The organism is Flavobacterium enshiense DK69, assembly GCF_000498495.1.
Taxonomy (GTDB): Bacteria; Bacteroidota; Bacteroidia; order Flavobacteriales; family Flavobacteriaceae; genus Flavobacterium; species Flavobacterium enshiense.
Map to the genome: position 1 here is coordinate 173,014 of NZ_AVCS01000006.1, position 115,343 is coordinate 288,356.

At 38.2% G+C, this 115,343-nt stretch carries 100 protein-coding genes, 1 tRNA gene and 1 pseudogene (2 of these 102 only partly in view); 67 read left to right on the forward strand and 35 right to left on the reverse strand.

The features are described 5' to 3' along the window. Positions 1-842, reverse strand: the 5' end (the start) of a protein-coding gene (gene metG, locus FEDK69T_RS03555; RefSeq protein WP_023572775.1) for a methionine--tRNA ligase. 1,219 nt of this gene lie to the left of the window's left edge; the window shows 842 of its 2,061 coding nt (coding positions 1-842); it begins with the start codon at positions 840-842; its stop codon lies off the left edge, out of view. Positions 843-1,099: 257 nt separating this feature from the next. Here metG and FEDK69T_RS03560 point away from each other — a divergent pair, with 257 nt between their 5' ends. The 6 genes from FEDK69T_RS03560 (at position 1,100) to FEDK69T_RS03585 (ending at position 6,409) form a co-directional block, all read left to right on the forward strand. Beyond that, positions 1,100-1,999, forward strand: a complete 900-nt coding sequence (locus FEDK69T_RS03560) for a S66 peptidase family protein (protein WP_035630685.1) — start codon at positions 1,100-1,102, stop codon at positions 1,997-1,999. Then, positions 1,999-2,358 carry a YraN family protein gene (locus FEDK69T_RS03565; RefSeq protein ID WP_035630637.1) on the forward strand — a complete coding sequence of 120 codons (360 nt, stop codon included), beginning with the start codon at positions 1,999-2,001 and terminating at the stop codon, positions 2,356-2,358. Before FEDK69T_RS03560 ends, FEDK69T_RS03565 begins: the two co-directional genes overlap by 1 nt. A gap of 70 nt (positions 2,359-2,428) precedes the next feature. Then, a complete protein-coding gene (locus tag FEDK69T_RS03570; protein WP_023572778.1) occupies positions 2,429-3,088 on the forward strand; it encodes a hypothetical protein in 660 nt (219 codons plus the stop codon). Between the two features lie 76 nt (positions 3,089-3,164). Then, complete coding sequence (locus tag FEDK69T_RS03575) at positions 3,165-5,357, forward strand: M12 family metallo-peptidase (RefSeq protein ID WP_023572779.1); 2,193 nt, start codon at positions 3,165-3,167, stop codon at positions 5,355-5,357. A 95-nt stretch (positions 5,358-5,452) separates the two neighbouring features. Next, complete coding sequence (locus tag FEDK69T_RS03580) at positions 5,453-5,875, forward strand: hypothetical protein (RefSeq protein ID WP_023572780.1); 423 nt, start codon at positions 5,453-5,455, stop codon at positions 5,873-5,875. A 78-nt stretch (positions 5,876-5,953) separates the two neighbouring features. Then, positions 5,954-6,409 (forward strand): septal ring lytic transglycosylase RlpA family protein, encoded by a 456-nt coding sequence (locus tag FEDK69T_RS03585; RefSeq protein ID WP_023572781.1) that lies wholly within the window; start codon positions 5,954-5,956, stop codon positions 6,407-6,409. A gap of 9 nt (positions 6,410-6,418) precedes the next feature. Here the strand turns inward: FEDK69T_RS03585 and FEDK69T_RS03590 are convergent, their stop codons facing one another. Next, complete coding sequence (locus FEDK69T_RS03590) at positions 6,419-6,886, reverse strand: CYTH domain-containing protein (protein WP_023572782.1); 468 nt, start codon at positions 6,884-6,886, stop codon at positions 6,419-6,421. Between the two features lie 46 nt (positions 6,887-6,932). Beyond that, positions 6,933-7,595, reverse strand: coding sequence for an NAD(P)H-binding protein (locus FEDK69T_RS03595; protein ID WP_023572783.1), 663 nt, complete (start codon positions 7,593-7,595; stop codon positions 6,933-6,935). Positions 7,596-7,635: 40 nt separating this feature from the next. On the opposite strand from FEDK69T_RS03595, the gene dinB reads away from it, so the two are divergent. The 3 genes and pseudogenes from dinB to FEDK69T_RS15780 all read left to right on the forward strand — a co-directional run. Further along, positions 7,636-8,718, forward strand: coding sequence for a DNA polymerase IV (gene dinB, locus FEDK69T_RS03600; protein ID WP_023572784.1), 1,083 nt, complete (start codon positions 7,636-7,638; stop codon positions 8,716-8,718). A 165-nt stretch (positions 8,719-8,883) separates the two neighbouring features. Beyond that, positions 8,884-11,367 carry a T9SS type A sorting domain-containing protein gene (locus FEDK69T_RS03605; RefSeq protein WP_162147236.1) on the forward strand — a complete coding sequence of 828 codons (2,484 nt, stop codon included), beginning with the start codon at positions 8,884-8,886 and terminating at the stop codon, positions 11,365-11,367. 114 nt (positions 11,368-11,481) lie between these two features. Then, positions 11,482-11,598 (forward strand): annotated as a pseudogene (locus FEDK69T_RS15780) (DNA polymerase IV); the annotation flags it as partial. A gap of 57 nt (positions 11,599-11,655) precedes the next feature. On the opposite strand, the gene FEDK69T_RS03610 reads toward FEDK69T_RS15780, so the two are convergent. The 6 genes from FEDK69T_RS03610 to FEDK69T_RS03635 all read right to left on the reverse strand — a co-directional run bounded on the left by FEDK69T_RS03610 (position 11,656) and on the right by FEDK69T_RS03635 (position 16,899). Continuing rightward, the gene (locus FEDK69T_RS03610; protein ID WP_023572787.1) at positions 11,656-12,429 is read right to left on the reverse strand and encodes a Bax inhibitor-1/YccA family protein; all 774 of its coding nucleotides are present in this window, start codon (positions 12,427-12,429) and stop codon (positions 11,656-11,658) included. 33 nt (positions 12,430-12,462) lie between these two features. After that, positions 12,463-13,893, reverse strand: coding sequence for a pyruvate kinase (pyk, locus tag FEDK69T_RS03615; RefSeq protein WP_023572788.1), 1,431 nt, complete (start codon positions 13,891-13,893; stop codon positions 12,463-12,465). Between the two features lie 4 nt (positions 13,894-13,897). After that, positions 13,898-14,383 carry an IPExxxVDY family protein gene (locus FEDK69T_RS03620; protein ID WP_023572789.1) on the reverse strand — a complete coding sequence of 162 codons (486 nt, stop codon included), beginning with the start codon at positions 14,381-14,383 and terminating at the stop codon, positions 13,898-13,900. A 92-nt stretch (positions 14,384-14,475) separates the two neighbouring features. Further along, complete coding sequence (gene rnc / locus FEDK69T_RS03625) at positions 14,476-15,222, reverse strand: ribonuclease III (protein ID WP_023572790.1); 747 nt, start codon at positions 15,220-15,222, stop codon at positions 14,476-14,478. A 9-nt stretch (positions 15,223-15,231) separates the two neighbouring features. Further along, positions 15,232-16,485 carry a beta-ketoacyl-ACP synthase II gene (fabF, locus tag FEDK69T_RS03630; RefSeq protein WP_023572791.1) on the reverse strand — a complete coding sequence of 418 codons (1,254 nt, stop codon included), beginning with the start codon at positions 16,483-16,485 and terminating at the stop codon, positions 15,232-15,234. A 177-nt stretch (positions 16,486-16,662) separates the two neighbouring features. Further along, positions 16,663-16,899 (reverse strand): acyl carrier protein, encoded by a 237-nt coding sequence (locus tag FEDK69T_RS03635; RefSeq protein WP_007137004.1) that lies wholly within the window; start codon positions 16,897-16,899, stop codon positions 16,663-16,665. Between the two features lie 201 nt (positions 16,900-17,100). On the opposite strand from FEDK69T_RS03635, the gene purN reads away from it, so the two are divergent. The 5 genes from purN (at position 17,101) to FEDK69T_RS03660 (ending at position 21,746) form a co-directional block, all read left to right on the forward strand. Continuing rightward, positions 17,101-17,664, forward strand: a complete 564-nt coding sequence (gene purN / locus FEDK69T_RS03640; RefSeq protein WP_035630683.1) for a phosphoribosylglycinamide formyltransferase — start codon at positions 17,101-17,103, stop codon at positions 17,662-17,664. A gap of 9 nt (positions 17,665-17,673) precedes the next feature. After that, positions 17,674-18,156: a ribonuclease HI gene (locus FEDK69T_RS03645; protein ID WP_023572795.1), complete on the forward strand. Its 483-nt coding sequence runs from the start codon at positions 17,674-17,676 to the stop codon at positions 18,154-18,156. A 66-nt stretch (positions 18,157-18,222) separates the two neighbouring features. Then, the gene (locus FEDK69T_RS03650) at positions 18,223-18,795 is read left to right on the forward strand and encodes an START domain-containing protein (RefSeq protein WP_023572796.1); all 573 of its coding nucleotides are present in this window, start codon (positions 18,223-18,225) and stop codon (positions 18,793-18,795) included. A 57-nt stretch (positions 18,796-18,852) separates the two neighbouring features. Continuing rightward, the gene (locus tag FEDK69T_RS03655; protein ID WP_023572797.1) at positions 18,853-19,782 is read left to right on the forward strand and encodes a PfkB family carbohydrate kinase; all 930 of its coding nucleotides are present in this window, start codon (positions 18,853-18,855) and stop codon (positions 19,780-19,782) included. A 65-nt stretch (positions 19,783-19,847) separates the two neighbouring features. After that, positions 19,848-21,746 (forward strand): amidophosphoribosyltransferase, encoded by a 1,899-nt coding sequence (locus tag FEDK69T_RS03660; RefSeq protein ID WP_023572798.1) that lies wholly within the window; start codon positions 19,848-19,850, stop codon positions 21,744-21,746. A 453-nt stretch (positions 21,747-22,199) separates the two neighbouring features. Here FEDK69T_RS03660 and FEDK69T_RS03665 read toward each other — a convergent pair whose 3' ends face one another. Next, positions 22,200-22,805 carry a superoxide dismutase gene (locus FEDK69T_RS03665; RefSeq protein ID WP_023572800.1) on the reverse strand — a complete coding sequence of 202 codons (606 nt, stop codon included), beginning with the start codon at positions 22,803-22,805 and terminating at the stop codon, positions 22,200-22,202. A 120-nt stretch (positions 22,806-22,925) separates the two neighbouring features. Between FEDK69T_RS03665 and FEDK69T_RS03670 the strand changes: the two genes are divergently transcribed. The 6 genes from FEDK69T_RS03670 to FEDK69T_RS03700 all read left to right on the forward strand — a co-directional run bounded on the left by FEDK69T_RS03670 (position 22,926) and on the right by FEDK69T_RS03700 (position 34,959). Beyond that, complete coding sequence (locus FEDK69T_RS03670) at positions 22,926-26,078, forward strand: UvrD-helicase domain-containing protein (RefSeq protein WP_023572801.1); 3,153 nt, start codon at positions 22,926-22,928, stop codon at positions 26,076-26,078. 86 nt (positions 26,079-26,164) lie between these two features. Beyond that, positions 26,165-27,358 carry a glycine C-acetyltransferase gene (gene kbl, locus FEDK69T_RS03675; protein ID WP_023572802.1) on the forward strand — a complete coding sequence of 398 codons (1,194 nt, stop codon included), beginning with the start codon at positions 26,165-26,167 and terminating at the stop codon, positions 27,356-27,358. A gap of 116 nt (positions 27,359-27,474) precedes the next feature. Continuing rightward, positions 27,475-28,869, forward strand: a complete 1,395-nt coding sequence (locus FEDK69T_RS03680; protein ID WP_023572803.1) for an OmpA family protein — start codon at positions 27,475-27,477, stop codon at positions 28,867-28,869. 64 nt (positions 28,870-28,933) lie between these two features. Then, the gene (locus FEDK69T_RS03685) at positions 28,934-31,693 is read left to right on the forward strand and encodes a PD-(D/E)XK nuclease family protein (protein ID WP_023572804.1); all 2,760 of its coding nucleotides are present in this window, start codon (positions 28,934-28,936) and stop codon (positions 31,691-31,693) included. Positions 31,694-31,790: 97 nt separating this feature from the next. Further along, positions 31,791-33,968 (forward strand): S41 family peptidase, encoded by a 2,178-nt coding sequence (locus tag FEDK69T_RS03690; RefSeq protein WP_023572805.1) that lies wholly within the window; start codon positions 31,791-31,793, stop codon positions 33,966-33,968. Positions 33,969-34,290: 322 nt separating this feature from the next. Beyond that, entirely contained in the window at positions 34,291-34,959 is a 669-nt protein-coding gene (locus FEDK69T_RS03700; RefSeq protein WP_023572806.1) for an ATP-binding cassette domain-containing protein, read from the forward strand. Here the strand turns inward: FEDK69T_RS03700 and FEDK69T_RS03705 are convergent. Together FEDK69T_RS03705 and FEDK69T_RS03710 are read right to left on the reverse strand one after the other, a co-directional pair. After that, on the reverse strand, positions 34,956-35,741 hold the full coding sequence (locus tag FEDK69T_RS03705) for an alpha/beta fold hydrolase (RefSeq protein ID WP_035630733.1): 786 nt from the start codon (positions 35,739-35,741) through the stop codon (positions 34,956-34,958). The genes FEDK69T_RS03700 and FEDK69T_RS03705 overlap by 4 nt on opposite strands. 129 nt (positions 35,742-35,870) lie before the next feature. Then, complete coding sequence (locus FEDK69T_RS03710; protein ID WP_023572809.1) at positions 35,871-37,163, reverse strand: aminopeptidase P family protein; 1,293 nt, start codon at positions 37,161-37,163, stop codon at positions 35,871-35,873. A 295-nt stretch (positions 37,164-37,458) separates the two neighbouring features. Here FEDK69T_RS03710 and FEDK69T_RS03715 point away from each other — a divergent pair, with 295 nt between their 5' ends. The 4 genes from FEDK69T_RS03715 (at position 37,459) to FEDK69T_RS03730 (ending at position 41,977) form a co-directional block, all read left to right on the forward strand. Continuing rightward, on the forward strand, positions 37,459-38,313 hold the full coding sequence (locus tag FEDK69T_RS03715) for a succinate dehydrogenase cytochrome b subunit (protein WP_023572811.1): 855 nt from the start codon (positions 37,459-37,461) through the stop codon (positions 38,311-38,313). A 15-nt stretch (positions 38,314-38,328) separates the two neighbouring features. Beyond that, a complete protein-coding gene (locus FEDK69T_RS03720) occupies positions 38,329-40,338 on the forward strand; it encodes a fumarate reductase/succinate dehydrogenase flavoprotein subunit (RefSeq protein ID WP_023572812.1) in 2,010 nt (669 codons plus the stop codon). A 25-nt stretch (positions 40,339-40,363) separates the two neighbouring features. Next, positions 40,364-41,125, forward strand: a complete 762-nt coding sequence (locus FEDK69T_RS03725; protein WP_023572813.1) for a succinate dehydrogenase/fumarate reductase iron-sulfur subunit — start codon at positions 40,364-40,366, stop codon at positions 41,123-41,125. A gap of 84 nt (positions 41,126-41,209) precedes the next feature. Beyond that, on the forward strand, positions 41,210-41,977 hold the full coding sequence (locus FEDK69T_RS03730; protein WP_023572814.1) for an amidohydrolase: 768 nt from the start codon (positions 41,210-41,212) through the stop codon (positions 41,975-41,977). Between the two features lie 116 nt (positions 41,978-42,093). Here FEDK69T_RS03730 and FEDK69T_RS03735 read toward each other — a convergent pair whose 3' ends face one another. Beyond that, positions 42,094-43,695 (reverse strand): Ig-like domain-containing protein, encoded by a 1,602-nt coding sequence (locus FEDK69T_RS03735; RefSeq protein ID WP_023572815.1) that lies wholly within the window; start codon positions 43,693-43,695, stop codon positions 42,094-42,096. Between the two features lie 67 nt (positions 43,696-43,762). Further along, on the reverse strand, positions 43,763-44,446 hold the full coding sequence (locus FEDK69T_RS03740; protein ID WP_035630734.1) for a ComF family protein: 684 nt from the start codon (positions 44,444-44,446) through the stop codon (positions 43,763-43,765). 63 nt (positions 44,447-44,509) lie between these two features. Between FEDK69T_RS03740 and FEDK69T_RS03745 the strand changes: the two genes are divergently transcribed. Both FEDK69T_RS03745 and FEDK69T_RS03750 read left to right on the forward strand, forming a co-directional pair. Then, on the forward strand, positions 44,510-45,184 hold the full coding sequence (locus FEDK69T_RS03745) for a hypothetical protein (RefSeq protein ID WP_035656298.1): 675 nt from the start codon (positions 44,510-44,512) through the stop codon (positions 45,182-45,184). 66 nt (positions 45,185-45,250) lie between these two features. Next, positions 45,251-46,792 carry a glycine--tRNA ligase gene (locus FEDK69T_RS03750; protein ID WP_023572818.1) on the forward strand — a complete coding sequence of 514 codons (1,542 nt, stop codon included), beginning with the start codon at positions 45,251-45,253 and terminating at the stop codon, positions 46,790-46,792. A 46-nt stretch (positions 46,793-46,838) separates the two neighbouring features. Here FEDK69T_RS03750 and thiL read toward each other — a convergent pair whose 3' ends face one another. From thiL to FEDK69T_RS03765, 3 genes are all read right to left on the reverse strand, one after another. Then, positions 46,839-47,891, reverse strand: coding sequence for a thiamine-phosphate kinase (gene thiL, locus FEDK69T_RS03755; protein WP_023572819.1), 1,053 nt, complete (start codon positions 47,889-47,891; stop codon positions 46,839-46,841). 98 nt (positions 47,892-47,989) lie between these two features. Next, positions 47,990-49,786 carry a translation elongation factor 4 gene (gene lepA / locus FEDK69T_RS03760; protein WP_023572820.1) on the reverse strand — a complete coding sequence of 599 codons (1,797 nt, stop codon included), beginning with the start codon at positions 49,784-49,786 and terminating at the stop codon, positions 47,990-47,992. Between the two features lie 329 nt (positions 49,787-50,115). Continuing rightward, on the reverse strand, positions 50,116-51,078 hold the full coding sequence (locus FEDK69T_RS03765; protein ID WP_023572821.1) for a YihY/virulence factor BrkB family protein: 963 nt from the start codon (positions 51,076-51,078) through the stop codon (positions 50,116-50,118). 209 nt (positions 51,079-51,287) lie between these two features. Here FEDK69T_RS03765 and dusB point away from each other — a divergent pair, with 209 nt between their 5' ends. After that, positions 51,288-52,280, forward strand: a complete 993-nt coding sequence (gene dusB / locus FEDK69T_RS03770; protein ID WP_023572822.1) for a tRNA dihydrouridine synthase DusB — start codon at positions 51,288-51,290, stop codon at positions 52,278-52,280. Between the two features lie 69 nt (positions 52,281-52,349). Here the strand turns inward: dusB and FEDK69T_RS03775 are convergent, their stop codons facing one another. The 3 genes from FEDK69T_RS03775 to rbfA form a co-directional block, all read right to left on the reverse strand. Next, positions 52,350-53,774, reverse strand: coding sequence for an MATE family efflux transporter (locus FEDK69T_RS03775; RefSeq protein ID WP_023572823.1), 1,425 nt, complete (start codon positions 53,772-53,774; stop codon positions 52,350-52,352). Between the two features lie 160 nt (positions 53,775-53,934). Next, entirely contained in the window at positions 53,935-55,134 is a 1,200-nt protein-coding gene (locus tag FEDK69T_RS03780; RefSeq protein WP_023572824.1) for an ABC transporter permease, read from the reverse strand. Between the two features lies 1 nt (position 55,135). After that, positions 55,136-55,528, reverse strand: coding sequence for a 30S ribosome-binding factor RbfA (gene rbfA / locus FEDK69T_RS03785; protein ID WP_023572825.1), 393 nt, complete (start codon positions 55,526-55,528; stop codon positions 55,136-55,138). 212 nt (positions 55,529-55,740) lie between these two features. On the opposite strand from rbfA, the gene mce reads away from it, so the two are divergent. The 9 genes from mce (at position 55,741) to FEDK69T_RS03830 (ending at position 62,326) form a co-directional block, all read left to right on the forward strand. Next, positions 55,741-56,145: a methylmalonyl-CoA epimerase gene (gene mce, locus FEDK69T_RS03790; protein ID WP_023572826.1), complete on the forward strand. Its 405-nt coding sequence runs from the start codon at positions 55,741-55,743 to the stop codon at positions 56,143-56,145. A gap of 46 nt (positions 56,146-56,191) precedes the next feature. Next, positions 56,192-56,265 (forward strand) — tRNA-Ile (locus FEDK69T_RS03795). Positions 56,266-56,355: 90 nt separating this feature from the next. Further along, complete coding sequence (locus FEDK69T_RS03800) at positions 56,356-57,264, forward strand: hypothetical protein (RefSeq protein WP_023572827.1); 909 nt, start codon at positions 56,356-56,358, stop codon at positions 57,262-57,264. A 132-nt stretch (positions 57,265-57,396) separates the two neighbouring features. Then, the gene (locus FEDK69T_RS15355) at positions 57,397-57,693 is read left to right on the forward strand and encodes a helix-turn-helix transcriptional regulator (protein WP_051385062.1); all 297 of its coding nucleotides are present in this window, start codon (positions 57,397-57,399) and stop codon (positions 57,691-57,693) included. Positions 57,694-57,727: 34 nt separating this feature from the next. Further along, positions 57,728-58,594, forward strand: a complete 867-nt coding sequence (locus FEDK69T_RS03810) for a hypothetical protein (RefSeq protein ID WP_162147238.1) — start codon at positions 57,728-57,730, stop codon at positions 58,592-58,594. Positions 58,595-58,639: 45 nt separating this feature from the next. Further along, positions 58,640-59,854, forward strand: a complete 1,215-nt coding sequence (locus FEDK69T_RS03815; RefSeq protein ID WP_023572829.1) for a site-specific integrase — start codon at positions 58,640-58,642, stop codon at positions 59,852-59,854. A 10-nt stretch (positions 59,855-59,864) separates the two neighbouring features. Beyond that, positions 59,865-60,239, forward strand: a complete 375-nt coding sequence (locus FEDK69T_RS03820; RefSeq protein ID WP_023572830.1) for a hypothetical protein — start codon at positions 59,865-59,867, stop codon at positions 60,237-60,239. Between the two features lie 97 nt (positions 60,240-60,336). Further along, complete coding sequence (locus FEDK69T_RS03825) at positions 60,337-61,200, forward strand: AAA family ATPase (RefSeq protein ID WP_023572831.1); 864 nt, start codon at positions 60,337-60,339, stop codon at positions 61,198-61,200. After that, positions 61,178-62,326: a DUF3871 family protein gene (locus tag FEDK69T_RS03830; RefSeq protein ID WP_081711694.1), complete on the forward strand. Its 1,149-nt coding sequence runs from the start codon at positions 61,178-61,180 to the stop codon at positions 62,324-62,326. The genes FEDK69T_RS03825 and FEDK69T_RS03830 overlap by 23 nt, the downstream gene beginning before the upstream one ends. Positions 62,327-62,341: 15 nt before the next feature. On the opposite strand, the gene FEDK69T_RS03835 is transcribed toward FEDK69T_RS03830, so the two are convergent. Next, positions 62,342-63,202, reverse strand: coding sequence for a hypothetical protein (locus FEDK69T_RS03835; RefSeq protein ID WP_023572832.1), 861 nt, complete (start codon positions 63,200-63,202; stop codon positions 62,342-62,344). A 287-nt stretch (positions 63,203-63,489) separates the two neighbouring features. Here FEDK69T_RS03835 and FEDK69T_RS03840 point away from each other — a divergent pair, with 287 nt between their 5' ends. The 7 genes from FEDK69T_RS03840 (at position 63,490) to FEDK69T_RS03870 (ending at position 72,461) form a co-directional block, all read left to right on the forward strand. Beyond that, the gene (locus tag FEDK69T_RS03840; protein ID WP_023572833.1) at positions 63,490-64,965 is read left to right on the forward strand and encodes a type I restriction-modification system subunit M; all 1,476 of its coding nucleotides are present in this window, start codon (positions 63,490-63,492) and stop codon (positions 64,963-64,965) included. After that, positions 64,962-66,104, forward strand: coding sequence for a restriction endonuclease subunit S (locus FEDK69T_RS03845; RefSeq protein WP_035630735.1), 1,143 nt, complete (start codon positions 64,962-64,964; stop codon positions 66,102-66,104). Before FEDK69T_RS03840 ends, FEDK69T_RS03845 begins: the two co-directional genes overlap by 4 nt. A 23-nt stretch (positions 66,105-66,127) precedes the next feature. Then, a complete protein-coding gene (locus FEDK69T_RS03850) occupies positions 66,128-66,820 on the forward strand; it encodes a hypothetical protein (RefSeq protein ID WP_023572835.1) in 693 nt (230 codons plus the stop codon). A 15-nt stretch (positions 66,821-66,835) separates the two neighbouring features. Beyond that, positions 66,836-67,471 (forward strand): hypothetical protein, encoded by a 636-nt coding sequence (locus tag FEDK69T_RS15785; protein WP_023572836.1) that lies wholly within the window; start codon positions 66,836-66,838, stop codon positions 67,469-67,471. A 108-nt stretch (positions 67,472-67,579) separates the two neighbouring features. Beyond that, a complete protein-coding gene (locus FEDK69T_RS03860; RefSeq protein ID WP_035630737.1) occupies positions 67,580-67,921 on the forward strand; it encodes a type II toxin-antitoxin system RelE/ParE family toxin in 342 nt (113 codons plus the stop codon). A 1-nt stretch (position 67,922) separates the two neighbouring features. After that, complete coding sequence (locus FEDK69T_RS03865; RefSeq protein ID WP_023572838.1) at positions 67,923-69,020, forward strand: HigA family addiction module antitoxin; 1,098 nt, start codon at positions 67,923-67,925, stop codon at positions 69,018-69,020. A 6-nt stretch (positions 69,021-69,026) separates the two neighbouring features. After that, positions 69,027-72,461: a DEAD/DEAH box helicase family protein gene (locus FEDK69T_RS03870; protein ID WP_023572839.1), complete on the forward strand. Its 3,435-nt coding sequence runs from the start codon at positions 69,027-69,029 to the stop codon at positions 72,459-72,461. A 32-nt stretch (positions 72,462-72,493) separates the two neighbouring features. Here FEDK69T_RS03870 and FEDK69T_RS15645 read toward each other — a convergent pair whose 3' ends face one another. Then, a complete protein-coding gene (locus FEDK69T_RS15645; protein ID WP_081711695.1) occupies positions 72,494-72,790 on the reverse strand; it encodes a hypothetical protein in 297 nt (98 codons plus the stop codon). A 233-nt stretch (positions 72,791-73,023) separates the two neighbouring features. On the opposite strand from FEDK69T_RS15645, the gene FEDK69T_RS03875 reads away from it, so the two are divergent. The 10 genes from FEDK69T_RS03875 to FEDK69T_RS03920 all read left to right on the forward strand — a co-directional run bounded on the left by FEDK69T_RS03875 (position 73,024) and on the right by FEDK69T_RS03920 (position 80,353). Further along, entirely contained in the window at positions 73,024-73,428 is a 405-nt protein-coding gene (locus FEDK69T_RS03875; RefSeq protein WP_023572841.1) for a hypothetical protein, read from the forward strand. 78 nt (positions 73,429-73,506) lie between these two features. Continuing rightward, a complete protein-coding gene (locus tag FEDK69T_RS03880; protein WP_023572842.1) occupies positions 73,507-73,956 on the forward strand; it encodes a JAB domain-containing protein in 450 nt (149 codons plus the stop codon). Positions 73,957-74,296: 340 nt separating this feature from the next. Beyond that, entirely contained in the window at positions 74,297-74,806 is a 510-nt protein-coding gene (locus tag FEDK69T_RS03885; protein WP_023572843.1) for a hypothetical protein, read from the forward strand. 28 nt (positions 74,807-74,834) lie between these two features. Beyond that, positions 74,835-76,040: a hypothetical protein gene (locus FEDK69T_RS15360; protein WP_023572844.1), complete on the forward strand. Its 1,206-nt coding sequence runs from the start codon at positions 74,835-74,837 to the stop codon at positions 76,038-76,040. Positions 76,041-76,977: 937 nt separating this feature from the next. Next, positions 76,978-77,223 (forward strand): hypothetical protein, encoded by a 246-nt coding sequence (locus tag FEDK69T_RS03900; RefSeq protein ID WP_035630739.1) that lies wholly within the window; start codon positions 76,978-76,980, stop codon positions 77,221-77,223. A gap of 25 nt (positions 77,224-77,248) precedes the next feature. Continuing rightward, positions 77,249-77,482: a hypothetical protein gene (locus tag FEDK69T_RS03905; RefSeq protein WP_035630740.1), complete on the forward strand. Its 234-nt coding sequence runs from the start codon at positions 77,249-77,251 to the stop codon at positions 77,480-77,482. Positions 77,483-77,489: 7 nt separating this feature from the next. Next, positions 77,490-77,687, forward strand: coding sequence for a hypothetical protein (locus FEDK69T_RS15790; protein WP_131494764.1), 198 nt, complete (start codon positions 77,490-77,492; stop codon positions 77,685-77,687). Between the two features lie 563 nt (positions 77,688-78,250). Continuing rightward, positions 78,251-78,442 carry a hypothetical protein gene (locus FEDK69T_RS15795; RefSeq protein WP_162147239.1) on the forward strand — a complete coding sequence of 64 codons (192 nt, stop codon included), beginning with the start codon at positions 78,251-78,253 and terminating at the stop codon, positions 78,440-78,442. A gap of 348 nt (positions 78,443-78,790) precedes the next feature. Beyond that, complete coding sequence (locus tag FEDK69T_RS03915; RefSeq protein WP_023572846.1) at positions 78,791-79,543, forward strand: hypothetical protein; 753 nt, start codon at positions 78,791-78,793, stop codon at positions 79,541-79,543. Between the two features lie 597 nt (positions 79,544-80,140). Then, positions 80,141-80,353 carry a hypothetical protein gene (locus FEDK69T_RS03920; protein ID WP_035630743.1) on the forward strand — a complete coding sequence of 71 codons (213 nt, stop codon included), beginning with the start codon at positions 80,141-80,143 and terminating at the stop codon, positions 80,351-80,353. Positions 80,354-80,374: 21 nt separating this feature from the next. Here the strand turns inward: FEDK69T_RS03920 and FEDK69T_RS03925 are convergent, their stop codons facing one another. Further along, on the reverse strand, positions 80,375-80,965 hold the full coding sequence (locus FEDK69T_RS03925) for a riboflavin synthase (RefSeq protein WP_023572848.1): 591 nt from the start codon (positions 80,963-80,965) through the stop codon (positions 80,375-80,377). 57 nt (positions 80,966-81,022) lie between these two features. On the opposite strand from FEDK69T_RS03925, the gene pdxA reads away from it, so the two are divergent. The 8 genes from pdxA (at position 81,023) to FEDK69T_RS03965 (ending at position 87,912) form a co-directional block, all read left to right on the forward strand. Beyond that, on the forward strand, positions 81,023-82,072 hold the full coding sequence (gene pdxA / locus FEDK69T_RS03930) for a 4-hydroxythreonine-4-phosphate dehydrogenase PdxA (protein ID WP_023572849.1): 1,050 nt from the start codon (positions 81,023-81,025) through the stop codon (positions 82,070-82,072). Between the two features lie 70 nt (positions 82,073-82,142). Then, positions 82,143-82,679 carry a YceD family protein gene (locus FEDK69T_RS03935; RefSeq protein WP_023572850.1) on the forward strand — a complete coding sequence of 179 codons (537 nt, stop codon included), beginning with the start codon at positions 82,143-82,145 and terminating at the stop codon, positions 82,677-82,679. Between the two features lie 9 nt (positions 82,680-82,688). After that, on the forward strand, positions 82,689-82,883 hold the full coding sequence (gene rpmF / locus FEDK69T_RS03940; RefSeq protein ID WP_023572851.1) for a 50S ribosomal protein L32: 195 nt from the start codon (positions 82,689-82,691) through the stop codon (positions 82,881-82,883). 162 nt (positions 82,884-83,045) lie between these two features. After that, positions 83,046-84,044: a beta-ketoacyl-ACP synthase III gene (locus FEDK69T_RS03945; protein WP_023572852.1), complete on the forward strand. Its 999-nt coding sequence runs from the start codon at positions 83,046-83,048 to the stop codon at positions 84,042-84,044. A gap of 26 nt (positions 84,045-84,070) precedes the next feature. Continuing rightward, entirely contained in the window at positions 84,071-84,556 is a 486-nt protein-coding gene (gene accB / locus FEDK69T_RS03950; RefSeq protein WP_023572853.1) for an acetyl-CoA carboxylase biotin carboxyl carrier protein, read from the forward strand. Positions 84,557-84,654: 98 nt separating this feature from the next. After that, entirely contained in the window at positions 84,655-86,001 is a 1,347-nt protein-coding gene (accC, locus tag FEDK69T_RS03955; protein ID WP_023572854.1) for an acetyl-CoA carboxylase biotin carboxylase subunit, read from the forward strand. A 103-nt stretch (positions 86,002-86,104) separates the two neighbouring features. Next, positions 86,105-87,220: a ligand-binding sensor domain-containing protein gene (locus FEDK69T_RS03960; RefSeq protein WP_023572855.1), complete on the forward strand. Its 1,116-nt coding sequence runs from the start codon at positions 86,105-86,107 to the stop codon at positions 87,218-87,220. Between the two features lie 101 nt (positions 87,221-87,321). Next, the gene (locus FEDK69T_RS03965; RefSeq protein WP_023572856.1) at positions 87,322-87,912 is read left to right on the forward strand and encodes an HD domain-containing protein; all 591 of its coding nucleotides are present in this window, start codon (positions 87,322-87,324) and stop codon (positions 87,910-87,912) included. Between the two features lie 125 nt (positions 87,913-88,037). On the opposite strand, the gene FEDK69T_RS03970 is transcribed toward FEDK69T_RS03965, so the two are convergent. From FEDK69T_RS03970 to FEDK69T_RS03985, 4 genes are all read right to left on the reverse strand, one after another. Beyond that, a complete protein-coding gene (locus tag FEDK69T_RS03970; protein WP_023572857.1) occupies positions 88,038-89,585 on the reverse strand; it encodes an SDR family NAD(P)-dependent oxidoreductase in 1,548 nt (515 codons plus the stop codon). 368 nt (positions 89,586-89,953) lie between these two features. After that, positions 89,954-91,096, reverse strand: a complete 1,143-nt coding sequence (locus FEDK69T_RS03975) for a C1 family peptidase (protein ID WP_240473177.1) — start codon at positions 91,094-91,096, stop codon at positions 89,954-89,956. A 197-nt stretch (positions 91,097-91,293) separates the two neighbouring features. Continuing rightward, positions 91,294-93,195 carry a S9 family peptidase gene (locus FEDK69T_RS03980; protein WP_023572859.1) on the reverse strand — a complete coding sequence of 634 codons (1,902 nt, stop codon included), beginning with the start codon at positions 93,193-93,195 and terminating at the stop codon, positions 91,294-91,296. A 126-nt stretch (positions 93,196-93,321) separates the two neighbouring features. Then, a complete protein-coding gene (locus FEDK69T_RS03985; protein WP_023572860.1) occupies positions 93,322-96,534 on the reverse strand; it encodes a reprolysin-like metallopeptidase in 3,213 nt (1,070 codons plus the stop codon). Between the two features lie 341 nt (positions 96,535-96,875). Here FEDK69T_RS03985 and FEDK69T_RS03990 point away from each other — a divergent pair, with 341 nt between their 5' ends. The 6 genes from FEDK69T_RS03990 to FEDK69T_RS04015 all read left to right on the forward strand — a co-directional run bounded on the left by FEDK69T_RS03990 (position 96,876) and on the right by FEDK69T_RS04015 (position 106,448). Beyond that, positions 96,876-98,111: a dicarboxylate/amino acid:cation symporter gene (locus tag FEDK69T_RS03990; RefSeq protein WP_035630745.1), complete on the forward strand. Its 1,236-nt coding sequence runs from the start codon at positions 96,876-96,878 to the stop codon at positions 98,109-98,111. 20 nt (positions 98,112-98,131) lie between these two features. Next, the gene (locus tag FEDK69T_RS03995; RefSeq protein ID WP_023572863.1) at positions 98,132-98,815 is read left to right on the forward strand and encodes a DedA family protein; all 684 of its coding nucleotides are present in this window, start codon (positions 98,132-98,134) and stop codon (positions 98,813-98,815) included. Between the two features lie 5 nt (positions 98,816-98,820). Further along, positions 98,821-99,933, forward strand: a complete 1,113-nt coding sequence (locus FEDK69T_RS04000; RefSeq protein ID WP_023572864.1) for an NAD(P)/FAD-dependent oxidoreductase — start codon at positions 98,821-98,823, stop codon at positions 99,931-99,933. 15 nt (positions 99,934-99,948) lie between these two features. Continuing rightward, complete coding sequence (locus FEDK69T_RS04005) at positions 99,949-104,754, forward strand: fibronectin type III domain-containing protein (protein WP_023572865.1); 4,806 nt, start codon at positions 99,949-99,951, stop codon at positions 104,752-104,754. Between the two features lie 17 nt (positions 104,755-104,771). After that, on the forward strand, positions 104,772-105,530 hold the full coding sequence (gene mtgA, locus FEDK69T_RS04010) for a monofunctional biosynthetic peptidoglycan transglycosylase (protein ID WP_023572866.1): 759 nt from the start codon (positions 104,772-104,774) through the stop codon (positions 105,528-105,530). Positions 105,531-105,647: 117 nt separating this feature from the next. Further along, on the forward strand, positions 105,648-106,448 hold the full coding sequence (locus tag FEDK69T_RS04015) for a TIGR00266 family protein (RefSeq protein ID WP_023572867.1): 801 nt from the start codon (positions 105,648-105,650) through the stop codon (positions 106,446-106,448). A gap of 60 nt (positions 106,449-106,508) precedes the next feature. On the opposite strand, the gene FEDK69T_RS04020 is transcribed toward FEDK69T_RS04015, so the two are convergent. From FEDK69T_RS04020 to FEDK69T_RS04055, 8 genes are all read right to left on the reverse strand, one after another. Next, positions 106,509-107,513, reverse strand: a complete 1,005-nt coding sequence (locus FEDK69T_RS04020) for a transglutaminase domain-containing protein (protein WP_023572868.1) — start codon at positions 107,511-107,513, stop codon at positions 106,509-106,511. 9 nt (positions 107,514-107,522) lie between these two features. Next, positions 107,523-108,200, reverse strand: a complete 678-nt coding sequence (locus FEDK69T_RS16080) for a carboxypeptidase-like regulatory domain-containing protein (RefSeq protein ID WP_023572869.1) — start codon at positions 108,198-108,200, stop codon at positions 107,523-107,525. A gap of 244 nt (positions 108,201-108,444) precedes the next feature. After that, entirely contained in the window at positions 108,445-110,529 is a 2,085-nt protein-coding gene (locus FEDK69T_RS04030) for a prolyl oligopeptidase family serine peptidase (protein ID WP_051385070.1), read from the reverse strand. A gap of 130 nt (positions 110,530-110,659) precedes the next feature. Then, complete coding sequence (locus tag FEDK69T_RS04035; RefSeq protein ID WP_023572871.1) at positions 110,660-112,864, reverse strand: TonB-dependent receptor; 2,205 nt, start codon at positions 112,862-112,864, stop codon at positions 110,660-110,662. 58 nt (positions 112,865-112,922) lie between these two features. Continuing rightward, complete coding sequence (locus FEDK69T_RS04040) at positions 112,923-113,273, reverse strand: hypothetical protein (RefSeq protein ID WP_023572872.1); 351 nt, start codon at positions 113,271-113,273, stop codon at positions 112,923-112,925. 81 nt (positions 113,274-113,354) lie between these two features. Further along, positions 113,355-114,344, reverse strand: a complete 990-nt coding sequence (locus FEDK69T_RS04045) for an aspartate-semialdehyde dehydrogenase (protein WP_023572873.1) — start codon at positions 114,342-114,344, stop codon at positions 113,355-113,357. A 155-nt stretch (positions 114,345-114,499) separates the two neighbouring features. Further along, positions 114,500-114,925, reverse strand: a complete 426-nt coding sequence (gene mscL / locus FEDK69T_RS04050) for a large conductance mechanosensitive channel protein MscL (RefSeq protein ID WP_023572874.1) — start codon at positions 114,923-114,925, stop codon at positions 114,500-114,502. 84 nt (positions 114,926-115,009) lie between these two features. Then, positions 115,010-115,343, reverse strand: partial view of a bifunctional UDP-N-acetylmuramoyl-tripeptide:D-alanyl-D-alanine ligase/alanine racemase gene (locus tag FEDK69T_RS04055; RefSeq protein ID WP_023572875.1) — the 3' end only. It continues 2,102 nt past the right edge of the window; only the last 334 of its 2,436 coding nucleotides appear in the window; its start codon lies beyond the right edge, outside the window — the gene reads right to left on this strand; its stop codon occupies positions 115,010-115,012.

The following is a 115,343-nucleotide window of genomic DNA, read 5'->3' on the forward strand; positions in this document are numbered from 1 at the left end:
CAGTCTTTTCCTTCTCTGGCCGCCCATTCTTTTGTAGAGGAAATGTATCCGATAGGTGCATCAAACCAAACGTACAGTTTTTTGCCTTCCGCTCCTTCCACCGGAACGTCGATACCCCAATCCAAATCACGGGTTACCGCACGAGGGCGTAAACCGTCTTCCAACCAGGATTTTACCTGACCAAACACATTTGGTTTCCAGTCGTTTTTATGACCTTCCAGGATCCATTCTCTTAAGAACGCATCATATTGGTCTAAAGGTAAGAACCAGTGTTTAGTCGATTTTAAAATCGGTTTTGTTCCGGTAATAGTTGATTTAGGGTTGATTAAATCGGTCGCATTTAAGGACGAACCACATTTTTCGCATTGGTCGCCGTACGCTTCTTCATTGCCGCATTTCGGACAAGTTCCCGTTACGAAACGATCCGCTAAAAACTGATCGGCTTTCTCGTCGTATAATTGATCGGTCGTTTCTTCGATGAATTTTCCTTCGTCATATAATTTTCTGAAAAACTCAGAAGCAGTTTCATGATGAATTTTAGCGGAAGTACGCGAATAATTATCAAAAGAAATTCCGAAATCTTCAAACGATTTACGAATGATTCCGTCGTATTTGTCGATTACCTGTTGCGGCGTAATTCCTTCTTTTTTGGCTTTCATTGAAATCGCCACACCATGTTCGTCGCTTCCGCAGATGAAGGCCACATCTTTTCCCTGCATACGTAGGAAACGGGCATAAATATCGGAAGGCACGTAAACACCGGCAAGGTGTCCAATGTGAATTGGGCCGTTCGTATAAGGTAAAGCGGCAGTAATCGTATATCTTTTCGGATCTTGTATCATAAAATTGCGTCAATTTGGATGCAAAAATAATCTATTGTGTATGAATTCACGAATTTAAGCGAAATTTTCTGTCTGATTTCTGCTTGGAAAATTGATTTTATAACACATTGATACAGATTATTCTTTAAATTTGTGAGAAGTGATTTCAAAATTATGATATGAATGCAGTCAAACTATTTTCTGAATCCTTATTTTTGAAATCAATTTTAATACTGACTGCACTATCATTTTATGCAGTATCCTATTCTCAAAAACGCATGAAAATTCCACCGTATCTTAAAAAAGGCGATACCGTTGCCTTAGTATGTACTGCTAGAAAATTTTTTCCCGAAGAAGCACAACCGGCCATTGATTTGCTGAAATCCTGGGGATTGGAAGTGAAACTGGGCAAAACCATCGGATTGGACAGTTGCCAGTTAGGAGGAACCGATGCAGAACGCACTGCCGACCTTCAGGAAATGTTAGATGATGATAATGTCAAAGCGATTTGGTGTGCCCGCGGCGGTTATGGTACGGTACGTATTATTGATACGCTTGATTTTACCCGATTCAAAAAACATCCAAAGTGGATTATGGGTTTTAGCGATGTTACTGTATTGCATAGTCATTTGAATACCTTAGGAATTGCGACTTTACATTCTATTATGCCTTTTACGGTTCCGAAAGCGCCGGATGAGGTTAAGGAAACGCTTCGCAAGGCACTTTTTGGAGAAAGCCTCAAATATGTGGTTCCTGCCAAAGGTTATGAAATTAAAGGTAAGGCCAAAGGACAGTTGGTTGGTGGAAATCTTTCCATATTATATAGTTTATTAGGGTCGAAGTCTTCTTTGGATACCGACGGGAAAATTCTTTTCATTGAAGATTTGGATGAGTATTTATACCATATCGATCGTATGATGCAGAACCTGAAACGTAACGGCTATTTCGAAAATCTGAAAGGATTGATCGTTGGCAGCATGACCGATATGCACGATAACGAGATTCCGTTTGGTCAGAATGAAGTGGGGATTATTATGGAGATTGCAAAAAAATATAACTTTCCGGTTTGTTTTTATTTTCCGGCAGGGCATCAAAAGGACAACCGCACATTAATCCTTGGAAAGGAAGTGGAGTTTGAAGTTAATTCCGATGAAATCATTTTGGAATTCAAAAAATAATGGCGGAACACAATGATTTAGGAAAGCTTGGTGAAGAACTTGCAGCCGATTTTTTAAAGAAAGAAGGTTACGAGATTTTGGAAAGAAATTGGTTTTTTCAGAAGGCAGAGGTTGATATCATCGCCAAAAAAAATGATATTTTGGCTGTTGTAGAGGTGAAAACACGTACAAATTTGGATTATGGCGACCCTCATAACTTTGTAAATGCAAAAAAAATAAAATTATTGGTAAAAGCTGTCGATGAATATGTTATTAGCAAAAACCTTGATTTTACAGTGCGTTTCGATATAATTTCTGTAACAAATAAAGCAACCGATTGTGAAATTTTGCATCTAAAAGATGCTTTTTATTATTTTTGATGTGTTATAATTGTAACAGTTTGTTTTTTTTTGTAGATTTGCCTAAAATTTGTTTTAAAAATAATTATTTATGAAAACGATTTCTTCTGTTGTTGAGAATTATATTAAGTCAAAGCCGTTTTTACTTAACGGGTTAACGCTTGGAATAGTGAATCTGACGTCATTGGCCAGAATTATTCAGCACGATTTAGAGAATGAAATGGATAAGGAAGTGAAGCAGGGTGCTATTGTGATGGCTTTAAAGCGTTTGTCTGAGGAGCTTGATTTCCGAATCAACCATAAAATTGAGAAAACCCTAAAAGGAATGGGTGAAATCACCGTGCGTTCTTCACTGGTTAATTACAACTTCCCAATTAATCAAAGGGTTTTAAACAGACAAGCTGATTTTTTAAGTGAAATCAGTTCGCTTAAAGATGTTTTCTATACGTCTTCACGAGGTGTTAATGAAACAAACATTATCCTAAGCGAATCCATCAGCGATATTCTTGAGAGACACTTCGAGGATGAAAAATGGTTGGTCAAAACCGATAAATTAGCGTCGATTACGGTAAAATTGCCTAAAGACAACGTAGGGACACCGGGTCTTTTCTATTTCGTTTTCCAACGCTTGGCTTGGGATGGAATCAATATCAACGAAGTGATTTCTACAAATTTTGAAATTACCATCGTAGTAAGCGAAGAGCACATTGATAGTGCATTCAAAGTTATTAAAGATTTGAAAAAAGTCTAACTAATTGAATATCTGTTAGGATTTTTATTTTTTTTAGTTATTTTTGGCACACTAAAACCAAAACTATCTATTAAAAGTGAAAAAATTAACTACTATTTTAGCCTTATTGTGCTGCTTTTTTGCGTTCTCGCAAAATAAAGTAGCTTCCAAAATACGGGAACTGAATTTGTCAAAGACAAAATTCGTTCCCGTTTTTCCTTTAACACCTATTGAAAGGGCTCCGAATACCCAGATTGAAAAAACGGTGGCCGATGCCCAATTAGCAACAATCAAAACAGCTGTAGTTAATGATGTGGTGGCTAATGGTTATGAAACCATCGAAGTGCAAATCCCTTATCATGGAAGTATGATTGATATACAGCTTTACAAAGTTGATTTGTTTTCGGAAGGTTTTCATGTCGACACTGACAAGCAAAAATACATTTCGTACGATAGAGGTGCTTATTACAGAGGGATTATTAAAAATGATCCTAGTTCATTAGTTTCATTCAATTTCTTCAATGGAGAATTTAACGGAGTTGTTTCAAGTTCGCTATTGAGTAATTTAGTCGTTGGAAAGATTGATGCGCCTGGGAATGTCAATGAGTATGTTATTTATGAAGATCAGAAAATGAAGGTGGCAAGTCCGAACGAATGTCATACAAAGGATGAGGTTACGGAGTATAAAGATCATAAGTCGGGTGATTCGAGAACACAATCTGGGACGAAATGTGTAGCTACCTATTTTGAAATTGATAATAATTTGTTTGTTGCAAACGGGAGCAATACTACTACTACTACCAATTGGATGACTTCGGTTTTCAATAATATGCAGACGCTTTATGCCAATGACGGAATTACATTGGCACTAAAAACGATTTACATCTGGACATCACAGGATCCTTATGAAGGAGCAGGTTCCGACCCGAGTGATTACTTGTACAAGTTCAAAGATGTTCGCCCGGTTTTTGATGGCGATGTTGGGCAATTGGTTGGAATTGACGCGGGAAATTTAGGTGGTGTGTCCATGGGTATTGGAGGTTTGTGTACTACTAATAATTATGTCTATTCGGATGTTTTTTTGAGTTATTCTACTGTGCCAACCTACTCGTGGACCATTATGGTGGTTACGCATGAATTTGGCCACAATGTTGGTTCTCGCCATACCCATGCCTGTGCCTGGAACGGAGATAATACAGCTATTGACAACTGTGGGCCTTTTAGTATTCCTAATGGCGAAGGTACTTCCTGTATGACTACTCCGCCGACTATTCCGTCTGGTTCCGAAAAGGGTACGATTATGAGTTATTGTCACCTTGTTGGCGGTGTTGGAATCAACTTAGCTAACGGATTTGGTCCACAGCCGGCTAATGCGATTTTAGATTTTATCGATTCGAGAGCGTGTTTAAGTACCGATTGTATTTCTGTGTGTGTTAATGGAGTTGGCGCTATCGATGCGCAGTATAATGCAGTTTCCACTTCCGCCGTTGTTTCTTGGACCGATATTACCAATGAAGATACCTGGCAAGTGGCAGTAATGCCGTTTTCGAGTAATTTGCCATCATGGACTACTGTGACATCTCCTACTTTTACAGCCAATGGGTTGACTCCAAATACGTATTACAAATTTAGGGTAAAACCCAATTGCGGAAGTTTGACGCCTTTAACACGTGAGTTTGTTTTCCTAACCTCTGCAAATTATTGTAATGGGATAACCTTAACGGATACTGGAGGCGCGGCAGGAAATTATAGGGATAATCAAAATTTCGTAAGAACGATTGTTCCAAACGTGCCCAACAATAAGATAAAGTTAACTTTTTCAAGTTTCTCTTTGGAGAGAGATTATGACTATCTGTATGTTTATAATGGATCAAGTACGTCATCCCCGGCCTTTGCGGCAAACGGTTATACAGGAACAACAGTTGTTCCGGGTCCTTTTGAATCTACTGCGCCTGATGGGGCTTTAACACTTAAGTTCTACTCCGATGGCGGCACGACAGACAGGGGCTGGGTTGCAACAACATCATGTCTTGCAAATCTTGGGCTTGATGAAAATAATTACCTGGATTATTCGTATTATCCAAACCCAACTAACGGATTAGTAACGATAAATTCTAAAGATATAATCTCAAATGTAATGGTTTATAACGTTGAAGGACGATTATTGTACTCTGGAGATGTAAATAACCTTACTGCGCAGGTTGATATTTCCGGCTATGCATCGGGAACTTATTTCTTTAAGATGAATATTGATAATCAGATTGTTAACTTCAAAATAGTGAAGTTGTAGTATATTCTTAGTGTTAAATAAAAACCCGTTGCCTTAAAAAGTAGCGGGTTTTTGTTTTTATTTCAATATATTTGTTTAACTAATAAAACGAATATATGTACGAAATTATTCAGAAAGCACATTCCGGTGTGGCTTATTTAGCCTTGGGAATATTGATAGTTGCAGTGATTAATGCCTTTATGGGTATCTCATCCAAAAGAGGATTTGAAGAGAAAGACCGTAAAATTTCTTTGTTTGCTTTAATCTTCTGCCATATCCAATTGCTTTTGGGATTAGCTGTTTATTTCGTTTCTCCTATGGGTATGTCAGCTTTAGGGGACATGAGCAATGCTGCTTTACGTTTAACATCATTAGAACATCCATTAATTAATATAATTGCAATTGCTTTGATTACGGTTGGTTGGTCAAAACATAAAAGAGAAGACAGCAGTAACGGTAAATTTAAGAAAATAGCATTCTTATACCTTGCAGGATTACTTTTCATACTTAGCAGAATTCCGTGGAACCTTTGGTTCTAAAACTATAAAAGCCCTTAAAGGGCTTTTTCTTTCTATGGCATATTTCTTGTTAGTTCTGTAATTTAAAAAATTGAAAACATGAAAAAAATTATTGCCCCAATTTTACTGCTTTTTGTTTTTGTTTTTTTCGTCAGTAGTTTCGCCAGCGAGAAAATGAGGCTGAACGATAATACAAAAAGCGTGCTTCAGGATACTTTAAGAATAGATTCTACACAAATCCGTTTTAAATACAAACCTTACAAAAAAAGTGTGCACGCTTCGTACTACCACGACAGGTTTAACGGAAGGAAAACAGCAAGTGGGAAACGTTTCGATAATACAAAGTATACGGCTGCACATAAGAAATTACCTTTTGGGACAGCACTTAGGATAACAAATCCGGTCAATAATAAATCAGTTGTGGTAACCGTTATCGATAGAGGGCCATTCACGCGAGGTCGCGAAATCGACCTGTCTAAAAAAGCCTTTATGGAAATTTCCCATGCTAAAGGACGCGGATTTATTGATGTCAATATCGATGTAGTAAAAGAATAAGTTTAAGTTTTACCACTTTTTAAACGGATGGTTGCTTAGATAGGCATTGTAATAGCGTTGGTCACCGGTAACTTCTTTTCCCAGCCAATTCGGTTTTTCAAAGGATTCCGTTTCCGAAGAAAGTTCAATTTCGGCAATAATCAGGCCTTCGTTCTCACCCGAAAAAACATCCACCTCATAGACATGATTACCTGCTGTAATTTCATATCGGATTTTGTCGATAGTCCCTTGTTCGCAAAGAGGTAACAGTTGTTCGGCTTCCGTCAGGGGAATTTCTGTTTCCCATTCCAGGCGGGTGGTTCCGGATTCGTTTCCTTTTCCTTTAATGGTCAAAAATCCTTTGTCGCCTTTAATTCGTATACGTACAGTTCGCTCGGGGTGTGAGTTTAAGTAACCTTGCACGATTCGGTTTTTGGCAAAAGCCACTGCTTTGAAATCATCTGAAACGACCAAAAATTTTCGTTCTGTTTCCTGCATTTGAATAGGTTAAATTAAGTTGGAATAAGTGTCCAAGATAAGGAAATCAGTCAAACTGTCCCAAATTAAAAATGATATCTGACGGGACAATGGTTTTTGGATAATCGTTTTTAGACAGATGCCACATAGTTTTAGCGATATTTTCCGGAGGGATGCTTCGGAATTTTTTCAGTTTTCCGATCAATAGCGGATTTATGACTTTCATAAGGTAGATCCCCATGGTTTCGCCAACCCGAGCTTCATTTCGGTCACCTGCAATTAACGATGGTTCCAGAATATGTGTTTTTGGGATTCCCAAATCGATAACATGCCGTTCCATCTGTCCTTTGATGCGATTGTAAAAAACAGGGCTTTTGGGGTTTGCTCCCAAGGCTGAAATCACGATGAATGCAGGTATATTGTTCTGTTTTGCTAATTGGGCAGCGGTTACCGGGATTCCGAAGTCGATGGATTTGTATTCGTTTTCATCCGGGGTTTTGGCTTTGGTTGTTCCGATACAGCAAAAAACCACATCGCCTGTAAAATCGGCTGCATGATTTTCCAGATGGAGGACATCGACAATATGTTCTTCAATTTTCGGATGGGAATGTCCCGATTCCTTTCTTGAAAACAATTTTATTTTGTCAAAATCCGAATCGGAAAGCAACAAATCCAAAAGCAAACTGCCTGTCAATCCTGAGGCTCCCAAAAGTATGGCTGTTTTTTTCATTGGCTTAAAAATGTTCCTTGAATATACATAAATTTACGGTATGGAACCAGAGATGCTTCAAAGAAAAATTATCCATGTCGATATGGATGCTTTTTATGCTTCGGTGGAGCAGATGGATAATCCTTTGCTCAAAGGAAAGCCCATTGCGGTGGGTGGAAGTGAGGCAAGGGGAGTGGTTTCGGCTGCCAGTTATGAGGCACGGAAGTTCGGGGTCCGCAGTGCAATGAGTGGTTACATGGCCCGAAAATTGTGTCCTGAGCTGATCTTTGTACGCCCTCGCTTCGACCGGTACAAGGAAATTTCGAATAAAATCCGAAAAATATTTCACGAGTATACTGATCTAGTGGAACCGCTTTCGCTGGACGAAGCATACCTGGATGTTACCGAAAACAAAAAGGGAAATCCCAGTGCCACGTTAATTGCACAAGAAATCCGAAAACGCATTTTTGAAGAAGTTGGACTGACTGCCTCGGCTGGGATTTCCGTTAACAAATTTGTCGCTAAGATTGCATCGGATTACAACAAGCCAAACGGACAGAAAACGGTAAATCCCGATGAAGTGGAAGCTTTTATGGAGGGACTGGATGTGAAGAAGTTTTACGGCGTAGGGAAAGTAACTGCTGAACGAATGTATCAACTGGGGATATTTACTGGAGCAGACTTAAAAAGCAAATCTATAGAATACCTCGAACAGCATTTTGGGAACAGCGGAAGATCGTTTTACAATTTGTCAAGGGGAATCAGTTACAGCAAAGTTAAGCCGAATCGTACTTTAAAGTCGGTCGGAGCGGAACGGACATTCAACGTGAATCTGTCCTCTGAAATTTTCATGGAAGAACGATTGGAGAACATAGCAAAAGAACTGGAGCGCCGTCTTCAAAAAAGCAAAATAGCAGGGAAAACAGTTACGCTAAAAATCAAGTACTCCGACTTTACATTGCAGACACGAAGCAAAACCCTGCCTTATTTTATAGCCGATAAAAGTCTTATTTTTGAAGCAGCCAAAGAATTACTTTATCAGGAAAAAATGAAAGAGTCCGTTCGACTGCTCGGCATTTCATTACATAATCTAAATACTGAGATGAAGAAATCGGTAGTGGTTCAGCTGAAGTTTGATTTTTAAGGGAGTGAATTTTAACAAAACAGCTTTAATTGTATAGAAAAAATCATCAAAAAAAATTGTTAAATTTTAGTTAGACACCTAGTTTTGGGAACATTTTCGTTAGTAATAAAGCGAAAAGTGATATTTGTTAACTATAATGATATTCTTATGTTAAGAACTACTATAATGACAGTAGCGTTTCTCTTTTCAACACTAATGGCCTTTTCTCAGGGGGGCAATATTGATCCTACTTTTAATACTCTTGATTCGGGTTTCGGAAATGGAGATGGCTTTGATAATTATGTTTGGACTACTGTTATCCAAAACGATGGCAAAATAATTGTAGGAGGTTCTTTTTCTAAATTTAATGGAACAGCCGTTGGACATATTGTTCGTTTGAATGCTGATGGCACTTTGGACACTACTTTTATTATGGGGACTGGTTTTGATGCAGACGTGAATTCAATTTGTATTCAACCAGATGGGAAAATTATCGTTGGTGGTAATTTTGAATACTTTAATGGAACTTCTAGACGAGGTATAGCTCGTCTTAATACAGATGGTAGTTTAGACACTTTCTTTAATGCAGGAAACGGTTTTACAGGCGTGACAAGAGTTTGTGTTCAGCCTGATGGCAAAATTATCGCTGGAGGTGGCTATTACAATTTTAGTAGAGGAGTTACCCGTCTGAATCCTGATGGAAGTTTGGACACTTCTTTTAATCCGGGGAGTTTATCCGGATCTGGTCTTAATGGGTATGTTAATTCCATTTTTATCCAATCCGATGGTAAAATTATTTTGGGAGGGGTTTTCACCGCCTATAATAATGTGTCTATAAACAGAATAATTCGGCTGAATCCTGATAGTACTTTGGACACATCTTTTAATCCAGGTACAGGTTTTAATTTGGATGTTAATTCAATATCTGTTCAGTCTGATGGCAAAATTATTGTAGGAGGAATGTTTACCTCCTTTAATGGTACTTCCAGAAAACGTATTGCCCGTTTAAATTCTGACGGCAGTTTGGATAGCTCTTTTGATCCTGGAGGGGGGTTCAATGATGTTGTTTATTCGACAAGTATTCAGCCGGATGGCAAAATTATTGTTGGAGGAGGTTTTATTAATTATAGGACGATTACAACAAGGAGGAATAATATTGCACGTTTGAATAGTGATGCTTCTGTGGATGTTACTTTTGATCCGGGTATTGGGTTTGATGGCATCGTACATTCAACGGCAATTCAATCTGACGGTAAAATCATTGTGGGTGGCAAATTCTTTCAATTAAGGGGCACACAAGTCTCGCGAATTGCCCGTTTGAATGTTGATTCTAGTTCAGATAATTCATTTAATGCTGGAACCGGATGTATAGGTACTGTTAGTACAACTGCTGTCCAATCTGATGGCAAAATAATTGCTGGGGGACAGTTTTGGAGGTTCAATGGAAGAGTTGTAAGGCATATTGCACGCTTAAATAGTGATGGTAGCTTTGATGAGACTTTTAATGTTGGAACAGGGTTTGATGGTCCGACTGTTATAATTGTAATTCAACCGGATGGAAAAATTATCGTTGGAGGATCTTTTGATTACTTTAATGGAATTTATAAAAAGAATATAGCCCGTCTGAATGTTGATGGTAGTTTAGACACTACCTTTAGTATAGGAACTGGTTTTAATAGCAGTGTCCGCTCAATAGCTGTTCAATCAGATGGAAAAATAATTGTGGGTGGTGAATTTGATATGTTTAATAATGTATCAAGAAACCGTATTGCCCGTCTGAATGCTGATGGTAGTTTAGATACTTCTTTTAATCCGGGGACAGGTTTTAATAATACTGTCTATTCGGTCAAAATTCAGTCCGATGGTAAGTTAATTTTAGGAGGAGAATTTCAGTATTTTAATAGTATTTCAAGAAACCGTATTGCTCGTTTGAATACAGATGGTAGTTTAGATACTTCATTTAATCCCGGTAATGGGTTTTCTAATAGTGTGTATGCAACTTCTATCCAGTCTGATGGTAAAATTGTAGCTGCAGGTTTTTTTGATTATTTTAATGGTGTGTTAAGGAAATGTTTAGTTCGTCTTAATGCTGATGGTAGTTTGGATACTTCATTTAATGTAGGTAGCGGGTTTGGTTCTCGAGTGTCTGCATTATGTGTCCAGTCAGATGGTAAAATTCTTGCCGGTGGATGGTTTACAGTTTTTAATAATGTCTCGAGTAAATATATCGTTCGTTTGAATACAGATGGAAGTTTAGATAACACCTTTAATACAGCAACTGGTTTCAGTGAATTGGTAAGGACAATCTTTCAACAATCTGATGGTAAAATAATTGTTGGAGGTGATTTTACTTCATATAAAGGTGTTGGTAGAAATAGGATTTTGAGGCTTGTTGGGAATGGTACTTTAGCTGTGGATAATGGTTTTTTCAACGATTCATTGAAATTATTCCCAAATCCGTCAAATGGTCAGATGCAGATAGATTTAGGAGATACTTATCTTGGTGTTGAAATGGATGTAGTAAATGCTCTTGGTCAGAGAATTAAATCGGATTATTTTGAAACATGTAATAAGATTAATTTATCTATTGATAATGAGCCTGGAATTTATTTTATTAAATTAGTTACAGCCAGTGGTAATGAAGCGGTTTTAAAAGCAATAAAAATGTAGTTTTACTATTGACAATAATTAATTTCTGGTGTAAAATATGATTATAAATAAAAAATCCGTCAGTTCATGCTGGCGGATTTTTTTATACAAACTCTTGATTCCTGAAACAGCTAAGAATTGAGGTATCAGGAAAAAATGAAAGAATCCGTCCGCTTGTTAGGCATATCATTGCATAACCTGAACACCGAAATGAAGAAATCGGTAGTGGTTCAGCTGAAGTTTGATTTTTAATAATAAAAAAAACCGACTTCAATTTGAAATCGGTTTTTCGACATATTTTTCTGTGAATTAGTCTCTGCTGGAAATCTTGGAAAGCAAACGTAAAAACTCTACATACAACCAAACCAGGGTAATCATCAATCCCATGGCGCCAAACCATTCCATGTATTTCGGAAGACTTCTTTGTGCTCCTTTTTCAATCTGATCAAAGTCAAGGAATAAGTTTAAAGCAGCCACAATAACTACGAAAGCACTGATTCCGATGCTCATCAGGGAATTGCCATGGTGTATCGGTTGGAAATCAATGAATAAGGAAAATAACCATGAAAGCAGGTAAAAACTGGCTATGGCTAAAGTCGCTCCCACTACTACGGAACGAAAACGGTCGGTAACCTGAACAACATTGTATTTATATAATCCGAAACAAACAATGAAGGTTACGAAAGTAGCTCCCACTGCCTGAATAACCAATCCTGGGTACATCGTTTCGAAAATAGCTGAAATTCCTCCGATGAAAAGTCCTTCAAAAATGGCATAACCCGGTGCCAGATAGCCGGAGTGTTGCGGTTTGAAAGATGCGATAAGTACTAATATGAAACCGATAATGGCACCGCCGATAGTCAAAACGATAGGGTTGTAACCACTGAAAGTCATAGTCCAGGTTATTGCGGCCCCGGCAATCAATAAAAGCAACATCACAAAACTCTTGTTGATGGTCCCCTGAACCGTCATAGTGTCATTGTAATCAACTACAATGGTTTGAGGTTCGTTAATATTGTCGGCAGAATAACGCGTTGTATTGGTAAACGATTTGTTCTTAAAAAACGGATTGTTTGAATTCATAGTTTTCTTTTTAGTTATTCAAATATACTTTTTTTATTCAATTTCGGAAATACGAAGGGTGTTCACCATTCCTTTTGCCGTAACCGGCATGGCAGCTAGATTTACCAGCATGTCTCCTTTTTCGACAAACCCTTTTTCCATGCAAATGGCATTGATATCGTCAATAGTGTCGTCTGTGCTTACAAACTTATCGTATAAGAAAGATTTCACTCCCCAAAGCAGGTTTAATTGTGTAAGGATTCGTTTGTTTGATGTGAATACCAAAATGTGTGCATGAGGTCGCCACGCCGAAACCTGAAAAGCTGTATAACCGCTGTTCGTAAGTGTTGTGATGGCTTTGGCATTAATGTCGTTGGCTAAAAGCGCACCGTGGTAACATATGTTTTTGGTGATATAACGGTTTGTTTTTATCTGTGGCTGGTTCTGAGGCACCTGAATCAGCGGAGAATCTTCGACCGCTTCAATGATTTGTGTCATTTTTTCAATTACCTGAACTGGATAATTACCAACAGATGTTTCTCCGGATAACATTACGGCATCGGCACCGTCCATCACTGAGTTGGCTACGTCATTAACTTCTGCACGTGTTGGAGTCAGGCTGGTGATCATCGTTTCCATCATTTGTGTGGCGATAATTACAGGAATGCGTGCTGTTTTTGCACGATAAACCAATTTTTTCTGGATCAAAGGTACTTCCTGAGCAGGGATTTCAACTCCTAAGTCGCCACGCGCTACCATTAATCCGTCGCAGTAGGCTACTATTTTGTCGATGTTTTCCACCGCTTCTGGTTTTTCGATTTTAGCGATAACTGGAATTTTGTGAATGGAGTTAGCCGAAATCAAATCTCGTAAATCCTTTAAATCTTCCTGAGTTCGCACAAAGGAAAGTGCAATCCAGTCGACTTCACTTTTAATGGCAAAAAGTGCATCGCGGATGTCTTTTTCGGTCAAGGCCGGTAAGGAAACTTTTGTGTTTGGAAGGTTCACCCCTTTTTTAGATTTTAACGGGCCACCCTGAATTACAACTGCTTCCACTTCTGTGTTTTTGTCGGTTTTGCGAACTTCGAAGATAAGTTTTCCGTCATCCAACAATATGCGTTCCCCCGGATTAACATCCTTAGGAAATTCTTTGTAGTTCATGTAGACTCTCTCTGCAGTTCCCGGGATATCTTCAGCGGTGGTGAAAGTGATGATGTCGCCTTTACTTACCACAACATCTTCTTTCATTACGCCTACACGCAATTTAGGGCCTTGAAGATCGGCTAAAATGGAGGTGGTGTAACCGTATTCTTTATTCAGTTCCCTGATGATGTCAATGCGTTGTTGTACATCGGTATAATCAGCATGGGAGAAGTTTATTCTAAAAACATTTACCCCGGCATCTATCATTTCTTTCAGTACCTCTTTAGTACTGCAGGCCGGGCCAAGGGTTGCTACAATTTTTGTCTTTTTTCTTGTTGGCATTGTATTAGAAAATTAAATTATTTTTCGATTTCAGTGAATTTTGTTCGATTTTATAAGCTGTTGTAATTTGTTTAATCGTGAGCAATTCATCGATTAAATTGTCGGTATCAAAAAAATCGTCGGTATTTTCAATTTTTATGATATAGTCTACTTTCTTGAGTTCGGGAAGCAGAAAAATGTTGGTGGTAATGTCCAATCCTGTTTCTTCGAATAGGGAAGTGGCTTGGGATTGTTGGGTTACGACAGTAGTTTTGTTGGGGATTAAATTCCAATACAGTTCATGTTTTTCGTCATCAAAAACAAAACGGGTGAAATGGCTTTTGCCTTCAGGAATCTGTATGCCGATATCGTTCTTGCTTTTTTCGAAAGAAATAGCCAGTTTCTGATTGATGAAGTACGCCAGACGGTAATCCTCCAGCGAAGAATGTATCGCGACGAGCTGATAGTCAATCGAAATAAAATCGTCAATCTGGAGTTTGTGGATGGCCATAGGTACTGTTAAAGATAATGTAAATATAGTACATTATAGTCGGAAAATAACAGCAAAACAGCGTTGTTAACGATAATTTAGTGAAGTAGCGATCAGTCGTTGGATTTCATTTTTTCCTGAAAAACAAAGTAAGCGCGTTGGGATGCTTTTTCTTCTGCTTTTTTCTTGGAAGTGGCTCGGGCTTTAGCAACTATTTTATTGTCTATTTTAAGTTTTACCCCAAAATACTTCACACCTTCGTTTCCGCTATCTTCATATACATCATAGTGGAACGATTTTTTTTCTTTCTGGCACCATTCGATTACCAAACTTTTATAGCTGATCACTTTGCCTTCCAGTTTAGCAATATCCACATAAGGAAGAATCACTTTTTTATGGATGAATTTTTCGCAATATGCAAAGCCGCGGTCAAGGTAAATGGCGCCTATCAATGCTTCGAAAAGATTCCCGTGAATGTTTTCGCCAAAGTGCTGAGTGGCTACCTTGCTTTCAACGTGTTTGATAAGATTCAGGTCTTTTCCCAATTCGTTCAGGTGATCGCGGCTGACAATCTTCGAACGCATCTTGGTTAGATAGCCTTCGTCTCCGGTGGGTACTTCGTTAAAAAGGTGCGCGGCAATAACAGAACCCAGCATTGCATCGCCCAGGAATTCCAATCGCTCGTAATTAATGGGGTTTCCTTTTTCGTCCACTTTATTTAACGAGCGATGGGTAAAAGCTTTACGGTAATTGCTCAAATCGAGCGGTTGAAAGCCTAGTATTTTATGGATGGCATCAAAAAAAATCCCGTCTTCTGGAGAGCGGGAATTTGAAAATATTTTCTTGATGATTCTCTTCATGGCAAACGATTACTCTTCAATTTTTTTAAATAGAACGCATGCGTTGTGACCACCAAAACCAAACGTGTTGCTCATAGCAACTTTTACGTCTCTTTTTTGCGGTTTGTTCAGCGTTAAATTTAAACTTGGGTCAATGTTTTCGTCTACAGTCGAGTGGTTAATTGTTGGCGGGACAATACCGTGTTTCATTGCTAAGATAGAAGCAATAGCTTCGATAGCTCCGGCAGCGCCAAGCAAGTGACCTGTCATTGATTTTGTCGAGTTGATATTGATGTTTTTAGCATGTTCACCGAAAACAGCGCTGATTGCTTTTAATTCAGCAACGTCACCAAGCGGAGTAGAAGTTCCGTGCGTGTTGATGTGATCAACTTCTTCCGGTTTCATGCCTGCATCACGCAATGTGTTGTTCATTACAGCAATTACACCGATTCCTTCCGGATGTGGAGCTGTTAAATGGTAAGCGTCGGATGACATTCCTCCACCGCCGATTTCGCAATAGATTTTTGCGCCACGGGCTTTAGCATGTTCGTATTCTTCCAATACCAATGCACCTGCTCCTTCGCCTAATACGAATCCGTCGCGGGTAGCATCGAATGGTCTTGATGCGGTTTCCGGACTCTCGTTTCGGGTTGATAAAGCATGCATGGAGTTGAATCCGCCCATTCCGGCAATAGTTACGGCTGCTTCAGATCCTCCGGAAATGATAACGTCGCACATTCCCAAACGGATGTAGTTGAAAGCGTCAATTAATGCATTAGCAGAAGATGCACATGCAGAAACAGTAGTATAGTTAGGGCCCATAAAGCCGTTACGCATGGAAATGTGCGCAGGGGCAATATCGGCAATCATTTTTGGTATGAAGAATGGATTGAATTTAGGAGTTCCGTCGCCTTTAGCGTAGTACATAACCTCTTCCTGGAAAGTTTCCAATCCTCCGATTCCGGCTCCCCAAATAACGCCAACGCGATATTTGTCTACATTTTCACCAGTAATTCCGGCATCTTTAATAGCCTCGTCGCTGGCAGCAATGGCATATTGCGCAAATTTATCCAATCTACGAGCTTCTTTACGATCCATATACGTTTCGATGTTGAAGTTTTTCACTTCACATGCGAATTTTGTCTTGTGTTTTTCGGTATCGTAATATGTTATTGGGGCAGCGCCGCTTCTTCCATTAACCAAACCATCCCAATATTCTTCGATGGAATTTCCAATGGGTGTAAGAGCGCCTAAACCTGTTACTACAACTCGTTTTAATGCCATAATATATTTTTTACAATGTATTTAAACAAATAATACCCATGTTGCTTTTTCTAGTCTGTAAAGGAAACATGGGTACTATGGATTGTATTTTTTTGATTGCTTCCAATCAGTTTTTTTCAGATGGAAAAATAATAACACCCATGCATTCCGGAGAATGCATGAGGTTTATGTAAGTTATTATTTTTTAGCTTCTTCGATGTAAGAAATAGCTTGACCAACAGTAGCAATGTTTTCAGCTTGATCGTCTGGGATTTGAATATCAAATTCTTTTTCGAACTCCATGATAAGCTCAACAGTGTCTAATGAATCAGCTCCTAAGTCGTTTGTGAAGCTAGCTTCAGTTACAACTTCATTTTCGTCAACACCTAATTTGTCTACGATAATCGCTTTTACTCTTGATGCAATGTCTGACATAATCTTTGATTTTAAATTTAAATTGTTGGCAAAAATAAAAAACTTTATTTTAAAACAACGGTTTACTGAAAAAATGTGACTACGAAATTAAAAAAAATAATTTTATAAAGTCTCTTAATTTTTATTTATTATCGTTTATTATTCTTTTTTTTGCACTGTGAAAACGATGGTTTTCCGTCTATTTAAATGTTAGAGGGTCAGATGAAAAAAATAGTGATTTTTGCTTCCGGTTCCGGTTCGAATGCCGAAAATATCATACTGCATTTCAAAAATAACCAAAAGGCTGATGTGGTTGCGGTATTAACGAACAATGCAAAGGCTAAAGTTATAGAAAGGGCTGAAAACCATGGTGTTTCTGCAATAGTTTTTGATAAAGCTGAGTTAGCCGACGGAACGGTTTCGCGAAAAGTTAACGAGCTGCAGCCGGATCTGATCGTGTTGGCTGGATTCCTTCTGATGTTTCCTAACGAGATTATTGAAAACTATACGGATAAAGTCATTAATATCCACCCGGCCTTATTGCCAAAATACGGTGGAAAAGGAATGTACGGCATGAAAGTGCATCAGACGGTTTTAGATAATAAGGATGCAGAAACCGGTATCACGATTCATTATGTAAATGAAAAATATGACGAGGGAGCAATAATTTTTCAGGCTACCACTTCAATTGAAGACTGTACTGTGCCGGAAGAAATCGCTGAAAAAGTTCATGAATTGGAATATAGGCATTTCCCGGAAGTAATCGAAAAACTGCTATCCCATTAATCAAAAGTATTGAAATCCTACGAAGTACATATTTATACCGATGGCGCATCCAAGGGAAATCCTGGGCCTGCTGGTTATGGTGTGATCATGGAAATGGTAGGGACTCCTTATAAAAAAGAATTTTACGAAGGTTTCCGGTTGTCGACCAATAACAGGATGGAGCTGCTGGCAGTTATCGTGGGTCTGGAGAAATTAAAAAAGCAGGGGACAGCCGTTTTGATAACATCAGATTCCAAATATGTGATCGATTCGGTTCTGAAAGGTTGGGTTTTCGGTTGGGAAAAGAAAAATTTCGCAGGAAAGAAAAATCCTGATTTATGGATGCGTTTTCTTAAAATTTACCGCAAGCATCAGGTTGATTTTCGATGGATTAAAGGACATAGCAGTCATCCTCAAAACGAGCGTTGCGACGCTTTGGCAGTAATGGCTTCACAACAAGAGAAGCTTTCTGTTGATTTTTTTTATGAAAAAGAAGAAGGTCAGTTGCTTTGATTTTTATAACTTTAAGGGATGAAATGGTCCCTGTCATATCTATTTTACTCGCTTTTTTGTCTTTTGATGGGTTTTTGTGCCCATTCACAGAAAAAAACGGAACTCGCCCTTGACAAAGAGGGCATAAAAATTTATTTGACCAAATTTGACACCACTGCTTTTAGGGAATACAAGGCTGTTATGACGGTTCATGCCAACATTGATACCATCGTAAAACAGCTGATTGATGTAAAAAGTCTTCAGAAATGGAATTTTAAAAACCGGCACAGTGAGTTGGTGAAAAAGGTTTCAGATACCAGCTGGATATTTTATATAGTACATCATTTAGGATGGCCAATACAAGAGCGGGATAATGTTTCCCGGGTTACGTTAATAAACAAAGGAAACGAACGAATCATTACCATAACTCCTGATAATAGGCTGTTGAAAGAAAAAGAAGGTCGTGTCCGGTTAACTAATTTTAAGGGTTTTTGGTATTTAAAACGGATTGATGCCAAGCAAACATTGGTGATCCAACAAGTTTACGGTGACCCCGGAGGAATGATTCCGGCCTTTATGGTTAATATGGTGGTAACCAAGGGTCCGTTCGATTCTTTTAAAGCGCTTAGGCGGCACGTCGAAAATCTTAACAAAAAATAGGCTTTTTAGAACGAAAACTATGTCGTACATTTGCTCCTTCAAAAGTAGGATCATTTTATGAACAAATTATTGATTGTAGGGACGGTAGCGTTTGATGCCATTGAAACACCTTTCGGGAAAACCGATAAAATTTTAGGTGGGGCAGGAACATATATCGGACTTTCAGCTTCTCATTTCAACCTGAAATCAGCCATTGTTTCCGTAGTAGGAGACGATTTTCCACAAGAATATTTAGATTTATTAAAAGCCAAAAATATTGATATTTCAGGTCTTGAAGTGGTTCAGGGCGGAAAAACATTCTTTTGGAGCGGTCGTTACCACAACGATTTGAATTCCAGAGACACTTTGGATACCCAATTGAACGTATTGGCAGATTTTCAGCCGAAAGTTCCGGCTGATTTCAAGAACGCTGATGTGGTAATGCTTGGGAATTTACATCCATTAGTTCAAAGCAGCGTTTTGGATCAGATGGAGACACAACCAAAATTAGTTGTTTTGGATACCATGAATTTTTGGATGGATTGTGCATTACCGGAATTGTTGGACGTAATCAAACGCGTAGACGTGATTACAATCAACGATGAAGAAGCGCGTCAGTTGTCTGGAGAGTATTCATTGGTGAAAGCTGCTGCTAAAATTCATGAGATGGGGCCGAAATACGTGGTAATCAAAAAAGGAGAACACGGGGCTTTACTTTTCAATAGCGATAAAGTGTTTTTTGCACCGGCATTGCCTTTGGAAGAAGTGTTTGACCCGACAGGAGCCGGCGATACATTCGCAGGAGGTTTCGCAGGGTTTATCACACAAAGCGAAAACATTTCGTTTGACAACATGAAAAACGCCATTATTTACGGTTCAAATTTAGCCTCCTTCTGTGTGGAGAAATTCGGAACGGAAAGAATGGAAAAGTTACAGAAAGAGGAGGTTTCGGCTCGTTTACGACAGTTTAAGGCCTTAACACAATTTGACATTGCGCTGGAAAACTAGCACTTACATACGAGCCTCGGAAACGGGGCTCTTTTGATTAATAAACAACACAACACACAATAATTATGAGCGACGCTTTAAAACACGAGTGTGGCATTGCACTTTTAAGATTGAAAAAGCCATTGGAATTCTACAAAGAAAAATATGGCACCGCTTTTTATGGGGTACAGAAAATGTACCTTTTAATGGAAAAACAGCACAACCGCGGTCAGGACGGAGCAGGTCTTGCCAGCATTAAACTGGATATGGAACCCGGAGAGCGCTACATTAGCCGTGTGCGTTCCAATCAGGCGCAACCTATTCAGGATATTTTCGCACAAATTAATCAGCGTATCAACGAAGAAATGAAACAGAACCCTGAATATCAGGATAATGTTGCACTTCAAAAAGAGAACGTTCCCTATATTGGCGAATTGTTTTTAGGACACGTTCGTTACGGGACTTTCGGTAAAAACAGCATAGAAAGTGTTCACCCGTTTTTGCGTCAGAACAATTGGATGCATCGTAATCTGATTGTGGCCGGAAACTTCAATATGACTAACGTAAAAGAACTTTTCCAAGATCTGGTACGTTTGGGTCAGCATCCGAAAGAAATGGCGGATACCGTTACAGTAATGGAAAAAATCGGTCATTTTCTTGATGATGAAGTTGATGAATTGTACAAGGATTGTAAAAACGAAGGTTTAAGTAAAAGAGAAGCTTCTCCTGTTATTGCCGAGAGATTGGATGTAGGAAGAATTTTAAGAAGAGCTTCCAAAAACTGGGATGGCGGTTATGCCATGGCAGGATTATTAGGTCACGGAGACGCTTTTGTAACTCGTGATCCGGCAGGAATTCGTCCGGCGTTTTATTATGAGGATGAGGAAATCGTGGTGGTAGCTTCAGAGCGACCGGTTATTCAGACCGTTTTCAATGTACCATTCGAATCCATTAAGGAAATCACACCGGGGCATGCCATTATCGTTAAAAAAGACGGTCGTGTAATCGATGAGCAAATCCGTGAAGCTCTGCCATTGAAAGCCTGTTCGTTTGAGAGAATCTATTTCTCCCGTGGTAGTGATGCCGAAATTTATCAGGAACGTAAGGATTTAGGAAAATTAATCATGCCAGCGGTTTTGGAAGCGGTTGAAAATGATACGGACAGCACCGTTTTTTCCTATATTCCGAACACGGCAGAAACTTCATTCTACGGAATGGTTGAGGCGGCCAATGATTTCTTGAATCAAAGGAAAATTGCTGATATTTTAGCCAATAAAGATTCACTTTCCGCAGAAAAATTACAGGAAATTTTGTCGGTGAAATTACGCTCGGAGAAGATTGCGATTAAAGACGTGAAATTGCGTACTTTCATTACAGAAGACAGTAGTCGTGATGATATGGTGGCACACGTATATGATGTGACATATGGAGTGATTAAACCAACTGATAATTTGGTTATCATCGATGACAGTATCGTTCGCGGAACTACCCTGCAGAAAAGTATCATCAAAATGATGGATCGTCTGAATCCGAAAAGGCTTGTTATTGTTTCATCGGCACCGCAAATCCGCTATCCGGACTGTTACGGAATCGATATGGCAAAACTGGAAGGTTTAGTAGCGTTCCGTGCGGCAATGGAATTGTTGAAAGAGCGTAATTTAATGCATATTGTTGAAGACGTTTATAAGAAGTCTAAAGCACAAGAGAATTTCCATGACAGTGAGGTGGTGAATTACGTAAAAGAGATTTATGCGCCGTTCACCGATCAAGAGATTTCAGATAAAATCGCTCAGATGTTAACTGAAAGTACGGTTAAAACAGAAGTTAAAATCATCTTCCAAACGGTTGAAAATTTACATAAGGCATGTCCTAAAAACTTAGGAGACTGGTACTTCACAGGAAATTATCCAACGGATGGTGGTAATCGCGTGGTGAATCGTGCCTTCATGAATTTCTATGAAGGTAAAGATGCGCGCGCTTACTAAAAATCTTACAAAAATACCGTTCGTCGATTTTATTTGCATTTCGTCAGTTTTTTTTGAAAGATGAAAAGCATCGCAATACATTCGTACTACCATAGCATTAGTAGGTTAAGTTTATGGTAGATTTGGGGCAAAAAGGGTGGAAGCAATTCCACCTTTTTTATTTTATCCATTTTGCATTTAACGAAGGTAATTTGTTGCTGATTAAAGGTTTGTTATCACATGAAAATGTACTTTGTCGAAAAAAAATGCAGTATATCTGATTTATTTGAGAGGGAAATATAGTCGCCATACATTCGTATCACCATAGCATTAGTAGGTTAAGTTTATGGTAGATTTGGGGCAAAAAGGGTGGAAGCAATTCCACCTTTTTATTTTTAGGAAAAATCACAAAAATCCATAAAAAAAGAGAACTAACTAGTTCTCTTTTTGATTTATAAAAGTATTGCGAAATTATTATTTCGCTGCTGCATATCTTCTTGCAACTTCTGTCCAGTTAATTACGTTGAAGAAAGACTCAATATAATCTGGTCTTCTGTTTTGGTAGTTTAGGTAATAAGCATGTTCCCAAACGTCCATTCCTAAAATTGGCTGACCGCCGCAAGGAACTCCCGGCATGATTGGGTTGTCTTGGTTTGGCGTAGAACATACCTCCAATTTACCATCTTTTACACACAACCAAGCCCATCCTGAACCAAAACGGGTTGCTCCGGCTTTAGCAAATTCTGCTTTGAATTGTTCAAAAGAACCGAAAGCGGTATTGATAGCTTCAGCTAATTCTCCAGTTGGAAGGCCGCCGGCATTTGGCGCCATGATTTCCCAAAACATTGTGTGGTTGTAATGCCCGCCACCGTTGTTGCGAACAGCCATATTGTTCATGTCAAGATTTTTAAGGATATCCTCAATAGATTTCCCTTCCAAATCTGTACCGGCAATAGCGGTATTTAAGTTTGTGATATAAGCGTTGTGGTGTTTTGAATGGTGGATTTCCATTGTTCTTGCATCAATATGAGGCTCTAAGGCGTCATAAGCATATGGTAATTGTGGTAATTCGAATGCCATGATATTTTTATATTTAAAGATTAATAATTAAATGCATTCAAAAATATAAATTTATCTTCGTAAAAGAAAATAGTATTAGGCTATTCTTACAGTGTCAAAACCAATTGAAGTCAAAATAATTTGGATAAAAAAGCTTTCACCATTTACGATGCCTCGGCCGGTTCCGGAAAAACCTATACGCTGGTAAAAGAATATTTAAAAATTCTCATGTTGGCCAACACCAACGATGCCTACAAGAAAATCCTCGCCATCACTTTTACCAATAAAGCGGTGGAGGAAATGAAATCCCGTATCGTGAGTTCGTTACACGAATTTTCCAAAGACGAACCGAATCCAAAAGCGCAGGATTTTATGAAAGACATAGCCTCGGAAACCAAGCTTTCTGTGGCAACCATTAAAGACAAATCGAAGGCGATCATCAAAAACATCATTCACAATTATGCGGCTTTTGATATTTCCACTATTGATAAATTTACCCATAAAGTAATTCGTGCTTTTGCTCATGATTTGAATCTTCCCGTGACATTCGAAGTGTCACTGGAAACTGATTTGCTGTTGCAGGAGGCGGTTGACGCTATTATTGCCAAAGCGGGCGAAGACGAGTTACTGACCAAGATACTAGTCGATTTTTCCGTTGATAAAACCGATAACGATAAGAGTTGGGATGTAACGCATGAATTGTTTGATGTGAGCCGACTTTTGGTTAACGAAAACAACCGAAACGAAATCTCGCATTTCCACGAAAAGACTATCGATGAATTTTTAGAGATCCGGGAAAAACTGGCGGAGGCTATAAAAACACTGGAAAACGAATGTGTGGATTTAGCTGAAGAAGCACTGCAGTTGATAGAAAACAATAGCATTGATAAATCATCTTTTTCACGCGGCACATTCCCCAATCATTTGGGCTATATTCAAAATGGTGAATTGAAAAGTTCGCATAAAAAGTTTTTTGAAGCCGAAGATATTCAGGTGAATAAAGCAGCAAAAGATAAAGCCATAATCGAAAGTATAGCGCCGGAACTGATTGTAATTCTGGCCAAAGTGTATAAAAATTACGAAAAGAAGAATTTCTACGCTGCTTTTCAGAAAAACATCACGCCCTTATCGCTACTGAACTCGATTGCTCAGGAGCTTGACACAATTCAGAAAGAGAAAAACATTTTGTCGATTTCCGAATTCAATGCGATTATCCACAACGAAATCCAGAATCAGCCCGCACCTTTTATTTATGAACGGTTGGGGGAACGCTATAAACATTTCTTTATTGATGAATTCCAGGATACTTCCGAAATGCAATGGCACAATCTGGTTCCGCTGATAGATAATGCGCTTTCCTCCGAAGATTTGTCCGGTACGCAAGGTTCGTTGATGATTGTGGGCGATCCGAAACAGTCAATTTACCGTTGGCGTGGCGGTAAAGCCGAACAGTTCATCAGTCTGAGTAAAGATGAAAACCCGTTTTCCAATCCGGATAAAGAACTGGTGAGGTTGGGTAAAAATTTTCGGAGTTATTCGGAAGTGATCGAATTCAACAATGCCTTTTTTGCCATGTTGGCCGATGAATTCTCCAATGAGGATTATCAGGATTTGTACCGAAATAAAAGCAGTCAGGAAGTCAACAGCAAACAAGGTGGTTATGTGAATATTTCGTTTATTCCAAAAGTGGAAAAAAATGGAGATATGTCTGATGAAGAAGCAGACGACAAAGAACAGTTGTATCTGAAAGCGACCTTGGTGACCATTGAAAAAGTGAAGGCAAAAGGATTTCAGTATCGCGACATTGTTTTGCTAACGAGGAAGCGGGCATCGGGCATTGCGCTTGCGAATTATTTAACCGAAAACGATGTTCCGATTCTGTCTTCGGAAACCTTGCTGATCGATAATGCCACGGAGGTAAAGCTGATTCTGAACGTGCTGCGTTATCTGAAAAATAACAACGATAAGGAAGCCAAAGCGGCATTCTTATATTTCATCGCCAAAAACAAGCAAGCCGAATTGCCGATTCATGACTTTATAGAAATCGGGATGGCTAAATCTTCGGAAGAAGCCTTGGAGGATTGGCTGAAGGAGTCCGGTATTTTCATATCGTTCAAAAACTGCCGTAAAAAGTCATTGTATGAAGCGGTGGAGATTATCGTTTCGACCTTTATCAAGGAGAAGAGCACCGTTTCTTACGTGCAATATTTCATGGATCTGGTTTTGGAACGTGATGTGCGTACCCAGGCCGGTGTTTCGGATTTTCTTGAGTATTGGGAAAACAATGGTGCCAAGTTCAGTATTCCTTCTCCGGAAGGGAACGATGCGGTCAGGATTATGACGATTCATAAATCGAAAGGACTGGAATTTCCTGTGGTGATTTTTCCTTTTGCAGAAGAAGATTACGCCCGATCGCCACGAAATAAAATGTGGCTGGAATTGGAAGACGAAACGCTGAATATTCCGAAAGCGCTTGTGGATACCAAAAAGGAGGTGGCTGAATACGGGGAAAACGCCGCGCAGGTATATGAAGAAAGAAGCCAGGAGGAGCTTTTGGATAATATCAATGTGTTGTATGTAGCTTTGACAAGGGCTGAAGAACAATTGTATGTTATTTCGAATAAAAATCTCACCAGTAAAGGCGAGCTTACGAACAATATGTCGTCGTATTTTATCAAATACCTTTATTTTAAAGAAGTGTATGATGATAATGAAATGGAATTTGAATTTGGTGACAGCAATCGGTTGTCGACAGCCAAAGGAGAAAGGGAAAAGCAGCCTGTGATTGAAATCGTCAATGAGGTTTTTAATCCGAAAAAAATCAAAATCGCACAAAGGGAAGCCTTGATGTGGGGAACGGATAGGATGAAAGCAATCGAATTCGGAACAGTGGTTCATGAAATTTTATCGTTTGTAAGAACCAAAGACGATGTGGAGTTGGCTTTGATGAAAGCAGTCGAAAACGGATTAATCACGGAGAGCCAAAAAACGGAAGTGCGTGAAATGGTCGGCCGGATCGTTAATCATCCGGAATTGCAACTGTTTTTTGAAGCAGATAAAAAAGTGTACAATGAACAGAATATTATCAAAAAAGGAACAGCTACAATCAAACCCGACCGTGTTTCTGTAAAAGGGAATAAGGCTTATTTGCTGGATTACAAAACCGGAGCCCATCAGAAAAAATATGAACTCCAATTATCTGAATATGAAAGTGCCTTGCAGGAGATGGGTTTTTCTGTTGAGAAAAAAACACTGGTGTATATAGGGGAAAAGTTAGAAGTAGTACATTTGTGATCTTTGAAAAAAGGGTCAAAAGTAAAGAAGTAAGAGAGAAGCTTCAAGTAATAAAAATCAAACAATCGAAATAAACATATAACAACATGTACGGAAAAATTAAAGAGCATTTGCAAAACGAACTGAATTCGATTCAGGAAAACGGATTGTATAAGAAAGAGCGCATCATAACGTCGCCTCAAGGTGCGGAAATCAAGATTTCAACCGGCGAAACGGTTTTGAATTTTTGTGCGAATAACTATTTAGGATTGTCGTCACATCCGGAAGTGGTTCAGGCGGCAAAAGATGCTTTGGATACGCATGGTTTCGGAATGTCATCGGTGCGTTTCATTTGCGGGACGCAGGATATCCATAAAAACCTGGAAAAAAAGATAGCTGATTTTTACGGAACCGAAGATACGATTTTGTATGCTGCAGCTTTTGATGCGAACGGAGGAGTTTTTGAACCTTTGTTGGGTGAGGAAGACTGTATTATTTCTGATAGTTTAAACCATGCTTCCATTATTGATGGGGTGCGCTTGTGTAAAGCGGCTCGTTACCGTTATGAAAATAACAACATGGAAGATTTGGAAAAACAGCTGATTCAGGCCAATGCTGAAGGACGTCGTTTCAAATTGATCGTTACTGACGGTGTGTTCTCGATGGACGGATTAGTAGCTCCATTGGATAAAATCTGTGATCTGGCTGACAAATACGATGCTATGGTAATGGTGGATGAGTGTCACGCGGCTGGTTTTATCGGAGCAACCGGAAAAGGAACTCTGGAAGCTAAAGGAGTGATGGGACGTGTGGATATCATCACGGGAACACTTGGAAAAGCACTTGGTGGAGCAATGGGAGGTTATACGACCGCTAAAAAGGAAATCATTGAAATTCTGCGTCAGCGTTCCCGTCCGTACTTATTTTCCAATTCGTTAGCGCCTTCTATTGTGGGAGCGTCGATTAAAGTTTTTGAGTTGCTGGAAAAGGACACAACTTTACGCGATAAATTGGAGTGGAATACTAACTACTTCAAAGACGGAATGAAAAAGGCCGGATTTGATATTATCGATGGTGATTCGGCGATCGTTCCGGTGATGCTGTACGATGCAAAATTGTCTCAGGTAATGGCGGACGAACTGCTTAAAAAAGGAATTTATGTAATTGGGTTTTTCTTCCCTGTAGTGCCTAAGGATAAAGCCCGAATTCGTGTGCAATTATCTGCTGCTCATACACAAGAACATCTTGATAAGGCAATTAACGCATTTACAGAGGTTGGAAAAATGTTAAAAGTGATATAATATATAGCTTTTTTTTAGTAAGAAAATGTATTTTTTTTAACAAAACTCTTTGTAATTAATAATTAACCTATTATTTTTGTCCTGATTATAACGTATTGTAATTAAATAAAAAAAGTATGAAACATCTAAACAAATTATTTGTTGCTGCTCTTATGTTTGCGGGTTTAAGCTCTCAGGCGCAGGATAGTAACAATCCTTGGGCGATCACATTCGGTGCGAACGCTATGGACGGTGGTAGAGTGAGTGCTGCTTCTAAGGTAGAAGATCAGTTCTCTCAGTATTTTAATGCTAAAGATTATTGGAACATTATCCCTTCAATTTCTTATGTTAACGTATCAAGACTTGTTGGGAACAATATCTCCTTTGGTATTACGGGATCAGTAAACAAAATTGATAAATTTGTTGGAGAGAGACCTACTATTCCTGGAGATTATCCGGTAACTAATCCTGGAGATTTGATGTACTACGGAATCGACGGGATTATCAAATACAGCTTCTTAAAAGGTTGGTTTGATCCGTATGTTCACGTTGGTGGAGGTTATACTTTCATGGGTGATGCTTCTGCAGGTACCGTGAATGGTGGTTTGGGAATAAACTTCTGGTTTACGGACCAAATAGGTTTGTCTTTACAATCAACGTATAAGCAATCATTCGACGATACAAGAACTCCTGATTATGATATTGCTTCACACATGCAACACTTCATGGGTATTTCTTTCAAAATCGGTGGAAAAGATACTGACGGTGACGGAATCTATGATAAAGATGACGCTTGTCCGGAAGTTGCTGGTTTAAAAGAATTCCAAGGATGTCCTGATACTGATGCTGACGGAATCGCTGATAAAGATGATTCTTGTCCTGAAGTAGCTGGTCCAAAAGAATTAAACGGTTGTCCTGATACTGACGGGGACGGAATCGCTGATAAAGACGATGCTTGTCCTGAGGTAGCTGGTCCTGCTGCAATGAACGGTTGTCCTGATACTGACGGTGACGGTGTTGCTGATAACGTTGATAAATGTGTTGACGTTAAAGGTCCTGCTGAAAACGCTGGTTGTCCTTGGCCGGATTCTGACAAAGACGGTGTAGCTGATAAAGATGACAAGTGTCCAGATGTAATGGGTACTGTAGCTAACAACGGATGTCCAGAGTTAAGCGAAGCAGTTATGAAATCATTGAATGACTACGCTAAGACAATCTTGTTTGTAACTAACAAAGCTACATTCCAACAAAGATCATACGCTGTATTGAAAAACATTACTGCGATCTTGAAAGAATACCCAGATGCTAAATTCTCTATCGAGGGTCACACTGATAGCGATGGTAATGACAAATACAACATGAAGTTGTCTGAAGACAGAGCTGCTGCGGTTAAAAATTACTTAATCGAAAACGGTATCGCTCCTGAAAGATTGTCATCTAAAGGTTTCGGTGAAACTAAACCAATCGATTCAAACAAAACTAAAGCTGGTAAAGCTAACAACAGACGTGTAGAAGTTAAATTAGTAAAATAATTTATTTCTTTACAAATAAGTAAAACGCCCCGATTTATCGGGGCGTTTTTTTTATTTTTATGGCATGACACATTTTTCATTCCTTGATAAAGTAAGCCATGAGATAGTTTCACAATTTGGGAACCGTCTTTCTGAAATTACCATAATCCTTCCTAACAAGAGGGCACGTGTTTTCCTATTGGAGTCATTAAAGAAGCAGTTGGATCAAACTGTTTTTGCTCCGGATATAATCAGTATTGAAGATTTTATTCAGGATGTCGCCGGTATCCGAAGTGTTGATTCAATTGAATTGCTTTTTGAGTTTTACGAGGTTTATCGTTCAGTAACACCATCGGAGAAGCAACAGGAATTCGAGTTGTTTGCCAATTGGGGTAAAACCTTGTTGCAGGATTTCAACGAGATCGACCGCTATTTATTAAAACCCAATCATGTTTTCTCATATCTGGAAGATATCGAGGTATTGAAACGTTGGGATTTACAGCCGTCACAAACTACGGCGCTAATCGATAACCATCTGGAGTTTTGGAGCCGACTACCGGAGTATTATGAGACTTTATATCTTCATTTAAAAAATAAAGGGATTGGGTATCAGGGACTGACTTATCGCGAGGCCGTGGAAAACCTCCACTATTTCTCTGAATCATTGGGAAATAAAAAGCTAATCTTTGCCGGATTCAATGCGCTGAACCAGGCAGAAGAAAAAATCATTCAGCAGTTACTGTTCAATGAACAGGCTAAGATTTACTGGGATATTGATGCGGCTTTTTTAAATGATGGGTTGCATGATGCCGGTTTGTTCATTCGCAGGTTCAAAAAGGAATGGAAGCAGTTTGTCAATCAGCCGTTCGAATGGATTACTACCGAATTCAGTCAGAAGAAGAACATTCAAATCATCGGTACACCGAAAACTATCGGTCAGGCAAAAATTGCTGGTAAGATTATTGAAGGAATTCAGGCAAAAGGTGAAAGTCTGGACAAAACCGCACTTGTTTTGGGTGAGGAAAACTTGTTACTGCCGGCTTTATATGCACTTCCCAATACTGTGGAAAGTCTTAATATTACCATGGGATATGGCAGTAAGAACAACCCAGCGCAAATTCTAATCAGCAAATTGTTTAAGCTGCATGCTAATGCACTGCAGCGTAGTGGGACGAGTTATACGTTTTACTACAAGGAAGTTTTGGATATACTCACCCATCCGTTGGTGGAGCCTTACAGTAGTGCTTCCGGTGTAATTCGGATTATCAACCAAAATAATATTACATTTCTTTCGCAGAAGAAATTTCTTGAGCTTAATCAGAATACATCCGAATTGTTTCAATTGTTATTTGAACGTTGGGATAATGATATTGTCACGGTTCTAAATCGATTGTCCTCCATAATTTTGAGTATAAAATCGTTTTTGGGGAATGATACCGAAGAAGAAAAGGTAACTAAAGCGTTCCTGTATTCGATTTTCAAAACCATTAATAAACTGATTAACTATCAGGAGAAATACGGTCAAATCGATTCGGTAGCGATGCTTCATTCCATTTACAAGCAGATTATTGATCTGGCAGAAGTTTCCTTTGAAGGGGAACCGCTTTCAGGACTTCAGATTATGGGAGTATTGGAAAGCCGTGTTTTGGATTTCGACAATGTGATTATCACATCTATGAATGAAGGTGTATTTCCGGCGGGAAAATCGACGAATTCCTTTATTCCGTATGATGTGAAACGCGAATTGGGATTGCCAACCTATAAAGAAAAGGACGCCATTTACTGTTATCACTTCTATCATCTGTTGTTGCGCGCCAAGAATGTATATCTGTTGTACAATACGGAAAGTGAAGGTCTGGATGCGGGAGAGAAAAGCCGTTTTATCACGCAACTTGAAATCGAAAGACAACCGAATCATTCTATTACGCATCAGATTTATAATGCCTATTTGCCGGAGAAAGCCTATGAGCCAATCGTGGTCCCGAAATCAGAACGCGTTATGGAACGACTGAAGGAAATTGCCACCGGTAAAGGTTTTTCGCCTTCGGGTTTGACGAGTTACATTCGCAATCCGATTCAATTTTACAATCAGCGCGTCTTACGGATTTCGGAAGTGGAAGAAGTGGAAGAGAACATAGCTTTGAACACTCTTGGGACTATCATTCACGGGGCGTTGGAGGAATTGTATACGCCGTTTCTGAATCGTTTTCTGTCGGTTGAAATCATAAACGAAATGCTTTCTAAAGCAAATGCTGAAGTCGAAAAACAATTCCGTGAAGTGTATAAGGAAGGTGAAATCAAGAAAGGGAAAAACCTGCTGGCCTTTGAGGTGGCCAAGCGAAATGTCTTCAATTTTTTAAATGATGAAAAGAAATTGATAGAAGCAGGCGATGCGGTTAAAGTACTGGCATTGGAAACATCTTTGGGACGGACTTTGGAAGACTCCCGTCTGCCATATCCTGTAAAAATTGCAGGAAATGTCGACAGGATCGAACAGCGCAATGGGAAAATCAGAATTATCGATTACAAAACCGGTAAAGTCGAATTGCGAAACGTTCAGTTGAAAGAATGGGGAGGACTGACTTCCGATATCAAAAATGATAAAATCATTCAGCTGCTGTGTTATGCTTTTATGTATGAGGAACAAAAGAACGGTATGGAAATGGAAGCAGGGATTATTTCGTTCAAAAATATGAAAGCTGGTTTTCTGCCTTTTGCAGTCAAAGAAGATAAAAATACAGATGAAATAATTAGTGGCGAAGTTTTAGAGGCTTTTACAGCTGAAGTAATTGTTTTGATAAATGAGATTTTAAACGCGGAGGTTCCTTTTGAAGAAAAGGTTTAACATTTTATTGTAATTTTCCTACACGTTTTTTTATTTCTTTACGGCGTATAAAATGTAAGTTAATTATTTAAAATTGCTGTTAATCCGCTACGCATTTATGAAAAATTTTTTCACGTTTCTTGCTGCTCTTTTGATTAGTCCTTTGTTTGCTCAAAATGCCGCTCCAAAATTCAACTTTGATTTCGAAGAATTGTCCGAAGGGAAAAAACTACCTACGGATTGGATCAAATGGGGTGATTATCCGCTTGAAAAAGATTCTGTAACTACCCAGTCCGGAAACTATTCCATGCGGATTGAAACCGAAAAAGGCGAATCCTTCGGATGTGTAGCTTACCAGTTGCCAGCAAACTATAAAGGGGAAAAAATCACTTTGGAAGGCTATGTGAAATATGAAAATGTCCGCGATGGTTTTGTGGGGCTATTGATGCGTTTGGACAAGCAAGGTTCTTCCATCGCTTTTGATAACATGCAAAGGCAAAAACTACAGGGAACGCAAGACTGGAAAAAATATACCATAGGCCTGAATTTTAAAGGCAATCCTGATAAGGTTTACGTAGGCGGTATTATGGTCGGAAAAGGGAAAGCCTGGTTTGACAATTTTAAAGTTTACATCGACGGAAAACCAATCGAAAGTTTAAAACAGGTTGAAATAGAACCTTCTATTATAGACAAAGACAACGAATTTGACAACGGTTCAAAGTTTAGCGCTACCGTTTTGAATGACACGCAAAAAAGAAATCTGTTTGTGCTGGGGAAAGTATGGGGCTTTGTAAAATACCACCATCCGGCAATAGCCAAGGGAACCATCAGTTGGGATTATGAATTGTTCCGGATATTACCGAAAATAAACGAAGAAAATTTCGACAGCGAATTAGTCCAATGGATAAAGAAATTAGGGACGTTCAAAGCCCGTGAACAGAAACTTCCCGATGCCGCCGATACGAAACTACTGCCCAACAATCAATGGTTAACAGATACTAATTTATTGTCTGCCGAATTGTCAACGCTGCTGAAAAAAATAAACAAAGCCGACCGAAGCAGTACCAATTACTATTTGGCTTTTAACCATGGTGTGAACAATCCCGATTTTAAGAACGAAAAAACGTATGCTTCCATGAGCTATGACGACAGTGGTATTAAATTACTGGCGTTATTCCGATACTGGAATATGATTGAATACTTTTTTCCAAACCGACATTTAATGGACGAAAACTGGGATGTAGTTTTAAAAGATTTTATTCCGAGAATGACGAATTCAAAAGATGAGAAAGAGTATACGTTGGCGTTGTTGGAGTTAATCGGAAAAGTACAGGATACGCATGCCAACATTTGGGGCAAGAATAAAGTGCTGACTGAATTTTTTGGTAAAAATGTTGTTCCGATCAGCCTGAGTTTTGTGGAAAATAAGGCGGTTATCGTGAAATTAGAGACGGAGTTTAAAGACAATTCCGCTAAGGTGGGTGACATCATAACCGAAATCAACGGCGTAAAAGTTGACGACTGGATTAAGGAAAACATAAAGTATTTTCCTGCCTCCAATTATCCGACCCAATTGCGGGATATTGCCATGAAATTATTGCGAACTAATCAGGAAAATATAGAAGTTACGATTGATACCGGAGCAGAAATCAAAAAAGTAACGCTTGCCACGATTCCGAATAAATATTTTGGAGAAGACCCGATGTCGCATAAAGTGCTTAATGACAATATCGGTTATATTTATCCGGGTACTTTGAAAGAAGACGAAATCGATGAGATCATGCCGAGATTTCTGGACAAGAAAGGATTAATTATCGATTTCCGATGCTATCCGTCAGACTTTATAGTTTTCAGTTTGTCTAAATATCTGTTGAATGAGAAAAAGGACTTTGTAAAATTTACGGAAGGCAGCAGTAAAATGCCAGGATTGTTTACGTACAGAAAAGGTAGTTCTATAGGAGGTAGCAACAAAGATTATTTTAAGGGTAAGGTGGTGATTTTAGTTAACGAAACCACGCAGAGCAGTGCGGAGTATACTGCAATGGCGTTACGAACAGCTCCTGCATCTGTTGTTTTGGGAAGTACGACGGCTGGTGCGGATGGTAATGTTTCGGCTATTTACTTGCCGGGGAATATCTTTACCTATATCTCAGGAATCGGAATTCTAACACCGAACGGATCCGAAACCCAACGCGTTGGGATTGTACCGGATGTTAAAGCCGAGCCGACGATTAAAGGCATCCGAGAAGGAAAAGACGAAGTGCTTGAAAGAGCGATTGCAATCATCAACAACTAACTTTTAATTTGTCAGCTATCAGAAAATTAAACAATCTTATCGCTTTTTACCGAAGCACTTTGCTAGTGAATTTGGTGATCTCATTGCTCCCGGTAATTTTGCTTCCGACATTTTGGGGAGGGGTAGAGGGATTTTCGAGTGTTTTTATAACTTTTGGTTTTGTAACCAGTATCGCCGTAAAAGAAATAAACAATAAAGAAACGTATTTGTTTTATCATAACAACGGACTTTCCAAAATGCAGTTGTGGATTAGCAGTGCACTTTTTAATTTGCTTTTTTGTGGAATCTTGGCATTGGTAAGGGGTCTAATACGTATGGTTTTATGAAGCATGTTTTAGAAGTCGACAGCGTTCAGAAATATTTTGAACATAAATTGGTGCTTTCCGACGTGTATCTGAAATGCGAAACCGGTGACATCATCGGATTGCTAGGGCGGAATGGTTCTGGAAAATCGACCTTACTAAAAATCCTTTTCGGAATTGTTCCTGCCGATTATAAGTTTGTCCGCATCGACGGAAAGTTGAAACAAAAAAACTCCGAATTGCTCCAAGAAATAAGTTATCTGCCTCAGGATAATTTTATTCCGAAATCGTTTTCGGTTAAAAAATCGATTCGGTTATCGATATCAAAGGAGGAACATTCTAATTTTTGTGATGATCCGATGATTCAGTCGATTTTGGATAAAAATATCAGCCATTTATCCGGAGGTGAATTGCGTTACCTTGAAATCAAACTTGTTTTATTCAATCCGACAAAATTTGCCCTACTGGACGAACCTTATAACGGATTAGCTCCGGTAATGGCGGAAAAAGTGAATCAGTTAATCAGGGAAAATGCAAAACATAAAGGTGTTATCATCACTGATCATAACTATCGAAATGTTATCAATGTATCTACAAAATTAATTCTGATGGAAACCGGAAAGACACGTTTTCTTAATGATAAAGAAGAATTAATTGAACGAGGTTATTTGAGAGAAGGAATGCTTTAAACCGACTTTAAAAAATCCAATAGCACTTTTCCTAATTGGTCTTTATTTTCAATGTGGCTCATGTGGCCGTCAGAGAAAGAAACCAATTGTACGTTTGTGCCTTCGATTTGCTCCAGGTTGTCTTCGTAAATCAGAACCGGATCTTTTTTGCCTAAAATCAGCAGTATCGGATAAGGGGCAAAATGAAGGATAACTTCGCGGTCTTTACGTATTTTCATGCCTTCCGAAGCGGCTACGATGCCCTGAAGCGGTGTTTTTAATGCTTCGACTTTAACATTTTCGATTTCCTCAGTAAGTCTATCGCGGTTTTCTTCGCTGAAAAGATTGGCAATAGCCATGCTGATAAATGCCGAATAATTCTGTTTTACTGCTATAATGGCGCGGTCGCGATTCATTTTTCGCTCATCGCTGTCAGCTCGGGAAGTCGAGTTTAGGAGTACAAGTCCTTTTACGTTGTCGGGATATAATTCGGCGAAAGCCAAGGAAACATAGCCGCCCATGGAATGTCCCACAAAAAAGGCTTTTCGGATACGCAATTCATGTAAAACCGCATGAACCGCATCGGCCATATCTTCCATGGTGTGCACGTATCCCATGCATTCGGTTTGTCCGTGACCCAGTAAATCAATAGTGATAACGCGGTATTTTTTGGCAAATTCGGAAACATAAAAATCCCACATAGTAGCATTTTCCAAAAAACCATGAAGCAGGACTATAGCGGTTCCTTTTCCGCTTTCGGAGTAAGCTATTTTTGTGTTTTTATGAATGATGAATTTACTCACGAGGGTGTTATGCTTTTGCAGGCCAAAAATACTGTTTAGTTAGTAACAAACGAATTTTTTGTAATAAAAAAGAAACGGCTCACTTTCGTAAGCCGTCTTTCTTCTTTTTCTTATTTTCTATTCTCCAGATTATGAATTCATCAGACTTTCAATCTCATCTGCTTCAATCGGAATGTTGCGCATTAAGTTGAACGGTTCTCCTTTTTCCTGGATCACCACATCGTCCTCCAAACGGATTCCGAAACCTTCTGCAGGGATATAAATTCCAGGTTCTACCGTAAAGACCATATTGGCTTCCATTGGTTCGTGTAATAAACCATAATCATGCGTGTCCAATCCCATATGGTGGGAAGTGCCGTGCATGAAATATTTTTTGTAGGCCGGCCAGTCCGGATTTTCGTTTTGCACATCGGCTTTATCGATTAATCCTAAACCTAGTAATTCAGAGGTCATGATTTTACCCACTTCAATATGATATTGTTTCCATAAAGCTCCCGGAACAAGCATTTTGGTTGCTTCGTTTTTCACATGTAAAACGGCATCGTAAACGGCTCTTTGTCTTTCTGTGAAACGTCCTGAAACCGGAATCGTTCTGGACAAGTCGCTGGAATAGTTCGCATATTCGGCACCAACATCCAAAAGCAATAAATCGCCGGCTTTACATTGCTGATTGTTTTCTATATAATGTAAAACATTGGCATTTGTTCCCGAAGCGATGATTGGCGTATAAGCAAAACCTTTAGAGCGGTTTCTTAGGAATTCATGAGCCAGTTCGGCCTCGATTTCATATTCCATTACGCTGGGTTTCACAAATGATAATAATCTTCGGATTCCTTTTTCGGTAATGTTACACGCGTTTTGGATTAAATCGATTTCCTCGCTTTCTTTTATGGAACGCAAACGTTGTAAAATCGGATTGGATTTCTCAATCTTGTGTGCCGGATAATTTTCTTTCCACCACTTTACAAAACGAGCCTCACGGGTTTCCGTTTCAATCGTAGCACGGTAATGTTCGTTGGTGTTAATGTAAATGGTATCGGCATAGGCCATTATTTCCTTTAACGTTTTGTGGAAATCCTGTAACCAGATCACGGTTTTTACCCCTGATACTTCAAAGGCGCGTTCTTTTGTTAGCTTTTCGCCTTCCCAAATGGCAATGTGTTCGTTGGTTTCTTTTAAGAATAGGATTTCTTTTAAGTGTTCATAAGGCGCATCCGGAAAAAGTAAAAGGATACTCTCTTCCTGGTCTACTCCGGATAAATAGAAAATATCTCGGTGCTGTGCGAAAGGCAAAGTGCTGTCCGCAGAAACAGGATAGATGTCGTTGGAATTGAAAACAGCAACACTGTTAGGTTTCATGTTTGCCGTGAATTTCTGTCTGTTTTTGATGAATAAATCACGGGATATCTGATGGTATTTCATATGTGTATTTTTATTGTTTTTTATTGGTCATATGCAGTTCGCATAGCATTATTGATGTTTGCGGACAATTATGGTTATGCTCATTTCGTAATGAAATGGTTTATAAAAATAATAAGAACCCAAATTTAGGAACTTTCAGGCCAAAAGATGTTAATCTGTAGAAAAAAATATGGAAAGAAGAATGGGTAGTGTCATTTTAAATTCATTATAAATAAGCGGCAAACTTTTGCGGGTAAAGTGAAATACCCTTATTTTTGTTTGATTTTTAAAAAACTATTATATTCAAACAAATACTATGGCAAAATCTGCGCTTTTAAAGTCGTCTATCGCAAAGAAATACTGGATGGCTCTTACGGGTTTATTTTTATGCTTGTTTTTGGCGGGTCACTTAGCCGGAAATCTTCAGTTGATTTTTGGCACTGCATCACAGTTTAATCAGTATGCATTATTCATGACTTCCAATCCGGCAGTAAAATTATTATCTTATTTAACCTACTTTTCAATTCTTTTTCACGCTATCGACGGGATTATGTTGACTGTTCAAAACAAGAAAGCAAGACCGGTAGCTTATGCAATGAACAATCCAAGTAACAACAGTACTTTGGCATCCAGAAACATGGCGGTTTTAGGAACATTAATTTTGGTGTTCATCGTTACGCATATGGTAAATTTCTGGGCTGTGATGCATTTTGACAAAAACATGCCGTTGGTATCCAGGGAAGTTTCTGAGATGGGTATGAGTCAAAAAGTAGCTGTAGGTGTTTTGGGTTCGCAAGCGCCCTATTTTCCTTTAGATGCTAAGGGTAAACTTAATGCAGAAGTTATAAGAAGAAATGAGTTGACTCAGAAGACGGTTACGACTGTTGTTGATAAAGACGGTTATGTTGTTTTTGAAGGGCAAAAAGATTTACATAAAATTACTTTTGATTTCTTCCAAGATCCAAAGACTGGATTGATTGCAACTATTTTGTATGTATTGGCAATGGCAGTTTTGGCATTCCACTTATTACACGGATTCCAAAGTGCGTTCCAATCGTTGGGTGTAAACAATAAATTTACTCCGGCTATTAAGTCTTTCGGAACTTTATTTGCAATCATCGTTCCATTATTGTTTGCAATTATTCCGGTTTATATTCACTTTGTTAAATAATCAACATCAAAATATATGAAGTTAGATTCAAAAATACCTGATGGTCACATTTCAGAGAAATGGACTAATCATAAAAATAACCTTAAGCTGGTTGCGCCTAATAACAGACCAAAAATCGATATTATTATTGTAGGAACTGGTTTGGCAGGTGCTTCTGCTGCGGCTTCATTTGCTGAAATGGGGTACAATGTAAAAGCATTTTGTTATCAGGATTCTCCTCGCCGTGCGCACTCTATTGCTGCTCAAGGGGGTATCAATGCTGCTAAAAATTATCAAAACGACGGTGACTCGATTTACCGTTTATTCTACGATACAATTAAAGGAGGTGACTACCGTGCACGTGAGGCAAACGTTCACCGTTTGGCTGAAGTTTCCGGAAACATCATTGACCAATGTGTTGCTCAGGGTGTTCCTTTCGCGCGTGAATACGGAGGTATGTTAGATAACCGTTCTTTCGGAGGTACTCAGGTTCAACGTACATTCTACGCTGCAGGACAAACTGGACAACAGTTATTGCTGGGAGCTTATTCTGCGCTTAACCGTCAAATCGGATTAGGACGTATTGAAATGTACAACCGTCACGAAATGTTGGAATTGGTAAAAGTTGACGGAAAAGCCCGTGGTATCATCGCTCGTAACCTTATTACTGGTGAAATCGAAAGACATTCAGCTCACGCTGTAATCGTTGCAACCGGAGGATACGGAAATGTATATTTCCTTTCTACAAACGCAATGGGATCAAACGTAACTGCTGCTTGGAAAATCCACAGGCAAGGAGCTTTGTTCGCTAACCCAGCTTACGTACAAATCCACCCAACATGTATTCCAGTTCACGGAACAAACCAGTCTAAATTAACTTTGATGTCTGAGTCTTTACGTAACTCAGGACGTATCTGGGTTCCTAAGAAAAAAGAAGACGCTGAAGCAATCCGTGAAGGAAGATTGAAACCGGTACAAATTGCTGAAGGCGACAGAGATTATTTCTTAGAGAGAAGATATCCTGCGTTTGGTAACCTTGTTCCTCGTGACGTTGCATCTCGTGCTGCTAAGGAGCGTTGTGATGCAGGTTTCGGAATCGAGGCTAACGATACTAACGAAGGTGTATACTTAGATTTCTCTACTGAGATTCAAAATAAAGGTAAGCAGGCTGCTTACGCAAAAGGTAACCACAACCCATCTGCTGACGAAATCACTACTTTAGGTAAAAAGTGGTTAGAAGAGAAATACGGTAACTTGTTTACGATGTACCAAAAAATCACTGACGAGAATCCATACGAAACTCCGATGAAGATTTACCCGGCTGTTCACTATACTATGGGTGGTGTTTGGGTTGATTACAACTTACAGTCTACAATCCCTGGATGTTTCGTAGCAGGAGAGGCTAACTTCTCTGATCACGGAGCTAACCGTTTGGGCGCTTCTGCTTTGATGCAAGGTTTGGCTGATGGTTATTTTGTATTGCCTTACACGGTTTCTAACTATTTGGCTGACGATATTCGTACAGGTAAAATTTCTACAGATTTACCGGAGTTCGTTGAAGCTGAAAACCGCGTGAAAGATCAAATCAACAGTTTCATAAACAATAAAGGAACTAAGTCTGTAGACCACTTCCACAAACGTTTAGGAAACATCATGTGGAATAAAGTTGGTATGGGTCGTAACGAGAATGGTCTGACAGAAGCTATTTCTGAAATTGCTGCTTTAAAAGAAGAATTCTACAAAAATGTTTACGTTCCGGGTAGCAACGATGAGTTGAATCCTGAGTTGGAAAAAGCACTTCGTGTTGCTGACTTCATCGAATTGGGTCAGTTGATGGCTATGGATGCTTTACAACGTAAAGAATCTTGTGGTGGTCACTTCCGTGAGGAGTATCAGGATTCAGAAGGAGAAACTCTTCGTGATGATGTTAACTTCTCATTTGTTGGAGCATGGGAATACCAAGGTTCAGATATCAATAAAGAAGTATTACACAAAGAAGATTTGAAATACGATTTTATCAAAATTGCAGCTAGAAATTATAAATAATAGTTGAAAAGCAAAAAGAAAAATTATGGCTTCTAAAAAGAACATCAATATAAACCTTAAAATTTGGCGTCAGAAAAACGCTAAAGCTAAAGGTAGTATGGAAACATACAAACTGGATAACGTTTCTACAGACAGTTCATTCCTGGAAATGTTAGACCAATTGAACGAAGAATTGATCAACAAACAAATCGAGCCGGTAGCTTTCGATCACGACTGTCGTGAAGGAATTTGCGGAATGTGTTCGTTATACATTAACGGACGTGCCCACGGACCGGATACAGGAATCACAACTTGTCAGCTTCACATGCGTATGTTCAATGACGGAGATACGATTTTCGTTGAGCCTTGGAGAAGTAAAGCTTTCCCTGTAATTAAGGATTTGGTTGTAGACAGAACTTCTTTCGAGAGAATCCAACAGGCTGGAGGTTTCGTTTCGGTAAACACTTCCGGAAACACAATTGACGCAAATGCGACCCCGGTTCCAAAACACGACGCAGACAAAGCGTTCGAAGCAGCAGCTTGTATTGGTTGTGGAGCGTGTGTAGCTACTTGTAAAAATGGTTCGGCTATGCTATTCGTTGGAGCAAAAGTGTCTCAGTACGCTTTATTGCCACAAGGAAAAGTGGAAGCAACTCAGCGTGTATTAAACATGGTACGTCAGATGGACGAAGAAGGATTCGGAAACTGTACCAATACCGGTGCATGCGAAATTGAATGTCCGAAAGGAATTTCTTTGGAAAACATCGCTCGTATGAACCGTGAGTTCCTTAAAGCAAGTTTAAAATAAACTTTATTCATAAATTTTAAAAAACGCATTCAGCTTTGTTGGATGCGTTTTTTGTTTTTACTATTTTTAACAAAAAGTTCGGCTATGCAAATTTCTATCATACAGGCACCTCTTTTTTGGGAAAACCCAGAAGCTAACCGTAATTATTTTGCGGCCAAGATTCAGAATATCCCCGAAGAAACTTTATTGGTGGTCTTACCGGAAATGTTTACTTCCGGATTTACAATGAATCCGCATGAAGTGGCCGAGGATATGAATGGTGCTACAGTGCAATGGATGAAATCGACTGCGTCGAGCAGAAATATCGCCTTAACCGGCAGTGTTATCATCCGGGAAGATGATAATTATTATAACCGTTTGTTGTTTGTATTTCCTACAGGCGAAGTGGAATACTATGACAAGCGTCATTTGTTCTCCTTTGCCGGTGAAGATAAGATCTATAAAAAAGGAACCGACAAAAAAATCATCAACTATCTTGGGTGGCGCATTTGTCCTTTGATATGTTATGATCTGCGTTTCCCTGTGTTTTCCCGTATTAATGACGATTATGATTTGCTGATTTATGTTGCCAATTGGCCTCAGCCGAGGATTGGTGCCTGGGATACGCTGCTTAAGGCACGCGCCATAGAAAACATGACCTATGTAGTAGGGGTAAACCGCGTTGGCGAAGATGATAATGACAATAATTATCCGGGGCATTCTCAGATTCTTGATTATCTGGGAACGTTTTTGATAGAACCTTCTGAAAAAGAAATGGTCTATTCTGTGCGGTTGGATAAAGAGCTAATGCTGGCTAATCGCAATAGACTCGGCTTTTTAAGAGATAGGGATTCTTTTATTTTGGAAGAATAATTGTTGTTTTATTTTTAATGCAGATGAGTCGATATGTAATCTGTCGCTCTATAAATGAACGATGTTTTTTGACCATGTTTTAATAAGTTTGCTTTAATATACAAACATGTGTTTTTTTATTGCTTTAAATTAAAGTCTTCGTCCATAAACCAATTCTCATGAAGACCAATTTCTTTAGGATAATAAATCACTTCTTCTGCCTGGCGTTTTTCAAGGAAACTTCCCGTTGTCCATTCTCCGTCTTTGTTGTCGTCGTAGATTACGCGAAGGGTGTAATTCTGTGGTTCTAAGGATTCGAAATTCAGAACGGTTTCTTTTTCAGAATACATGGAAGCGATTACGGTTTCCTTAGCGTTTAATAATTCGATAATAATTGGGAATCGCTTTACGTTTTGAAGGTTGACTTTTATATTTCCGTATTCGGATAAGTTTTTTGTGCTTACGGAAAACTGAAGCGGGCCATTTTCCTTACCGTAAAAATCTTTTACGGCGCCCGGCAGTAAACGGATGTTGTATTTCTGGTTTTCTTCTTTCTTAAATTCAAGGGCGATTTCCTGCTCCATTTCTTTGTATTCCGCTTTGAAAGGAACGCTGGTCGAATCTTTTTTGGTTAGCACTATTTTAGAAGCATCCATTTTGGATAGTGGTAAGGTGGTTGTCAATGTAAAAACCTCCCTGAAATGCAGCGTTCCCATTTGTTTGGGATTTATGCTCAAAGTGTCGACTGCTTTCATTTCTTTGATTCTGGATGTAAATGTTTTGGCGTAATTGCCATTGGTTACATCTACATGAACGGAATCCATTTTTATTTTCGGGATCCAGATCTGCAGTGAATCCTTTCCTGTAAAACGGGTAAGTTTGGAAGGAATTGTTTCGCGTCCATTTCTAACAGTTACTTTTGTATTTCTTGGGTTTCCTTCAAATCCCATCAATAATCGGTTGCTGCTGGCTTGTGACGGCTTTAATGCTTTAAAAGGCTGGTTTTCCTTGAAGAGTTCAAGTTGGTACAAAGTGTCTGTAGGGAGTGTGATTTCCTGTTTCAGAAAACCAATTTTATCCTCTTTCGGGTCAAATTTATAGTTGTTGTTTTTGTCTTTCAGCGCTATTAGATGGTATTTTCCGGCTTTGATGTTTTCCAGTGCATAGGCTTTTAGACTATCCAGCGTATTGGTAACGTAATGGGGTTGTTTTTTATAAACTGTTGAATCTTTAAATGTTTCGGCATCGTAAAGCATTACGCTTACAAAGTTGTCCGGTTTTTTTGAATAGGCATCCTTAATTGTTCCGCCTAATTTTAGTGAATCTACATAGCTTCCTGTAGAAAAGACATATTTAAACTGCGAATAGGGATTTCCCTCGTTATTATCGGTAATACTTTGTCCAAAGTTGAAGCTATAAGTAGTGTTGGCCTGTAAAGTGTCCAGTATTTTTATGGTAATGAATTTACTGGCATTTCCCATCGGAACTATAATCGGAGGATTTTTCATGGGAGGGGAAATGATCAACTGTTTGTTGATGTCTTTTATTTTGATGTACTCGTCAAAGTTTATCTTGATAAAATCCCCTTTAAAGTTTGAGCTGAAATTTTTTGGCAAGCTGCTTACAATCTTTGGTGCAATAGTGTCTTTTCCTCCACCGGTAATTGTACCTCGTTTAGCACAACTGGTTACTATAATAGAAAGGAACACGACAAATAGTATATACTTTGATTTTAACATCTTTAATTTCATTTAACAGCACAAAATAACGATTATATTTAGAGGAAATGAAATGTTTTCCGTAAAATTATGAATGTGAAAAGGCGATGGTAACAATGCTTATTTTGGTGCCCGGTATTTCTAAAAGGGCTTTTCCACAAGCTTCCAACGTCGCTCCGCTGGTAATTACGTCATCGACTAAAAGGAAATGTTTTCCATGTTCTTTTTCTGAAAATTTTGCCTCAAACAATGTGGGGTTTATTTCGGTTCTGCCCAGCAGGTTCTTTTTTGTCTGTGTTTTGGAATACAATTTTCGGATCAGTATGCTGTCGTTATAAGGAATGGAAAGTCCAGCTGCCAAGGTTGTGCCAAAAAGAGTTACCTGATTATAGCCTCTTTCCTTCAACCTTTTTTTGTGCAACGGAACAGGAATTACAACGTCAAATTCTTCGAATGAATTGATTTCTTTCAATTGACTGCAATAAAGTGTTCCGAGCAATGCTCCCACATCTTCCGCCCCTTTGTATTTCAGATTATGTATGAGCTGCTGGACAATACCTTTTTTGTGAAAATAAACAACTGATGAGGCGTGTTCTACCGGGAGTCTTCCATAGAATTTTTTAAATGTTTCATTGTTCTTTACTAAATAATGGTTGGTAAAAGGCAAATCGTGCCGGCATTTTGAACAGAGAAGGTTTTCATTTGTTAACAAAAAGGAGTTGCATCCGTTACAAATCTTTGGAAAAAGGAGGTTAATCAGGTTTTTTATCATTTCATCGATTTTTTTGTTCAAATATTTAAGAAATTGTTAAATTCGCCATTATCACTTTATAAAATGCCACATAATAAATTACTATACTTGACCACTTTCGGTGTTGGGTTTCTTGCAGTAGGATTAATAACGGTTTCTTTCAAATTGTACGATTTTTCCTTAAAAAATAAGGAGCTCAAAGATAAAATTTCTTTAGAAAAATCAATCCATCAAAATCAGATTTCCGAAATTTTAAAGCGGTACGATTCCGTAAATGAAAAATATTCCAATAACGTATCGGATGTGAAAGTGTCTGCGTCCCCTAAAAGCGTTAGCATTTCTGCTGAGAAAAACAACAAGGTTGTTGTTAAAACCAATCCTGAAATACTCGTGAAAAAGTTGTCTGCTGTGAATGTCAGTGCACGTGGTGTTCGGATAATTTCAAATGATGTTGTGGAGACGACTGTGTCTTCAAAAATCGATCAGGTGCGTGTTCGTTTTACTTTGGAGGAAAATAAGGATGTCAAGCCAGGAAACAAGACAATTTTTATTCAGGTGGTCAATCCTAAAAATCGATTGTTAACACTGAAAGGAGGGGGCGAAACCCAATTGGTTAAAGAAATTTATTACGACAGGCTGAACACGGATGCCTGTGTGTTTATTGATCTCTATCAGTACCAACTGATAGTCGGAGATTATAAAATCAGGCTGATCAATGAAGGTCAAATTATCGGGACCGCTAATTTCAGAGTCAATTAAAATTCTTTCAAAAAGATAGTTTTCCGGCTATTTTTTCCCGACCTATTTTTATACTTTTGCGTCACTATGGCAAAACAAGAAGACTTATTTAAGAATGTAGTTTCGCATGCAAAAGAGTACGGATTTATTTTTCCGTCAAGCGAAGTTTACGATGGTTTGAGCGCTGTATACGATTATGCTCAAAACGGAGTTGAATTAAAGAAAAACATCAGAGACTATTGGTGGAAATCAATGGTACAGATGCACGAAAATATCGTGGGGATCGACGCTGCGATTTTTATGCATCCTACCACATGGAAGGCTTCCGGACACGTGGATGCTTTCAATGATCCGTTGATCGACAATAAAGACTCTAAAAAAAGATACCGTGCCGATGTTTTAATTGAGGATTATGCCGAAAAATTAAATCAAAAAGCACAAAAAGAAATTGAGAAAGCAAGAGCGCGTTATGGTGAGGCTTTCAACGAACAGGAATTCGTATCCACTAACACCCGTGTGGTGGAGTATCTTTCTAAAAAGAAAGAAATTCTGGAGCGTATGGCCCGTTCATTGGAAACCGAAAACCTAGCTGACGTAAAAGCGCTGATCGAAGAACTTGAAATTGCTGATCCGGATACTGGTTCTAAAAACTGGACAGATGTACGTCAGTTCAATTTGATGTTCGGAACTAAATTAGGTGCTTCTGCTGATTCGGCAATGGATTTATACCTTCGTCCGGAAACGGCTCAGGGTATTTTCGTAAACTTCCTGAACGTGCAAAAAACCGGTCGTATGAAAGTTCCGTTCGGAATCGCACAAACCGGAAAAGCGTTCCGTAACGAAATCGTAGCACGCCAGTTTATCTTCCGTATGCGTGAGTTCGAACAGATGGAAATGCAGTTCTTCGTTCGTCCGGGTGAAGAAATGAAATATTACGAATACTGGAAAGAAACGCGTTTGAAATGGCATTTGTCGCTTGGGTTGGGTAAAGAAAATTACCGTTTCCACGATCACGAGAAATTAGCGCACTACGCTAATGCAGCAGCTGATATCGAATTCAACTTCCCGTTCGGATTCAAAGAATTGGAAGGAATTCATTCCCGTACCGATTTCGACTTAAAAGCCCACGAACAGCATTCGGGTAAAAAAATGCAGTATTTCGATACCGAATTAAACCAAAACTATACGCCTTATGTGGTAGAAACTTCGGTTGGTTTGGACAGAATGTTCCTGGCAGTTTTCTCTAACTCTTTGAAAGAAGAAACATTGGAAGACGGTTCTACAAGAACAGTATTGCGTTTGCCTTCGGTATTGGCACCAACCAAAGCGGCCGTTTTACCATTGGTGAAAAAAGACGGTTTACCGGAAGTGGCAAGACAAATCATCGAAGATTTGAAATGGGATTTCAATGTGGCTTATGACGAAAAAGACGCGGTTGGTCGTCGTTACAGAAGACAGGATGCATTAGGTACTCCTTTCTGTATTACGGTGGATCATCAGACGTTGGAAGATCAAACAGTTACGATCCGTCACAGAGATTCGATGCAACAAGACCGAGTGAAAATCGAAGAGTTACGCGGAATCATTAATAAAGAAGTTTCCATGAGAAACTGGTTGATGAAGATGTAATCTTACTTTTATATAAAAAAAGGCTTTCCGTTCGGAAAGCCTTTTTTTATTTTTCTTCACTCATGGCATCCCAGCCTCTTGCTTTCAATTCGATTTTAGTATTGGCTCTGGTTACCAAATGAATGCCTTCACTTTCCTGCGTCATGTGACCAATAACCGTAAAATTCGGATTGCCCTTCAGCTTGTCGTAATCTTCCATTTTGATGGTAAACAGTAATTCGTAATCTTCACCGCCGTTTATGGCAACTGTGGTGCTGTCGATATTGAATTCCTCACACACATTTATCAGTTGCGGATCTAATGGTAATTTTTCTTCAAATACATTACAGCCTACATTTGACTGTTTGCACAAATGCATAATCTCCGAAGACAATCCATCGGAAATATCAATCATGGAAGTCGGTTTTATTTCCAGTTTTTCTAAAATTTCGCGGACGTCTACGCGCGCTTCCGGCTTCAATTGACGTTCGATCAGATAAGTGTATTCGTCCAAATCAGGTTGGTTGTTTGGATTAACCAAAAAGACTTGTTTTTCTCTTTCCAAAACCTGTAATCCCATGTATGCCGCGCCTATATCACCAGTAACGACCAATAAATCTTTTTCGCCTGCACCGTTTCTATAAACGATTTCGTCTTCATTGGCTTCTCCGATAGCGGTAATCGAAAGAATAAGTCCTTTTTGGGATGAAGTAGTATCGCCGCCAATCACATCAATTCCATAAGTTTTTGAGGCAATCGCAATTCCCGAAAACAGCTCTTCTAAAGCTTCTAATGGGAAACGATTCGAAACAGCAATGGAAACAGTAATTTGGGTTGCTTTGGCATTCATCGCACAGATGTCGGAAACATTGACAGCAACCGCTTTATATCCCAAATGTTTCAGGGGCATGTAGGACAAATCAAAATGCACGCCCTCAATCAGCAGATCGGTAGAGACGATGGTTTTCTTGTCTTTGAAATCTAAAACAGCGGCATCATCACCGATTCCTGTTATGGTAGATTGCTGCGTAATTTCAAACTGTTTGGTTAAATGGTCTATCAGGCCGAATTCGCCCAATTGTGCGATACTGGTTCGTTGTTGGTTTTTATCTTCAATCATTTTTTAGGGTCTAAGTTTCAGAGGGACAAAGGTACAAAGTTTAAAAACAAAAAACCCGACTACTTTCGCAATCGGGTTTACTATTAAAAAGGGAATAATTAATCGTTCAATTTCAATACGGCCATAAATGCTTCTTGCGGAATCTCTACGTTTCCAACCTGACGCATACGTTTTTTACCTTTTTTCTGTTTTTCCAACAATTTACGTTTACGGGAAATATCCCCTCCGTAACATTTTGCGGTAACGTCTTTACGTAAGGCTTTGATGGTTTCTCTGGCGATGATTTTCGCTCCGATGGCAGCCTGAATCGGAATGTCAAACTGTTGTCTCGGAATCAGTTCACGCAGTTTCTCACACATTTTTTTACCGATATTATACGCATTGTCTTCGTGAATCAACGCCGAAAGCGCATCAACCGAATTCGCATTTAAAAGTACATCTAGTTTTACTAATTTCGATGTACGCATTCCAATAGGATGATAATCAAAAGAAGCATATCCTTTGGAAACCGTTTTCAATCGGTCGTAGAAGTCAAATACGATTTCCGCCAATGGCATATCGAAATTCAATTCCACACGTTCTGTGGTCAGATACGTTTGGTTGGTAATCAGTCCGCGTTTTTCGATACACAAACTCATTACGTTTCCTACGAAATCCGCTTTGGTAATGATGGTGGCTTTGATAAATGGTTCCTCTACACGGTCCAATTTTGATGGCTCCGGTAAGTCGGAAGGGTTGTTAACAATGATGGCAGTTTCCGGATCTTTTTTGGTATACGCCAAATACGATACGTTGGGAACCGTCGTGATTACAGTCATGTCGAATTCACGTTCCAAACGCTCCTGGATGATTTCCATGTGCAGCATTCCTAAGAATCCGCATCGGAAACCGAAACCTAACGCTGCCGAACTCTCCGCTGCAAATACCAACGAGGCATCGTTTAGTTGCAGTTTCTCCATCGACGCACGCAAATCCTCATAATCCTCTGTGTCTACCGGGTAAATCCCGGCAAATACCATCGGTTTTACGTCTTCGAAACCATGAATCATGTTGGTTGTTGGGGTTTTTGCATCCGTAATGGTGTCCCCAACTTTTACTTCTTTCGCTTCTTTAATACCCGAGATCAGGTATCCTACATCTCCGGTGGAAACCACGTCTTTCGGAACCTGATTTAGTTTCAGCGTACCGATTTCATCGGCAAAATATTCATTGCCCGTAGCCATGAATTTGATTTTTTGACCTTTGCGGATTTCTCCGTTTTTCACACGGAAAATAACCTCAATCCCTCTAAACGGATTGTAAACCGAGTCGAAAATCAATGCCTGAAGAGGTTCCTCTTTATTGCCTTTCGGAGCCGGGATCTTTTCGATGATAGCTGCCAAAATGTTCTCCACACCAAAACCGGTTTTTCCCGAAGCGTGGATAATGTCTTCCAATTTACAACCCAACAAGTCAATGATATCGTCGCTTACCTCTTCCGGGTTGGCACTTGGTAAATCTACTTTGTTCAGTACCGGGATAATTTCCAGGTCGTTTTCCAAAGCCAAATACAGGTTGGAAATCGTTTGCGCCTGAATACTCTGTGCAGCGTCCACGATCAAAAGCGCGCCTTCACATGCGGCAATCGAACGGGAAACCTCATACGAGAAATCCACGTGTCCGGGAGTGTCAATCAGGTTCAGGATATATTGTTCGCCTTTATAGGTGTATTCCATCTGGATGGCGTGACTTTTAATAGTAATCCCGCGCTCACGCTCCAAGTCCATGTTGTCCAACAATTGTGCTTTTTCCTCACGTGCCGTAACGGTCTGTGTGGCGCCAAGCAAACGGTCGGCCAGGGTGCTTTTCCCGTGGTCAATATGTGCAATAATGCAGAAGTTTCTAATATGCTTCATCTTCGTTCTTTGTCAAAATTATTTTGGCGTTCCCACAAGGGCCGGGCTTTTCGTTCCAATCTTTTGTTTTTAAAGAAAAAACAAAAGGATTTCCACTGCAATCCCTAACGCGCATCACGACTCATAAAGGTAGTGAATTAATCGGCAAATATAACGCAAAGATTTGATTTAAAAGGGGAGGTTAACAAATTCCGTTAAATTGAAATTTTTTGATTTCAAAAATGTAAGAATCAAGTAAAATTTGTCTTGAGCCCTTTTGAAAATAGTAATGCATGGAAAATAGATTTTGTTTTTGAAGAAAATTCTGAAATTGTAGTGTGACAATAGCTTCACTTTTCGATTACTTCACTGTCTGGCTTTGCGGTATTGGGCAAAACGGTTACGTCTTTTTCCTTTTCGTATTGTTCAATATAGACCGCATAATCTGACGGTTGAATTTTTGCACCCATATATTCAGCATATACCTTTGTGAATTCTGCGCCAAAATATAAAATAGCAGCGGTATAATACACCCAAACCAAAATTACGATTAAGGAACCTGCTGCGCCGTAAGCAGAGCCGGTGCTTGTTACATCGATATAAATACCAATTAAAAAGCGGCCCAGCATAAAAAGGCATGCGGTAAAAAATGCGCCGGATCTGACATCTTTCCAGGATATTTTTGCATCCGGAAGCACTTTGAAAATCACACCAAAAAGAGTGGTAATGACTGCAAAACTGACCAATATATCGATAATCCGAAAAATGATCAGAGTTACGCTCGGGAAATAATTTTTAAGCCATTCACTTAATGCCAATAAGGCCCCGTTTATAAGTAGTGAAACAATGAGCAAGAACCCAAGGCTGATAATTAGGGAAGAAGAAAGCAGCCTGTCTTTAATTAATTTTATCCAGCCTTTTTTTGGTTTTGCTTTTAATTTCCAAATCATATTGATGGAATCCTGGATTTCTACAAAAACGCTTGTTGCTCCAATCAGTAAAATAATACCGCTAACAACTATAGCTGCATTTGTTTCCCCTGAGAGTTCCATATTTTTGATAATATCCTGAATTTGGGCCGCGGCTTCACTACCCATTAAACCGTTTATTTCTTTGAAAATCTCGCCTTGGACAGCGTCTCGTCCAAAGAAAATACCTGTTAGTGAAATTATTAATAGTAAAAGGGGCGCCAATGAAAAAATGGTATAATAGGAAAGCGATGCGCTAAGTTTTAATGCGCGGTCATCAATAAAACTTTGAAAAGTATCCTTCAGGATTCTGAAAACAATACCAATAGTGATTCTCTTTTCCATTTCCCGTTTTTAATAAAGTAATAAAGTGACGTCCAAAAGAAACTATTAAATTTAATAATTCTATTGTGAAGTTATGATTATATTTCTAACGAAGTTGTCCTTCCTGAAAATCCTCGAACGAAGGTGTGAAACCATTAGTTTTCTGTTTGTTACGGCTTCTAACAATTAATTAAGGTTTAAATTCGTAATTTTGCGCCAAATTGAAGAAGATGGTTAAGATTGGCAACATAGAATTACCCGAATTTCCTTTGTTACTTGCGCCTATGGAAGACGTGAGCGACCCGCCGTTTCGTCGTTTGTGCAAACAGCACGGCGCCGATCTGATGTACTCGGAATTTATTTCCAGTGAAGGATTGATCCGTGATGCTATGAAAAGCAAAAAGAAACTTGATATTTTCGATTACGAACGTCCGGTAGGTATTCAGATTTTTGGAGGAGATGAAGAAGCGATGGAAATGTCGGCCAAAATTGTCGATACCGTACAACCCGATTTAGTAGACATCAATTTTGGATGTCCGGTTAAAAAGGTAGTTTGTAAAGGTGCCGGTGCCGGAGTGTTGAAAGATGTGGATTTGATGGTGCGTTTAACCAAGGCGGTTATTAAAGGAACGAATCTTCCGGTAACGGTAAAAACCCGTTTGGGTTGGGACCATGATTCCATCAATATCGATGAGGTGGCCGAGCGTTTGCAGGATGTGGGCGTACAGGCCTTAACCATTCATGCCCGTACGCGCGCCCAGATGTACAAAGGTCACTCGGATTGGTCGCACATCCAAAGGGTAAAGGAAAACCCTAGAATCACGATGCCTATTTTTGGTAACGGGGATATCGATTCTCCCGAAAAAGCGTTGGAATACAAAAACAAATATGGTTTGGACGGAATGATGATCGGCCGCGCTGCCATCGGTTACCCTTGGATTTTCGACGAAATCAAACATTACTTCAAAACAGGCGAATTATTGCCGCCTCCCGATATGGAAGCCCGTATTCAGGCAGCTCAAAATCACCTGACTTGGGCCATGGAATGGAAAGGCGAGCGTGTAGGTATCGTAGAAATGCGCCGTCATTACACTAATTATTTCAAAGGGATTCACAATTTTAAGGAATACCGTCAACAGTTAGTAACCAATGACAGTGCTGACGAATTATTCAAGATTTTTGATGAAATCCGTGATGCCTTTTCGGATTATCAGATAGTATAGTAAATAATTGAAATAGTAAAAAGTCCGCCTTGTTAAACGAGGCGGACTTTTTTATTTGATGTGGTTAAATTAAACCTGTACTTTCTTCCATTTGCCTTTTTTGTAGAGTACGATACTTGCTAAAGTTATTCCGGTTTCGGCAATCGGGACGGCCATGAAAACCCCGGTCGGTCCCATTTTAAATTGTTTTGCCAAAACATAAGCAAGCGGAATCTGGAACAGCCAAAATCCGAAAAAATTAACCCAGGTCGGTGTCCAAGTATCCCCGGCACCGTTGAATGTATTGATCAGCACCATTCCGATACCGTAAAAAATATAGCCAAGGCTCATGGTTTGCAAAGCTTCCACGGCAATTTTCCGAACAATAACATCATTCGAAAAAAAAGAAATGATTTGATGTGAAAACAATAAGGTGATCACCATGATGGTAGCCATGAACACCGTATTGTATTTTGCGGTGGTAAATACGGATTTCTCCGCACGTTCAATCTGTTTAGCACCTAGATTTTGTCCAACCAAAGTCGCTGCGGCATTACTCAGTCCCCAAGCCGGAAGAATGAAAAACATCATAATGCGCAACGCCGTCTGATACCCTGCCGAACCGTGATCACCTCCGGTGGTAGCGACCAATTGCGCCAAGAAAATCCAACTGCAGGAAGCGATTACAAACTGTAAAACACCTGGAGCGGCAATTTTAGCAATGTGTTTGATCTGTTCAAAATCGGGAATGAAATACGATGGAATGATTTTTAATATACTTTTCCCGTTGAAAAGGTGATAGGCCTGGTACAATACGCCGATACTTCTTCCAGTAGTGGTTGCCATTGCGGCTCCAATTAATCCGAACGCAGGAATCGGTCCCAGTCCGTTAATAAGAATCGGGCATAAAATGATGTTGCAGGCATTGGCTAGCCATAAGCTGCGCATAGCAATCGCCGCATTTCCGGCACCGCGAAAAATTCCGTTAATCAGGAATAAAAGCATGATGCATAAGCTTCCGCCCATCATGATTCGGGTGAAATTCACACCGTAATCGGCAGCTTCCTGCGTGGCTCCCATAAGCAATAAAATATTTTTAGCATAAATAAATCCAAAAACACTGATTACTGTATTGATTGCAAAAGCAATAATAATGGCCTGCATTCCGGCTTTGGAGGCTGCGACCGGATCTTTCTCGCCAATACGTCGCGCTACTACAGCCGTCGCCGCCATGCTGATCCCGATGGCCAATGAGTAGATAATGGCGAGTACTGATTCTGTTAATCCTACCATTTGAATAGCGTAGCTGCTGTGTTCCAAATGTCCTACGAAATACAAATCAACCAATGCGAAAACCGATTCCATCATCATTTCCAAAACCATGGGTATGGCCAGGAGGATAACGGCTTTTTTGATGCTTCCGCTGGTGTAATCGAAAGAGTCGTCGCCTTTAATGGCAGTTTTCAGCGTGCTGAATATTCTTGAAAAAGTAGTATGTTTTGATGTGTTTGTCATGTTGAATTAGGATATAATGAATAAGGCCAGATCGATGAATCCAGTTAAGGCAAAAATGTCCTAATTATCTCAGTGGTAAATAAGTAAGGACTAGACAAAAACAATCATGGGCGTTCCGTTTTGTTGAACAGCAAAGATAAAAATTAATTTTGAAGCAGAATTACTCCAGGAGACTTTTGCCTACACGGCTTGAAGCAATCCAAGAGGCTGTCAGTCCCAAGATGCTTATGGTTCCAAGTACAATGATTACGTTCAGGGTTTCAAACTGAATAGGGTAGGCCATGGAAGGGGTAATCATAATCAGCGCATATTTCTTTTGCAGTAGCACAAACAACATCCCTAATAATAATCCGATAATTCCGCCGATGAAAGTCAGCAAACTTCCTTGAAGTAAAAACACGGCTCTCAGGTGTCGGATTTCGGCTCCCAGATTGAAAAGGGTTTTAAGATTGGCTTTTTTGTCCAGAATCATCATGATCAGTGCGCCCACCAGATTGAACAAGGCAACGATGATCACTAAAGTAAAGATGAGGTAAACGGCAATGTTTTCGGTGTTGAGCATTTTGTATAAACTGTCGTTTAATTGTGCCCTCGTTTTTACCGATACTTTATTATTGAAAATCGTTTGAAGTTCTTCGATGGCTTCGTCTTCCGAAGCTGACGGTTTTAGTTTTACTTCAATTGAAGTGATCTGATTGGGATGATATTGCAGTAATTCCTGAGCTAGGCTTAAATCGGAAAAAACATACTTTCTGTCCAAATCGTCATTGATGGCATAGATGCCTATAGGTGTTAATGGTGATTCGTTAAAGGCTTCTTCCGGATTTTCAATGGCCCCTTTACCTGGTTTAGGAACGAAAACTTCAAAAACATTATTAAAGTCAAACAATCCCATGGAAAGTTTGTTGGCAATACCATATCCGATAACTACCTGGGAGGTGTTGGGTTTAAGCCATTCCCCTGCATAAATTTTCTTTTCGAACGGAGTAGTTTTTTTGAAAGCGTCGTCAACCCCTTTTAAATAAGCGACTTCCTGTTTTTCGTTGAAGGAGAACAATACGCGTTCTTCAATCGTTTTGCTGTAAACAGCAATGTTTTTGGAATTTTTTAACTGGTTTTCTTGCTGAGGGGTAATCATCAGCGATTTACCGACAGAGTTCGACAGTTTTAAGTCGGGATCGGTGTCGTTCGCGAAGGAAAGACTGAATTCCCGTAAACCGCTGAATACCGACAAAACTACAAAGAGCGCCATGGAACTCACGATAATTCCAAGTGTCGCAATGCCGGTAATAATATTGATGGCAGTGCTTTTGCTGAAACTAACCGTGTAACGACGCGCTATGTAGAACGGAAAATTCAAATTACGATTTCTTTCTTCGGGCTAAAAGATCGCGGTTTTCAATCGGGTTTTCTTCGCCTTTTAAAGCGCTGTCAATTTTTTCGATGTAGTCTAAGCTGTCATCAATGTAAAAAATCAGATTTGGTACACGGCGTAATTGTTGTTTAACGCGTTGAGCTAAATCATATCTAATTAATGGAGTATTGGTTCGGATTGCCGCTAAAAGTTCAGGGCCTTTATCAACCGGAAAAATGCTCAAATATACTTTCGCAATGGATAAGTCGGACGTTACATTCACTTTTGATACGGAAATAATCAGATTGCTGATTCCATTTTTACGTACCTCACCCTGCAAAATATCCACCAAATCTTTTTGCAAAAGCGTTCCTATCTTTTTTTGTCTGTTTGTTTCCATACTGCAAAAATACGATTTTTTAAGTTAAAAGTGAAGGAGCGAACGGACAGTGTTTTTTTGCAGTCCATTTTCCTGCTATCGCTCATAGTCCCGTCTCGTTTGAAAAAAACGAGACGGGAGCTAATCCGCTCTATCAGGGCTATGGGAAAAACCATTTTATTTTTTGTGAACATTGTAAAAACTTTGCGAACTTTACAGCTCAATAAAAAGACATGAGAAAAATAGAACATATAGGTATCGCGGTTAAGAATCTGGAAACATCCAACCTGATTTTTGAAAAACTGTTCGGAGCACCGGCTTACAAGCAGGAAGAAGTGGAAAGCGAAGGGGTGAAGACTTCCTTTTTTATGAATGGTCCCAATAAAATTGAATTATTGGAAGCGACCAATCCGGAAAGTCCGATAGCTAAGTTTATCGAGAAAAAAGGAGAAGGGATTCATCATATCGCTTTCGATGTGGAAGATATCATTGCCGAAATAGCTCGTTTACAGCAAGAAGGATTTACTGTTTTGAATGAAGTGCCTAAAAAAGGAGCAGATAATAAACTGGTTGCTTTTCTTCATCCGAAAGGGACAAACGGAGTTTTAGTGGAATTATGTCAAGAAATCCCGAATTAATTTTTGTGGGATTAAAAAATTATAGTAATATTGCAACCTCTAAACCGGTCCTATAGCTCAGTTGGTTAGAGCACCTGACTCATAATCAGGTGGTCCCTGGTTCGAGCCCAGGTGGGACCACATCTAAAATGTTAGCCTTGCAGAAATGCAGGGCTTTTTTATTTTATCAGGTCAAACATAGGTCAAACATTTTTAAAGGCTATTGATTGTATGAGAATTAAAGAACTCTCCACTCCCGACTTTCCTCTTAGAACCCTACAGCATTTTTTAGAAAAAGAAAACTTTGAAAAATATGAGGCTCATTTTTACGATGAGTATATAAATCGTGAAGTTAATTATAATGGTAGTTTCCAGTCTTTTGAAAAGGAAGGGTATGTTACGGTTATGCTGGTTGTAGATGAAGCGAGTGGAGAAATGGCACTCCATAAAATTTCCTTTACAGAACGTTTAAACTATATGCTAACGCGTGAGAAGGAATTGTCTTTACAGCTAATTAGGGAAACAAGACAGAAAATATATAATTCGGGGCACTATCCAGCTAATTATTTAAAAGAGGTTAAGCAGAATTTGAAATCCTTATCAGATTCCGTTAGAGAAGATAATAAGTATCAAAATGTTATTCTGCCTTTTTTAAATAAAATAAATACTGCCCTAGTAAAACTTAATGGGGGAGGAATCCAAACAGGTGCTTCAATTAAATCGGTAAAAAGTAGAGATGGTTTTTTTAAGTCCCGAATTAGTGTGTTTGGATTGAGAAAAATCTATTATCTCGCCATCGAACTGGAAATTATTGATCAAGACCAGCTTAGCGAAGAAGGGTTTATCGAAGTATTTACTTGTCCGGATCCTAGAGTGATTAGTCAAAAAATTGTGTTTAAATGTACCACAAAAAAAGCCGTGTCTTTTATACTCTGCATTGAACAATTTTTTAAAAACCTTAAACCCTCAATTGAAAAGTCACAGCTATTTTATACTAAAGAAAATACTAATAAGGAATCTTTTCTTTTGAGCCAAAGCAATATTGATGCGGTAAAATGTCGTTTGGGAAAAAAACCAGAAAATGAGTTCGAAGAAATAGCTAAGTATGTATCTGATTTAAAGCTTAAACTGAAGAAATAACCTTACACTTCACCTTACACTTCACCTTACAGCCTCCTTACACTTTCATGTTCGGAGGTTTTTTTTTTTGAGTCATTTGCAGCAGTAATAACCACAGATGAAGCCGGCTCATTTGTATAATTTTTTTAATCTATGTTAAATAAAAACAGTTTTGGTTTCGAAGAACCATTACAAAATGAGCAAACTCTATTCGTTAATAGAGAATTTCTAACGCTTGAAATGGCTGCTGTTTACCTGAGCATGTCAAAATCGAAACTTTATAAGCTGACGAGTTCGAGAACGATTCCTTTTTACAATCCGGGAGGCAGAAGAATCTACTTCAGGAAACCGGAATTGGATAGTTGGATTCTTAGCAGTAGGGTTCCATGCCGCAAAGAGGACTTGGAGTACGACGTTTGTCACATTCAAGATGAATTAGGGGATGATTGATTTTGTTAGAATTCGCTTTGATAATGCAAGGAACTTGGAAGAAGTAATCTCAAATCCAAACGCATTTAAAGAATTTTACACGCAATATGAAGTACATTCTCAACATGTGCTATATCCTAAAAGAGTAAAATTCAGAAATTTAGATGTAGTGGTAACGAAAGAGAGTGCCTATCTAAAAAACTCTTTACATAAGTATTACAATCTTAAATACGACGGCTCAGACCACAATAGCAATGATTTTACATTTTCTATGTTGTGTGAGGTTGTTGAAGAGATCCTGTCTAAATCTGATGAGTTCGGTTTTGGAGTTATTACTCAGCTGGAGATAGGATTTAATATTGACACGAAACTGCCCGCTGAAGAAATCATAAGGAGTGCTATTTTTCTTTACAAGGAAAAAGCCTATACCGCAAACGAGAACTTTAATGGCAATGGGGAACTGTTACTTTTTAAGTCTACCAATTATTTGATAAAGATATACGATAAAGCCAAGCAGTATAGTATAGCTGCAAATAAGTTACGCTTTGAGCTCAAGTATACCGAGAGGGCAGAGCTAAAGAAACTGAGGATTAATCATCTTTCGGATTTAGTAGACAAAAAAAAGATTCGACTGCTTTGTAAAAACTTATTGATAAAACTTGATGATTTCCTTATCATCGATGCCTTTGATTCTGTTGGAACAATCCCTGAGAAAGATAAGGATAGTTTAAGGAAGTATTCCAGTGATAGATTTTGGAGAAGTTTTGGCCAAAAGCGGGGTTTAGTAGGTCTTAGTAGGCAGGCTAAAGGAAATCATAAAAAGAGACTTAAAGTGCTTGTTGATAAGCATGAGTTAAGTAAAACCAAAACACTAATAAAGGATGGAGTAATCAAGAAGTATGTCTACTTGATGAATAATTAGTGTTTACAAAATCGACTTTTATAAGTTATAGAAAACGTAAATCTTATGGCAACATTTAACATCATATTACGTAACAAGGTTAACAGTAGGGGACAGTACCCCATTGTTCTAAGAGTAACCAAAAACAGGAAGTCAAAACTGATTAAGCTGGGCTATAATTGTGACAGCAAGGATTGGGATGAAATGAAATCCCGTTTTAAAAAGTGCTATCCTAACTATATAAAAAGAAATAGTGCGCTAGTTGGTTTTGAACAGAAAGCCTACAGTATTATCGAAGAGTTTAATCGGGAAGAAGTAGATTTTACACTGGATCAATTTTATGAGAAGTTCAAAGGAAAGACTGATAGCAATATCACTGTGCTTGAATTTTGGAATGAAAAAGTGGATGATTTAAATACAGCCGGAAGAACAGGTAATGCCAAAGCTTATATCGAAACTCAAAAATCGTTTTTTAAGTTTATTAAAAACAAAAACATAGTTTTCAGAGAGATAACACCGGCAATACTAGATAAATATGAGGTTTATCTTAGGGCTAATAACAACACGGATGGAGGTATTGGTTTTAAGATGCGAGAGTTGCGTGCCTTGTTTAATGATGCCATAAGAAAGGGTATTGTAGCGGAGAAGTACTATCCTTTTAAGCTATACAAAGTTTCTAAACTTAAAAAAGGCAACAACAAAAGAGCATTAACCCGAGAGGAGGTAAGGCTCATTGAGAATTTCGATGAGTCTGTATTTCCCAACCTTAATGAAGCGAAAAAGTTATTTATTTTCTCTTATTATACTAGAGGTATGAACTTTATTGATATGATGAAGTTGAGATGGGAGAATATAGAAGGAGACAGAATTGTCTATACACGTTCTAAAACCAAAGTGAAATTTGTAATTAAAATACTGGAACCTGTAAAACAGATTCTGGAGTATTACAAGCAGGTAAATCCACATACGGGTTATGTTTTTCCAATTCTTTTGCGGGAAGAATTAACCCCAATGCAGATTGAAAACAGAAAGGTTAAGAAACTAAAAAAGTTCAATTCCGATTTAAAGCTTATAGCTAAGGAGGTAGGGATAGTAAAACCTATAACAAGTTATGTGGCAAGACATAGTTTCGCAACAAATCTTAAGGAGGTAGGTGTTTCAACGGATGTGATAAGTCAATCTATGGGGCACCAAAGTGTAAGTATTACATCTGCTTACCTGAAGGATTTTGAAAGTGAAATTATTGATGATGCCAATGAGAAATTATTGAACAATTATTAAATTAAATTTTATGACAAAAGAAAAAGAAATGGAAGACATGAATTTTCCTGATTACAGAACATATTCTAAAAATCCAGATAACATGAGTTTGGAATCAATTAAAAGAGTCCCCGAAAATTTGATTAAATTATCAGAATTAGCGCCTATTTATTTTAGAAAAAAACACAAGAAACTCGCTTCTTATAAGCTTTTAGAGTTATTACTTAAACATAATATAATAGATGGTTATTTTTCTGTTAATCCTGCATATATAGAGGGAGGCTATTTTCAAAATGATCGTACATTTTATGAGGATTTTGAGGACGAAGTTCGTCAGGATGGAGAAGGTATTCTTATATCTCCTTTCGGAATGCTTCTTATTAATATTTTGATTAATAAAAGATAATCGATTTCAGTTTAATCAAAGTAAAAAACTTGTATTAATAGAGCGACTGCCTAAAAAGCAGTCGCTTTTTTTATTATATCATCTAAAAAACAACATTATGCAACTTAAAAAAACAGAACGCAGTAAAGCCAAGATAAAGATGGCTTTACAAGGTCCGAGTGGATCGGGAAAAACCATGAGTGCCTTACTAATAGCGCAGGGATTAACCAATAACGATTTATCCAAAGTAGCCGTTATCGACACTGAAAATGGAAGTGCTAATCTTTATGCGCATTTAGGGGGTTACAATGTCTTGAATTTGGGCATCCCTCATAGTACGGAAAGATACATAGAAGCAATGGACTTATGCATTAACTCCGGAATGGAAGTCATCATTATCGACAGCATCAGTCATTGTTGGGACTATCTTTTAGATTATCATGCATCACTTCCTGGGAACTCTTTTGCCAACTGGGCAAAAATTACCCCTATGCAAAAAGCTTTTGTAGACAAGATACTTCAAAGCAGTGTACATATAATTGCCACCATGAGAGTAAAACAAGATTATGTCCTAAGTGAGAGAAATGGTAAAATGGTTCCTGAAAAAGTGGGATTAAAAGCCATTCAACGGGATGAAATCAGTTATGAGTTTACCATAGTCTTTGACATTGACAGCAAACACTTTGCAATTTCATCAAAAGACAGAACACAGCTTTTTGAAGGGAAACCGCAGTTTGCAATTAACTCCCAAACAGGAAAAAAGATATTGGATTGGTGTAACAGCACCGTGACACAACAGGAGTTAACTCAAAAGGTTACAGAATGTGACAATCTTCAGGAGCTTTCAGCGCTTTACAATAAACACGTTGACATTGCCAAAACAATGGAAAAAGAGTTCATTGAAAAAAGAGATTTATTACAACAATTAGATAATCAAGCCACTAAAAACAGTAACGGAAATGGAACCCAAAGCAGTCAATAATCAGCAAAATGCAAAAAACTCAGAGCAACATGAAGGGACAAGTAACTCAGTTTCTCCCTCTCTAAGTACTGTGTCGTCAGGTAACTTTACTCCTGGTATTTTACAACAAAATACGGGGATCCCGAAAAACTTGGAGGAAAGAGAAGATGGATTGAGAATTCCTTCATCGCCTCCTTTAGTAACAGAATTTCAAAGTTACCCATTTGACAAATCTCCCTTTATAGAGGCTAATACGGAAAGTGTTAGCCTTTCTCATTTAAAAGAAGATTGTATCATCCCTGTATTCAGCAAGGATAATGAAATAACGCTAAGTCATCAGGAGTTTATCGAAACTGCTTTGAGTGCAGTTAGCAAGGTATTTCCAAACGAAGTTTTGGACCCTCCTGAGATCAGAGTTTCCCACTCAATTAAAGGCAGAACTCCTGATGCACTCCATGTCCCCGCGAAGGACTTGTTAGAAAGCCAAAGAACCAATTATTTTGAAAGAATGGCATTCATTTTTAGGCTTCCTGGTATAAAGGATACTGTAAGCGGCAATGAATTGTCTTTGACTGTCGGTGGTGTCAGAGCCTACAACAACGAAAATCTGTATAACAAGAAAACGTTTGAGAAATTTAAATTCTTTATTGGCTTTCAGAATAAAGTTTGTTGCAATCTTTGTGTGTCTACAGATGGCTTCCTTGGCGAAATTAGAGCTATGAGCTTCCTTGACCTCGAAGAAAAAATTTTACAACTGATAAGCAGCTATAATGCAGAAAAGCATCTTTCGGAAATGAAAGCTATTACTGATTATAGCCTTACTGAAAAAGATTTTGCTCAGATAGTTGGGAAAAGCAGGTTGTATAACTTTCTGCCCACCAGGCAAAAACAGGATTTACCAAAGCTGCTTATGACAGATGGACATATCTCAACAATAGCAAAAGACTATTATCAAGATAAAAGTTTTTGCAGAGAGCCTAACGGAGATATTAATTTATGGAATATGTATAACCTTTTTACAGGAGCTAACAAAAGCTCTTACATTGACACCTTCCTCGATAGAGGAGTGAATGCCTTTCAGTTTTCTGAAGGTATCTCAAATGTACTAAGTCATAAGGATTCTCCTTATTCTTGGTTTTTGAGTTAAGAAAAACCCAACTCCTTAATCGGAGTTGGGTTTAAATATCGATTCGTCATCGAACTTAACACTAAAAGTAAATTGTAATATGTCTTTAGATTCATAAAGAAAATAAATCGACACTAATGCTACTATTGAAACTAATATTTTTTTGAATCTTTTTGAATTTGAAACCCAAGCCTGAAAAACAAATATTGTTATAAGGATACAAACCCAATAAAACCAAAGCTCTAAAAAGAGAATTATTAAACCAGCTATTATTGCAAACACAGGAACAATAAAATAAAGTGCATATGGAATTACAAAACAAGATAAAAGTGGATTTTTTCTAATCAAATCAAATAATTTACCTTCTGGCATTTCAATATCGGACAATATAAGTCCGATAATAAATATGTAAAGTGCAATACACCCAAATGTAAAATATTTTACCTGATGACTATGAGTAACAAAATCTTGGTATACAAGATATCCAATAAATCCAAAAATTGTCAAAAAAAATCCTAAACCAAGGATTACCCATAAAATATCAATGGCCCTAAACTTTTCCTTAGGCGGTGGTGTATTTTCAGCAGGGTCATCAATAGCGTCAACAGAATATAGAGAATCACTAGAGGAATACAATACATCAACTACTCCAACTTGATGTGAACAGTCTAAAATTGATAAATGCGATTTGCTAATATGGTTAATTTCACCCATCCAAGTCCTTTCTTGATTGCCATATATAAACGTTATAATGTCTTTGTCTATCTCGTATTTTCCCATTGAACTTCCGTTAGTGCTTTTCCAATAAATCTCCATTTCTCCATTTTCATGAAATATATATTTAATACTTTCATTTTCCCAAATTCCAATAATGTCGCGTTGATAATTGTTTTCCATATGTAACTTTTTTCTACAATATTAATTTTGTCATTGGATTAGCCCTCGCGATCTATAAACCATTATATTATTCAAAATATAAACGAGGTTAATCTGATAAAATGCTCTTATAAAAATAAATAAATAATGTCTATCAGTAGATAGCTTTTTTGAATTTAAACTACGAAACCACTATTAAATACTAAGGTAGCCTTTTTAGACTGTCTTTTTTATTTTTAGCCTAATTCATTAAAAAATGCTATTTTTAACCGTTAAAGCTTTTTTAGAATAATTAGATTACAAAAAATATGATCACAGGAGAATTAAAATCACAAGTAGACAAGATATGGGAGTCCTTTTGGACCGGTGGAGTTTCTAACCCACTGACGGTAATTGAGCAATTTACCTACTTGCTTTTTATTCGCAGATTAGATGAAACCCAGTTGCTGGAAGAGAAAAAGGCAGCAATGATTAAAAAACCCATTGCTAATCCAGTCTTCACCGAGGCACAAAAAGAATTGCGTTGGAGTTCTTTCAAAAACAAAGAGCCACAAACCATGTTCGATCTGTTTAACAAGCCAATGGTTGGAGGACTATCTGTGTTTGAGCACATGAAACAGGTAGGTGCCGAAAATGGAGTGTTTGCCAAATACATGAGTGGGGCTACCTTTATGATTCCTAATGCACGACTACTTGACCAAGTTGTACAGATGATTGATAAAATCAAAATGGAGGATAGGGATACTAAAGGAGATTTGTATGAATACTTGCTTTCCAAGATAGCAACTGCAGGAACTAATGGGCAGTTCCGTACTCCAAGACACATTATAAAGATGATGGTGGATATGGTACAGCCTACTAAGGAAGATACAATATGTGACCCTTCAGCAGGTTCAGCAGGATTTTTAGTGGCAGCCGGAGAGTATTTTCATGAAAACCATCCTGAGTATTTTCACGATAAAGACTTCAGAGAACACTATAACAGCGATATGTTTACTGGGATTGAATTTGATAATACCATGTTGCGTATTGGTGCTATGAATCTTCAGTTACACGGAATAGAAAACCCTAATTTGATTGGGAAAGATTCGCTTAGCGAAAGCAATGGTGATGTAAGAAATCAATTTTCATTAATATTAGCCAATCCTCCTTTCAAAGGGAGTTTGGACTATGATGGTGTGGAAAGCTCCATTCTTCATACAGTAAAATCTAAAAAGACAGAGTTGCTGTTTCTGGGGTTAATGCTACGAATGCTAACCACTGGTGGAAGATGTGCAGTAATTGTACCTGATGGTGTTTTGTTTGGAAGTTCCAATGCTCACAAACAGATAAGAAAAGAGATTATAGAAAACCACAAATTGGATGCAGTGATATCTATGCCAAGCGGTGTGTTTAAACCTTACGCAGGTGTAAGTACTGCAGTGTTATTTTTCACTAAAACTGGTACAGGAGGTACTGACAAAGTGTGGTTTTACGATATGCAGGCAGATGGATATACTCTTGATGACAAGCGTACAGAAACAAGGGATAATGACATTCCGGACATTGTTTCAAGATACCACAATTTGAATGATGAAAAAGACAGGAAAAGAACAGATAAAAGTTTCTTAGTTCCATTTGCAGACATTAAAGCCAATGACTGGGATTTGTCTATAAACCGATACAAAGAGGTGGTGTATGATGAAGTGACTTATGCGAAACCGGCAGTAATTATCCAAGATATCAAAAATCTTCAAGAAGAGAATAAGAAGAAATTGCTAATCTTAGAAGAATTGTTGAAATGAGTAATTTAAAATTTGTTAAAATTGGAGATGTGTTTCAAGTTGCTTCTGGAGGAACACCAAGTAGAGAAAAACTAGAATATTATATGGGAGGTAAAATCCCATGGGTAAAAACGGGTGATTTAAAAGGGAAATATACTAACTACCCAGAAGAACACATAACTGAGGAGGCATTAAAAAATTCAAGCGCAAAAATATTTCCAAAGAATACAGTGTTATTGGCTATGTATGGAGCAACAATTGGGGCATGTTCTATTCTGCCATTTGAAGCTGCTACAAATCAAGCTTGTGGGGCCTTATTACCAACCGACAAAGTTGATGTTGATTTTCTTTTTTATTATCTTAAATCTATCAAAAACGATTTGATAAGCAAAGGTGTCGGCGGTGCTCAACCAAATATCTCGGGAGGAATTATTAAGCAAACCTTAATTCCTCTACTTCCACTAAAAGAACAAAAGAAGATTGCCAACATACTGGATGCAGCAGATACCTTAAGACAGAATGACAAAGCGCTCATTGCCAAGTATGATGAACTAACACAAGCTTTGTTTTTGGATATGTTTGGGGACCCAGTGAGTAATCCTAAGGGATGGGAAATTGATCTACTTTCAGAAGTAGCAGACGTTATCATGGGGCAATCTCCTAAAGGAGATACTTACAATATCGATGGAATTGGTAAACCTTTATTAAATGGGCCCACTGAATTTGGTGTAAAATATCCAATTGAAAAACAGTGGACAACAAAGCCGACGAAGTTTTGCAGAAAAGATGATATTTTATTTTGTGTCAGAGGAGCAACTGCAGGTAAAATGAATTGGGCTGATAAAGAATATTGCATTGGTAGAGGATTGGCGGCAATCAGGAGCAATGGCATCACATCAAACGATTACATATACCTTATTCTTGAGAGAATGTATAATATTTTTCAATCGACGAGCAATGGTAGTACGTTTATAAATATAAGTGGAGATGATTTGAGAAAGGTAAAAATACCCAGAACATCAGAGTCATTTCAAAACCAATTTGCGGAACGAATTGCAGTAATAGAAGAACAAAAAGCAATTGCACAAAAGAGTTTAGAGAAATCAGAGGAGTTGTTTAACAGCCTTTTACAAAAGGCGTTTAAAGGGGAGTTGGTGTGAAGCAAGGGATAAAAAGAGTTAGTATGAAGCAAAGAGTATATTACGTGCTGATATTCTTGGTTTTCGTAGTAATCCTAGAAAAATGTGAACATGGCTGTACGAGACATTCTGAAAGTTATGAAACTTCCTCAAGTCAGGGAGAAGAAAGCAGTTACCCCGACAATACGTATTGCGCTGATGTAAGTTATTACAATCCGGATACTGGTTTTCGAAACAACTATACTTTAAATGTAGATGTTGAAGATGGTAAAGTTGTAAAGATTTGGTTTTATAAAGGATGGTTAGATGGTGATCAGTTTACAGCTAAAGAGTTGAATGACAATGGTTGTTGTGAAGTAATAACTTATGATGGTAGAAAATTTAATGTGAAGATTACAGGTTCTAAATGTAGTTTTACTGATGAAGTTATTGTTTATGATCATTTTGATAAGTCTCAATTAGTGAATAGTGGAGAGGAGCAAGTTTTGAAGAACTGTATTGAATGCGGAGCCTCTATTAATAAGAATGGATATAACCAGGAGATTAAATGTGATGCTTGTAAAGACAAAGAAATTTGTCCTTTATGTGGTAATATGAAAGTGCCTGTACAAAAGTACTGTTTAAAATGTGTATCGGATAATAACATAGTATTTAAGTGCAAGGTTTGTGGTGAAGAAGGTGAGCTATTATTCAATGACAACATGACTTGTCTTAAATGTAAACTTAACGGTTATTAATTTAAATATTAAATTATGAAAAGAAAACTACTCTACTTATTCTTTTTGATTTTACTTATTCAATCTTGCAAGAAAAATAAAGAAGAAAGTTATGATTCAGAGTCTTTTGTTTCAGCAGTAGAAGAAACTTCATATGGTAATGGCTATGCAGATAATACCTATTGTGCAGAGGTGGAGTACTATAACCCCAATACTGGCACAAGAAGTACATATACTTTAAATGTAGAAGTAGAAAACAATGAACTAACAGTAATCCATTGGCCAAATGGAGGCTGGTTAGACGAGGATCATTTCAGTCCAGAGGAATTAGATAGCGATGGCAGCTGTTCGTTTACTAGTGACAGAGGCTACGAGTATACAGTTCAAATAAATGGACCGGAATGTTCTTTTACAGATGAATCCAGAATGCAAAGTGATGTGGAAGAGGATAAGGAAGCAGTTACATGTCCTGGATGTGGTGGCGAAAAAAATGAATTTGATGATTTATGTTGGTATTGCGAAAGAAAGGAAAGAAGGAATAAGGAAGAAGAAGAAAACAAAAAGAAAGATATAGAAGAACATACTTGTAAACGATGTGGGCAGTATGACACTTTTATGTGGAGTAGTGATGATATGTGTTCCGATTGTAAAAGAAATACAGAAGAAGAGTAGTCAGGAAAAAGCCTTAAACGCTGTTTTAAAAATAGTTAAAAAATACAGAAGCCGTAATAAATATATTTTTATTAACACTTTCTGTTAATAAAAATATTTACATTTGCAATGAATATTACTTTTGATAATAAAAAGCTGGGGAAATACGCAAACAATGACAGGTTAGCTCAAAAAGAGATGGGTAAGCATAGGGCAGACTTATTCAAGCAACGTTTAGATGACCTTAGAGCGGTAACAACACTAGAAGATACAAAATACTTGCCTGGTAATTTTCATGAATTAAAATCAAACAGAAAAGGACAATGGGCTTGTGATTTGGATCATCCTTACAGACTGATTTTTGAACCACATGAAGACCCAATACCAACTAACGATGATGGACAATATCTTTGGACTGAGATTAAAGGTGTTGAAATTATCGAGGTGGTAGATTACCATAAACAAAAATAAAATGGCACCAAAAACAAATCAATACATTCCGCAAACAGTTTCTCACCCTGGAAAAACGTTAGGCGCAAAACTTGAAGAACTAAAAATGGGTTCAAAAGAATTTGCCGTTAGAACAGGTAAACCTGAGAAAACAATCAGTAATGTGCTTTCGGGAGAAAGTGCTATCACATCTGACATGGCAGTTCTTTTTGAAGATGTCTTAGGAATTCCGGCACATTTTTGGTTGAATCGACAAAATCAATATGATGAAGCAGTTGCAAGACTAAAAAGAGAAGAATCTATACACTTATCCCTTGAATGGGCGAAGCATTTTCCTTATGCTGAAATGGCAAAATTAGGATGGGTAGCAGCAACATCAAAGTTAGAAGAGAAAGTTGAAAACCTATTTAAATTTTTCAGATTAAGCTCTCAGGAAGCTTTTGATAATTACTACTTTAAACAAAAATTAAAAGTAAATTTCAGGTTAACACTTGCACACGAAAAAAAACCATATGCAGTTGCAGCTTGGTTGCGACAAGGAGAAATCCAGGCTTCTGAACTAGAGGCACAGCCATATGATGAAAAAATATTGCTTAGCAAATTACCGGAGATTAAATCCTTAATGGCAAAACACCCTGAAGGCTTTTTTAAAAATCTTCAGTCAATTTGCTTGGAAGCAGGTGTCAAAGTAGTCTACACTCCTTGTCTAAAAGGAGCTGCTTTACATGGTTCTACAAGATGGTTGTCTGATACACCATTAGTTCAAATGTCAGCTAGATATGCTAAGAATGATATTTTTTGGTTCACATTTTTCCATGAATTGGCACATATCATCATGCATGGTAAAAAGCATATTGCTCTAGAAAACAAAGTGGATTACGATGCAGAAAGTAAAGTTGAGGAACAAGAAGCAGATGATTTTGCGATTAAGTGGACTTTCTCTAAGGAAGAAGAACAAGAAGTATTAAGACATAGACCTCTAAAGGAAAGTGATATTTTGAGGTTTGCAAAACAATTCAATACTCATCCGGCAATGATAATTGGCAGATTTCATCACAAAAAATTATTACCTTTCAGCTTGGGAAATCAATTTATTGAAAAAATTGAAATAGACAACTAATTGCCAATGAGCAACTTTAAATTCCTTCAGCAAGAGTGGTATTCACTCTACAGCAAACTGAAAAAAGCAGAAGAAAGGGTAAATACAGAACCGGTTTCTAGTGCGAGTTACTGTCGTTTAATGTTAGAGGAAAGTATGTATCTAATCTTTGATTTTGAGCATATCGAAAAACCTTTTAATACCGAACTGGTAAATCTGATGAATGATGAAGGAATTAAAAGTATCATTCCACACCAACTAAGAGAAGGATTGCATATTGTTCGTAAAACAGGAAATAATGCAGCCCATTATGGAAATAGAATTACACCACAAGATGCCTTAGTCAGTATCCGTTACAGTTATGATTTTGCCAAGTGGTTTGCACAAAACTACAGCATAGGGCTACCGGCATTACCAGGCTTTTTCGATGAACAATTCATTCCAAAATTAGGAGAGACACAAAGGCTCCTTAAAGAACAACAAAAAGAACAGGAAAAAGCATACCAGCAGCTATTAGAACAAATTGCCAAACTGCAAGAGGAGAAGGAAGCCATTCTCGAAAAAGCACAAGAAAGCGAAGCCTCCTTGGAAGCGTTTAAACAGCAAACCCAACAGGCTGTTTTAAAACTTAAAAAGCAGAAACAAGCCCGTCTTAAAACGCTCACATCAGAGTATACTGAAGCAGAAACCAGATTGCATCTAATTGATGCCGACCTGAAAGAGGCTGGCTGGTTCAAGCTAATCAAAAATAGAGACCTAGAATATCCGGTTACCGGAATGCCAATCACTGCCGATAATCCAAAAGGGAACGGATTTGTAGATTACGTATTATGGGATGATAACGGTAAGCCATTAGCCATAATAGAAGCAAAGCGTACTTCCAAAGATGTCGAGGTTGGAAAACATCAGGCTTTTCTTTATGCCAATTGTATAGAAAAAATGCACGGGCAAAGACCTGTAATATTCTATACCAATGGTTTTGAAACTAAAATTTGGGAAGATACCTTTTACAGCTCACCCAGAAGAGTGTATGGTTTTTATGCCAAAGATGAATTACAGTGGTTAATTCAAAAAAGAGCAACCATCAAGGATTTGCGATTGGCAAACATAAATACTGACATAGCGGGAAGACCTTATCAAAAAGAAGCGATTCAACGTGTGGCTGAAGCATTTGTAACCGACGGCGCTAACGGGATTGTTGGCAACAAAAGAAGAGCTTTGTTGGTTATGGCAACAGGTAGTGGTAAAACAAGAACGGCTGCCGCTATGGTAGATGTGTTGTTTAAGAACAACTGGGTAAAACGAGTACTTTTCTTAGCAGACAGAAACGCATTGGTAAGACAGGCTAAAAATAACTTTAGCGAGTACCTACCTGATTTGTCTTCTATAGATTTAACTGAAGAAAAAGAAAACGACACCACGAGGTTAGTGTTCAGTACTTATCCAAGTATGATGAACAGAATCGATAATATTCGAAATGCAGAAGAACGTTTTTATGGAGTAGGACATTTTGATTTAATCATTGTAGATGAAGCACACCGTTCTGTTTACAACAGATATAAAGCGATTTTCGATTATTTTGATGCCGCTATTATTGGACTTACAGCAACTCCAAAAGATGGTATAGACCATAATACTTTTGAGCTTTTTGGTTGTAGCAACGAAGACCCAACATTCTTGTATGAGCTGCATCAGGCAGTCCCAGTATATCTTAAACCGTATAAGAACATTGATATTACTACCAAGTTCATACGAGAAGGTATAAAGTATAAAGAGCTGTCGGAAGCAGACAAGTTGAAATACGAAGAAACCTTTGCTGATAAAACTACTGGCCTTTTTCCGGAAGAAATTAGGGCTAATGCCATGAATAAATGGTTATTTAATAAAGACACCGTTTTTAAAGTTTTGGATTCCCTAATGAAAGATGGACTAAAAATTGAAGGTGGGGATAAAATAGGCAGAACTATCATTTTTGCCGTTAATCAAAAACATGCCAAATTCATTGTAGATTGTTTTACGGAGCGTTACCCTGATAAACCTGCTGGCTTTATTGCTATGGTTCATAATGAAGTTTCTCATGCGCAGAGTCTTATAGATGCTTTTTGCGATAAATACAAAGAAAACAATCCTCAAATTGCTGTATCTGTAGATATGATGGATACAGGGATTGATGCTATCAGGATATTAAACTTAGTATTCTTTAAAGTAGTTCGTTCCTATGCTAAGTTTTGGCAGATGATTGGAAGAGGAACCAGATTGTGTGAAGATGTTTTCGGACCAAATCAGCCTAAAGAAGAATTCTTAATTTTCGATGTGTGTGGCAACTTCGAGTTTTTTGAACTTAAAAAAGAGCGTAAGGAAACAAGAATGCCGAAACCTGTTACTCAACAGATCTTTGAGGACAGATTACATTTAAGCAGGTTATTAGCAGAAACAGGAGAAATAGAAGATCTGGCGTTATCAAAAGGGTTACGAGACATTTTACATCATGCCATTAAGAATTTAGACAAGAACCGTTTTCAGGTAGGGATGAACTTAAGGCATGTAGCAGAATTTGAACATAGAGATCGATGGAATAATATCGATAGTAATGATGTTCATATTATTGAAGAACACCTTTCCGATTTGCCAATACCGGAATCGATAAATGAAGCGGCTAGAAGATTTGACTTAATGATGCTAAAACTTCAGATAGCTACATTGATGGCAAATAGTTTTAAGGTTAAGTATCAGGAAACTCTAGTTGAAATTTGTAATGGTTTAAGTAAAAAGTATACTATTCCTGCAGTATTGCGTGCTAAAGACATTATAGAAGATATCAAGCGGGTAGATTTTTTCAAGGAAGTGTCTCAAATGAAACTTGACTCAGTAAGGGAAGAGTTGCGGGAGTTGGTACAATATCTTGAATCGCAGAGTAAAGAAATATTTTACTCTGACTTACAAGACGAAGGTTATATTTCGGATATCAAGGAGCCTGATTTTACGTCTTCTTATGGAAAGAATTATAAACTTAGAGTGGAGAGTTTTATCAGAGAGAACAAACATCAGCTGACAATATCAAAATTAAACTCTAATCAACCCATTACAGTACAGGAGTTAAAACTTTTGGAAGATATCCTTTTTGACGGTGATGGAAGAGGCACTAAAGAAGATTTTGAAAAAGAGTTTGGGAAAGAGCCTTTAGGCTTCTTTATCAGGAGTATTGTCGGGTTGGATTTAAAAGCTGCTCAGGAAGCGTTTTCTGACTTTCTGCAAAAAGGAAACTTAAGAGCAGACCAAATGACCTTTATACAAAAGATCATATCTCACCTGGCCCAAAATGGCACTATAGACCCAAGTATGTTATTTGAATCCCCATTTACAGACGTAAATGACCAAGGGTTACTTGGTGTATTTGATGATGGTGATGCACATAAGGTAATCAGCATCATTGAAAGGATTAATGAGAATGCTACGGCTTAACGGCGTTGTGCTAATGTTGATGCCTTAGATACTTAATCCTTCTTCGATTTTTGTAGCAAAATATACCCTCCAAGAATACCAACTATTATCCATGGTGTCCAATTCGTGTCTTTGTTTCCAGACGAGTTGGAATGACCTGAGGCGAATCCCATAGACCCTCCATCACAAACCCCACAACTTCCGCCGTCTCTGTTACAATGTTTACATGAACTGCAAGAAGTACACGCTTTACAATTTGAAGAACCAGTACATCTACCTGCTAAAACAGGAGACGTTGAGATTACGAAAATGACGAATAATAAAAGAGCTGTGTTTTTTCTGAAAATCATATTGCCAAGTTATAAAAAATTTCAGGAAAAAATTTTAAAACCCCAATAATGTAAACGCAGACCTCCTCTAGCCAACACCCCCACCCATGCTTGACATGTATAAGTCCCCTCCTGTGGGATTTGTATAAATAAAAATTCTTGGCAGCAAAAGATTACTTAGAGATGTCAGAGTAATCAACTTGTTCTGAAAATTTAGTTATCAAAGAAAAGTTTAACTCAAAAACAATCAAGTCATGGTAAGAATTGTAAACTATCAGAAAAGACAATCAGAAGGAGGTAAAGAATTCTTCGTGTTGGAATTGCAGGGTGGAATCGAAATGGTAAAATCGCAAACAACAGACAGGTGCTATTTAACAGTACGAAAAGCAACTATCTTATCCACCTTTGATGAATTAACCTGTAAAGCTCTAATTGGGACAGAGCTACCAGGAAGAGTAGAAAAAGTCAATTGCGAACCGTATGAGTACACAATTAATGAAACCGGTGAGGTCATTAGTCTACAACATCGTTATGAATATTTCGATGATAGTGTAGTCACTTCTCAAACGACAGAGAAAGGAACTAATGCGATTGAAAGCTTTATGAGTGAAGAACAGGGCGCAAAATCGTTTTCTACTAATGGGGAAATGACACATTAGTTGACATTCGAACCATCTTAGAATAAACCTCTAGGATGGTTCTCTTTTATTGTATAATGACTAAAAAATATTAAAGCAATGAGAAAACTTACTAAAGCTCCTGAAATCCAAGTCTCTTATAAAACTGGAAATCAGCCAAAGCCTAAGATTGTTAGTCCTCAAACATCGTATGAGGTACTATTGGAAAGTTGGGATATGAACACCATAGAACTTCAGGAAGAGTTCAAAGTACTTTTGCTAAATATGGCAAATGAAGTTTTGGGAGTATACTCAATGTCGAAAGGTGGCGTTTCCGGAACTGTGGTAGACAGCAAATTATTATTTGGTGTAGCCTTGAAATGCAATGCTTCCAATATTATCATTTGTCATAACCATCCTTCCAGCAACCTTAAGCCTAGCATTAATGATATAGATTTGACTAAAAAGATTAAGGAAGGTGCTGATTTATTGTCCTTAAAATTGTTAGATCATCTCATCATTTGTAAAACCGGATTCTACAGTTTCGCATTAGAATACGGAAGTTTTTGAAAGCGCAACATTGACTAAACGTCCTGTTTTTCACCCTTAAAGACTATGTGGCTTTTTTGAATGCTTATATTAATAGCGTTATTTAACTAGACTTCCTTCTAAAGAATCTTAAACCCACACAACTTTCTTCCCCTCTAAGTGCCACAATTTGGCAAACTACTAAACTTTAAGTAAGCAAAATACAAACGACTTTCTGAATGATCTTAATTTGAAACCGTTAAACGGAAATTATGAATATTTCGTAGAAAGTCGTTGTTTTTATCAGGTAAGTCTGCTTAAAACTGTTTAAATTACAGTACTGGTAATAGCAATAAAATCAACAACTTTATTTAAAAAACTTATGAAAAAACTGTTTTATTTTATACTGTTGTCTTCAACTATAATTCATGGGCAGCAGATGTTAATGGTGGGGGAAAAAACATATTCTGCAACCGATACTTGGACATTTGGTTGTGAATGCCCATCAAGTATAGCCCCTGAAATACTTATAGCTAAAGGGAAAGATGGTAAAGGAATGTTATCGATTAAAATTATGGATTATATGAACGACCATGTTGGGGGTGATTTACTAATTTATTTAATGAACGGAACTATTATAAAATGCCAGGACAGAAAAATTAGAGACAAGGCAAACAATAAGTCTACCTCGCTTTACTATTTAACCCAACTAGAAATTGAAAAAATGTCTACTTCCAGAATACGATCTATTAGGTTTTGTATCCATACACTTGATCCATATGGACACATTTTTAGTAAAGAGACTTTTATTGGTTATAATAAAGAATACTTTTCAGACAACACTAAATTTGATACAGAAGTTCAAATAAGTGAATTGTTTGGAAGTTATTAAAAATTTTGACTATTAGTAAAGCAGCGTAATGGATTCATTCAAATATTTAACAGCAGAAAGGATATCTCTAAACAGAGCAAATGATTTAAGTATAAAACTTAATATCCCTTGCAACTATGTTTTCTACTTTGAATCAGAACAGAATCCATCTATAACGGACTACATAGATAATAACTTTCTAAAACTAAAGGAACGTTTTTCGGTAGCAGGTTGCAATTTTATCTATTTACCCAATTCTTTATCTTTAGTGATTGATGATTTAAAAACGCTTTTAGGCTATTACCTCCCCATTCTTTTGACTAAAGACTTAGTAAATGAGGTAATACAAGAGTATCGAAATATTAAAAATTGCAGCGGTAAATTATCAATTGCTCATAAACTTGGAGAGGGAGAAAATGACGGTGTTTCAAATGCATTTTTTTCGAACTACAAAACTATTCTTGATCATGTTGACTATCAGGAAACCTGTGCGTCTGGATTCCTTATTTTTACAGGAAGCGGTTATCTTGCAGAGCCCAAAATATCCGAATTGGATAATTCTTTTGATTACAACCTTTTCTTTGAAGAGCTTGCTGCGTTTTCAGGACAAGTCTTAAAGCAATTTTTAGAAGAACCGTCAGACGAAGATTATATGCCTTCGTTTTTCTCCGGGTACGAATTTAACTTTGACAAATTAGACAGTGAATCCTCGGCTATAGTTGAAGAACTCGATTCAAAACTTAAAGCCGTAAAAGATAATGGGCAACTACTAGTCCTTGTGCCTATAATTAAAAAACTACTTGAGGATCATCTGCGTCAAGGTATCTCATGCAATAAAAGTTTTGTGTGCGATCTTTTGATAGATACAGAAAATCGAATCTTCCTTTTAGCCCTCGATAAGGAAATCAAGCTTAGTTTTTTGACTAAAGCCATCTATTTGCTTTTCCTCAAGCATCCTGAAGGAATAAATCTCAAAGAATTGTCAAAACACCAAAAAGAGTTATTGACTATTTACACTCAGGTTTCGAATCATGAGGATTATTCCAAAACACTTAAAAGTATAGAGAATATTGTAAACTTAGAAACTAAAGCCATCTACACACATATATCTCGGATAAAATCGGAGTTTTACAAGATCATGGATGAGACTTACGCTGATAATTATATTATTGCCGGATACCGGGATGAAATACGCAAAGTCTTATTGGAGAATGTGAGGGTTCACTGGAATTACTATGATCCTATTGATTGGTAACTTTGAGTTTAAGTTTTCTGCAAATTTGCAACACTCCCTTTTTAGCTTTTTATAAAAGTATCTTTGTTAATAGTTTTTCATGTTGTTTAAAGTATTAACAAAGCACTTAAGTGTAAACAAGATATCTTTGATGAATCATCTACGGATGTACATATTGAACCAAAGCTTTGGCAAAGCCCTAAGCCAGAGTTGATAGTAGCAAAGACCAAAAAAAAAACCTTTGCTTACTAAAGCATAGAGAATTGAGAGCGCTAAAAAGTGCAGCGACAAGAGCAACTTGTAATGCCAGAATAGCAGAGTTCAAAGCTAAGTATGAAGATAAAGATGAATCTAATACACCGTAGCCATGAGAACCGTAATAATCAAATTCATGCACAACACTCTCGTTTATGGAGAGTTCCCTGTTGAGAAGTTAGAGAGAATATTTCCGAATATTAGAGTTGATATTGATCCTATAAGTTCTCTTATGGCTAAGGTCACTATCAATTACAGTGACCATTGTCATGAAGACCCTATGGCTATAGCCTATGAAATGGGTAAGTTTGTACAGAGTCTTATTTATCATGCTAAGTTTACGCAGTTAAGTTGACATAAAGAGTGATGCATCGCGATGAAGAGCAGTTTATAAGACAAGCATTCCAAATCCTAATGGAGGTAAACAGAACTACTCTTTAAGGGGGATTGCCTTCAAGGAGAAGTTGTGATTCCTTCAGCCTCAAGAGGTAGCTTTGTCTCACCAGGCCACACAAGAGTTCATTGATGCATTTGCACAGAGACACGTAGACTATGACCCTATTACTGATATACTTTTGGACTTCACGCAAGCTAAGACCAGATACAGATAACCTGATATCACAATGCAAAAGTGGAGTCTTAAAGTAGATTCAGAAGACCATACTATCACAATCCATTTTCCGGAACCAAATAAACAGTAGTTATGAAACTAGTTTATGAAGTGCCTTTCTTCTATCCACTCCCAGCGATAATGAAAGCAACAGAGACAGTAGGAAAAATGAGCAGCCCTCTTAATCCCTTTAAAGTGAGCGTAGATGTACTCTCAACGGATAGAAAAGAGGTAGTGTTAGACTTTCATCGTGAGATATCATTCAACGAAGTTGAGACCTTCAATAGCAAGATTGCAGGACTCATAGCACTAGAGCATCATAAGTGCAATTATTCATAAGTGTAACATTTAACTATTAAGAAAAATGGATAGAAAACCAACACTTTTACTCATGGATTCAACTAAGTCCGTAGGGGCAGTAGTTTATTGTGACGACTTTGCTAAAGATGACCTATACTTCAAAAGACCTGAGAGACTTGCAGTGTATGCTAAAAGACTTGGAGAGGTAGAAGTTAAGCTTCTCAGTGAGACACACATTACAGAGGAAGAGCTAAAGAGACATAACAGAGCATACTACGACACCGATCACATCAAATAACAGAGCCATGAAAAAGCTACTATTATTACTCGCTGCATTAACTCTGTTATCTTGTAGCAACAACGATGATGGCTGTAAATGTGACGCTATGTACGAGCCATTTGAAGACCCTGTTGTTATCCCTGACACACCTATTGACTGTGAAACAGGGAAACCATTAAAGCCAACATATCCAGAGGCTATGTTCTTTATAAAGTGTAAGTAATACCTAGAAATCATGAAGAGATTATTACTAGCTCTCACTATGCTAGCTATGCTATCCTGTGAGAAAGATGATTGTAACTGTGATGCTGAGTATGCCTACCTACACCCCTCAGGTGAAATCATGGTTGAGACTCACAACGTGCCTATTGACTGCGATTCAAAGCAACCATTAGAAGACCATGCACCTTGGTACTTTATAAGATGTAAGTAAGATGGAACTTATGAAACCACTATAGCAGTAATACTCCTATTTGGAGCATGTGGTACAGCCCTAATACTACACTGGGCTGTAGAGGCATACCAAGAAAACAGTATTCCAACAGCTATTCTTGTCACCATTGTGGGAATAGCAAATGCAGGACTGAACACATGGCTTCACGTTCTTCTATCGCTCATGCATCCGAGGGCATTAAGGCCAAGGAGAACGATGTGATGCAGCGCATACAGGATGCAAAGCGCAAAGTCCTTGGACGCAAATTCTAATAAAACATCAAGATCATGGAAACATTATCTACAATCAGCTTCGCACTGTACTGCATCGTGGCAGTATTGTACTGTATATGGATGGTTACATCCGTATTCCCTTTATGGACGAAGGCATTTACGGTATTTGGTGCGATAGTTTTCGGCTACACCATATTTGCCTATTCCGAGAATCAAGTATGGAATACTATTTCAAGCCTTGCAGTTGTGGTGTGGTATACCTCCAACTACATTAAAGGCAGAAGGATTCTCAAATCAATCAACAAGAAATAACAATCATTTACAACCAAAGCCGGGAACAGGTTAATCCAAGAGAGGGTAGGCAAAGTCAACGATAAACTATCCGAAGCTAAGGGCATCACCTTAGAAACAGGCGCTAATTAAGGAGTGTTAGCTATCAGTCAAGAAGAGTATGAAAGAATATTTACAAGAATCATCGAATTAAAGTACTAACTGGAGCTTCTGGCGGAAGAACTTAAGTGCAAACAAGCAGCCTAAGGACTATAAAACAGTGGTTGCCTGTAACACAGAGCTTCAAATAAGTGAATTGTTTGGAAACTATTAGAAAGTTTCAACTTCAGCAATATAAAAGTTAAAGGTAATTTTATAAAAAAAATGGCGATGGATTTACTTGAAGTAATTGGTATTGGAGCCATAGTGGTGACAGTGTTTTTAGTGTTTAAAGATTACAATCTCAAAAAAAAAGATAAGAAAGCTAAGTTTGAAGAAAAGGTAGGGATTTTAGTTCTGAGAGATCCTGAACTTAAACAGATTTTGAAAGATTATCTAGAAAAGGAAAAAAGATCAATTTTATGGCGTAACAAAGAACAGGAAGAACTGGAACGGGAGGAGTGTCCGCCTTATCCATTAAAAAGATACGGTATGAAAAAAGTGATTTTTGGTAGGGAATACGAAGTTTGTTATGGTACATATCCTATTGAACAAAAGATTGTTGATAAGGTTAAGATGTTAGAGAGCGATGTTGCAGGGAAAGAGTATGTGCGGGGTATAATTGAGGAGGTTAAAGCTCAGTATGTTGAATATAGAAAACCTTATCAGATTAGAATTTATCAGGCCGAAATTAAGCTCTTAAAGTACGGAAAGGCTCTAAACTCAATGTTTTCAAAGGGGAAAAAACTAGGAAAGAAAAGCATTGTTGATAATTTAGTAAACGATCTTAATATTACGTATTCGGATGCTGATTTGGTCTTTAAAGATCTTAGAGATGGTTCAGATGTGCTTTTTCTCTATCCTGGAGAAATCAATAAGTTAGAAGGGAGGGAGTTAACATATTGCTATGAGGAAAGTAGGGTTCAACGTCAAATAGCCCGTATTTATGATGGAATGAGCGAGTATACGTTAAGATATCATTAAAGACAATCCTTTAGATTACCCCGAAAACAAGTTAGAAAAGGATGGAAGTGAAATTAAGGTTGAAGAGGCTTTTATTGTATGTGAAAAAAAGGATATATTTGCATCTGTATTAGAGGATATTTTATCAGCCTAGTAAAGGTTCTAAGAAATATTTAGGTCAAACATAGGTCAAACATTTTTGTTGGCATTGTGAAAATTGATGATAATAAAAGTAATGTTTAGAATTAGAAAAGCCTAGGTTCTGTCGTAGTTTGTTAATTGAATGTCTTAAATGAAAAACTATTTTCATTGACTCATAATCAGGTGGTCCCTGGTTCGAGCCCAGGTGGGACCACTAATAAAATCAAGACCTTCATTATAGAAGGTCTTTTTTGTTTAATGACGAATATTTAAGAATATCACAAAAGTCAATATTTTTGATAAAAATTATTGTTTTGTAGAAAAATATTTTTACTTTCGTCGCAACGCTAACATATATGTGGTTGATAGTATGTGTCAGGGAATGATTATTCGGAAGTTTTTTTATTAAAATATTAAATTTTGATAAAATAGGAAATTTCTTTTTGCCGGGAAGTTAATTTTAATATTTTTACACCCATGAAAAATAACCTACAAAAATTATTAATGAGTGCGGTAGTATTTTTAAATACTCCGATGGTTTTTGCTGAGGATGCGCCCCCTACTCCTCCACCGCCATCACCACCGCCAGGAATGCCTGTAGATACAGGTGTTGCTGTTCTGTTAGTGGGGGCATTAGGATTAGCATTTTATTACTTTAAAAATATTCGTACAAAAAAAGCTTCAAAGTGATTTGAAGCTTTTTTTATGGTTTTAATTTTTGAGTTCCTGTAAACGGGCGACATATTTCCCAATAACATCAAACTCCAGATTGATTTTTGTGCCAATTTCAAAGTTTTTAAAATTGGTGTGTTCTAAAGTGTATGGTATAATTGCTACGCTGAATTCATTTTTCTTTGAATTTACAACCGTTAGGCTGACACCATTTATGGTTATGGATCCTTTTTCGATGGTTATGTTGTTTTTGCTGCTGTCGTATTCAAAGGTGAAATAAATGCTTCCGCCGGCATTTTCGATGTTTTTGCAGATGCCGGTCTGATCGACATGTCCCTGAACAATATGGCCATCCAGGCGATCACCTAGTTTCATGGCGCGTTCTATATTAACGGAATCGCCTACTTTCCAATCCCCTAAATTTGTTTTGTCTATGGTTTCTTTGATGGCAGTAACGGTATATGTATCGTGGCTTATGTTAACTACGGTTAAGCAGATGCCGTTATGAGCCACGCTTTGGTCTATTTTCAATTCTCCGGTGATTGAAGAACTTACCGTAACGTGAATATTGTTGTTTTCTTTCTGAATATCCTGAATCGTTCCAAGAGTTTCGATAATTCCTGTAAACATAACTATTAATTTTGTTAAATTTGCATGTCCAAAATTAGGAATAAATAACTAGTCAGCATGGTTAAAAGAGCAGAAAATATAATTGTAGGGATTTCCATCGGAGATTTAAATGGTATCGGGAGTGAAGTGATTTTGAAAACCTTCGAAGATACTCGTATGCTTGAGCTTTGTACGCCGGTTATTTTTGGGAATGTGAAAATTCTTTCTTTTCTTAAAAGAACATTGAATTTAGAATCTAATCTGCATGGGATAGATAAGCTGGAGCAATTGGTGTTTGGTAAAATCAATGTACTTAATGTATGGCGAGAGGGGGTGAACCTGCAATTCGGAGAGAATGATGAAAATGTAGGCAAGTATGCGATTAAGTCGTTTACAACCGCTACCCAGGCATTGAAAGACGGATTGATAGATGTTTTGGTAACGGCTCCTATTAATAAGTATAATATACAGTCGGAAGAATTTCATTTTCCGGGCCATACCGATTACCTGAATCAGGAATTGGAAGGCGATGCATTAATGTTGATGGTTCAGGATAATTTGCGTGTCGGACTTTTAACAGACCATGTGCCGGTAAATGAGGTTTCTGCTCATTTAACGGAAGCGTTGATCAGAACCAAGTTGGAGACTATTAATAGAACGCTTATTCAAGATTTTGGAATCACAAAGCCGAAAATCGCAGTATTGGGGTTGAATCCACACTGTGGTGATCATGGTGTAATAGGTAAGGAAGATGATGAGGTAATCAGGCCGGCACTGCAAAAACTTTTTGACGAAGGAATTATGGTTTTAGGGCCGTATTCGGCGGACAGTTTCTTTGGCTCAGGTCAATATGAGAAATTTGATGCCGTGATTGCCGCTTATCACGATCAGGGCTTGATTCCGTTTAAGACATTGTCTTTTGGAAAAGGGGTGAATTATACGGCGGGATTGAATAAAATACGTACATCGCCTGATCATGGAACGGCTTACGAAATAGCAGGAAAAGGTGTGGCAGATTTCAATTCGTTTAAGGAGGCGGTTTATTTGGCTTTAGACGTGTTTCATAACCGTAACGAATACAATGAGTTGATTAAAAACCCCTTAAAAACAAAGCAAAAACAGTTATAAACAAAAAAATGTTTACAACTCGTTTGAATTTACAATAATTTTATATCTTTGCACGCTCAAAACTGTTGGTATGAATATTCAGAAAGATTTTTTAATTCCTTTTGTGGGATTGAAGTTGGGGAAACATCAGTTTGGTTATCAAATAGGTAAGGAGTTCTTTGAGAGCTTTGAATTTGACGAATTCAATGATGTCAATATCAAGGTGGATTTGGTTTTGGACAAGAAAAGCACTATGCTTGAGCTTGCGTTTAAACACAAGGGGACGATTAATGTGCCTTGTGATTTAACCGGCGAGGAATTCGATCTGCCAATCAAAGGAAAGCTGAATTTAATTGTAAAATTTGGTGATGCCTTCAATAATGAGAACGATGAATTGCTGATTTTACCTCATGGTGAATTTCAGGTCGATGTGGCACAGTATATCTATGAGATGATTGTGCTTTCTGTTCCTTCAAAGCGCATCCATCCGGGTGTGAAAGACGGGACACTAAAAACCGAAGCGATTGAAAAACTGAATGAACTGGCTCCGAAAGAGCAGCATAAAAAAGAAGAAGAAAATAATGATCCCCGTTGGGATAAATTAAAACAACTATTAACGGATAAATAATATAGTAAGATGGCACATCCTAAGAGAAAAACCTCGAAAACAAGAAGAGATAAGAGAAGAACGCACTATAAAGCGACAGCTCCTCAAATTGCAACATGTCCTGTAACAGGAGAGGCGCATTTATACCACAGAGCTTACTGGCATGAAGGTAAAATGTACTACAGAGGTCAAGTTGTTATTGACAAACAAGTAGCGGAGGCATAATCCGAAAACGTATAGAGAAAACTCTCACAGTGTGGGAGTTTTTTTTTGTAAACCTATTGAAAGTAAATTAAGTAGGGATAAAAGAATATTGGTTTGGGATTTTTTTTGTAATTTCCACCACTTTTTGAAATCACATTTTTCAGGAAGAAAAATACAACTTTTATGAATAAAATAACAGCCGCTATAACAGCAGTGGGTGCCTATGTTCCAGACTTCGTTTTATCAAACCAAGTATTGGAAACCATGGTAGATACCAACGACGAGTGGATTACCACCCGTACCGGTATCAAAGAAAGAAGAATGCTAAAAGAAGAAGGGAAGGGAACTTCTTTCATGGCGATAAAAGCAGCACAAAACTTAATCGAGAAATCAGGAATTGATCCTAAAGAAATCGATATGTTAATCATGGCCACCGCAACACCAGATATGCCGGTTGCCGCTACAGGAGTGTATGTTGCCACTCAAATCGGGGCCGTAAACGCGTTTGCCTACGATCTTCATGCAGCATGTTCAAGTTTCCTTTACGGAATGTCTACCGCTTCAGCCTACATCGAATCAGGACGTTACAAAAAAGTTCTTTTGATTGGCGCCGACAAAATGTCTTCCATTATCGATTATACCGACAGAGCAACTTGCATCATCTTTGGAGATGGCGCTGGGGCTGTATTGTTTGAACCTAATAATGAAGGTTTAGGTTTCCAAGATGAGTTCTTGAGAAGTGACGGTATCGGAAGGGAATTCCTTAAAATCGATGCAGGAGGTTCTATTTTACCGGCTTCTGAAGAAACGGTTAAAAACAGACAGCATTATGTGTTCCAGGACGGGAAAACGGTATTTAAATATGCAGTTTCCGGAATGGCGGACGTAAGCGACAAAATTATGCAGCGCAATAATCTGACCAAAGAGGATGTGAATTGGTTAGTGGCACACCAGGCCAACAAACGTATTATTGATGCAACAGCAAACCGTATGGGGCTGGACGAAGAAAAAGTACTGGTTAACATTCATCGTTACGGAAATACTACATCAGCAACATTGCCATTGTTGTTGAGTGATTTTGAGAGTCAGCTTAAAAAAGGAGATAATATTATTTTTGCAGCCTTTGGGGGCGGTTTCACATGGGGAGCTGTTTACCTAAAATGGGCATATAACAAACAATAAACAAACAAAACCAAATTTAGAATAGTATGGATATCAGAGAAATTCAAAACCTAATCAAATTTGTAGCAAAATCAGGTGCTACAGAAGTAAAATTAGAAATGGATGATTTCAAAATCACCATTAAAACAACTGAAGCTGGAGGAGCTGAAACAACTTATATTCAGCAAATGCCTATGCAGGCGATGCCAGTAGCGGCTCCTGTAGCAGCGGCGCCACTTGCAGCAGCACCAGCAGCACCGGCAACACCTTCTGCAGCAGCAGAAGATTCAAAATACATTACTATCAAATCGCCAATGATCGGTACTTTCTATAGAAAACCATCTCCGGACAAACCAACGTTCGTTGAGGTAGGTAGTACAATTTCTAAAGGAGATGTAGTTTGTGTTATCGAAGCAATGAAATTATTCAACGAAATCGAAGCAGAAGTTTCCGGTAAAATCGTTAAAGTTTTAGTGGATGACGCTTCTCCGGTAGAATTCGATCAGCCATTATTCTTAGTTGACCCATCTTAATTCTTAGATCATTAGATTGTTAGATTGTTAGATTTCTTAGAGATCTGATGGTCTAATTATCCAAAAATCTGAATTGTCTAATTTTCTAATTTAAAAAGATGTTTAAAAAAATATTAATCGCAAACAGGGGAGAGATTGCACTTCGTGTTATCAGAACCTGTAGAGAAATGGGAATTAAAACGGTTGCGGTTTATTCTACAGTTGATGCGGAAAGCTTGCACGTTAAGTTTGCCGATGAAGCGGTATGTATCGGACCTGCGCCAAGTAATCTTTCCTATTTAAAGATGTCAAATATCATTGCAGCTGCAGAAATTACTAATGCAGACGCAATTCACCCAGGTTACGGTTTCCTTTCTGAGAATGCTAAATTCTCCAGAATCTGTCAGGAGCACAATATCAAATTTATTGGAGCATCCCCTGAGATGATTGATAAAATGGGAGACAAGGCTACGGCTAAAGCTACCATGAAAGCAGCTGGTGTTCCTTGTGTACCGGGTTCTGACGGTATCCTTGAAGATTTCAATCAAGCTAAAAAAGTAGCTAAAGAAATCGGATATCCAGTGATGATGAAAGCTACTGCCGGTGGTGGTGGTAAAGGAATGCGTGCTATCTGGAAAGAAGAAGAGCTTGAAAAAGCTTGGGAAAGTGCACGTATGGAGGCTGCTGCAGCCTTCGGTAACGACGGTATGTACATGGAAAAACTTATCGAGGAGCCTCGTCACATCGAGATTCAGGTGGTAGGGGATTCGTACGGAAAAGCATGTCACCTTTCTGAAAGAGACTGTTCGGTACAACGTCGTCACCAAAAATTAACGGAAGAAACACCTTCTCCGTTCATGACAGACGAATTACGTGAAAAAATGGGTGATGCTGCAGTTAAAGCTGCGGAATACATCAAATATGAAGGAGCAGGTACTGTTGAGTTCTTAGTGGACAAACACAGAAACTTCTACTTCATGGAAATGAACACGCGTATTCAGGTTGAGCACCCAATCACTGAGCAAGTTATAGATTATGACTTGATCCGTGAGCAGATTATGGTTGCAGCAGGTGTGCCTATTTCAGGTAAAAACTACTTGCCGCAATTGCATTCTATCGAATGTCGTATCAACGCGGAAGATCCTTATAATGATTTCCGTCCGTCTCCGGGTAAAATTACCGTTTTGCACGCACCGGGAGGACACGGGGTTCGTTTGGATACTCACGTTTATGCAGGGTACACAATCCCATCAAATTACGATTCAATGATTGCGAAGTTAATTACAACTGCGCAAACCAGAGAAGAGGCAATCAACAAAATGAAACGCGCTTTGGATGAATTCGTAATCGAAGGTATCAAAACTACGATTCCATTCCACAGACAATTGATGGATGAGCCGGATTATGTTGCCGGAAATTATACCACTAAGTTTATGGAGTCTTTCAAAATGAAAGAACTTAATTAATAAAAAGTAACCCAGTCGAAAGATTGGGTTTTTTTATTTGTAAACGCTTATATTTGATTGATAGTGACAAATCTAAGACAACAGCTCCTTTAATATAAACAATATGGCAAATCAAGAGAAAATAGTAAAACAAATGATGAAATTCCTTTTATTACTTATTAGCATATATTTTTCTTCTTGCAAGGGGCAAAACAAGCCTGAAAATAGTATCAGTAATACAACTGATATGGAAGCCGTTAAGAGTATCAACAAATTCCAAACTAATACAGCAACCGAAATCGACAAAAACATTCGGAGTATCTTTCAGGATAAAAATGGCAATTATTGGTTTGGTACAAATGGAGCTGGGGTATTTCGCTACGATGGTACAACATTGATACAACTTACTGAGAAAGACGGGCTGTCTAATAATCAAGTTCAAAGTATTCAAGAAGACAAATTCGGAAACATTTGGTTTGGCACAGGTTTGTTCCGCGTCAGCCGTTTTGATGGACAAATTTGTACCACGATTATTAATCATTTAAATAATAGCTCTGTTAATAATTGGAAGATAGAATCTGACGACCTATGGTTCTATGCCGGTGGTGGAGTTTTTCGCTATAGCAACAATTTACTTAAATATTTGCCTTTGGCTGAGACAGATCGTAAATCTGGAAATCCGCAAAATTCTCCCTTCAACCTCAGTCCCTATGCGGTGTATTCTATTCTGAAAGATAAAAAAGGAAATCTTTGGTTTGGCACTCAGGCTAAAGGGGTTTGTCGATATGATGGCAAATCGTTCACGTGGTTTACTGAAAAAGGTCTGAGTGGTCCGGCAGTACTTAGTTTGTTTGAAGATAGCAAAGGAAATATTTGGTTTGGAAATAATGGTGCTGGTCTATTTCGATATGACGGCAAATCGTTAGTCAATTTTACAGAAGAAAAGGAACTTGGTAATAAAGAATTTAGGACTTCAGGTAAAGCAGGTTTAGGTACCTTGGCTCGTATTTATTCAATAAACGAAGACCGCAATGGAAACCTTTGGATTGGAACCGTTGATGCCGGTGTTTGGAGATATAATGGAAATGACTTAACTAATTATACCACAAAAGATGGATTGACCAGTAATGCCGTAAACACGATTTATAAAGATAAAAAAGGCGACCTTTGGTTTGGAACAGACGAAAATGGTGTATGTAAATTCGATGGAAAGTCTTTTACTGAGTTTGTTCCAAAATAAAAAATGAAAATCTGTCAGGTATTAAATTAGGTGGTGTTTATTACCGGCAATTTTAACGGACCTCACTTAAACAGTAGAATTCTCTTGAAAATTATTGGACTATGCAGACTGAAAATTTATTAAAACAAGTAGCTTTCATAAAAGAGATTGACAAGCTAAAATACATTCAACGTAAAACTAAATTGTTCAACAGTGACAGGCACGAAAATGACGCAGAACACAGTTGGCATTTAGCAATGATGACGATTGTATTAGCAGAACATTCGGATAAACCAATAGATGTTCTCAAAGTTTTGAAAATGGTTTTAATGCATGATATTGTTGAAATTGATGCCGGTGATACTTTTATTTATGACACACAAAAAAATCACACAAATACCGACGAGGAGCTTATTGCAGCGAAACGAATATTTGGACTTTTACCAAAAGAACAGGCAGAAGAATTTATAGCAATTTGGCAGGAATTTGAAGAGGGTATTACAGATGAGGCAAAATTTGCAAAATCAATGGACAGGTTTGAACCCTTGCTTCAAAACGTCTCCAATAATGGTGGGACATGGGCGGAATTTAATGTGCCTTATCAAAAAGTGTATGACAAGAAAAAAGCAATTAAAGACGGTTCAGCAACAATTTGGGAATATGCCGAGGATTTGATTAATAAAAGTGTGGAGAAGGGAATTCTTAAGAAATAAATTTTTTTACGGAGAAGAAAAACTACTTCATCGCTTTGCAAAGTCTCTCGACTTAGAATCAATAAACAAACCCACAACAGAATCAAATTCTATTGTGGGTTTCTTGTTTCAAAAGCAAATCTCTTTTACCAGGCGATAGGCCTGTAATCCTTCAGGAATTTTCCGCACCAATGCTTTCCGGTGTTGATTCCGTCAAACAACGGATCCATAACTCGAGCGGCTCCATCGACAATATCTAACGGGGGCTGAAAATCCTGTTCTTCCTGTTTTCGTTTGGCTAATTCCGCCGGATCTTCATCCGTTACCCATCCAGTATCAACAGCATTCATGAAAATCCCGTCTTTTGCGAGTGTTCCGGCGGCCGTATGCGTTAGCATATTCAATGCTGCTTTGGCCATATTGGTATGTGGGTGTCGGTCTTCCTTAAAAGCACGGTAAAACTTCCCTTCCATAGCCGAAACATTGATAATGTGTTTTTTGCCTGTATTGTCTTTTTTCATCACTTCTGAAAGACGATTACACAACACAAAAGGCGCTACAGAATTTACCAATTGCACTTCAATCATTTCGGTAGTTTCAATTTGCCCCAATTTTAATCTCCAACTGTTTACTTTTCGCAAATCGATTTGTTGCAAATCGGCATCAAGTTCTCCTTCTGGAAAAACTTCTTGTGCGACCAAGGTATTATCAAACGAATATGGAATTTGAGATAATTTAGCCGAAGCTCTTAACCCAATTCCCGGTTCCGGTCCGTGCCAGGTTACCGGCATATTTTGATTGGAAGAAGCATCTGTAGTCAATACTTTTAATTCATTCAGACAATTGGTATGATCCAATAATAAATCCTGAGCTTGTTGTGGTAAAGAGCCTGTTGGACGTTCTTCATTTTCCATTAAGTGTGTATAAAAACCCGCAGGTCGCCTTACGGTTTGCGCCGCGTTGTTGATTAGGATATCTAATCGCCCGTATTTTTGCTCAATAAAATTGCAAAAAATCTCCACGCTCGGAATATGTCTTAAATCCAATCCGTGAATTTTCAAGCGATGCCCCCAATCAATAAAGTCCTCTTCTTTGGAAAATCGCAAAGCCGAATCGACCGGAAAACGGGTCGTTGCAACAACCGTAGCCCCACCGCGCAATAACATCAAAGTAATATGATACCCAATTTTTAAACGAGAACCGGTAACAACTGCAATCTGGCCTTTTACATCTGCCGATTGGAAACGCTTTGCGTAGTTAAAATCACCACAATCGGAACACATCGAATCATAAAAATGATGCATTTTGGTGAACTCCGTTTTGCATACATAACACTTTCTAGGCGTTTCGAGTTCCAATTCTTCTTTATGCTTTAATTCGTGCGAACCCAAAAGTTTTGGAGCTACAAATACAACCGCTTCGCGAGCCGAACGAATCCCGGTTTCCTTTCGAGCGGTCCTGTCTTTCTTTTCCTGTTTGCGTTTGGCCAGTGCTTTTGCGTCTTTTTTTCTTTTAGCAAACTCATCACGGTCGGGGCGTGAAAATTGTCCAGCCGCTTTAATTAAAGCAGTTCTTTGTTCTTTAGGTATTTCAAAAATCTGATCGGTATCCGTATTCAATTGCGTCAAAACAGCGATGCATTGATTTATTTCGTCCAATGATATTACAGACCTATCCTCTATTTTTTCATTCATCATTATAAAAACTTGGGATAAATTCCAAGGATGCAAATATAACCTTTAAATGTAAGTCAAAATGAAAATGCTTTTAAACACAGAATTGACATTGGGATTTTATAATGAGTAATCTAGGCTAAACTAACCCTCGCATAACGGTGGTTTTATGAATTTGGGGTTTTAAGGCATATGTTGGCGTTAGCTATTTTTCATATTATCAGGTTCCTTCTTCTTATTCCTTTCTTCCAATCACTAAAGTTAGTTCCTGCTTTATGATTTTGTTATTCTTTGTTCCGCAAAGTTGTCTTTGGAAAAGATTAGGCCAAAAAAAATCCCGAAGTCTAAACCTTCGGGATTTGATTTTTGATTGATGATTGTATGTATTCTTAAACGCCTAATTTCTTAGCGATAGCAGTTGGAACCGCTTTTTTGTGTAACATGATTGCAGTTGCTTTGTATTTAGCGAACTCTTTACTCATATATAAATAACCTTTGTAGTCGTTTGATTGTCCCCAAGAGTTTTTAACGATATAGTATTCTTTACCATTTTGGTCTTTTGAAATTCCAACGATGTGCATACCGTGATCGTCAGTGGTTGTGTAGTTGTCGAACGCTTTCTGACGCATTTCTTCAGTAACAACAGCTTCTTTTTTAGGGCCGTTGAACAAATCAGCTTTCTCATCAGCTGTCATGTCTTCCACTTTTTTCTCAGGAACGAAAGCTACTCCGTTTTTCCAAGAGAAACTTTTCTCACTTACATCACCAGCCCAAGCAACTGAATAACCGTTTTTCAAAGCGTTGTCAATGATATCTGTCAATTCGTTCATTTTAACATTGTACACTTGATCGAAAGACCAGTTGTCCGGCACCATCAAAGTGAATTTTGTGTAATATGGGTGTTCTTGTAATGAGGAGATTTCTACATAATCATCCGCATTAATTCCAACTACTTCTTTAGCGAAAGTTTCAGGAGTATACGTTTTTCCATTGTATTGGAATGATTTTGGAGCCTGACCCAAATAAGAATCAATCACTGCCGTATATGCTTTTTCCCAGTTTGGAGTTAGTTCTCCGTTCGGATTGCTCACAACTGCTTTAAGAACTCCTTCTCCTATAGCAGCCATTTCAGCAAATTTATTTTTATCAGTACCATAGTTCAAACCTGTATAAACAGATTGTGGAACAGCACCATATTTTTTGTACATGTTGATTACATCGTGGAACGCACCACCATCACCTAAAGAAACAGCACCGTGCATACGAACATAATTTCTTCCTTTCTCGATATAAGCGTTTCTTGCCGAGAAAATCTGAGACAATTCTACAGGTTTTTTGCCCATACGGATCATTTCTGACTCCAAGAAAGAGTTAGCAGAATAACTCCAGCATGTTCCGGAAGACCCTTGGTTTTTAATCGAAGTGTTCTCGATGTTAACTACATCAGTAAATTTGAATGATTCTTTACTTTTTTCGCTTGCATTGATTTTTAGCGAATTCACTAAATTATCTTGTGCATAAGCCGACGACATACTCACGATTAATGCAGATGCTACAAGAAAAGGTTTGATAGGAATTGATAACATAGTTTTGTTTTTAATTTTCACTATTGGTTGGTAAAATTATGAATTGTTACAATTCAAAATTCATTTTAACAACAATTTATGTTTTAATTATGATATAAAAAATCCCTTCTTGAACTTACATCAGAAGGGATTTTTGTGCTTTTTTACAATGTTTCTTTTAACCATTTGAAGAACTCACGTTGCCATACCAAACCGTTTTGCGGTTTCAGCACCCAATGGTTTTCTTCCGGGAACAAAAGGAAGCGGCTTTTAATGCCTTTTAATTGTGCTGCCTGGAAGGCTTCCTGGCCTTGTCCGATAGGGACGCGATAATCTTTTCCGCCTTGAATGATCATAATTGGCGTGTTCCAGTTGTTCACCATATTGATTGGGTTGAACTGAGAATATGTTTTTTGCACATCAGCATTGTTTTTCTCCCAGTATGCGCCTCCGTGTTCAAAGTTGTTGAAGAATACTTCTTCGGTAGTGCCGTACATACTTTGTAGGTTGAAAACACCACAGTGTGAGATGAATGTTTTAAAACGGTTTTTGTGGATTCCCGCCAGATAGAAAACAGAGTAACCTCCGTAGCTTGCTCCAACTGCTCCCAAACGCGTTTTGTCTACGTACGATTCTTTGGCTACATCGTCGATAGCCGCAAGGTAATCGTTCATTACCTGTCCACCCCAGTCCTTACTAATGTCTTCATTCCATTTTACACCGTGCCCAGGCATACCGCGACGGTTTGGGGCTACCACAATGTAACCTTGAGCGGCCATGGTTTGGAAATTCCATCGGAACGAATAATATTGTGTAAGTGCACTTTGAGGCCCACCTTGACAATACAGTAGGGCAGGGTATTTCTTGGTCTTGTCGAAATTTGGAGGAAGGATTACCCAAACCACCATTTTTTTACCATCAGTAGTGGTAACGATTCTTTTTTCGGTTTTGCTTAAAGACAATTTGCTGTAAACATCCGTGTTTACATTCGTGATTTGTTTCCAAGTTTTATTCTTGAATTCATATGAATAGATTTCAGAAGCGTGGTTCATGTCGTTTCGTGCCAAAATCACTTTTCCGTCAGCGAAGCCTACAATTTCGGTCACATCGAAATCACCGCTTGTAATTTGTTTTACGGTAACAGCAATTTTAGTCAGTCCAGGGAAATTCACTTCGAATAATTGTTTCGTTCCGTCGAATGGAGCGATAAAATATACTTTTTTGCCGTCTTCACTCCATTTGAAACTTTCTACAGTTCCATCCCAACCTGCAGTCAGGTTAATGTCCATCCCTTTGAAGTGCACAATGATGTCGTTTTTGTCGGCTTCATAACCGTCACGTTTCATTTGCAGCCAGGTTAGGTTTCCGGTTGGAGAATATAGTGGGTGCGTATCGTATCCTAAATTATTTTCGGTTAAATTTTTTGTGGTTTTAGTTTCGATATTGTATTCATATAAATCTGTATTGGTACTGATGGCATAAGCCGTTCCCGATTTCTTTTTACAAACGTAAACGATGCTTTTGCCATCAGGTGACCAGATGTAATCCTCATCCCCTCCGTGTGGTTTTTGTGGCGTGTCGAAAGATTCTCCTTTCATGATATCCATCGGAACCGTTTTGTCGTTGTTCTCAGTAAAGAATACGTGGTTGTACGTTCCGTCGTTCCAGGTGTCCCAATGACGGTAATTCAATCCGTCGTAAACCTGAGCATCTGCCTTTTTTAGGTCGGAGTACAAATCTTTGCCCAACACTTTTTCGACTTTCACTTCTTTATGCGAAAGCGTATATTTTCCGTCGGAAGAAAGGTTTTTATTTTTCACCAGGTCTTTGGTGTCCTGAACCTCTGTTGCTGTCCCTCCGTTTAGCGGAATGGTGAAGAATTTAGAATTCGACTTGTTTTCCTCAACAGAAGGCGTAGATACTTTGTAAACAATATTTTTACCGTCTTTGGAAAGTCCGATTGGCGTTACACGGCCTAATTTCCATAATAGTTCAGGCGTCATCACATCCTGAGCAGAAGCAGATAGTCCCATCATTCCAAGCGTTAAAATAAGGAGTTTTTTCATTGTTGCTATTTTTTGAAAGAAAGGCTAAAATTAATGATTTTATCGAATCGATTATTGTATTGGATTGAATTAACAAAAAGCCCCGGCAAATGCGGGGCTTTTTTTAATTTCTAAAGAGGGAAAAAATTATTTTTTGATGAAACGTTTTGTAGTTACGTTACCGTTATCGGAAATTTCTAAAAGATAGTTTCCGGATCCGATAGTTGAAACGTCAATCGATCCATTGTTGAATTTACCGTTTGCTACTGTTTGTCCCATCAAATTGTAAACTTTATAAGTAGCGTTTTCTGAAACTTCCGTTGCGTTCAACAAGTCAGTTGCTGGGTTTGGATACAATTTAACCGCAGTAAGTGTATTGATTGCTACTGTTTCTTTGACAGTAGAAGTGATGTTCACGGTATAATCTTCCACTTGTCCGTAAGTGAATGTTTCGCAAGAAGTTGGTACTCCATTATATTTCAATGAAACTCTCATTCTTGTTGCTCCCAATGTTGCCGTAGCAGGGATTGTAAACGTTCCGCTTACTGGAGTTGTTGTAGAAGCTGTTTTGCTCCATACTAATTCTCCTGCATCTGTGAAAACACCATTTTGGTTGTAGTCGATCCAAACGGCATAGCCTTCAGGATAAACTGTCGAAGTCCAAGTCGGCGTAATCGTAATGGTATTTGATGTTCCACGAACAGCATTTGTAGATAAAGAAGTGAAGTTCTCATATCCGGCAGTTCCTGTAGAGGTATTGTTGATTGATCCAAAAACGACTTTACCTATTCTCTCATCCGAGGTGTTGTTTCCTTGTGAAGTACAATAAGTAATCGATGTGGATAAAGTTGTTACGTTCACGGTGTTGCTCGCAGCAGAAATATTTCCGGCCGCATCTTTTGCTTTTACAGAGAAAGTATAAGCAGTCGCCGGAGTTAATCCTGTTACATTATACGTTGTAGTAGTAACGGTTCCTAACAAAGTAGTTCCGCGATAAACATCATATCCGGTTACTCCCACATTGTCTGTAGAAGCTGTCCATGATAAGTTGGTTGTGGTTTGCGTGGTTCCCGAAGCTGTTAAGTTCGTTGGAGCAGATGGAGCAGTTGTGTCAGACGATGATAATGTAGTTACATTAACGGTGTTGCTTGAAGCAGAGATATTTCCGGCTGCATCTTTCGCTTTTACAGAAAAAGTATAAGCTGTTGCAGGTGTTAATCCTGTTACATTGTAAGTTGCAGTGGAAACGGTTCCTAATAAAGTAGTTCCGCTGTAAACATCATATCCAGTTACTCCTACGTTGTCAGTAGATGCATTCCAAGATAAGTTTGTAGTTGTTGCCGTTGTGCCTGAAGCCGTTAAATTGGTAGGGGCAGAAGGAGCGGTTGTGTCTGAGGTTCCTGACGTAATGGTAAAGTTTGTGTTCGAAACATCAAAGAAAATATGGTTAGAACCTTTTACCATGATTCTGTTCTGTGTGCCCGGAGTATTAGGAACAGTGATGGCTTGTGTTCCATCATTAGGTGATGCTGCCAATAAAGTAGACCATGTTGCGCCATTATTGTTAGAGATTAAAATATCAACGTTAGCACAGTTTACACCGTTTGCTGTTGTTCCTGCAACGTTCCATGTAACCGTTTGTGATGAACCGCCAACCCATGAAACAGCTGTGTTTGGTGCGCTTACAGAGAATGGTCCGGCAGTACCGTTTACGGTAACTATCATATCATCACTGTTGTTAGCCGGTCCTCCGGCTCTGTTATCGCGAACCGTAAATCTGAAGTTTAAAGTTCTTGCTACAGAAGGTAACGCTTCTACTGTAATTTCCGAACCTGAGGTCGTAGTTGCTCCCGCTAGGGTTCTTGACATAATTGGGAAATATCTGGTCGGTGAGGTGGTCGGCGAATACGATCTGAATGTCGGTCCGCTTGTTTTTGTGGCGCTGGCTGCCGAACTCGCTCCTGTTTGTGATGATGAAGCATTGTCCATTTCTTCCCAAATGTAAGTAAGGGCATCGCCATTAGCGTCTGTACCGGTTCCGGTTAGCATGAACGGGGTGCTTTTCGGAATAGTATAATCCAATCCAGCATTAGCTGTTGGAACTGAATTTCCTGTTGGTGTATTGGTCTGACAGGTTTTAGATTTGATGTTGTTGGTTACCTGTTGAATGCTTACAGCATGAAAATACGCATCCGAATGGGCCTGGATATCCTGACTAGTGATACCTGCGTATCCCATAATGGTTGAACCACTTCCCGGTTCCATATTTGCACCGGTACCTTCATTGTTCATTGAAAAAGTGTGATTGGCTCCGAATTGGTGTCCTAATTCGTGTGCTACGTAGTCGATGTCGAAGTTGTCTCCTGAAGGGATTCCATCAGCAGGAGATGTGTATCCGCTTCCTTTTTGACCATTTACGCAAACGCATCCGATACAACCGGCGTTACCACCGCCACCAGTGGCTCCGAAAAGGTGTCCGACATCATAATTCGCTTCTCCGATAACCGAAGTCAAAGTCGACTGCAGCTGAGAATTCCAGTTGGACATCCCGCTCGCAGCAGAATAAGGGTCGGTAGATGCGCTTGTGTAAATTACAGCATCATTATTAGCAATCAAATTCATGTGAACCCCAAAGTCTTTTTCGAAAACACCGTTTACGCGGGTCATCGTATTGTTGATTGCTGCTAATGCTAATGCTTTTGTTCCGCCAAAATAAGCAGTATATTCACCTGTTACCGACATGGCCAAACGGAAATTTCGTAAAGTCGCATCGTCGGCATTTGGTCGTAAGGTTTCGCCTGAACTGGCAACGGCTGCTGTTGCGTTGTCAATCACCTTACAATCAAAATGAGAAAGTGATCTTAGTTTGTCTGCTTTTTTGAAAACTGAATAGGTTTTTAAATCCTGTGAATACGGTTCGATGAAAACGGCCGATTGGTCAGCATTAACCTGCATGGTTTGTAAACCAAGTGGAGAAACACTGAAGTGGATAGTTGATGAAGGATTATCGATTCCCTGTCCAACATAGGATTTTATTTCCGGAAAACGTGCTGCCAGTCCGGGTTCCATGTTGGAAGCTTCCAGGATGCGGAAGCGTTCCATTTGTCCTTCGGCATTGGGGAATGATACTATTACACTTGATTTTTCTGTATTAATTCCTCTTTTAGGTGAATTAAGTAAAGCTGTTTTTAATCCGTTGATGTCTAATTCGAACAGATTTTTAGTAGGTAAGGTAGCTCCTCTTTGTGTAGTAACAACGTTACTTTTTTTTGAAGAAAGCTTCCAGAATGATCCCCCGTTTTGCGCGAAAGAGGAACTCGTAAATGCCAGTAAGGCAATTGAGAGTAGTCTGTACTTCATAATTTTTTGGGTGTTTGTTGATATTTGTTTTTCAAATTTTCAGCGTAAATATATTTAACATTTTTATTAAATAAACAATAATATTTAACAAATTTTAAATATAAAGACAGAAATAACACAAAATGAAGGATGGAAAAGCACCTTTTTAGCAAAATAATGCAGGGTAAAAAGTTTTTTTTATTGTGAAATATGTATTTGAAAAGACTTTTTAGAGTAAAAAATTATGTAATTCATAATTCTTTGTTTCCTAAATATTTAGTAGGTATTCCGGTTTTTATTACAGAAAGGAAAGGCAGTTTCAAAAAATATGACTATTTTCACCGACTAAAATTTGTTTCGAAGTGAAAAGCAATAACAAACTCTTTATAGCGATTATCGTCGCATTAATTCTTGGTGTTATTTTGGGAGGTATTGTTCACTACCAATTTATTGAATCCAAGGAGGTATTTTCAAAAAACATAAAATTATTGGGTACCGTATTTATCCGAATGGTCCAAATGATTATTGCACCGTTGGTGTTCACAACCTTAGTGGTAGGAATTGCCAAAATGGGCGATATGAAAATGGTTGGCCGTGTAGGAGCAAAAGCAATGGGATGGTTTATTTCTGCCTCATTGGTTTCGCTTTTGTTGGGGATGGTGCTGGTAAATACATTAGCGCCCGGAAAAGGGACTAATATTAAAATGGATGATGCTTCTTCGGCTTCCGAGTTATTGGAAAAAACACAATCATTTTCGTTGGAAGAATTCGTAAAGCATGTTGTTCCAAAGAGTGTCTTTGAGTCATTTGCTACCAATGAAATCCTGCAGATTGTAATCTTCTCAATCTTTTTCGGTATCGCATTGTCTTCGTTCAGCAAAAAAGAAGCTAAGCCCATTTTAAAACTTTTCGACCGCATTTCGCATGTGGTCTTAAAAATGGTGACTTACATTATGTGGTTGGCGCCGTTGGGGGTTTTTGGCGCTGTAGCTGCCGCTGTTGCGAATTACGGATTTGAAATCTTCAGTTTGTATGCGAATTATCTTTTGGCTTTTGCCTTTGGTATTATTCTACTATGGATACTTCTGCTTTTAGTGGGTTATCTGATACTTGGTAACCGTTTGTGGGATTTATTAAGACGAATCAAGAGCCCGCTGCTGATTGCATTTTCAACAACCAGTAGTGAGGCAGTATTCCCCAAAATGGTTGAAGAATTAGAGCGTTTCGGTTGTCAGCCGAGAATTGTGTCGTTTACATTACCGTTAGGGTATTCGTTCAATCTTGACGGAAGTATGATGTACATGACCTTTGCCAGTATTTTTATTGCACAGGTTTATGGAATTGACATGCCATTGGATAAACAGCTGACCATGTTGCTGGTTTTAATGCTTACAAGCAAAGGCGTTGCCGGTGTGCCGAGGGCTTCACTGATTGTAGTTGTGGCGACTTGTGCCATGTTCGGTATCCCGCCGGAAGGAATTGCACTTATTTTACCGATTGACCATTTCTGTGATATGGCAAGAAGTATGACTAACGTGTTAGGAAATGCGTTGGCAACCAGTGCGGTTGATAAATGGGAAACGAAAAGCGTAAATTAATTATTTAAAAAAATATCCAAATGAAAGAGTTTCACTGGACACAGTTGTTAAACCCTGAATTTTACATCAATCTCGAAATAGCCGGGCATCACATCGGAATTTATGTGGTTCTGTTTATTGTTTTTGCCGAAACCGGGTTATTTGCAGGATTCTTTTTGCCAGGCGACAGTCTGTTGTTCCTTAGCGGAATTTACAGTGAAACGCTAATGCAGGAATTGATTTATATTGAGAACGAATTTACCAATGTAGCGGTTTTAGCAACCTTGGTAGGGATTGCCGGAATTATAGGTAATGTCTTTGGTTATTGGTTCGGAGCCAAAAGCGGGCATTTCCTATATTCGAAAAAAGATAATTTCTGGTTCAAAAAGAAATACCTTATCCAATCCCGTTTGTTTTTTGAGAAACACGGTGGAAGGGCTATTATTTTTGCCAGATTCTTGCCTATCATTAGAACATTCGCGCCGATTGTGGCCGGAATTGTTCAGATGCCAAAGCAAAAATTTATGTTTTATAACATACTTAGTTCATTCCTTTGGTCGTTCGTGCTGATATTTGCCGGACATTATCTTTATACCTATTTATTAGAGCGCAATATTATCGACCTTAAGAAAAATATTGAATTGATCGTAATCGGTATCATCGTTGTTTCAACGGCGCCTTTAGTAATCAATTCAATCAAAAATAAAATGAAAGTCAGAAAATAAAGACCATGGATGTTAGCTATTGGGAACTGAAGAATTGGTTTGCCAACGTTGATTATACTGTTGTTGGCAGCGGTATCGTAGGGCTTCATGCGGCCTTGCATCTTCGCGAACGTTTTCCCGAGAGCAAAATTCTTATCCTTGAAAAAGGGGCGCTGCCCGAAGGTGCCAGTACTAAAAACGCCGGTTTTGCCTGTTTTGGCAGTTTGTCCGAAATTATAGAGGATTTACGAAATTACAGTGAAGAGGAAGTTGTTCAGTTAATACAGAAACGCTGGAACGGACTCAATCTGTTGCGCAAACGTTTAAGTGATGCCGCAATCGATTTCAAACCTTATGGAGGTTATGAAGTTTTTCTGAAGGAGGATGAAAGTACCTATGCCGAATGCCTTCAGAAATTGCCTTTCATTAATGAAATCCTGAGACCCCTTTTCAAATCCGATGTTTTTGCCAAAGAAGTGGATCGATTCGATTTTAAAGGAATTCATGAGTATTTGATCTTCAATCCATTTGAAGGACAAATTGATACCGGGAACATGATGCAGGCTTTACTTAAAGAAGCTGTTACCAATAATATTCTGATTTTAAACCGACAAACCGTAACGGATTATCATGATTCAGGCAGCGGGGTTCAGGTAAATACAACTGATTTTTCGTTTACTTCCAAAAAACTGTTGTTTGCTACCAATGGTTTTGCAGATAAATTAACTCAAGGAGAAGTTCGTCCCGCAAGAGCACAGGTCCTGATTACAGAACCTATTCCGAACCTTGATATTAAGGGAACTTTTCACATAGACGGGGGTTATTATTATTTCCGTAACATAGATAATAGAATCTTACTGGGTGGCGGAAGAAACCTTGACTTTGAAGGAGAAGCCACTTCCGAATTCGGCTTGACCGAAAAAATACAAAACCGTCTGGAACAATTGCTTTCTGAAGTTATCTTACCGAATACGGAATATAAAATTGCTCACCGCTGGAGCGGAATCATGGGCTTAGGATCACATAAAAAACCAATTATTGAACAATTGTCTGAAAATGTGTGTTGCGGTGTTCGCCTTGGAGGAATGGGCGTAGCTATAGGGAGTCTGGTCGGACAGGAATTAGCGGATTTAGTGTAAAAAATAACAGTCAACATGATGAAAAAGTACTTATTGTTTAAAGTTTTATTTGCATTTGTATTTCTGGGTTTTCAAGCTGATGTAAAGGCTCAATTTGTTTCATTGGATATTTCTGGAAATTATAAGATAAATGGAACCGGCGGAATATGGTGGGATTATCAATATAAGCCTACCGGAAGCTCAACTTATACACAATCGGCTATAATTCAGAACAATTCCGCGTCTTTGGTTAGGCTCAACCCTTTTGTTTCCTGGGATTTCAGGATCCGTTTTTATGGTTATACCGGCCAGCCGGGGCTTTGGGGATCGGATTATACCGTTAATTCAGAGTATGCGGCAATTTCAAAACTAACCGGTTATAGTTTTAATTTTGATACATCTCCAATTGTCGAAGGTTGGCGTGGTTACAGACTGCAAAATACTACATCGAATACTAACAGTAATATTGAAGAGGCTACTTATCTTGTAAACGGAACTTCAGGGAAGTCGCTTTTTATGGGCTGGAGAAGTGGTAACGGTGTAATGTTGGTGTCTCCGAAAATTACGGATTTGGCTACTGATAAAAAGTTCTCAATTTACGCAAACAGTTATCAGGGGAGTTATTCTGTAGTTTTGGGAACCATTGGAGATCCATATGATCCGGCAACATTTCATCCGTTAAAAACAGTCACGCTCACAGGGGGCGGTTTCAATAAAATCAATGTTTTTTTTAATAACTATGTAGGTTCCGATCAATATATTGCGATTAAGAGTTCCGGTAATTATGGCGATGTTTATTTCGATGATTTTAGTTACGAACAATCGGTTAACTGTTTTGACAATACCAATTTAACGGTTTCGGATGTAACGGAGAGTACGGCGAAAATTAATTTTACTGCTGATGCTTTACAAAACAATTGGGAACTGGAACTCAAGAACGTGACCTACGGCATTACGGAAACTATGATGATTGGTACTAATGTTGATTACCAGCTTCAAAATTTAACTGGGAACACGAACTATCAGGTAAAGGTAAGAGCTAATTGTGGGGAAGGGCTGTACTCGAATTGGACGCCGACACAATCCTTTACAACCTCTTGTTCTATAATCGCTGCGGGATACCAGACATCTTTTTTGGAGAAAAATTATTTCAATCCTTGTTGGTCCAGAATAGAAGTTGGTGCGAATGTTTATCAGGCCCCTATTGGCGGTAATACTAGTATAATACCCAGAACAGGAAGCAAGTATATTCAGATGATCAATTCATCTGTTTCATCTGCAAATAAATCATACCTGATAACACCTTATATAACCGATCTGGCTAACAATAAGAGGGTGAAATTCTTCTTGGTAGCAAAAGGAAATTCCGATTATATTACAAGTTCATTGATTATTGGGACAATGTCAAACCCCTCTGATGAGACTACATTTGTACCCCTGAAGACCATTTCACCATTGGAAATGAATGAAATCAATGGTTTTGAAGTGAATGATTTTTGGAAAGAACATATTGTTTATCTGGATAACTACAATAATGCTCTTGATCATCATTATATTGCAATTAAACAGAATAATATTCAGGACGGGAGTACTTTTCATATTGACGATTTTACTTACGAAGTAATACCATCCTGTAAAGAGCCGGTAAATCTTAAGATGGTAAAATCGACTTATGAGACAGCTATATTAAGTTGGGAAAATAATAACACACCTTCCAATGGAAGCTGGCAAATAGAATATGGTCCTTCCGGGTTTACATTAGGAACCGGAGTAACTATTAATGCTTCGACAACAACAGCTACACTTACAAACCTTTTGCCTTTTACGAATTACGAATTTTATGTTAGAAGCCAATGTGGTTCCGGATTCAGCAATTGGTCTGACCGTGGTGTTTTTAAAACAAAATGCGAAGGAGTTACTGCTGGTTATACCTATGATTTTGAGAATGGGAATTTTGACTCCAACTGTTGGGCAAGAATTACACCTAAAATTAGGGATGATTTTTATAGCGCAGATGCTTTTATTTATTATACTCAGCCATATGGTTCCACTCCGACAACTCCTCATTCCGGGACCAAGATGATTAGCATTATGTCTTCAAACAGCAGTCCGGATAATTATGAAAATGAGAAGACTATTTTAGTGCCACCACGCCTTATTGGTTTAAACAATGAAAGGAAGATTTCTTTTTGGGCATATGTCCCATCAAGTGTGTACAATAGCCTTACAAATATTCAGGTTGGGACACTTAGTGATCCTGAGGATTACCAAACTTTTGTGCCTTTTGAAAATATAACGACTGGCTTTCAGTTGGATGCCTGGAAAAAGTATGAAGTTGACTTCTCAGGGTACTATGGCAGCAATAAGTTTATAGGGATACGAATTTTTACATATGATGGAGATAATTATATTGTTTATCTCGATGATTTTGCATACGAGAATCATAATTGTGCAAAACCAACTAATTTATCTGCATTACAGTCTGGTGCGGACAGCGTGACTTTAAATTGGAACATCAATAATAATAATCCGGTTCATTGTGAGGTTGAATATGGCCCATTAGGTTTTACACCGGGAACAGGTACCGCTGTTACTGTAACAAGTCTTCCGTTAACCATTACGAATCTGTCTCCCAATACAAAATATCAGTTTAGAGTAAGAAACATCTGTGATTCAAACGTGGTAAACTGGAGCAATCTTTACAGTTTTAAAATTTCATGTATGGTAAGTGCTCCGTTCGAAGATAAATTCGATCAGTACCCAGCCACTAATGCCTATCTGATCCCGAATTTCTGTTGGACAGTTTATGAAAGTACCAGTCCTAATCAGATTTCAAATTTTAGTGGAGTGAGGCAATATTCTTTTAATAATTTTAACAGTTCGCCTAATTCCGCACAATTAATTTGCAATGATGTTTCTTCAAATACTCCAAATATTGTTGCGAACACTGCCTATTTTATATCTCCCTTTTTAAGTGATTTTGACAGCACTAAAAGGATTAAATTTTGGACGAAATCATTGCGAATTAAAAGTGGCGAGTATGTATCGGTTGGTGTTTTATCGAATCCTTTGGATTTAAGCACATTTGTGAGCTATCAGAATATTTATTTCGATAATGAAACGCCGTACGGAAAAGAAGTAAATATTGACTTTACTAACTATACTGGTAATGGTAAGTACATTGCTTTCAAATTTGTTGACAGCGAGATTGGCATAAGTTCAAAGGCTGTTTATTTTGACGATTTCAAATACCTGAGCCGACAGAATTGTATGGAGCCGGTTAATATCGAATTTTTAAATTTATCCAATGATTCTGTCTTATTGAAATGGAATAACACTAATGGCGAAAATGTAAAAATTGAGTACGGTCCGACAGGTTTTTTACCAGGGACAGGTCTTGTGGCTTACAGTACAACGAATCAAAGTTTAGTCGAGGGACTTTCTCAGAATACCGCTTACGACTTTTATTTTAAGACATTATGCGGTTCAGGAGAGTCTATAATCGTAGGGCCTAAGAAGATAACTACTACCTGTAATATTTATGCATTGCCTTGGGTGGAAAATTTTAGCAATATGACCGCTTACGGAAATAATTTGTTGCCTGACTGTTTTAAAATGTTATATGGTAATTTTTCGGCTAAAAATGCTCCGCAAACCGTTAATGGTTATAATTATGATCATATAATAAATGGTGTTGGAGACAGTACATACCTTCATTTTATAGATAATTTTTCTACTAAAATTCATACTCCAATGTTTAATCTGATTGCAGGGACAACATATAAATTCAGTCTTTTTGCAAGATGTTCTTACCAGTATGGCCCAGGGGCCATTTATGCTTCGATAGGTAGAGGCCAGGAAGAACATTATATGGAGGCAAATCTTCAAACAGTAGGGAGTTTAACGGAATATAATTACAGCCCGTTTAATTTCTATTTTACGCCAGTTGAATCAGGTGATTACAGTTATCTGGTTAATTTTATGGGAAGCAGTTCCATTAATATGATTGCTGATAAATTTCAACTTGAAGAAGGTTATGAAAATCTTATAACAGCGTCTAGTGAGGTATTTGATTTTCAATCGGGCGTAAGTAATAAGCTGATTCTTGAAAGTACTTTGCAGAGCAAGATACTTAATTCGGGGGAACCTGGTAATTCAGCAAATAAGCTTTTAATAATGAATGGCTCCACCGATTCATCATCATGGATGGCAAAGGGTGATGTTTTGAGGAACAATGAAAGTACAAGTGGCGATGTTTGGAAGAATAATGTGAATAATATTACGAAAGTAAATATGAAAGTGGCTTCGGGTTCTGTTGTAGGGAACTTATATTTACGATTTAATTTAAAGCAGACCTTTAACAATAGCAATAATGAGTCGATGTTCAGGGTTTTGGTAAATGGGAACGTACTGGAAACAATTCGACCAACCACTTCTAATCAGGATGCTTTTGTAACTTATGAATATGATTTGACGCCTTACCTGGGCAATGATTTAAGAATTTCACTTCAACACATCGGAAAATCTTCAGGTGGAACTATAGGCGACAAGGCCTTTTTAGATAATATTGTCTTTTCACCTTCATCGCTGCTTTCTAATGAAGAAGTTGTATGGAGTAATTTGAAAGTCTATCCGAATCCAACAAAAAACCAGATTACTGTTTCTAACAGTGAAATACTTTCAAAAATTGAAATTATAAATATAACTGGACAAGTTTTGTTTTCTAATAAGCCAAATCAGTCTGAAGTTAAATTAGATTTGTCCGATTACCCCGTTAGTGTTTATTTTGTAAGGGTAACAAGTGATAATAAAAGTGCAATTATTAAAATTGTGAAAAATTAGAATTAGTATAAAGAGATATGGCTGCCAAAAAACCAGTAAAAAAACAACCGGCTAAAGCAAAACCCAAAACAGAAAAACGCAGTTTGAGAAGAAGAGTAGTCATATTTTTCCTAAAGCTTTTTTTATGGCTTTTCGGGTTGTCTATCCTATCCGTTATTATTTTCAAATTTGTGCCGGTACCCTTCACACCGTTAATGATAACTCGTGCCTTAGAGCAAAAAGAAGCCGGTAAAGAAATGACCTGCAGTCACGATTGGGTACCGTTGGAAGATATTTCGACAAATCTTCAAAAAGCCGTTATTGCCAGTGAAGACGGTAATTTCTTAAGGCACAATGGTTTCGATTTTAAAGCGCTGGCTTATGCTTATGAGAGCAATCAGCGAGGTAAAAAATTAAAAGGAGGAAGTACAATATCCCAGCAAACCGCCAAAAATGTCTTTTTATGGCAAGGCCGAAGTTATCTGCGTAAAGGTTTGGAAGCTTATTTTACCGTGCTGATCGAACTCATTTGGGGCAAAGAACGTATCATGGAAGTCTACCTGAACAGCATCGAAATGGGTGATGGCGTCTATGGAGCTCAAGCCGCCTGCGAACATTGGTATGATAAAGATGCAAAGAGTTTAACGAAGTATCAGGCCGCCGGAATAGCTGCCATCCTTCCCAATCCAAGAAAATTTAAAGCTTCTAATTCTTCCTCTTACACTAACAGAAGAAAGGATAAAATTGTTCGCGTCATGCGTCATATCGGAAAGATAGATTATGACTCTGGAAAGTAAACTCCGAGTATATTAGATGAATACAAAAAAGGTGTTTCCATAAGGAAGCACTTTTTTGTTTTCGGTAACATTTTTCAGGGTATAGCGTCTAATTGTTATAATCAAAAAACATAAAAAATGACATCACACGAAATAGATTACCATATTTATGGTGAAGAAATGCAATATGTTGAAATCGAATTGGATCCTCAGGAAGTGGTTATTGCCGAAGCAGGAAGCTTCATGATGATGGACAACGGGATCAAAATGGAAACGATTTTTGGAGACGGTTCCGGAGAACAACAAGGTTTTTTAGGTAAATTGATGACTGCCGGAAAACGCGTTTTAACTGGTGAAAGTCTGTTCATGACAGCTTATATCAATCAGGATGCAGGAAAACGAAAAGTCTCGTTCGCATCGCCTTACCCGGGAAAAATTGTTCCTATCGATTTAACAGAATACCAAGGGAAATTTATCTGCCAAAAAGATTCATTTCTTTGTGCTGCCAAAGGGGTTTCTGTTGGGATTGAATTCTCTCAGAAATTAGGCCGCGGATTATTCGGCGGAGAAGGTTTCATTATGCAGAAAATCGAAGGTGACGGAATGGCGTTCGTACACTCGGGGGGAACTTTGGCACGTAAGGAATTACAGCCGGGCGAAGTTCTGAAAGTAGATACGGGCTGTATCGTAGGATTCACCAAAGATGTGGATTACGACATCGAATTTGTCGGCGGAATCAAAAATTCGATTTTCGGTGGAGAAGGATTGTTCTATGCGACACTTCGCGGACCGGGAATCGTCTATATTCAATCGTTACCTTTCAGCAGATTGGCCGACCGAATTATCGCAGCAGCTCCAAAAGCTGGAGGAAGCGGAAGGGAAGAAGGAAGTTTGCTTGGCGGATTAGGACGAATGATCGACGGAGACAACAGATTCTAAGAATTATAATAAATAAAAAAGCGTTCAATTTCTGAACGCTTTTTTATTTATTAATTGTAGTTAGTTGTCTTCTACTTTAACAATATAAGTCGCAACAATATAATTTTCTACTTTAAGATGAACATCAAAATTTCCTTTCTTGTTAAACTTATACTTAAAAGTGGTTAATTCATTATTGTATTGAATATTATAAATGTTGTATGGAATTTCTTTTTCTCTGATTATTTCAATGAGAGAGGGGATATGTTTTTTATTGTCCAGATTTTTATAACTAAAAATTAGCACATCACCTTCTTTACAATTTACAACCATTTTACTTGGTGTAATAGGGTTGATATTTAATTTAAAAGTTTCACCGTAAACAAGTGGAGGCATATTTATTTTAACTTGTGTTGTATCATCGAAGAGAAACCATTTTTTCTCAATTGGAATATGATTTTTTGCAAATAAGTTAGGGTCAGCTAAAAAATAGCCATCGATATATTCTTTTATGAAATTTGATTTAGAATCTAAATAACCACTTGCCCAGGCTGCATCACATAAATACCATTTGTTGCCTAATTTTACGGCATTCCATGAGTGGTTTATTAAATCTAATGATTCGACATTTCCGTCGGCGGTTCGTCCATAACCATTAATGATTTTACACTCAATATTTGCAAAAAAACACAACTCTTTGATTAAATAGGCGTAGCCGGTACAAGTTGTTTTCTTGTTTATAAAGAGTTCTTTTAGTGCTTTTTTTTGGTATTGACGATTCCATTTAACGTAGGCTAAACTATCATTTTTAAACTTTCTCCTATTATTTATGATTTTTGTATTTTGGGCATCATCTGCTTTGATATTGTCACAGACCCAATAAAAAATTGCTCTGAATTTTTCAACATCAGTGCTAAGTTTATTAGTGAGTTTATGTGAAAGAATCGGAGGGTTATTTAGTTTTTCTCCTTCATTTAGTTTCGCAATATTGTCGGCTATTGTAAAATCGGTTGCGTCAAAATCTGAAATTTGCGCATTGATTACTGAGGTAAAAAATAATGTAAAAAAAAAATAAAAACGTTTCATTAGTTGCAATTATTTCTTTGAAGAATAAACTCCTTTTTTAGCTACTTTACCCAACGTCAAAAAAGTGCAAGATTCCATATGTACTTGTAATTCTATTTTTAAATCAGAATTTCCGCGGTCAATAGTTACTTTTTTGGATTCCATACCAATAAAACTAAATTCCAGGACATCTCCTCTTTTAAGTTTTTCAGGGAAAACAAAATACCCATCCATATCTGTTTGTGTTCCTTTTTGTGTTCCCTCAAGTACAACACTTACACCAGGTAATGACAAGCCTCCTTCAGTCACAACTCCTTTTACAGTGAGGAATTTTTGTGTAGTGCTGTTTTCTGTTTTTATGTCATTATCCTCTGATTTGCTTTCAGGTTTAATATCTTGAGCCTGCATGATGGAGCTGTTAAAAAAGGAAAAACAGGCAAGGCCAATCCCGCTTAAAAAACCCAGCCTATTTTTCTTTTTTCGAGCCTGTTGGTTATGATTTGTAATTTGGTCAGTTTTAAATCTTCCGCAAACATTATCGCTTTTTTCGCTTTTAAAATAATCAGTAATCTCTTTTGGAGATGATTTAGTAAAATCAACTACTTCTTTGCTGCAGGCATTACAAAATCCGCCTTTTGCAGTAGGAATGAATTTATTAAAATCTTCTGAGCATGGAGATTCGATATTTAGATAGAATTTATTTTTCAAATTAATTGTCTTTGTGATTGTAAGTAAAAAAATCTGCTTAAATAAACTGATTTGAATCCGTGCTTGCAATCAAGTTCAAAACAAATCTAACAAAAAACGACTTTCAAATCAATAGTCAGTCCGTCATAATTTCTGACAGTATTAGAATAATAATCGAGGCTATTGGAATCAGTAATTGTAAAAAAAGACAATAAAAAAAAGCGTTCAGGAATTGAACGCTTTTTTATTTGAATCTGTTTTGATATTACATTTTGCCGTTTGGCAATGTCATAATTCCCATATTGAAAAGTGTAAATACCTGCATGTCCACATTTTCCTGAATCGTAGCCGCTACCGATTTTCCGGCACCGTGGCCAGCATTAATGTCGATACGGATTAACGTAGGATTGTTTCCGGTCTGTTTGTCCTGTAATTCGGCTGCAAATTTAAAACTGTGCGCCGGAACCACACGGTCATCATGATCACCGGTCATAACCATAGTCGCTGGATATTCAGTTCCTTTCTTAACATTGTGAACTGGAGAATACGCTTTAATGTACTCGAACATCTCTTTTGATTCTTCCGAAGTTCCGTAATCGTAAGCCCAACCTGCACCTGCGGTAAAAGTGTGGTAACGAAGCATGTCCAAAACGCCTACAATCGGTAAAGCTACTTTCATCAAGTCAGGGCGTTGCGTCATCGTTGCGCCAACAAGCAATCCGCCATTAGAACCTCCTTTTATTGCTAAATAGTCAGAAGAAGTGTATTTCTCTTTAATTAGGTACTCTGCCGCTGCAATAAAATCGTCAAATACATTTTGTTTCTGCATTTTCGTACCGGCATCGTGCCATTTTTTACCATATTCACCACCGCCTCGTAAGTTTGGAACCGCTAAAACTCCGCCGTTTTCCATCCAAACAACATTAGCAATGCTGAAAGACGGAGTCAAACTTACGTTAAATCCTCCGTAACCATACAACATGGTCGGGTTTTTACCGTCCAGTTTCAAGTCTTTTTTGTAGGTAATAATCATCGGGATTTTGGTTCCATCTTTGGAAGTGTAAAAAATCTGTTTGGAAACATAATTCTCTCCTTTGAAATCCACTTTCGGTTTTTCATATACAGAAGAATTACCTGCTTTTGGTTCAAATGCATAGGTGGTTCCAGGCGTGATATAATTGGTGAATGAATAATACAGGACTTTCTCTTCTTTTTTTCCTCCGAAACCAGTTGCAGTTCCAAGACCCGGTAAAGTGATTTCACGAACTAGTTTTCCATTGTAGTCATATTGTTTTACTACAGAAACAGCATCTTTCATATAATTGGCAAAGAAATACCCGCTTCCTGTTGATGGAGACAATACGTTTTCCGTTTCTGCAATGAAATCTTTCCAGTTTTCCGGTTTCGGATTTGAAAAGTCCGCTGTAACAATTTTTTTGTTCGGAGCCTTGTAATCGGTCATGATGAACAATTTGCTTCCTTCGTTTTCAATAATGTAACTCGATGTATTGAAGTTGTCTAAAATGGTTATGATCGGACTGTTTTCTTTAGTCAGGTCTTTAATGTACAATTCGTTTCCGTAGGTTGAATTCGCTGCTGTAATCACCAAATATCGGTCGTCTTCCGTTACGCTTCCGCCTACATATCTTCTTTTTTGGTCCAAGCCGAAAATTACTTTATCGTCTTTTTGAGCCGTTCCCAATTTATGGTAATACAATTTATGCTGATCGGTTTTTGCGGAAAGTTCGCTTCCGTTCGGTTTGTCATAACTTGAGTAATAGAAGCCTTCGTTGCCTTTCCACGATACACCGCTGAATTTTACATCAACAATGGTATCTTCCAAAACTTTTCGGGAAATGGCATCCATGATGATTACTTTGCGCCAGTCGCTTCCGCCTTCAGAAATCGCGTAAGCCACTTTGGAGCCATCTTTGGAGAAATCCAGTCCTCCTAATGAGGTCGTTCCGTCTTTAGAAAACGTGTTTGGGTCTAAAAAGATTTCTTCTTTCCCCTTAGCGTCTTTTCGGTATAAAACCGACTGGTTTTGTAAGCCGTTGTTTTTATAGTAATACGTAAACTTTCCTTCTTTGAAAGGAGCGGAAATTTTTTCGTAATTCCACAATTTTTCCATGCGGGCCTTTATGGCATCGCGATATGGAATTCGTTTTAAATAATCATATGTAAGGCTGTTTTGCGCTTTTACCCAGGCGCCGGTTTCTACCGACCGGTCGTCTTCAAGCCAACGGTATGGATCGTTTACTTTGGTGCCGAAATACGTATCGGTATGTTCAATTTTTTTTGTTTCGGGATATTTGATTTCTCCGGTGGTTTTAGGAGCTTGTGCATTCATGGTTAAACTACAGATTACGGCAGTTGCGGTTACTATGTTCTTCATGTGTTGTTTTTTTGATTTTCACAAATATAATCAAACTTTGTTTGGAGATTTTGACTTTTTGAAAACCTTAAGGGTTAAATATTGATTAAAAGTTGAAATTAATTCCTAAAATAATATTTCTTCCGATGTTCGGAATACCGTCGGTTTTTAGACGCGACAAATGCGAAATATACGTTTTGTCTAATAAGTTGTTTGCATTCAGGGAAAGGTCAAATTTGTTTTTTCCGATGTTGATGTTTCCGCCAAATCCAAGGTTTAACAACACATAATCGCCTGTTTCTGTTTCAAACGTACTGATGTTGTTTTGTTTAAGAAAATAATCGATGTTAAGCAAAGCATAAGCGCTTTTAAACCATTTTTGGATGTCAAACTCGGTTCTGATGGTATTTGAGAATTTGTTCGCCGGGATAAGCGGCAAATAGTCGCCATTGTCTTGTTTGCCGGTCACGCTTTCAAAACTGCTTACCAAATGCAGCCAGTCCAGTGGGTGCGGGTGATAGTGAATTCCTATTTCCCCGCCATAAAGTGCCGCATCATCCTGAACATAATCATAGACATCGTTACCATCAATTTGAGTTCCGGTCGGAGATAGAAAAATGTAATCATTGATGTGGTTGTAAAAACCATTGGCAAAAAACTCAAAGTGGGCATTGCCATATTCCAGGTTCAAATCAGTTTGAAGGTTCTGTTCGTTTTTTAAGTTGGGGTTTCCAATCTCATAGCGGTTGCTGCCTTCGTGTACACCGTTGGAAGTCAGTTCCGCTAAGTTGGGAGCGCGGAATCCGGTAGCCATATTGGCTCGGAGGGTCAGATTCTTAAACACTTTTGTTTTGTAGCCCAGAGAGGCATTAAAACTTTCGAAGTTTTTGTTTACGGCTTCAAAATAACCTTCTTCACCAAATGTTCCGTGGTTTTCCGAGTCAATCTTTCGGTTGTCATAACGAATCCCGGCCTGTAAAGTGTTTGATCTCCATTCGTAATTGGAAGTCATTAATATACCGATATCGTTGGTCGTTGCGTCGGGAATCAGTATTTCTTCACCATTATTTTTATTTGTTTGATGCATTCCCTGAACCCCGATAATGGTTTCCAGACGGTCGGATTTCGGAAGATATAATTTTACATTGTAACTCGCAGTTTTCAGTTTCATGTGCAACGCGGTCTCATCGGCGGCTTCGAGCTCTTTTCGGTTGTTGTAGGTGTAACCTAAATCAGCTTCCAGTTTCGTTTTTTTTAGGAAAAATTTCTGGTGCAGACTCAACATGTGATTGTCGATATCCTGTTTTGGATACAAGGGCGTACGGAAATGTTCCGGTATGATGTCTTCTTCGGGTAAACCGATATTTAGATTATTATAGTTGTATCGGAATTCCGAATTGTAATGGATGTTGGAATACCCTAGTCCGATTTTATAGTCCTTTTCGATAAAACGGGTGTTGGTTACTTTTTCGCCCGACGGAATTTCGTAATCGGCATGCGTGGAATAACTTGCCCTAGTGAGGAATTTCCAGTTGTCCGAAGAAGTCTTTAGTCCCAAAGTAGTATTGCTTCCCTGGGTATTGGAAAAAAACTTCTGATTGAAATTTCCAGAAGACGAATTGGCTTTGGCGAATTTTTCGGAATTGAAATACAGTACTCCGCCCAAGGCATCGGAACCGTAAAGGAGGGAGGCGGGGCCTTTAATGACTTCGACACTTTCCACCCCAGCATCGCTCATTCCTAAGCCGTGTTCGTCGCCAAATTGTTGGTTTTCCATTCGGATTCCCTGTGAATAAACTAAAACGCGATTACCGCTTAAACCCCTGATGACTGGTTTTCCGATGGAAGTTCCCGTGGATATCTGAGCAACTCCGGGAATGGTGGCCAAACCTTCGACTAAAGTGGCCGCGCCTTTTTGTTGTAATTGTTTAACCGACTGATGTTCGACTTTCATCACGTTTTGCGACTGTACTTTGTTAAATACTGTGGAAACAATCATCTCGTCCATGTGGGTTGATGTTTCCTCCAGCATAACGTTTAAATGAGTTTCTTTCTCATTGATTGTCACCACGACGTTTTTATTGGCATAGCCGATAGACGAAAAAGAAATGTTGAAATTTCCCTTGGGTAAATCGTTAAAAATGTATCTCCCGATGCTGTCGGAAACAGTTTCTTTGTGCAGCTCCGGAATGGAAACCGTAACACTTTCAATGGCTTTGCTGTTATGGTCTGCAATGCTTCCGGACAGCGTGTTTTGTCCGACAGCAATGACTGAAAACCCCAGAAGAAGGGTCGTTATAAAGGATTTCATATGTTTTTGATTGAGTTATTGTATAAGAAATTGTGCCGAGATTTTCGACAAAAACTAATTATCCAATAAAACAAGGAGGTCCCCGAAGCGGAATAAATCCACCTGAAAAAACAATTGGTTTTTCCGCAATTGCAAAAGTGAGATTTTCTGTTTCAAGGGTTTTTATAAAGTCGAAAGAGAAGAACTCGACCGGAACGTAATTGCTGAAGGAAAACTCACAGGCAAAACAGTCGTCAAATTCATGATGGCTGTGCGAGAATTCGGTTTTGGAGTGGTTGTATTTATGGTCGCAGTGTTCTTCTGTGAACTGCTTTACCAAATGCTCATAAGAATGCGCTGATTGAAACAGTATTGCGAACAATAATGCAATCAGTAAAGAAAGGCTGAAATGTTGCAGTTTCTTATTCATTTAAAACAAAGATAAGAAACACAAAATAAAAATCCGTTTAACTTTTACGCTAAACGGATTTCAATATGATTTAAACCGGAATTATACCAATTCGTTTTCTACAAGATATTCAGCAATCTGAACCGCGTTAGTAGCAGCCCCTTTTCTTAAGTTGTCAGCGACAATCCACATGTTTAATGTGTTTGGCTGGCTTTCATCACGACGAATTCTTCCAACAAAAACATCGTCTTTACCTTGAGCGTAGATTGGCATCGGGTATGTTTTAGTGTCTAAGTTGTCCTGAACGGTAACACCTGATGTGTTGTGTAAGATAGAACGAACTTCATTAGTGTCGAAATCGTTTTCAAACTGAACGTTCACTGCCTCGCTATGTCCGCCCACAACCGGGATTCTGATAGCAGTTGCTGTAACAGCGATAGTATTGTCTTCAAGGATTTTTTGCGTTTCGCGAACCAATTTCATTTCCTCTTTAGTGTATCCGTTATCTTCGAAAACATCACACTGAGGAATTGCGTTACGGTGGATTGGGTAAGGATACGCCATATCCCCTTTGATTCCTGCATATTCATTTTCCAATTGCTGAACTGCTTTTACACCCGTTCCTGTGATGGACTGGTAAGTAGAAACCACAATTCGTTTGATGTCGTATTTTTTATGTAACGGAGCCAAAGCCATAACCATCTGAATAGTTGAACAGTTTGGATTGGCAATAATTTTGTCGTCTTTAGTTAAAATGTTGGCGTTGATTTCAGGAACAACTAATTTCTTAGTCGGATCCATTCTCCAGGCAGAAGAGTTGTCGATAACCGTCGTGCCGGCTGCAGCAAATTTCGGAGCCCACTCTTTAGAAGTGTCACCACCAGCAGAAAATACAGCTATATCCGCCTTCATGTCTACTGCAGTTTGCATTCCAACCACCTTATATTTAGAGCCTTTGAATTCAATTTCCTTACCTACAGATCTTTCTGAAGCTACTGGAATTAATTCTGTAATCGGGAAATTTCTTTCCGCCAAAACCTGAAGCATTACTTCGCCAACCATTCCGGTGGCACCTACAACGGCTACTCTCATTTTACGTATTGATTTTTAGTGTGTTATTACGAATGGCAAAATTAAATAATAAAGATGTTAAAAAGTGATAAGAAAAAAATATCACAAGAATTATTTTGTTAACAAAAAAGACCGCCTGTTTAGGCGGTTAATGTTAGAATATGTTGTGTAGCGGGTTATTTTTTAAGCAAATCACGGATTTCTCCTAATAATTCCTCTTGAGTTGGGCCTGTCGGAGCCGGAGCCGGTTCCGGTTTTTTCAATTTGTTCATGGCTTTAATGACTAAGAACATTGCAAAAGCAACGATGATAAAATCAATCAGGGCAGTAATAAAAGCACCCCATTGAATGGCTAATTCTGGTACCGCAGCAGTTACTACAGTGCCGGCCGCATCTTTAACTTCGGCAATACCTTCTTTCAGTATAATTTTTTTATCGTTAAGGTCGATGCCACCCATAATGGTTCCGACAATTGGAGCAAACATTTTTTCAACGAAAGCCGTAACTACTTTACCAAAAGCGCCTCCCATGACAAATGCGATTGCCATGTCAACCAGATTGCCTCGCATGGCGAACTCCTTAAATTCCGAAATAAATCCCATAGAATATGATGTTAGTTAAAATGCGTGTCAGACTAAATTAGTAAAAATTAAGTTACATTTTAACCCCCGATATAAAAAAGTACTTTATTCTTTATAAAAAACACGTTTCACCCGGTGTGAAATACTGGTTAGGATTTCATAAGGAATCGTGCCTACCACTTCGGCCAGTTCGGTAACACGCGGTGATTTTCCGAAGACAGTTACCGTGTCGCCTTCCCTGCAGTCGATGTCGGTAACGTCAATCATTAACATGTCCATGCAAATGTTGCCGACAATTCGTGCTTTTTTCTGGTTGACTACAACATAGCCTTTTTCGTTGCCCCAGCTTCTCGGGATTCCGTCCGCATAACCTATTGGAATCACGGCGGTTCGGGTGGGTTTATCGGCAATGAATTTTCGGCTGTAACCCACACTGTCG

What these genes read in the sequence shown, in the direction of transcription:
- FEDK69T_RS03585 (WP_023572781.1), top strand. Translation starts at nt 5,954, where the DNA reads ATGAAAAAAATTATTGCCCCAATTTTACTGCTTTTTGTTTTTGTTTTT.
- FEDK69T_RS03570 (WP_023572778.1), top strand. Translation starts at nt 2,429, where the DNA reads ATGAAAACGATTTCTTCTGTTGTTGAGAATTATATTAAGTCAAAGCCG.
- FEDK69T_RS15790 (WP_131494764.1), top strand. Translation starts at nt 77,490, where the DNA reads ATGAAAAAGCTACTATTATTACTCGCTGCATTAACTCTGTTATCTTGT.
- FEDK69T_RS04005 (WP_023572865.1), top strand. Translation starts at nt 99,949, where the DNA reads ATGATGAAAAAGTACTTATTGTTTAAAGTTTTATTTGCATTTGTATTT.
- FEDK69T_RS03605 (WP_162147236.1), top strand. Translation starts at nt 8,884, where the DNA reads ATGACAGTAGCGTTTCTCTTTTCAACACTAATGGCCTTTTCTCAGGGG.
- FEDK69T_RS04015 (WP_023572867.1), top strand. Translation starts at nt 105,648, where the DNA reads ATGACATCACACGAAATAGATTACCATATTTATGGTGAAGAAATGCAA.
- lepA (WP_023572820.1), bottom strand. Translation starts at nt 49,786, where the DNA reads ATGAAGCATATTAGAAACTTCTGCATTATTGCACATATTGACCACGGG.
- FEDK69T_RS03635 (WP_007137004.1), bottom strand. Translation starts at nt 16,899, where the DNA reads ATGTCAGACATTGCATCAAGAGTAAAAGCGATTATCGTAGACAAATTA.
- FEDK69T_RS03885 (WP_023572843.1), top strand. Translation starts at nt 74,297, where the DNA reads ATGAAAAAACTGTTTTATTTTATACTGTTGTCTTCAACTATAATTCAT.
- FEDK69T_RS03880 (WP_023572842.1), top strand. Translation starts at nt 73,507, where the DNA reads ATGAGAAAACTTACTAAAGCTCCTGAAATCCAAGTCTCTTATAAAACT.
- FEDK69T_RS03980 (WP_023572859.1), bottom strand. Translation starts at nt 93,195, where the DNA reads ATGAAAAAACTCCTTATTTTAACGCTTGGAATGATGGGACTATCTGCT.
- FEDK69T_RS03915 (WP_023572846.1), top strand. Translation starts at nt 78,791, where the DNA reads ATGGATTTACTTGAAGTAATTGGTATTGGAGCCATAGTGGTGACAGTG.
- FEDK69T_RS03740 (WP_035630734.1), bottom strand. Translation starts at nt 44,446, where the DNA reads ATGATAAAAAACCTGATTAACCTCCTTTTTCCAAAGATTTGTAACGGA.
- FEDK69T_RS03925 (WP_023572848.1), bottom strand. Translation starts at nt 80,965, where the DNA reads ATGTTTACAGGAATTATCGAAACTCTTGGAACGATTCAGGATATTCAG.
- FEDK69T_RS03775 (WP_023572823.1), bottom strand. Translation starts at nt 53,774, where the DNA reads ATGACAAACACATCAAAACATACTACTTTTTCAAGAATATTCAGCACG.
- FEDK69T_RS03800 (WP_023572827.1), top strand. Translation starts at nt 56,356, where the DNA reads ATGAGAATTAAAGAACTCTCCACTCCCGACTTTCCTCTTAGAACCCTA.
- FEDK69T_RS03690 (WP_023572805.1), top strand. Translation starts at nt 31,791, where the DNA reads ATGAAAAATTTTTTCACGTTTCTTGCTGCTCTTTTGATTAGTCCTTTG.
- pyk (WP_023572788.1), bottom strand. Translation starts at nt 13,893, where the DNA reads ATGCCAACAAGAAAAAAGACAAAAATTGTAGCAACCCTTGGCCCGGCC.
- FEDK69T_RS03960 (WP_023572855.1), top strand. Translation starts at nt 86,105, where the DNA reads ATGGCAAATCAAGAGAAAATAGTAAAACAAATGATGAAATTCCTTTTA.
- mce (WP_023572826.1), top strand. Translation starts at nt 55,741, where the DNA reads ATGAGAAAAATAGAACATATAGGTATCGCGGTTAAGAATCTGGAAACA.
- FEDK69T_RS03590 (WP_023572782.1), bottom strand. Translation starts at nt 6,886, where the DNA reads ATGCAGGAAACAGAACGAAAATTTTTGGTCGTTTCAGATGATTTCAAA.
- FEDK69T_RS04045 (WP_023572873.1), bottom strand. Translation starts at nt 114,344, where the DNA reads ATGAGAGTAGCCGTTGTAGGTGCCACCGGAATGGTTGGCGAAGTAATG.
- FEDK69T_RS15360 (WP_023572844.1), top strand. Translation starts at nt 74,835, where the DNA reads ATGGATTCATTCAAATATTTAACAGCAGAAAGGATATCTCTAAACAGA.
- FEDK69T_RS03825 (WP_023572831.1), top strand. Translation starts at nt 60,337, where the DNA reads ATGCAACTTAAAAAAACAGAACGCAGTAAAGCCAAGATAAAGATGGCT.
- FEDK69T_RS03995 (WP_023572863.1), top strand. Translation starts at nt 98,132, where the DNA reads ATGAAAGAGTTTCACTGGACACAGTTGTTAAACCCTGAATTTTACATC.
- mscL (WP_023572874.1), bottom strand. Translation starts at nt 114,925, where the DNA reads ATGGGATTTATTTCGGAATTTAAGGAGTTCGCCATGCGAGGCAATCTG.
- FEDK69T_RS03735 (WP_023572815.1), bottom strand. Translation starts at nt 43,695, where the DNA reads ATGTTAAAATCAAAGTATATACTATTTGTCGTGTTCCTTTCTATTATA.
- FEDK69T_RS04000 (WP_023572864.1), top strand. Translation starts at nt 98,821, where the DNA reads ATGGATGTTAGCTATTGGGAACTGAAGAATTGGTTTGCCAACGTTGAT.
- accB (WP_023572853.1), top strand. Translation starts at nt 84,071, where the DNA reads ATGGATATCAGAGAAATTCAAAACCTAATCAAATTTGTAGCAAAATCA.
- FEDK69T_RS04040 (WP_023572872.1), bottom strand. Translation starts at nt 113,273, where the DNA reads ATGAATAAGAAACTGCAACATTTCAGCCTTTCTTTACTGATTGCATTA.
- FEDK69T_RS03710 (WP_023572809.1), bottom strand. Translation starts at nt 37,163, where the DNA reads ATGAAATACCATCAGATATCCCGTGATTTATTCATCAAAAACAGACAG.
- FEDK69T_RS03935 (WP_023572850.1), top strand. Translation starts at nt 82,143, where the DNA reads ATGAATATTCAGAAAGATTTTTTAATTCCTTTTGTGGGATTGAAGTTG.
- FEDK69T_RS03665 (WP_023572800.1), bottom strand. Translation starts at nt 22,805, where the DNA reads ATGGCATTCGAATTACCACAATTACCATATGCTTATGACGCCTTAGAG.
- FEDK69T_RS03660 (WP_023572798.1), top strand. Translation starts at nt 19,848, where the DNA reads ATGAGCGACGCTTTAAAACACGAGTGTGGCATTGCACTTTTAAGATTG.
- FEDK69T_RS15795 (WP_162147239.1), top strand. Translation starts at nt 78,251, where the DNA reads ATGGTTACATCCGTATTCCCTTTATGGACGAAGGCATTTACGGTATTT.
- rpmF (WP_023572851.1), top strand. Translation starts at nt 82,689, where the DNA reads ATGGCACATCCTAAGAGAAAAACCTCGAAAACAAGAAGAGATAAGAGA.
- thiL (WP_023572819.1), bottom strand. Translation starts at nt 47,891, where the DNA reads ATGATTGAAGATAAAAACCAACAACGAACCAGTATCGCACAATTGGGC.
- FEDK69T_RS03865 (WP_023572838.1), top strand. Translation starts at nt 67,923, where the DNA reads ATGGCACCAAAAACAAATCAATACATTCCGCAAACAGTTTCTCACCCT.
- FEDK69T_RS03945 (WP_023572852.1), top strand. Translation starts at nt 83,046, where the DNA reads ATGAATAAAATAACAGCCGCTATAACAGCAGTGGGTGCCTATGTTCCA.
- FEDK69T_RS03830 (WP_081711694.1), top strand. Translation starts at nt 61,178, where the DNA reads ATGGAACCCAAAGCAGTCAATAATCAGCAAAATGCAAAAAACTCAGAG.
- FEDK69T_RS03750 (WP_023572818.1), top strand. Translation starts at nt 45,251, where the DNA reads ATGGCAAAACAAGAAGACTTATTTAAGAATGTAGTTTCGCATGCAAAA.
- purN (WP_035630683.1), top strand. Translation starts at nt 17,101, where the DNA reads ATGAAAAAAATAGTGATTTTTGCTTCCGGTTCCGGTTCGAATGCCGAA.
- mtgA (WP_023572866.1), top strand. Translation starts at nt 104,772, where the DNA reads ATGGCTGCCAAAAAACCAGTAAAAAAACAACCGGCTAAAGCAAAACCC.
- FEDK69T_RS03715 (WP_023572811.1), top strand. Translation starts at nt 37,459, where the DNA reads ATGGCAAAATCTGCGCTTTTAAAGTCGTCTATCGCAAAGAAATACTGG.
- FEDK69T_RS03860 (WP_035630737.1), top strand. Translation starts at nt 67,580, where the DNA reads ATGAATATTACTTTTGATAATAAAAAGCTGGGGAAATACGCAAACAAT.
- FEDK69T_RS04020 (WP_023572868.1), bottom strand. Translation starts at nt 107,513, where the DNA reads ATGAAACGTTTTTATTTTTTTTTTACATTATTTTTTACCTCAGTAATC.
- FEDK69T_RS03595 (WP_023572783.1), bottom strand. Translation starts at nt 7,595, where the DNA reads ATGAAAAAAACAGCCATACTTTTGGGAGCCTCAGGATTGACAGGCAGT.
- FEDK69T_RS03820 (WP_023572830.1), top strand. Translation starts at nt 59,865, where the DNA reads ATGACAAAAGAAAAAGAAATGGAAGACATGAATTTTCCTGATTACAGA.
- FEDK69T_RS03875 (WP_023572841.1), top strand. Translation starts at nt 73,024, where the DNA reads ATGGTAAGAATTGTAAACTATCAGAAAAGACAATCAGAAGGAGGTAAA.
- FEDK69T_RS03560 (WP_035630685.1), top strand. Translation starts at nt 1,100, where the DNA reads ATGAAAATTCCACCGTATCTTAAAAAAGGCGATACCGTTGCCTTAGTA.
- FEDK69T_RS03985 (WP_023572860.1), bottom strand. Translation starts at nt 96,534, where the DNA reads ATGAAGTACAGACTACTCTCAATTGCCTTACTGGCATTTACGAGTTCC.
- FEDK69T_RS03685 (WP_023572804.1), top strand. Translation starts at nt 28,934, where the DNA reads ATGACACATTTTTCATTCCTTGATAAAGTAAGCCATGAGATAGTTTCA.
- rnc (WP_023572790.1), bottom strand. Translation starts at nt 15,222, where the DNA reads ATGAAGAGAATCATCAAGAAAATATTTTCAAATTCCCGCTCTCCAGAA.
- FEDK69T_RS03975 (WP_240473177.1), bottom strand. Translation starts at nt 91,096, where the DNA reads ATGTCGTCGGCTTATGCACAAGATAATTTAGTGAATTCGCTAAAAATC.
- FEDK69T_RS03905 (WP_035630740.1), top strand. Translation starts at nt 77,249, where the DNA reads ATGGATAGAAAACCAACACTTTTACTCATGGATTCAACTAAGTCCGTA.
- FEDK69T_RS03765 (WP_023572821.1), bottom strand. Translation starts at nt 51,078, where the DNA reads ATGGAAAAGAGAATCACTATTGGTATTGTTTTCAGAATCCTGAAGGAT.
- FEDK69T_RS03580 (WP_023572780.1), top strand. Translation starts at nt 5,453, where the DNA reads ATGTACGAAATTATTCAGAAAGCACATTCCGGTGTGGCTTATTTAGCC.
- FEDK69T_RS03620 (WP_023572789.1), bottom strand. Translation starts at nt 14,383, where the DNA reads ATGGCCATCCACAAACTCCAGATTGACGATTTTATTTCGATTGACTAT.
- FEDK69T_RS15355 (WP_051385062.1), top strand. Translation starts at nt 57,397, where the DNA reads ATGTTAAATAAAAACAGTTTTGGTTTCGAAGAACCATTACAAAATGAG.
- FEDK69T_RS03730 (WP_023572814.1), top strand. Translation starts at nt 41,210, where the DNA reads ATGCAAATTTCTATCATACAGGCACCTCTTTTTTGGGAAAACCCAGAA.
- rbfA (WP_023572825.1), bottom strand. Translation starts at nt 55,528, where the DNA reads ATGGAAACAAACAGACAAAAAAAGATAGGAACGCTTTTGCAAAAAGAT.
- FEDK69T_RS03720 (WP_023572812.1), top strand. Translation starts at nt 38,329, where the DNA reads ATGAAGTTAGATTCAAAAATACCTGATGGTCACATTTCAGAGAAATGG.
- FEDK69T_RS15785 (WP_023572836.1), top strand. Translation starts at nt 66,836, where the DNA reads ATGAAAAGAAAACTACTCTACTTATTCTTTTTGATTTTACTTATTCAA.
- accC (WP_023572854.1), top strand. Translation starts at nt 84,655, where the DNA reads ATGTTTAAAAAAATATTAATCGCAAACAGGGGAGAGATTGCACTTCGT.
- pdxA (WP_023572849.1), top strand. Translation starts at nt 81,023, where the DNA reads ATGGTTAAAAGAGCAGAAAATATAATTGTAGGGATTTCCATCGGAGAT.
- FEDK69T_RS03870 (WP_023572839.1), top strand. Translation starts at nt 69,027, where the DNA reads ATGAGCAACTTTAAATTCCTTCAGCAAGAGTGGTATTCACTCTACAGC.
- FEDK69T_RS03920 (WP_035630743.1), top strand. Translation starts at nt 80,141, where the DNA reads ATGAAAAATAACCTACAAAAATTATTAATGAGTGCGGTAGTATTTTTA.
- dinB (WP_023572784.1), top strand. Translation starts at nt 7,636, where the DNA reads ATGGAACCAGAGATGCTTCAAAGAAAAATTATCCATGTCGATATGGAT.
- FEDK69T_RS03565 (WP_035630637.1), top strand. Translation starts at nt 1,999, where the DNA reads ATGGCGGAACACAATGATTTAGGAAAGCTTGGTGAAGAACTTGCAGCC.
- FEDK69T_RS03815 (WP_023572829.1), top strand. Translation starts at nt 58,640, where the DNA reads ATGGCAACATTTAACATCATATTACGTAACAAGGTTAACAGTAGGGGA.
- FEDK69T_RS03850 (WP_023572835.1), top strand. Translation starts at nt 66,128, where the DNA reads ATGAAGCAAAGAGTATATTACGTGCTGATATTCTTGGTTTTCGTAGTA.
- FEDK69T_RS03680 (WP_023572803.1), top strand. Translation starts at nt 27,475, where the DNA reads ATGAAACATCTAAACAAATTATTTGTTGCTGCTCTTATGTTTGCGGGT.
- dusB (WP_023572822.1), top strand. Translation starts at nt 51,288, where the DNA reads ATGGTTAAGATTGGCAACATAGAATTACCCGAATTTCCTTTGTTACTT.
- FEDK69T_RS15645 (WP_081711695.1), bottom strand. Translation starts at nt 72,790, where the DNA reads ATGATTTTCAGAAAAAACACAGCTCTTTTATTATTCGTCATTTTCGTA.
- kbl (WP_023572802.1), top strand. Translation starts at nt 26,165, where the DNA reads ATGTACGGAAAAATTAAAGAGCATTTGCAAAACGAACTGAATTCGATT.
- fabF (WP_023572791.1), bottom strand. Translation starts at nt 16,485, where the DNA reads ATGGCATTAAAACGAGTTGTAGTAACAGGTTTAGGCGCTCTTACACCC.
- FEDK69T_RS03610 (WP_023572787.1), bottom strand. Translation starts at nt 12,429, where the DNA reads ATGAATTCAAACAATCCGTTTTTTAAGAACAAATCGTTTACCAATACA.
- FEDK69T_RS03725 (WP_023572813.1), top strand. Translation starts at nt 40,364, where the DNA reads ATGGCTTCTAAAAAGAACATCAATATAAACCTTAAAATTTGGCGTCAG.
- FEDK69T_RS03840 (WP_023572833.1), top strand. Translation starts at nt 63,490, where the DNA reads ATGATCACAGGAGAATTAAAATCACAAGTAGACAAGATATGGGAGTCC.
- FEDK69T_RS04030 (WP_051385070.1), bottom strand. Translation starts at nt 110,529, where the DNA reads ATGAATGCACAAGCTCCTAAAACCACCGGAGAAATCAAATATCCCGAA.
- FEDK69T_RS03745 (WP_035656298.1), top strand. Translation starts at nt 44,510, where the DNA reads ATGCCACATAATAAATTACTATACTTGACCACTTTCGGTGTTGGGTTT.
- FEDK69T_RS03970 (WP_023572857.1), bottom strand. Translation starts at nt 89,585, where the DNA reads ATGAATGAAAAAATAGAGGATAGGTCTGTAATATCATTGGACGAAATA.
- FEDK69T_RS04035 (WP_023572871.1), bottom strand. Translation starts at nt 112,864, where the DNA reads ATGAAATCCTTTATAACGACCCTTCTTCTGGGGTTTTCAGTCATTGCT.
- FEDK69T_RS03700 (WP_023572806.1), top strand. Translation starts at nt 34,291, where the DNA reads ATGAAGCATGTTTTAGAAGTCGACAGCGTTCAGAAATATTTTGAACAT.
- FEDK69T_RS03965 (WP_023572856.1), top strand. Translation starts at nt 87,322, where the DNA reads ATGCAGACTGAAAATTTATTAAAACAAGTAGCTTTCATAAAAGAGATT.
- FEDK69T_RS03900 (WP_035630739.1), top strand. Translation starts at nt 76,978, where the DNA reads ATGAAACTAGTTTATGAAGTGCCTTTCTTCTATCCACTCCCAGCGATA.
- FEDK69T_RS03655 (WP_023572797.1), top strand. Translation starts at nt 18,853, where the DNA reads ATGAACAAATTATTGATTGTAGGGACGGTAGCGTTTGATGCCATTGAA.
- FEDK69T_RS03835 (WP_023572832.1), bottom strand. Translation starts at nt 63,202, where the DNA reads ATGGAAAACAATTATCAACGCGACATTATTGGAATTTGGGAAAATGAA.
- FEDK69T_RS03650 (WP_023572796.1), top strand. Translation starts at nt 18,223, where the DNA reads ATGGGTTTTTGTGCCCATTCACAGAAAAAAACGGAACTCGCCCTTGAC.
- FEDK69T_RS03845 (WP_035630735.1), top strand. Translation starts at nt 64,962, where the DNA reads ATGAGTAATTTAAAATTTGTTAAAATTGGAGATGTGTTTCAAGTTGCT.